The organism is Ectobacillus soli (genome assembly GCF_042610425.1).
Lineage (GTDB): Bacteria > Bacillota > Bacilli > Bacillales > Bacillaceae_G > Ectobacillus.
On record NZ_JBGJZM010000003.1, the window covers coordinates 115,343 to 230,685 of the forward strand.

Below are 115,343 nucleotides of genomic sequence, written 5' to 3' on the forward strand. Positions count from 1 at the left end.
CATGCCCGAGTATGAAACAATCGTTACTTGCCAATAAGGTGGTATCTGTGAAGATGTCGCCAACAATGGCAGATGGTATTGCTGTGAAACGGCCAGGCGATATAACCTTTGAACTTATTAGAAGGTATGTAGATGATATTGTATGTGTTGATGAAATGGAAATTGCACGGTCCATGCTACTATTAATGGAACGTAACAAGCTTCTTGTAGAGGGGGCAGGAGCGAGTTCGCTTGCAGCCTTGCTTTATCACAAAACATCGCTCACAGAAAAAAAGGTAGTTGCGATTTTAAGTGGGGGAAATGTAGATATAAATTTTGTATCGCGAATTATAGAGTATGGTATGGCAGAGGCAGGTCGATTTGTTCAATTCTCTACAATGATTCGCGACAAGCCTGGAGAATTGGAGAAAATATTACAAGTTATCGCAGCAATGGAGGGAAACGTTTTAGAAGTTACTCATCAACGTATCGGAAGACATGTTCTACCAGGGTATGCTGAATTACAAATTTCGTTGGAAACAAATGATAAAAAGCATATTAAAAAAATTATGGGTCAATTAGAAAAGGAAGGATTAGCTACTAAATTCATACAATAAATCAAAACGAAAGAACAAGAAAAGCCCATGTTCTTTCGTTTTTTTGCTGTTTTTGAAAACGGATTCAAGTAAGTTATGATATAATGGACAACAAATACCGAAGATTCTGAAAAAATTTTAAATAAATGTATTGTAAAATATAAAATAGATAGTCTATAATAAAATCATGTTAGATAATATAACGGGAAAACGGGAGGTTTCATATCATGACACAGCTATATGTAACTGGAACTACTGAAGGTTCTATTGTTGATGAAATTAAAGAAATCATTGAATCGAAGAGCGTTGAGCTTCTTCATTTGCAATTTGTAGATATGGAAGGGATTTTAAAACAAGTAACCGTAACAGTTGAACAATTAGATGATGTAGTAGAAGGTAAGGTTATGTTTGATGGTTCTTCTATTGCAGGTTTCTCTCCAATTAATCGTTCAGATTTATATTTAGAACCAGATTTAACTACATTTGCAGTTCTTCCTTGGTCTGTAGAAGAAGGATATGCTGAAGCTCGTTTTATCTGTAGTGCGAAAAACCCAGATGGTACTTCATTTGATGGTGACACTCGTAACGTACTACAACGTACGGTCGACAAGGCTGCTGAAAAAGGATATACAATTTCTGTCGGACCTGAACTAGAATTCTTCTTATTTAAAACAGACGATAATGGTAAAGCAACTACTATTACACAAGATAACGGTGATTATTTCGAAACGTCTCCTAAAGACCTTGGTGCACGCGTTCGTTTAGAAATTTTCCGTGCACTAAAAGCTATGGGCTTCACTATTGAAGCTTCTCACCATGAAGTGGCAATTGGCCAACATGAAATTGGCTTCAAATATGCAGATGTACTAGGTGCAGCTGATAAAGCAACAACATATAAATGGGTTGTTAAAACAATTGCAAGCCAATTTGGCTTACATGCTACGTTTATGCCAAAACCGGTATTTGGTATTAATGGTTCTGGAATGCACGTTAACATGTCTTTCTTTAAAGACGGAGAAAATGCATTCTTTGATCCAAGTGATGAAGCACAATTATCAAAAGATGCATATGCATTTATCGCAGGTGTATTAACAAATGTAAAGAGCTTTGTAGCCGTAACAAATCCACTAGTAAACTCTTACAAACGTCTTGTACCTGGTTATGAAGCACCTTGCTACATTGCATGGTCAGCATCTAACCGTTCTGCTTTAATTCGTATCCCTGCTAAACGCGGCGTAGCTACTCGTGTTGAACTTCGTTGCCCAGATCCATCTGCAAATCCATATCTTGCATATGCAGTAGTTGCAGCTGCCGGCCTAGACGGAATTGAAAAAGGTTTAACAGCTCCAGCAGCAATTGATGCAGATATCTTCCACATGAGCACTGAAAAACGTGAAGAACTTGGTATTGATAATTTACCAGGAAGCTTAGAAGGTGCGATTGCAGCACTTGAAGCTGGTGATATTGGTAAAGCAACTCTAGGTGAACACGTATACAACGAATACGTAGCAGCTAAAAAAGCTGAGTGGGATAGCTACAGAACTTCTGTACACACTTGGGAACTTGAACAATATCAAGAAAAATTCTAATAGTACTAGAATTAGAAGGACGTCCTGCTTGCAGGGCGTCCTTCTTCTATAATCACAGAATCATATTTTCTTGAATTTTTCTGAACATGCGAGTAAAATTTACTAGAAAGTTAGAAAATGAGTTATTATCGTGTTCCTTGTGATTCGGGAATGAAGGAAAATAGATTCGGGAGCCTATGGAAGTAGGCTGAGAGTACGACTATTCTGTCGTAGACCGCTTGAACCTGTTGGATAATGCCAGCGTAGGGATTGTGAATTGAACCTATTCAAAACACTTTGCATACGCAGAGTGTTTTTTACGTTGGTAAAAAAGTGTAGAAGGGATGAAGAAGAATGGATGTAGCAAAAATAGCAATGATTCTAACCAAAGTACGTGAGGTAAATCCACTCGTACACAATATTACGAATATCGTAGTGGCAAACTTTTCTGCAAATGGTCTACTTGCACTCGGAGCATCTCCGTTTATGGCAGATGCAAAAGAAGAGGTTGCAGATATTGCAAGAATGGCGGGTAGTATTGTTTTAAATATGGGAACAATCAATGCAAATATGGTGGAAGTTATGCTAATGGCCGGGAAGGCAGCAAATGAAGCGAATACACCTGTTATTTTCGATCCAGTTGGCGCAGGAGCAACGCCGTACCGCACAGAAACAGCACGACTTCTAGCAAAAGAACTAGACCTTGCCGTTATACGCGGAAATGCAGCCGAAATCGCAAATGTAATTGGAGAGAAATGGGAGATTAAAGGCGTTGACGCCGGAGAAGGCGATTTAAATATTGTGGAATTAGCAGAAAAGGCTGCGAAGCAATTGCATACAACGGTTGCGATTACTGGTAAACTAGATGTTGTGTCGAATGGTACAGAAACGTATACTATTGAAAATGGACACTCAATCTTAACAAAAGTAACAGGAACGGGTTGCTTACTTACTGCTGTTGTTGGAGCATTTGCAGCAGTGGAACAAGATTATGTTGCAGCAGCGATTGCAGCTCTTACTAGTTATGAGGTAGCAGCTGAGTTGGCGCTAGCTAAATCAGGGGAAGTTCCTGGAAGCTTTCAAATTGAATTTCTAAATCAGTTGGCTCTTGTTGAACCGGCTGACGTGATAAAATACGGTAACATTAAGTAAGGAGGATGCCAAATGGTATACAGAGCATTAACCATTGCAGGGTCTGATAGCGGCGGCGGTGCTGGAATACAAGCGGATTTAAAGACATTTCAGGAGTTAAAGGTATTCGGAATGTCTGCTATAACAGCTGTAACAGCACAAAATACACTTGGTGTGCAAGGAGTATATCCAATGTTGCCATCTGCAGTAGCTGAGCAGATTGAATCGGTTGCAAGTGATATTGGAGTCGATGCTGTAAAAACGGGGATGTTGTTCGATAGCAGCATTATTCATACTGTTGCAGAGAAGATTCGTAAGTTTGGCTGGGAGCAGGTTGTTGTTGATCCAGTTATGATTGCAAAAGGGGGAGCCCCATTATTGCAGCAAGAAGCGATGAAGGCACTAAAGGAAGAATTGTTGCCGCTTGCAAAGGTAGTCACACCAAATATCCCCGAAGCCGAGGCAATAACGGGAATAACAATCAATACGATGGAAGAGCGTCAGCTAGCCGCAAGAAAGCTCTTTGAGTTGGGTGTAAAGTATGTTGTCATCAAGGGCGGACACGATGATATAGAAGATGAAGCGATTGATTTACTATTCGATGGTACTTCGTTTACCTACTTTACAAGTAAGAAGATCGAGACAAAGCACACGCACGGTACAGGATGTACATTCGCGGCGGCAGTTGCTGCAAGTCTTGCACAAGGTAAAACGGTTGAGGAAGCCGTCCAAGTAGCAAAGGATTTCATTCAGGCTGCCATAGAAAAAAATCTTGGTCTTGGCCACGGTCATGGTCCAACGAATCATTGGGCCTACAAGGAAGGTAAGTAGAATGACACGAGTACATGCGAATACAATCCGGAATATGATGCAAGTCTACTTTATTGCTGGAAGTACGAACTGTAAATCCAATCTGATACAAGTAGTTGAGCAAGCGATCCAAGGCGGTATTACCATGTTTCAGTTTCGAGAAAAAGGTAACGGAGCTGTAATAGGTGAGGAAAAGGTTCGGCTTGCCAAAGAGGTACAAGCATTATGCAAAGCAAACGATGTTCCTTTTATCGTAAATGACGATGTGGATTTGGCTCTTGCAATTGATGCGGATGGTGTTCATATTGGACAAACAGACGAAGAAGCAGACAATGTTCGAAAAAAAATTGGCGATAAGATACTAGGTGTTTCTGTACACAGCTTAGAGGAGGCTCACCGCGCCGTTGCAAGTGGAGCTGATTACTTTGGAGTGGGGCCTATCTTTCCGACAAACAGCAAGGATGATGCGGAGCCGGTGTGCGGAACTGAAGGATTGGAAATGATGCGAAAGAACGGATTCGATATTCCAATCGTTGGAATCGGTGGTATTCATGCAGGAAATGCAGGAGAAGTAATGGCAGCGGGTGCCGATGGTGTGTCTGTAATTTCTGCAATTAGCTTGGCGGATTCCCCGTATGAGGCGACGAAGCAATTAGCGGATTCTATAAAGAAGTAGGACGGAAGAAAGAAGGGGCTGTCTCTATGCAGAGACGCCCCTTTTTCTATGTAAGTAAGAGAATAAATGAAATTCGTCTTCTTAGCTATCGTTTGTTATACTGTTGAAAAGGATTGTTAATTTGTTCCTTATGATGCCATTACATACAAATGGAGGTAGAGATATGTCAAACTTTCAAGAGAAAATAGAAAAATATGCAGAGCTTGCAGTTCGCGTTGGTGTGAACGTACAGCCTGGCCAGACGGTACTTGTCAATTCTCTTTTAGAGGCGGCGCCGTTTGCTCGTTTAGTTGCGAAACAAGCATATAAAGCAGGAGCGAAGCATGTATACATTGAGTGGAATGACGATGAGCTAACACGTATTAAATATGAGAATGCACCTGATGAAGCATTTACAGAATATCCAATGTGGAAGGCAAGAGGGCTGGAGGAACTTGTAGAAAATGGTGCTTGCATTCTTAATATATATACTCCTAATCCTGACCTACTAAGCGGAATAGAAGCCTCGCGTATTGCGGCTGCTAGTAAGGCAGCAAATACGGCACTTCAGAAGTACCGCGGTGCACTTATGGCTGATAAAGCATGTTGGTCTATTGTAACGGTTCCAACCAAAGCGTCTGCTGCAAAAATATTTCCAGATGTTTCTGTAGAAGAAGCAGAAGAAAAGCTATGGGAAGCCATTTTCCAAATTAATCGTATTGATCAAGAGAATCCAATTGCGGCGTGGAAGGAACATAATGAAACGCTAAAGAAAAAGGCAGCTTCTTTAACTGAAAAACAATACAAACAGCTTGTATACGAAGCGCCAGGAACAAATTTAACGGTTGAGCTAGCACATGACCATGTTTGGCTTGGTGGTGGTTCTGTAAGTCAAAGCGGTACGATTTTTAATCCGAATATGCCTACAGAAGAGGTTTTTACCATGCCTCACAAGGATGGCGTAAATGGTGTAGTAAGTAGTACGAAACCGTTAAATTATGCAGGGAATGTAATCAATAATTTCTCTTTAACATTTGAAAACGGTAAAGTTGTCGATTATAAAGCGGAGACAGGCTATGATACACTTAAACACTTATTAGAAACTGACGAAGGATCAAGTAGAATTGGAGAGGTAGCTCTCGTACCTCATCAATCACCCATTTCACAATCCGGTTTGATTTTTTATAACACCCTGTATGATGAAAATGCGTCAAATCATATCGCTCTCGGACAAGCGTATCCTGTTAATTTGAAAAATGGAACTACATTATCTGGAGATGAACTAGCACAGTATGGTTCGAACAGCAGCCTTGTGCATGAAGACTTTATGATAGGCTCGTCTGAAATGAACATTGACGGCATTACAAAAGACGGAAAGCGCGAACCAATCTTCCGCAATGGGAATTGGGCGCTTTAAATGAATTTAGAATTACCCTCCCGTGAAAATTTTTCACGGGTTTTTTTGTGTGCAAAAGTAGTTCCAATGCCTATTTCTCAAACGCAGATAAAGAAATAATATCTAAAAATGGTAAATAAATGGTAGGAATTTAACTCACACAAGAAGAAAATAGTACTAATACATTTTTTTATGATATGGGCGTGTTCGTAGTCAACATGGATTTTTACTAGTATAGGAGGGATGAAATGAGTGTGTGAAGGACTGTCTATGTAAAGTAAGGAGGAAGCTGTGTGCAAAGGGATATATGGAAATGGATTTTTCAAGAAATGCCAGAAGAAGATTTATATGAAATCGTTCAACATTGCAAAATTACGATTAAAGGGTTTCGAAAAATAGAATTAGCGATGATAAAGAATGTAAGAACAAAATGTGTGAAGGAATTATTACAACCACAAATGCTTATGCAGGCAAAGCAATTTCTTCAAAGTAAATCAGGTGAGACGCTTTCAAAGAATAAAGAGGAGCTCATAGATGCATGTAAAGACCAAAATCAAGCAGCCAACATTCTATCGGTGTTGTCAAGTTCTACAAATGAAGAACATATTCTCATTGCAGATGAAATATATAAAAAGATAGAAAAGGATATGCAAACGGTTACAAATGAAGAACGCAATCATAGTAGGGTACATCATATGCAAATTCTTATTGAACAATTTGAGGAAAAGATAAAAAAACAAGAGACAAAATATAATGAAATGGTTGATCAAGTTGCAAGCAAGTCACAGTATATACTGCAAAGAGATAAAGAAGTGAAAAAATATGAACGGGATGTAAAAAAATATAAACAAATCATTGAAGAAATGGCGAATAGGAAGAATGAATTCGAATATGAATTAACATTACAACAGCGTATCATTGCAAACCTACAAGAAGAGATAGAGAAAAAGGGGCAGGAGCATGAACATTATTGTAGTATCATTCGGCAATGCGAAGAAGAGATTCATAGATTGCAGATGGGTGTTGCAAATGAGATTGCTGCTGATCAGCAAGCAACATTAAAACCCTATATTGTGGTAGGAGATGTCCAGAAGAGAAAATTGTCCATGCATCCTTTTCTTTCATTAGATCAAGTGAAAGATTTTGGTACACATGCATTTGAAGATTATGAATTTGTATGCGTATTGCGGTTTTCGTTACCTCCATCTGTATTACGAAACGTGAAAAAATCACTTCGACCTGAGCAGTTAAAGGAGTTTTATACGCTTGAACAATTTATTCAATGGGAGAGAATGCGATGATGAAACAATGGGATTTCTGCTTGCTGGGAGTACTAGCCACGAATGAAGAGATTGAAAACGAATTTCGTAAATCAAAAAGTGTATTTGTAAATAGTCAGAATACCGTTCAATTTTGGATTAAGAAAGTTTCAACAAAGCCTAATCACTTAAATAGTGCATCCTTTTTTGCGTGTTATGCAACGGATTTGCAGCGATTCGGTTTCGATGATCAAGTAACATTGCTCGATTATGAAAGGGAAAGGGAATTACGGAGCTTTCTAGAAAATTACTTATTTGTATTTCGACCAGCAAAAAAAACGACTACTTCGCAAGATATATATTTAGCTAAAGAAACAGAATTAGTTCGAAAGTCAGATTCATTCCGAAATGGTGATCGGTTTGAACCTATTCCTGTATTTAGCGAAAAACAGCATGGCTATACGTTTCAAGAGTTTTGCAAACGATTAATCATGAAGAAGCATGTCGGAAAAATTGAAAAACTGTCCATCGATACGAATGAATCCCCGAGGTTTATTTTATGGAAGGATGATGAAGAAAAAACGTATGTCATTGGTCCTTTCATAAGTCATTCGTATGCACATGGTGGATTTTGTTTTCTACATGACACGATGCTGCGAATTGAATTGTTACCGGATGGTTGGAAGGATGATGTGTATGAGGTATCTGATTCATTAGCCTATATGAATATTCATTCTCATAGCAGTATGGAGGAACTTCTCAGCGAAGGACAAATGCTAGAGTCTATACTACCCGATGATGGAGGGAAGGAAGTGGCTGCTGCAGTCGTGGAGCGTGACATTCCGATTCCTCTATCGCAACTAGAAGAGGATTTGTTTGTTGAACATTTTATCGAATTGACAAGTCGGTCTGGATTACTCTATTCAGCGCAGGATTTAGTGAATTTTCATGCAGCAATGAAGACGTCTCATCTTGTCATTTTACAAGGGATGAGCGGAATTGGAAAATCACGACTTATTCACGCATACGCAGATGCTCTTGGTATTCATAATGAACAGCAGACACTTTTTATCCCTGTGCGTCCATCGTGGACAGATGACTCAGATGTAATTGGCTACGTTGACTTTGCAAATATGATCTATCGTCCAAGTGATACGAAGCTTCTCAACGTGTTAATTGATGCGGCTAAAGAAGAAAATCGTACGTCGAAACTTTATATCATTGCGTTCGATGAAATGAATTTAGCACGAGTAGAGCATTATTTTTCACAGTTTTTGTCTGTTTTAGAGATGGAGAAGCAAGAACGTATTCTTCGATTGTATAACGAAAATGTGGCAAATAAGCTATATAATGCTTCACAATATCCACCTTGCATTCCGATTGGTGACAATGTTATGTTCGTTGGCACGGTAAATGTGGATGAATCAACCTATCATTTTTCTGATAAGGTGCTAGACCGGGCAAATGTAATCACGCTTGAGGTTGTAAAATATTCTACTTTCATAGGGGTTGAGAAAGAAAATCCAACTTTCTATTCGAATAAGAGAGTGGATTATCATTCGTACCGGAAATTTGGTCGGTCTTCTTCCGCTATTCCTCTGAGTGAAGATGAACTGCAATGGTTATGGGATGTACACGAGTCGATGCATGATATCGATGCCAGAGCAGGCATTGGGCCGAGAATTGTTAGACAGGTAGATGCTTACGTTCGAAATGTGCCAAATACAAACTATGTGACACGGGCAGATGCCCTAGATTTTCAATTCGTACAGCGCGTGCTAACGAAAATAAGGGGTTCAGAGGAGGTATGGAAATCGTTCATCGGTACGTATGATGAGCAAAGCGAGGAAGTAGTCAATTCGAAGCTATTACAAATTCTACAGCGTTATGATCATTTATCCCCATTTATAAAGTCCAGACAAGCGGTTAAACAAAAAGCAAAAGAGTTGAAGTACTATGGCTATGTATACTAATCATGTTCCGTTCACTCTACAATTGGAGCAGCAGGGCCGCCGCGTTGTCGAAACCGTTTTGTTTGCTAGGCAGGAGGGGGATATTACAGAAGATACATGCATCGTAATTCGCGAAAATATTGATGTACATGTGCTATTTCAGAGTGAAAACGAGACGTGCAGACTCTATATAGAGGGATTAGACTGGACCATAAATAAAGGCGAAATGGAAGATGATAACCCATCATATATTCTACCATCTGCACAGAAAAGGCTTCTTTTCTCCTATGATCAATTTCCACTTATACCTGGGGATTATTGCATTCGGGTTGTTTGCGGGGTGTCGTATTATACAATGTTGCGTGTACTTCCAAAACAAATCACAACAGGCCAGCTACAAATCATGAAGGAGGAAATTGAGAGCTTCTTAAAAGGATTAGCATATGAAATGGTTCAAGCTCCAAGCTTACAGCTATCACACTCCTATATAACAAACTATAGTATGATAGAAATTCATATGAAACAGGTACTTTCTGCATTAAGCGATTTAGTTACGCATGTGAATTATTCAGTAAAAAAGGATTATGCACTTGTTCCTATTTCGAAAGTACGTACGATGGATGCGAAAACAATCCTATATCAGTTAACTTACCCAAGGAGAAGTCAGGAAAGAAAAGTACCCATAACTATGTGTGAGTATAATTTACCAGAAAACCGTTATCTAAAGAAGATGGTATTGTTTCTTCATCGAGAATTACTTCAAATGAAACGCGTGGGTGAAGAATACTTGGAAGTGATGCAACCTTCAGAAGATATGAAAGAAGAGATTCAATATCTTACTTCATCATTATATGGAATAAACAGGATTCTACAACTATTGTATACGATTCAAACAACCGCTTGGTTTTCAGAAATTGAGGAGTGTACTACATCTATATTGCCACATCGTCTTCATTCTGATGCCAGATATCGAGCTGTTTTCCAGTTGTATCAGAAGTGGAAGAAGAATCAGGATGTCTTAAAGCAAGATCAGATGCGTTGGAAACGAACAGATAAGTTGTATGAAATTTGGGGATTTATTCAATTTTTACAGATTCTTACGAAAACGATGTGCTATCAACCTGTCGATGGATGGCTCTATTCCGAAGATAGAGAAAGACAAGGTGGATTACAAACGCTTGAAGGGAATACAAGGATTGTATTATGTAAAGATGCTATGACCATCCATCTTTTCTACGAAGGGGAAATACCATTAGATGCTGCAGACACGTCGCATGACCATCCACTCTATACAGAAAGCACAAGTAATCGTCCTGACATGCGTATGGACATTTATTTGGATACAACCTATATGGGAAGTCTCTTGTTTGATTTTAAATATCGGCCACTTCACCACATCTGGGATGTTACGAGAGTGAAGCATAAAACAATAACAATGCGCAAGCTGTCGCAATATGTGCTATCTTGTAAATCTAATTATCTGTTTGGAATAAGAGAGGCAAGATACGTTCGCCCTGTACATGAAGTATGGGCAATCCATCCAAATGTCCATAAAGAGTATCCAGCATCTAAAAAGCTAGAAAATCACGATCTTCGCATTGTCCAACTCAGTCCAACATACAGCAGTGAACATATTGCGGAAAATTTGACAATGGCAATTACAGAATTAATTAGTAAACAAAGTATATTATCGGTATTAACCGTTTAAACTATCTGCCCCTTCGTAAAATTGAGAAGGGGTATTTTCGACTATTTTTTGATAAAAATTTCTGCTCTGTTCTAAGATTTTCGCCGTTCTTTTTCTGTCCATTCATAGTCGTAATATGGTAACATTTTCAATATAGAGTGAATGATAGAGAATAGTAAGGAGCATTACATGAAAAAGGTAGCAATCTTAGTATTTATAGTAGCCCTTTTATCTGTCTCTGCTTGTAGCATTGGAGAGTATGATAAAGAAGTTCATACAGCGATAGGAGCATTGAAAGATGATCAGTATGGAAATGCGCTTACTCACTTAACAAAGGCGCAAAAGGCAAGTCCGACAGTGGAAGTCATTACATATATTGATGAAACGAAACGGATGCAAAGCAGTGTGCAAGCAATTGAGCAAGGAGATTACGCAGATGCCAAAATGTACGCGAATCAACTCGTAGATGCTAAAGATTCTTCTGAAATTACAGTCATATTGAAGGAAAAGGCAAGTGCTATTATTAACAAAGTAAATCAGTGGGATACACAGCAACATGAAATGACAAATCAACTTCAGAAGGCACAATCTTTAGCGAATGAAAAGAAATACGACGAAGCAGAAACTATTCTGAAACAACTTTCTGATACTACCTCGCAAAGTGAACAAATTAAGGCATTGGCAAAACAAGCAAATCAACTATGGAAAGAAGTGGACCAGGAAAAAAGAAGCAAACAATCGACACCGGTGTCTCCAGCAAGTCCGAGTGGGAATCAACCACTAACCAAGTCACAGGCTGAAGATGCCGTTCGCGCTTATTTGAAAATACCCGCTAATTCCAGTTATATTGCCGAATATGATCAAACAAATGATAAGGGGCTTTATGTAATTCACGTGTATGAACAAGTACATGATGCAAGTCTTGGCCATGGTGCGACAATTGGATATTATATTGTAGATCCTAGTACAGGCAATGTTTCTCTTTCTAATGAATAAGACTATACAAGCGAGTATCAATTTTTCAATTAACATGATGATTGTATGATAAACTTGTGTAAAAATAGAACTATACTATGATCTTATTCATAAGGGGAGAATATTTGTGCAACCGGGGGAAGATACACGCATACAAATAATAGTTGAACAAGCCATCGAATTATTTTCTACGAAAGGATATGACATAACACTTGATGAGCTTGTTGATCGTTCGGGGATTTCAAAAACAGTAATTTTGAACTATTTTAAGTCAAAGGAAGACATCTTACAGTTTATTAGCAGACAGCAAATTCACTCGATTCAAGAGCATATTCGTAGGTTGCAAAATCAGATGGGGTTGCTAACACCGACCATTATTCAATTATTCGTGGATTTTTCAAATGATATCCAGAATAGTCAAACACTTATGCAAACATTATTTCAATCCTCACTTAGGAATCCCACGTTTCGTCAAAATCAATATGAAGCAGTGGGCCTGATTAATGATGTATTAGAAGATTTATTTGAAAGAGGACAAAAGTCTGGAGAGCTTACTACTTTACTATCTGCCTATACTATGGCACAGCTAGCAAGTCAACAATACTTCGGAATTCTGCTTAACTGGTGTATGAGTAGTGAAAATTATTGTCTTCAGGACCGTGTGAAAGTCTCATTTGGCATGTTATTTAATGGATTGTTGAATAGATACTAGATGAAAAAAGCTTCTCCTCGGAGAAGCTTTTTTCTGTAACATGTTACATTGTTTTGGCTGACGAGGAGAATTCTGTATGCTCAGGGATACGAGTTAATATAAAGCCACCAATTATGAAGAGGATTACAATGCTTAGTACGCCTGCATTCGTTTTTCCTGTTGCTTGTGCGGTTATACCAACAAGCAAGGGTCCCATAATCGCCGCAAATTTACCAAAAATATTATAAAATCCGAAAAATTCATTGGAGGATTCTCGGGGGATGATACGGGCAAAGTAAGAACGACTTAATGCTTGAATCCCCCCTTGGGAGCTTGCGACTAGCATTGCAAGAATCCAAAAATCGAGTGTGGTTTTCAAGAAGTAGGCGTAGGTACAAATAAAAATATACATCCCAATCCCTACAAAGAGCATCATTTTTCCTGAAAATATTTCGGCCAATCTTCCGTATAAAAGTGAAAAAGGTCCCGCTATAATTTGTGTAGCAAACAAAATGATAAGTAAGTTTGTACTGCTAATACCTAGGTCGGTTCCGTAAGCAGTAGACATCGTTATAATCGTGTCTACTCCGTCAATGTAGAAGAAGTAGGCGAGTAAAAATAAGAAGACGATTCGGTGCTTTTTGACATTGCGAAAGGTTTGGAATAAACGTTTAAAGCTTTGTCTTACTGAATTTTGTTCCCGTTCGATATAATAGGTTTGCTCAACGTTACGGAGCATGGGAATGGTGAAAAGTCCCCACCAAAGAGCTGTAATGGCAAATGCCATTTGGCTAGCAACGGTAACGGAGAAGGGAAGCACTTGATTTTGTGCAAGTATAATTAGGGCAATAGCGATAATGAATGGAATGGTGCTACCAATGTAGCCGAAAGCAAAACCTCTTGCTGATGTACGATTCATTCTTTCATCGGTTGTGACATCTACTAGAAATGCATCATAAAAAATATTAGCACCTGCAAATCCAATGACCGTTAACATGTAACAGATAAGCAGAAGTAGCCATTGACTATTAGGAACAATTGCAAGCATTGCTGTGAAAATAATGCCAAGTGCAAAGAAAAACGTAAAGAATCGCTTCTTAAAGTCTCGGTAGTCAGCGATAGATCCTAAAATTGGTGCTAGCAAGGAAATAAGAAAGGTAGCAAATGAATTTGCATAGCCCCAGTATGCCGTAGATGTTGCCGCGGCTACTCCTGCTTCCTTTGCAGCCGCTTTAAAATAAATGGGAAACACGGCTGTTGTTATAATCAGTGAATAGGAAGAGTTTGCCCAATCGTAAAAAATCCAGCTTTTTTCTTTTTTTGTTATCCCTGTCATTTGATAATCCTCCCTATTTTTCTACCGTAATTGTACACAATGTAATCTGGTAAAAATGGGTGATGAATAAAATTTAATACATACTTTACAAATTATTGTCGTTGTAGCAATTCATCAACACAAGCTCCGTCTGTTTCGCCTAAATCTAAGCCGAGAAGGGAAGCAATCGTTGGGCCTTCATCGATGAGGCGCATAAAGGGAATAACAGCGCCGGTGCGAATTCCTTTTCCAACAGCCATAAATACGGTTGTATAGCTATCCTTTGTAGGAGAATAGCCGTGTGTAGCCAGGGTATATTTTTTATCAGCCTTGGTGTCTTCGGGTGTAATTCGTAATTTATATGGTCCAATCCAATCTTCTAGAAAATAATAACCTTTCTTTGCTTCTAGCATGAATAGGCATGTACCATCTGCTCCTCGTTTTCTTGCTTCCTCTCCGCTTATGACAAATTCAATGCCGCTAGATGGATCAGCAAGTAACTGTTCTATAATTTGTGAAATTTTCATTTTTGTTTCATGATCGTGTTTATCTTTCATATATATATATGCTGAACCATCACAGCTATTGCAATATGCCTTCCAGTCTGTTACATGTCCTTTTGCATCGACTGTAATGAGATTGTGTTTATGAAGCAGTACGTTTAGTTGTAATGCATTAGCTTCGTCTAAAGCGCTATGATCACCTAATGCGATAATAGTACTGTCATCTGTTAGGTTGCTTTCTTTTAGTGCATGCATTAATTGCCCAAGTCGGTTATCATGACGATGAATGGCATCGATTGCTTGCTTGGAAGAGAATCCATGCATATGACGCTGCGTATCCAAATCGGTGAAATGAACGAACATCACATTTGGCTTTTTTGATTTAATTGTATGAACAGCTGAGGCAAGAACGAAATCATCTAGTTCTGGTTGATTCAATCCGTTTCGAAAATGACCAAATCGTCGATTCATATCCAATTGGTAGAAGGGGCTTCCATTTAGAAGAGAGACAAGAATTTGATTGTGCCAAGGGCGATTGGAAACAATTTCAGGCATATTATAATCTATATTTGCTTTCGCTGTGACGGGCCATAGAAGAGAAGCCGTTGTAAGACCCGCTCGCTTTGACTCATCATAGATGGTCGTTCCTTGGATGTGACTCCGGTGCCAATGCCAATCGGGAGATAAGCGTCCTGGCTGTAATAATGTATTACTAGTAATACCGTGCCGTGACGGATAATTACCGGTTACAATTGTTGCATGAGACGGATATGTAACAGAAGGATAGATAGCTTCTACCTTATCGGCATATGCTCCTTTTTGAAGGAGTGTACGAAAATGAGGAAGCTCCTGCAAAAGTGGAAAATCCAATGTAGACAGACAATCAAATGAAATAATAAGTAGATGTTTTGTTGCAGGTTGCATAATAAAAAAACCCCCATACTTGTAAACTAGTAAGATTGTAATACGATATGAAGAGGAAAAGTATGCATTTACAAATTTTTCACATAAACATATAAAGTTTACCATTTAGCAATCGATTCTCTACACATTAATGAGAAAGGAAATTTTTCTAATCTTACTACTATGAAGTAACTGGATAAAAATTTAGAAGAGAGACTATAGGAGTCTCTCTTCTAACATTACTTTATTAATGTTCCAAGCTCTTCTGTAATGGCTTGCATTTCGCTAATGCTAAATGTTTCGCGCTTCATAACATGGTTATAAATATCTAGTAAATCTTCATACATTTCCGTATTAAAATTTTCTGGACGCACTGCACCTGCATTTACCATACGAAGCTTTTCTTTAATAGCTTCCACCATATAGGCGATATTTTCTGTTGATTGTACCGTTAAATCCAATGGAATTTCCTCCTCCAATGTGAACTAATTCTATATTATCACCTTTTCGACAATATATTGTAACGATTTCTACCGTTGCTTCCTAGTTAATACGATAAAATAACAAATAGTGGGAGATAAAAAATATCCACTGCATAACATAAAGTTTCCCCGTATACTAGGTGTAACGAACTTTAATAAAGGGGAGAATGAAAATGATTCATGTTTTGTTTGTATGTCTTGGAAACATTTGTCGTTCGCCTATGGCAGAAGCAATTTTTCGAGAGTTACTTGTTAAGAATGAGTTGCAAGAAAAAATTGCAGTAGATTCAGCTGGAACGGGTAACTGGCATATTGGAGAGGCACCGCATATTGGAACGCAAAAAATATTAACAGAAAACGCAATTTCCTATGAAGGAATTACTGCACGCCAAGTAGAAGAAAGTGATTTAACAAAGTTCCATTATATTATCGTAATGGATGCAAATAATTTACAAGACGTTCAACTTTTCGGCCAACCTAGAGGTTACGTAGGACGACTATCGGACTTCGTTCCAAATGAAAATTGGAAGGACGTGCCCGATCCTTACTTTACCGGAAATTTTCAGGAAGTATACGACCTCGTAACAGAAGGATGTAAGCACCTATTAGCTCATATTAGAAAAGAGCAAGGAATCTAATTTTATGGAGAGGGTGAAGAGAAATGGCAAAGAAAGAGACAGACAAGAAGAATACATTTGCGCGTAACATTACAATTGGTGTAGTGGCTGGTACAGTTGTAACATTATTCAAGAAAGAAAATCGTGAGAAATTAGTTGGAAAAGCTCGTGAAGCTAAAGAAAAAATATGGAATCTTCGTGAGCAAGCAGTGCCAATGAAGGAACGTGTGAAAGAAACCGTTCAAGATATTCGTGCAAAGGGTAGTCAATTAACTGACAAGGCAGTCGTGAATGAAAAAATTGAATCCATAAAAAAAATAACGCCACTCGTAATCGAAACCTTACAGGAATCACGGGACATTTTTAATAAAAAGAAACAAGAGTTGAAGGAAAAAGAAGATGCAAAGCGGAAAGAAGAGGAACTTCTTGCTGCACAGGCTGAAGCATCGGCAACTACTGATCAAGAGGTACTAACCGAAGGAGAGACCAAACCTGAGGAAGGGCAAGTAGTGGAGGCTTTAGTAGAAGGAACAGAACAAGTACATGGAACAATTGCATTAGAGAAAAAAGAAGAAGCTGGCGGGGATAAAAAGTAAGAAGTAGGTGAGCATATTGTACGCCGGTAGGAAAATAAATAAGATAGTTACATTTTTCATTGGATTGTATGGACGAACAAAAAAAGATGATGTGGCGGGTCTGGCTTCCCAGCTCGCTTATTTTTTCTTATTGTCGCTTTTTCCAGCGCTTGTTTTTTTATTAACAATTGTCGGTTACCTTCCGTTGGAATCCCAAGATATTCTCTTGTTTTTAAAGCAATATATACCGTCTGATGCTATGAAGGTAATTGAGACGAATGTAACGAAAATTGTACAAAATCAAAATGGTGGATTGTTGTCATTTGGTTTATTAGGTACGCTTTGGGCGGCGTCTAATGGAATTAATTCTATTATGTATGCCTTTAATCGTGCGTATGATAGGAAAGAAACGCGCCCATTTTACATAACAAGAGCAATTTCGATTGTATTAACCATCGCGATGGTATTTATCATTATGTTTGCACTTGCTTTGCCTGTGTTTGGAAAATTAATCGGTTCTGCTATTTATGAGGTGTTACAATTACCCGGGAGTTTTTTAGAAATATGGGGTACGCTGCGGCTTGTTCTTAGCTTTTTTGTATTATTTTTCGTCTTTGCCTTTCTTTATAAGTTTGCCCCTAACCGAAAGCTGCATCCGAAAGAGGTTATGCCCGGAGCAGCGTTTGCATCAGTTGGATGGGTTGTTGTTTCCTATTTGTTTGCATTTTATGTGGAGAGATTCGGGAATTATGCGAGTACTTATGGCAGCTTAGGAGGTATTATTGTTCTCATGCTTTGGTTTTATTTCACAGCATGGGTCATATTACTTGGAGGAGAGCTAAATGCCATGATTTATAGTGGACGCCATACAGGTAGTGATTACCATACTAAAACGAAGGATTGATTCCCATACTAGTAATGAAAAGGGGGGTCATTTCATGAGTAAAAACTTACATGGAAATGCGAAAAATGATAAAAATCAACGCAAGCAGCACAGTAGCTCACAGCCAAAGCACAAAACGAGTAGCAGTGCAAATGGTTCTAACGACTATCATTAACAAAAAGAGACTCCAGAGGAAATGTCCTTCTGGAGTCTCTTTTTTTGCTATTCATTTGCTTTTAATAAACGTAAGCCATTTAAAATGACAAGAATGGTGCTTCCTTCATGCCCAATTACTCCGTATGGAAGAGCTAATAATTGTAGGAAGTTTGAGCATATGAGTAAGGCAATTACAGTTAGTGAGAAAATAACATTTTGTTTCACGATCACATTCATGCGTTTTGATAAACGAATGGCTTGTGCTAAACGTGTAAGTTCATTTTTCATTAGAACAACATCGGCTGTTTCAAGTGCAACGTCCGTGCCTTCTCCCATTGCAATACCAATACTTGCCGTTGCCAGTGCAGGCGCGTCATTAATACCGTCACCAACCATCGCAACTGTTCCATACTTTTCTTTTAGTTCTTTAATTACTTCAACTTTCGTCTCAGGAAGACATGATCCATAATACTCAGAAATGTTACCTTCTGCAGCGATTGCCTTTGCTGTTTGTTCGTTATCCCCAGTAATCATTACAGATTTAACACCAAGATCACTTAATTTTTTAATTGCTACTAACGTTTCTTGCCGAAGAATATCCTTTAAAGCGATTAAACCAACAATGCCTTGTTCATCGCTCATATATACGATTGTTTTTCCATCATCTGCAAGACGGGATGCAATTCCACCAGCAAATGTAGAAGCATCTTCCCCAACGAAAGCAGGTTTCCCGATTTTATAGGCAGTAGCATGAACAACTCCCTTTAGTCCAAATCCAGTTACATCTTCTACTTTTTCGGGTTTGATCAGGGTCACACCGTACTTCTCTTTCGCAAATTTCACAATGGCCTCAGCTAAAGGATGGGTCGAATGGCTTTCAATAGAGGCCATTACTTGAATCATTTCAGCCTCAGTAATTCCTTCGCGAACAAATATGTCGGTTACTACAGGACGTCCTTGCGTTAATGTTCCTGTTTTATCAAAGGCAATCGCTTTTAAAGAAGCGAGACGTTCTAAGTGAACACCGCCTTTAAATAAAATGCCATGTCTGGCACCGTTTGAAATAGCAGAAAGACTAGCAGGGGTTATGGAAGCAACGAGAGCACAAGGTGATGCAACCACTAGTAATATCATTGCGCGGTACAAGGTTTCATTCCAGCCCCAGCCAAGAGCATAGTGGGGAACGAACATCATTAATGCAACTACAGCTAATACAGCTTTTACATAAGTTCCTTCAAACTTTTCAATGAAAAGCTGAGAAGGAGATTTTTCACTTTGGGCACTTTGTACCATACGAATAATCTTTTGAAATAAAGTTTGGTCACTGCTTTTCGTGATTTTTATTTCAATTGCTCCGCGCATATTTACTGTTCCTGCAAATACATTATCATTTACTTTTTTTTCATTCGGAATAGGTTCTCCTGTAATGGCAGCTTCATCTATATTTGTTTCACCGAGAATGATAATACCGTCTGCAGGAATTCGTTCGCCTGGTTTCACGAGAATAATGTCTTCGATTAGTAAGTCTTTCACAGCTACTCGTTCTTCTGTACCATTTGAAATACGAAGTGCTTCTTCTGGCTGCAAATCGAGAAGGGCTGAGATTTCTTTTTTGCTTTTGTTCATCGTGTATGTTTCCATCGCACCGCTAAGGGCGAATATAAAAATTAAGATGGAACCCTCTGCCCAGTAGCCAATAATAGCGGAACCAACAGCAGCGAAAATCATTAGCATTTCTACATTTAAATCCTTATCCTCAATCGTTTTTGTAATTCCTTCTTTTGCTTTTGCATATCCTCCAATAATAAATGCAAGTACAAAGAATGCAACAGAAACGGTATTTGCTCCTTGTTTATCTAATAGCCAGCCAATAAGAATGAAAACACCAGAAGATAGAGCGAAAATAAGGTCGTAATGATTCTTAAACGTTTCTATAACTGAAGATTTGTTAGTATTCTCTTCTTTTTGAACAAGTGATTTTGCTTGATTGCTCATTTGTATTATCCCCTTTCCTTATTCTAATGAGAAAAAGAATCAAAATCGGCACCCCTAAAAAACACGAAAGCTGCCATCCAGATGGATAGCAGCACAATAAATCAGTTCATGAGGTATTCGATTTATATTTTCTTATACTGTGATTATATCATGAATTATCATGACTACAATAGGGGAAAACTGGTATGATTATTTTCTTAGTGAGTTGCGGACAGTAATTTGTAGAAATTTCGCTAAATCTGGATGGTAGTCTAAGTTGTAATATGGGATAAGAACAGATAAGATAAACACAGTATCCTTTTTTAGTTAAATGATTTGATACATCGGATTATGGATGGAACGATTGTATTTTTTAAAATAGGAGAGTGTAATACGATAGAATGGAATATCATATAATGGAATTTATTGTGCATTATGGATATGCGGGCTTAATTTTGATACTGGCCGGAGGTGTTGTTGGGTTACCAGTTCCTGATGAACTACTTCTTACATTTGTTGGATATAATGTTTCACAAGGGTTTATGACATACGTTAGCGCAGTTTTATGTGGTCTAATAGGGGCTATGCTTGGGATTACGCTCAGTTACTTATTAGGGAAGCAATTTGGTCTACCTTTACTTCAAAAACTTGGCCCTAAATTTGGAATTACGGATAAAAGAATTCAACGCACGCAGTTATTATTTGATAAATATGGTCCATTTCTTTTAATCATCGGTTATTTTCTACCTGGTGTTCGTCATTTGACTGCGTATTTTGCCGGTATTTCATCGCTAGGCTTCCGGCGATTTTGTACCTATGCATATGGAGGGGCATTCATTTGGGTGACGTTGTTTGTTACACTTGGACTAAAGCTAGGAGATAGCTGGCATACGGTTGTACGATATATTCATCATTATGGTGTTATGCTAACAATCACGCTTTGCTGCGTTGGAGCGTTAATGTGGGTATATGTACAGGCAATGAAAAATGCACGGGAAAGTTAAAATGAGTAAAAAAAAACAAGATTGGCATAGCCAATCTTGTTTTTTTTTATTTAGCAGCTGCAAGACCTGTGATTTCTGAAATTTTATCTGCAGGTTGTGCTTGACCGTCAATGGTTACGCTAACCTTTTGATTTGGATTTGCTGTAACAACCCATGCGTTCGGTAAGTAGCGAGATTTGAATTTTGTTGCTGGAACGTTAATAATATCTCCCATTGCATATAACGTAGCGGAAGCGCCGCCGTCCATTGCCATGGCATTGTATGCACCCTTTTCATATAATAAATCTTGACAATCTTTTATGGATGCACCAATACTGTGTGTTTGTCTTCCGTCAATGACTAGAAACATAAGTGTTCCATCTTTCTTTTGTGCCATGATGGTACGCGGACCATATCCCCAGCCACCGTTGCCGCTCGTAATCATTTTTTCGCCTTTTACGATCAATTGTGGCATAAATCCGGCAGCAGAGACTACACCTTTATTAATAAGTTGTTTAGCAGAGTAATCACCGGTAATCATTTCACCATATTTGGTTAATCCAGCAATAACGGTGTTTGAATTTTCATCTTTCGGGGTATTGATAATTTTACCATCTGCAATAACAATCCCAATTCCAACTGCACCGCCGCCAACACCTGTTTCATCAACAAATCCACTTGCATTTACAGCAGCCAATGCTTTTTCCCGTTGTGCCATTACATAAATCTTCTCACCGACATCTGCACCTTGTGTGCCTTGCTGATTAACAAGTTTCACATTAAGAGGGTTGCTTATAGTCATTAGCTTTCCTTCATAATAATGATCATCGAACTTTTGCTTCACTGTTTCAACGTTTATGGATAAAGGTAGTGATTTACGTCTATCAAGCTCTTTTTGTGATAAAGAGTTAACTGCATCATCACTATTAATCGTTTTCGGACTATAAATATTTTGCAGAATAGCATCTAATTCTGCTTTTGGTAATAATAACAATTGTGCATATTGTCGATGCTGTGAAGTAAGAATTGTTTCAGCAGCAATCGTTCGTAATTGATGACCATATGGTGTCGCAAATAAAATTACTAATCCACATATTATAATGCTTAATCCTGTTGTTAAAAGAATTTTCAGAGAAAGGATTAGCTTTCGTTTCATTCATAAATCTCCCTTCGTATCACACATAGCAATGATATTGCTACAAAATATAAGTATACAAATAAAACAAGTAATAGCAAGTTAAAAAATCACAAAAAAAATTGTATATAAATCATCTTCCTTTGTAGCTATGTATAAAAATTCATACCCACTCAAAAAGTATAATTCTTCATTGAATAGGAGTGTAGCTATTTTGGGATGAATGTAGAGCAAAATAAAACAAATTGGATAATAATACTATCTAAGTTTTTATACAATCTAAAGAATATAATATAGGTGCTTTCATAACTATTCAATTACAGATGTGTTAAAGTTTCATGTAGTTCTCCCCGTTTCATTGTAATATTTGTATTGTAGCGTATGATAAGAAGCTAATGATAAGGGCTATTTTTTGATACATTTGTAAAATAAAAAGGAGAAGGGCAATTTAATTGCACCTTCTCCTTTTTATTGAATATTCCCCTGCAGTATAACGATATTACTCTGCAATTTCTTCAAGTAGAAAATATGTTACGTTGTAGATATGCTCAACTTCCTCGTCTGTCATGTACGTCAACTCTTCACGTTGGATACCTCTTTGCTTTTGGATAAACTCGATCATGTTTTTACGTTCTTCTCTTCTCATTATAATTTCCCCTCTCTTATTGTTTTAATACAGTTTATTTAAGTTACGATTATTATATAACAGATAAAACAGTAAACACTACACTTTTTTTGAAAATTCGGAATTATTACAAGGGAATAACTTAGACAGGATGAGTTTTTATTTGTCTGTGCAGGAACTGCTCATTGGATGTCGTGTTTACTGAAGAAATCGATAAATGATGTTACTCTGCAATTTCTTCAAGTAGAAAATATGTTACGTTGTAGATGTGCTCAACTTCTTCATCTGTCATGAACGTTAATTCATCACGTTGGAACCCTCTTTGCTTTTGGATAAACTCAATCATGTTTTTACGCTCTTCTCTTTTCATCATTATTTCTCCTCTCCTTCTGTTTTAATACAGTTTATTTAAGTTGATATTATTATATAACAGATAAAACAAAAAGTGCTACACTTTTTTAAAAAAAATTACAAAATTTTTTAAAGAAGGAATTAATGAGGAATCATGTAATGGAAACAGGGGAGGAAATCCCCGCTGAATCCTTATAAACTAAGCTTTTCTGGAGTTCCTGCTTTCTCAGCTAAATAAATATGAACAGGAGTTATTTTTACTAGCACGTAGTTTGGATCATCTGGTCCTTGTAACCAGTGATGGAGCGCGTCATTCCAAAATTTGTGTTTCAAGGTTTCATTATCCTCCAGACTAGCTGTCCCTTCTATTTCAACGAAGGGTTCGTTCCAGCTGTTATTTGTACTGCCAACGAGAACATGAACATGATTATTTTTCTTAATATCTGTGACCTTCTTTGATTGACGATCGGCTGCTACGTAAAGTGTTACGTCCTCGTGAAAAAGCATCATGAAGCTACTATGCGGTTTATTATCACGAATGGTAGCCAGTACCCCTATTTGTTCTTGTGCTAGTACACGTAATACCTTTGTCTTTAAATCCATAGTTAGCACTCTCCTTCAACTTGGTTTCGTTCTTACTTTCTTCCAGAAGGATAGTTTTTAACCAAACTACAGAGAAATTTTACGAAATAAAGTGAACAATAATGATAAAATGAAGATTATCAATAGCAAGGAAAGGCTGGGAAAGAATGATAAATAAACTGTTTCTATTATTCGTAACATTTGGAATTCCACTATCAATTGTAGGTAACGTACTCCACTGGCCAGATACGATTATGTTTGGTGTATTCTGTCTTACAATTATTGCGATTGCAAGCTTTATGGGAAGAGCAACGGAAAGTTTGGCCATCGTATCAGGACCACGGATAGGTGGATTATTAAATGCAACGTTCGGAAATGCGGTTGAATTAATTATTTCCATTTTTTCTCTGAAAGCTGGATTAACGGAAGTGGTTCTTGCTTCTTTAACAGGCTCCGTGCTTGGAAACCTACTGCTCGTTGCAGGCTTATCCTTTTTTATTGGAGGATTAAAATACAAACGGCAATCCTTTAATGTATATGATGCCCGTCATAATTCAACACTGTTAATCTTTGCTGTGGTTGTTGCGTTTGTTATTCCTGAGGTGTTTTCACAAACTTTAAATGAGGGGAAAACATTAACGCTTAGTGTGGGCATTTCTATAATCTTAATTTTTCTATATCTAGCTGGTCTCTACTTTAGACTGGTTACACATCGAGGTGTGTATCAGCATCAAGAAGATGTGGCTATAGAGCACGAAACACCGGAGTGGGGTAAGAAAACAGCAATTGGTGTATTATTTGTTGCTACCCTTGCTGTTGCGTATGAATCAGAATCCCTTGTACATACATTTGAATCGGTAGCGAAAACATTCGGTTGGTCGGAACTATTCATCGGGATTATCATTGTAGCGATTGTTGGAAATGCAGCGGAGCATGCTTCTGCAGTATTGATGGCAATCAAAAACAAAGTAAATGTTGCAGTTGAAATTGCAATTGGTTCTACATTACAAGTTGCTATGTTCGTGGCACCAGTTCTCGTAATCGTGTCCATTTTGATGCAGCAGAACATGCCGCTTGTATTTACATTACCAGAATTGATTGCCATGATTACCGCTGTATTCTTAACAATTTCCATCTCAAATGATGGCGACACGAATTGGTTTGAAGGCGGAACGCTGTTAGCTGCTTATATCATTATGGGAATTGGTTTTTATCTACTATAAATAGGTGGGATTTTCTGTAGCAATGTAAAATATAATAGGTAGTAAATCAAGGGAGTTTAAGGAGAAACGAATGAGAATTACACGCTTCGTCTTTTTTGTAGTAGGGTTGCTTATATTGACGCTAGGGGTTAGCTTTACTTTGAAAGCTCATTTAGGAGCGGGTCCATGGGATGCATTGTCTGCGGGACAATCTCAAACGATTGGGTTTACGGTAGGAACATGGGTTATTATTAACGGAATCGTCTTACTGTTCGTAAACGCATTTTTATTAAAGAAAAGGCCAGAGTTTTTAGCGGCTATCACATTTTTTCTGATTGGGACGCTAATTGATTTTTGGTTATTACGGGTGTTTAACAGTTGGGATCCTAGTGACTTAAGCCAGCGCGCAATCATACTTATCATGGGTATTGTGCTAATTGCGGTAGGAGTTGCCATGTATATGCAATCGCATTATCCCGCGAATCCAATTGACAAGCTTATGCTTGCCCTGCAGGAGAGATTCCAGCTGCCATTAATGGCAGCAAAGACAATAGCAGAAGTTACAGCACTTATTTTGGCATTCCTAGTCAAGGGACCAGTAGGAGTTGGCTCGTTATTCATCGCGTTTTGCATTGGACCTATCATACATATTCTATTTCCCAGGATGAATCGCTTACTCATAATGGTTGGCTCTATTTTAAAATAGAGTCTTTTTTTTATGATTTTTTTGGCATAACGAAGCAAGGAGAAGAAAACAATAATTATGATACCTGATATGAAAAAGGAGATGTTTTATGAAACGCACAAAACATGTCATTATGTTTTTCCTTCTTTTGTTTAGTTTCTCGTTTCCGTTTACAGTGTATGGTAGTGAAAAGATTCCGTCCTCTGTAGTGGATATATCAAAGGAAAATACGTATCCGAATGCAACGCAAAATGTACCACGGCTGCAGCCAAGTGAGTTTGCTAGCGGTTTGCTGAAATCATCACCGATCCCTATTGAAAACCCGGATTTAATTCGGATGCTAAATGAAAGCTCAGTTGCAAATGCGCCGCTTGCGGTTGGGTATAAGGCTAGAATTTACTTAGGACAATGGCCGCTTCATTATGAATCCGCAGAAACTGTCGTGAACTGGGAATACCAACAAATAAACAAAAACTATGTCGATAATCGGGGAAACGGAAATTTTGTACAAATGACATATAACCAGGATATGCAGCGCATCGTACGTGGAGGATTATCTGCAAACGTGAAAAACGCCGATGAAGTGAAAAAAATGATGATGCTAAAGGCAATGGATAAAACGCATTTACCCCTTGCATTTCAAACAGTTGTTGGATACGGTACGAAAAATAGCCGTGTCTACAATCTACCACCAAACAACATCGGTTACCTCTATGCCTACGCACCATTTGTAAATGAAAAGGGGAAAATTACATTTGGAGAAGTTTTTCTTGTGTTAAAAGGAAACCAACGCAAACTTGTCATTGAAAACGTCACCTCACAAGGCATTGGAGCATGGATTCCAATACAGGACCGTCTATCATTTGGATTTTTGGCAACAACGAAACCGAGATGATACATAAAAAGATATAATTCCTTCTATTAGTTGAAGGAATTATATCTTTTTTGCTACCTACATATATGCTTGACCCGTTTCCAAACGAATCCCATACTAGTACTAATCATAGAAAATAGGGAGGAGAACAGGCATGAGTATGGCAAATGGCTTTGTGATTTCGACTAACAAAGAGTATCTTGACATCGATGTGATCTATCAGTACTTACACGACGAATCTTACTGGGCTAAGGGGATTCCTCGTTCCATTGTTGAAGAATCGATTGTGAATTCAGTCTGTTTCGGGGTGTATCAGGAGAAGGATGGAGCATACAAACAGGTGGGCTTCGCACGTATGACTACCGACTTAGCTACCTTTGCTTATATTGCTGATGTGTTCATTCTTACGGAGTTTCGGAAGTTGGGGTTAAGTAAAGCGTTAGTGCAAACGATGCTTGATTATCCAGGAATAAAGGATGTTCGAAAAATTCTATTAGGAACAAGGGATGCTCATGGCTTGTATCGTCAATTTGGATTTAAAGAAGTGGAAAATAAACAATTATATATGGAAGTAAAACGGAGACAATATAAATAGAAGAAGCAAAGTGAGTGAAAAACGATAGGTAAGTGAGGGACGTAATACTTTTGAAGAAAAGCGATCCAAAATCAAGCGAATACGATCGGAAAAGAGTGGGATGCGATCGGAAAAGGAGTACTTGCGATCTAAGTAAGGAAAGAAGAGAAGGCATTATTTTTTGAAGAAATGTGAGCCACTATGCCGTGACTTAGTATATAAGTAATTTCATCTATCCTTAAATAGAACAGCTGCAGAGTTATTGGCCTCTGCAGCTGTTTCCTTTTAGAAAGTTTTACAACAATGCTTTTTTCTCTAAAAAGTTTTCGTCTGGATAGTAGCTATTTTTCACAAGGATGTTTGGTCCAAGACATTTGACGGATGGACAATGACAACCAATGGATTTTGCTATTTCTGATTGTTGCCATGTTTCGTATGCTTCTTGCAGGGTGTGTGTTTCAATATTTCCGAGCACTGGAATGTCACCGAAGTCTGTTACGATGATATTCCCATCGAAAATGTTTATATTTAAGCGAGACCGGCCATCTGGATCATTACGAACCGTTACGTTTTTGCTTTCACGAAGCTTTCTAATGATTGCTTGGTCTTGTTTGTCTGTGCTACATGCATAAAATGGAAGGGTGCCAAATAGCATCCAAACCTTTTCGTCACGAATGTCAAGCAGGTGAGAAATGGCATCGCGAATTTCACCTTTTGTTAAGATTTCTAATTTGCTGGCAAAATCACTTGGATACATCGGATGTACTTCGTGACGTTTGCAACCCATTTCTTCTACAATTTGCTTATGAATATGTTCGATGTGCGGCAGTGTACGTTTATTTAGCATCGTTTCTGCTGAAACGAGTATACCTTCTTTTGCAAGTGCTTTACTATTTTCAATCATTCGGCGGAAGAGTTGTTCTCTTTGCGCGATGCTTGGCTTTTTCTCCATCATGGCAAAGCCGCCCTCTACGAAATCGTCAACTGTACCCCAGTTGTGTGAAATATGTAAAACATCTAAGTAAGGAATGATTTGCTCATACCGTGAAAGTTCAATTGTTAAGTTTGAATTGATTTGGGTACGTACGCCTCGTTCATGTGCATACCGTAAAAGTGGGACAACATATTCTTCTACCGATTTTTTTGATAGCATCGGTTCGCCACCTGTAATACTTAACGAGCGCAAGGTAGAAATTTCGTCTAAACGTTTTATCATTAAAGGGAGCGGCAAAGGATTCGGATCTTTCGGCTGTAGTGTGTAACCAACAGCACAATGCTCACATCTCATATTGCATAGGGTTGTAGTTGTAAACTCTATGTTCGTAAGCTTCGATTCTCCGTACTCTTCTACATCTAAATATGCTTCCCATGGATCATAAGAAGGAGTAATCGGTTTTTGTAGTGATATATTCATGTAAAAAACTCCCTTTTTTCGCTATTTCTACGAAAGTCAATAAAAATGCGATTACTTCAACAAACAAATAGTCTAACCTTTATCATAGAAGAAATTTTGCGTTTTATAAACCACTTTTCCAAAAAATTTTCAGGCACATCATGTTTCCTGTATAATAAAACTATTCAGACATAAAGGAGCGAATACTGTGGGAAATGCTGTTCATGATAAAGATTCACAATTACTATATTTGAAACAACGATTAAATATGTTTGTGGAAGTAATCGATACGATTGAACCGGAAGAAGTAGAAGTAGAAGATATAGATCGTTTACTACAAATGCTAGATGAACTGGAACATAAATGTGATCAGTTTAAAAAGGATGAGAAATAATAGACAACAGCTTCCTTTTGGTGGTTTCGTTTTAAATATGTACGGATTTCTATGTCTATATAGTTATACATTTTTAATATGATAGTAACCGAGAGAAACTCCTTCAATTTTTTATACAAGTAGGAGTATAATCAAGTTGTAAAATATTTCGTGAAATTGATAGCGTTCACATTGGGAGGGGTATAAACCTATGGAAAAACTGCAAGACAGTATATATCAGTTGATCGTAGAAACTTCAACACACTTACCAAAGGATGTAAGACGTGCACTTCAACGTGCAAAAGAACGTGAAAATGCCGGAACTCGTGCTTCTATGGCATTAGACACAATCACAAATAATATCGGCATGGCAGACGAAAATGTATCACCGATTTGCCAAGATACAGGTATGCCGACTTTCAAAATTAAAACACCAGTTGGCGTTAACCAACTAACGATTAAAAAAGATATTTATAAAGCGATTGAACTTGCAACGCAAAACGGAAAGCTACGTCCGAACTCTGTTGATTCTCTAACAGGTGAAAACTCTGGAAACAACATCGGAGAAGGAACACCGGTTATTAAGTTCGAACAATGGGAAAAAGATTACATCGACATTCGTCTTATTTTAAAAGGCGGCGGCTGCGAAAACAAAAATATTCAATACAGCCTACCAGCTGAACTTGAAGGTCTTGGCCGTGCTGGACGCGACCTTGATGGAATTCGTAAATGCTTAATGCACGCTGTGTATCAAGCACAAGGACAAGGCTGTAGTGCAGGTGTAATTGGCGTTGGAATCGGCGGCGATCGCACAACTGGCTATGAACTTGCAAAAACTCAATTATTCCGTTCATTAGACGATGAAAACCCAGTAGCAGAATTAAAAGAATTAGAAGACTATATTAATGAAAATGCAAACAAGCTTGGTATCGGTACTATGGGATTTGGCGGCGAAACAAGTTTACTTGGATGTAAAGTTGGCACAATCCACCGTATTCCTGCTAGCTTCTATGTTTCCGTTGCTTATAATTGTTGGGCATACCGCCGTTTAGGTATTAAGGCAAATGCAGAAACAGGCGAAATCATCGACTGGTTATATCAAGAAGGCGAAAATACATTAAAGCCAGTAGAAAAAGCTGAAAAAGAAGAAAAACGTGAGATCGTTCTGCAAGCTCCTATTACAGAAGACCAAATTCGTGACCTTCGTGTGGGAGACGTTGTTTCTATCTCAGGTATGATGTACACAGGCCGCGATGCTATGCATAAATATTTAATGACAAATGATGCTCCAGTAGATTTAAACGGACAAATCGTATACCACTGTGGTCCGGTTGTCATGAAGCATGGCGATAAATACGAAATCAAAGCAGCTGGTCCAACGACAAGTATTCGTGAAGAACCGTACCAAGGCGACATCATGAAGAAATTCGGCATTCGTGCTGTTATCGGAAAAGGCGGCATGGGCGCAAAAACATTAGCTGCTCTTAAAGAACACGGCGGCGTATACTTAAACGCAATCGGCGGAGCAGCACAATACTATGCTGAATGTATTAAAGAAGTTAAGGGTGTAGATCACCTTGAATTCGGGATTCCAGAAGCAATGTGGCACTTACAAGTTGAAAACTTCAAAGCAGTTGTAACAATGGACGCTCACGGCAACAGCTTACATGCTGATGTGGACAAGTCTTCTCTAGAAAAACTTGCTACATTTAAAGAACCTGTATTTAAATAATAGAACTAAGAAAAAGGTATCCTTCTCTTAATTAGAGGAGGATACCTTTTTTTCTTTGCTCTGTACATGATAGGATTCTTTATATGTATCGTAACTGCTAGATTGGTGACCGTTATACGGTAAAAGCAAGCAGGAGGGGAATCAATCCGCAGTGTTGGTGACTGCAGCATCCCAAAATAATGGTTGCCGGTCATCAACACAACAAGGGCACTGAATGATTGTTTCAGTGCCCCTGCCTAACTTTTTTGTTGCTTGTCTTACTCAGCTTCCCCAACAACCGTGAAACGTTCATTCACATGTTTAGGATTTTCAATTTCATCAACGATTGCGATAGCGAAGTCAGCATAGCTAATGTAACTTTCCCCTTTTGCGTTTACTAACAAATGATCTTTTCCTGCTTGATAAGATCCCGTTCTCTTTCCTTCTGGATCAAAGAAAGCAGAGGGGCTAACGAATGTCCATGTAATTCCTGTTGATTCTTGAAGTTCTTGCAAGTTACGACCTTGTCCGGTTGCGGTTGGTTTGAACATAGCAGGAAAATCAGGAGTATCCAGTACTTTCAATGTTTTTTCTGCGTCTACATAAAGACTTCCAGCACCGCCGACGACAATAACTTTTGTATTCGTACCTTTTCCTGCTTCAATTAGAGCGTGGCCTGCATCTACATGAGCTTGCTCCTCGCCTACCGGAGCGCCAAAAGCATTCACTACTACATCAAATTGCTTAACATCATCTGTAGTTAAATCAAAGATACTTTTTTCAATAACAGGTACACTTTTATCAGCAAGCTTAGATGCATCTCTTACGATAGCAGTTACCTGATGACCTCGCTCTACTGCTTCCGTTAAAATACGATTTCCTGCTTTTCCGTTTGCCCCAATAATTGCAATTTTCATGTATATCAACCTCCAAAATTTTAATTGTAACAATAATAGTTACATTTTGGCGATGAAAATCCCTTTACTGTAAGAGATCTTCTAGTATGTCAGTCAGTGTTTGGCTGGCTAATTCATTTTCCATGGCCTTCTGTGCCTCGCAAAATTTTTTCTCCAGTGTAGTTTGAATGTTTCGACCAACGACACAATTCGGATTGGGATTTTCATGCATCGAAAAGGTGGATTGATCTTCACTTTGAATCGCTCGGTAAATATCTAACAACGTAATAGCAGAAGGTTCCTTTGTTAATGTTACCCCGGGAATTCCTGCTTGTGACGTGAGCAGTCCAGCTTTTTTGAGCATACTACTGATGCGACGAATCACGACTGGATTTGTATTGACACTGCTTGCGATGAAATCAGAAGTTGCATTTGGTTGAATAGATGCTAATGCCAGAATATGAATTGCCACAGCAAATCGACTATTTTTCATATCATCACCACCATCTTGTAACTATTATAGTTACAATTAATATGAAATGTCAAACGATACATTTAACGAATGGAAAATTATGATTCGTATAAAATCTGCTTGGCTCACAAAAAATACGAGTAAAACGTCGAAAGGAGCACAACATGATGAAACGAATATGGATTTCCTTCGGCCTCGTACTCGCATTTCTTACAGCTAGTCTGCCTTGTGTGTTTGCTTATTCAAATGCAGCGAATCATTGGGGCGTTGCGCGTAACAAAAACGAAAATCCTCCTGATGCCGGAAAAAAATTCACAAATCTGATTGAAAAGTATGATGGATTTTATCTTGGAGATATAAAAAAGAAGGATATTTATCTTACTTTTGATAACGGTTATGAAAACGGCTATACGGAAAAAATTCTCGATGTATTAAAGGAAAAGAAAGTGCCAGCGACCTTTTTTATTACAGGTCAATACATTAAAGATCAGCCTGAACTGGTCAAACGTATGGTGAATGAGGGGCACATCATCGGTAATCATTCTTGGCATCACCCTGACTTAACGACGATCAGCGATGAAAAACTTCGCAGTGAAATTCAGCAAATTGAAACCGAAGTAAAGCAACTAACCGGACAAAAAGAAATGAAGTATCTCAGACCGCCACGCGGTATTTTTAGTGAACGAACTCTTGCTATTACAAAAGAAATGGGCTACTACAACGTCTTGTGGTCCCTAGCCTTTCTAGATTGGAAGGTCGACCAGCAGCGTGGCTGGCAATATTCATACGATTCGGTAATGAAACAAATTCATCCGGGCGCAGTTATATTGTTACATTCGATATCAAGTGACAATGCAGGCGCATTAGCTAAGATTATTGATGACCTTCGTACAAAAGGATATCAATTTAAAAACCTAGATGATTTAGTTGCACAGAAATTTGGAAAATGAGAAAAGAGCGTTAAGCAGAGTGGTGCTTAACGCTTTTTTTAGGCAGAATTTAGGTTTATTATTGAAAATGAAACATTTATTATCGAATACCGAATTTTATTATCGAAATGGGAGCATTTATTATCGAAACCCGTAAGTTTATTATCGAAACGAAAATCAAAACAAAGCCTACTATACGAGCTACAACGATTAATTATAGATGTTCAAATGAAAGTTTGAGGTGTACAAATGCTTATTGAATGTACAAAAAAATTATCTGATGCTATGAAAATAAAACCAGCGAATATTGTACCTATCAAGCGAAAACCATTTAATGAAGGTTAAGTGATCCAAGATCGTATTTTAATCACTTAACCTTCAGATTTCACCTTTCTTTTGTTTAGCAAAAGGGGTCATTTGCTTGGTTCATTCTTACCTAGTTTAGTCATGCACCAAGCATTGATACAAATTGTTATCCCTATGATAAGCAGAAGGGGAAAGATGACTTGGATATCCACAATGTTTTGTAGCATGCTTTTAAACCCCCAGGTAGCAGGTAATACTTTCCCGATGACTTCCATGGCATATGGAAGCATATTAGCTGGAAACATAATTCCCGATAGCATAACGGAAGGTAGGAATAAAAATTGGGATACCATTGTTAATTTTGTGCTTCTTTTTAAGAGTAGTCCCAATACGGTTCCCACCGATAAACTCGCCGTAATAAAAACTGCCAGAGACAGAAAGAATAACGGCAAATTGCTAGGGGTCTTTGCATGAAATGCGATAGGCGCTACAAAAAATATGATTAGGCTCATGATAAACAAATGAATAAATGCTGAGATGAAGTTATTGATAGCTGCCGTCCATAAAGGAATTCTCCCTACCTTGTATGCCTTGATTATTTCGCTTCCGTACATTTCTACTAGAGGTGACGGAGCACCAAGAAATGCACCCATCGTTACTCCAAATACAATCATTGACTCTAGGAGCGTTTCCTTTGCTATTGGATTAATCGAGGTAAATATGCCCCCCATAAATCCAAAGAATACAATTGGTACGACATAATACGTGAGCAATACCTCTCTCGTCCGCAAATCAAGCTTCCATTGAAGGACTACACCGTATAGAAATGCATTCATGCTTTTGCCTCCTTTGCAATATCCATAAATCGTTGTTCTAATGTCGCTCGTTCTATTTTTATATCAAGAACATCTGCTTGCTGCTTCTTTGCAATGGTAAGTAATTCAAGCAAGGCTTCGCCAATATTGTCTGTTTCAAACAAAGAATATCCTTGTTCTTCACCGTTATAATGACTCATGGATAGTTCCTGTATTTTTAAAGGGAAAGTTGTCTTTACATACATTCTGCTATGGTCTCCTCTATCACGAGTTAGCTCATTAGGTATACCCATATAGGCGATTTTACCATTTTTAAGAATTGCGATTCGATCGCATAGGCTCTCGACCTCAGCCATATCATGGCTTGCCATAATAATAGTTTTCCCCTTCTGCTTCAACTTGCGAATTTCTTCATGCAATAATACTCTGCCTTCTACATCGAGTCCTGCAGTTGGTTCATCAAGAAATAGAATGTCGTGATCTCCTATCATGGCAAGCACAATATGCAATCTTCTTTTCTGCCCCATGGACATTTCTTTGTACTGCTTGTTCTTTAATTCACTTATACCAAACGTATCCATTGCTGATACGTTCACAGGGACTTGATTCCACCTGCAAAACAATTGAATGGCTTCTATTGCTTTCATACTTGCAGGTAGTGAGGATGATTGCAGCTGAACACCAACTTTTCCGTCCACAACAATGCTTCCACTAGTAACGTTTCGAATTCCCTCGATACATTCCAAAGTCGTTGTTTTGCCTGCTCCATTTGTACCAAGAAATCCAAAAATTTCTCCGCGGTTGACAGTAAAGGATATGTCTTTAATTACAGGATTGGTTCCATAGGTTTTTACTAAATGGTCAATTTTAAGTGCAAAGCTCATTGTTTTCCCTCCATTTCCGGTAAGGTAATCAGTAAATTTTTTCCTTCCAATTCACTCACCTCCCATCTTTATTATGAATCATGATGTTACGTGATGAACAATCCTTTTTTTTATAAAAATTAGAACTTTTGGAGTTTTCTTACAAGTCCATACCTTTAAGGGGGAGTAACGGCTGGTTCATGGGTTGCTCTTTTTTCATTTGTTGGAATTTTACTAAACTTATTTGGTTTTACGAACTATCCCCCGAAAGCTTGGCCAAGTAGAAGACATCATCTTTGCAATTGGTGTTCTGGGCTGACATGAAAAAAATGGTGGTAATAACTAAGATCTATATTCTTTCCTGTAGGTAATAGCACAAATGTACAAGCAGTGGATGATAAAACTTCATAAAGATAGATTAGAAGTAATATCTACAGTCAGTGAAGATTAGCTTAAGCTTACTGATTGTAGAGTTGCTTCATGAAAAATTAAATTAATAAGGAGACGAAACAAATGCAAGCCTTAACTGGCAAAGAAATTAAGATGATCGATGTGAGCCATTATACAGGATCAGTTGATTGGCAAAAGGTCGCAGCTGCTGGATTTAAAGCTGCCTATATGAAGGTGACAGAAGGAATAAATTTTATTGATGAAACATTTGATGGTCATGTTAAATGGGCTACTACTTTTGGTATCGCTTGTGGAGCATATCATTTTGCGCGTCCGGAGATTAACCAGGACCCTATCGTGGAAGCAAACCATTTTTTAAATACGATTAGCGGACATAATTTTGAATTAATGCCTGTGTTAGATTATGAATCTCCTGCGAAGCAATATCCATTATCTCCTAAATTTATGAGTGAATGGGCGAGAAATTTCGTCAATTACGTTCAGCTAAAAACTGGACGAGCAGTGATAGTTTATACAGGGAAATGGTTTGTTGATATGTATGGAATTTATGGGATCAATGATCAACCGTTGTGGGCTTCCCGTTATGCGGATGTTCCGCCTGATGATTTTGGAGGCTGGAAACAATGGACAGCTTGGCAATACAGTGATTCAGAATATGTTGATGGAGCTGGTAATTGTGATGTAAGTTATGCAATATCTTTAGATGCGTTAAAAGGTGGTAACGTCTCTACCCAACCACAAGGGTCGTCTTCTCATCCGCTACAATTTAAGGTGAACGACGGAAGTGTTATTTTACCGCCTGACTGGAAAACCAACAATCTTGGTTATCTTACGATTACGGCTGATGTAGCAAATGTTCGTCAGGAGCCTAATCTAAATGGAAAGGTTCTTCGTACGGCATTGAAAGATTCTGGTCATGTATACCTTGATTGGAGCTATGACAGCCAACGTTTTTGGTACAAGGTTGCGGAGGATAACTGGGTAAGCGATAAGGATGCTTCTATTAATAAGGATGGTAAAACAAAAGGCGTCGTATGGGTAAGTGCAAATAGTGTAAATGTCCGCAAGGGTGCATCAAAAACGGATCCTATTGTAGAACAAATTACTAAAGTTGGTGCTTATGATGCCTGGTATCGTTATGGAGATTGGATATACGTGAATAACAACGGTCTAAAAGGTGGATGGATTTATTTTGATCCTGCCTATGTGAAATGGATTCGATAATTTAGAAAACAGCAATTTAATCCCGAAACCCCGTAATTTAATCCTAAAAACCAAAACTTAATCCCAAACTGTCACATTAGCACACTCAATACAATTTCACAACTGGTTCATGATATAATAGCCTCAATATGTAAAAAAGGGTGATCATGATGTGGAGCGCCACCGTTAGCCTAGAGAGTCCATATAATTTTGAACAAGTATTGCAGCGCTTATCTATAGATCCACTAAATATCATTGACATAAATGAACAGCTTGTCAAAGTTCCCATACGCTTGAACAATGAACAAGACGTAGTTACGATAAAAGCAACCGGAACATTTGAAAAACCGGCATTTCAGCTTTCTGGTACAATGAACACAGCTGAGGCAGAGGAGCGCATTCGCGAGATTTTCGGCTGGAACGTACAAATGGAACAGATGCTCACTCATTTTCGCTCAACTTCCTTGCGCCCTTTAAGTGAGCGCTATGCGTATACGCCGATTGTGTTAGATTTCGATCCATTTGCAAGCTTAGCAAGGTGCATCATTCATCAGCAGCTCAATTTGAAATTTGCTTTTACATTAACGCAGCGTTTTTATACGACATTTGGAACAAGTATGGACGGGGTTTGGTTTCCACCATCACCAGAACGCGTAGCAAACATTTCTGTTTCAGAGCTGCGTGAGCTTCAATTTAGTCAGCGGAAAGCGGAATATGTAATCGGGCTGGCAGAAAAAATAGTAGATGGAACGATCAACATCGGAGAATTGCGTCACCTTTCCAATGAAGAGATTGAGAAGAAGCTGCTGCCGCTGCGCGGAATCGGACCGTGGACCGTACAAAACTTTTTGCTATTTGGTCTTGGCCGAAAAAACTTGTTTCCAAAGGCAGATATTGGTCTGCAACGTGCCATCCAGCAGTTATTTAAATTAGAAACTAAACCAACTGATGAATTTATGGAACAGCTAAAGAACGAATGGGAGCCGTACGGAAGCTATGCATCCCTGTATCTTTGGCGCAGTATAGAGTAGGAGTTAAAATCATGAACGAAAAACAAAACGTAAGTCAATTACAAATGGGACAAACCTTCCCTGTTACTATAAAACGAATGGGGATTAACGGAGAAGGTGTCGGCTATTTCAAACGACAAGTCGTCTTTATACCAGGTGCACTGCCCGGAGAAGAAGTTGTCGCAGAAGTAACTAACATCAAACGAGGCTATGCCGAAGCAAAAATAAAGAAAATCCGCAAGAAGTCCCCGCAACGCGTATCGCCTATATGCCCGGTATTCGACCAATGCGGTGGATGTCAGCTTCAGCATATTTCGTACGAAGGACAACTAGAGAATAAACGAGATATTGTTGTCCAAGCCTTTGAAAAATATACAAACATACCGCCAGCAATCATTCGTCCGACCATCGGAATGGAAGATCCGTGGCATTATCGTAACAAAAGCCAGCTTCAAGTTGGCAAGGAAAAGGATCATCTCATTGCCGGCCTGTATACCATGAATACTCATCAGCTCGTAGATATATCTGACTGTCCCATTCAGCATTCAAGCACGAATGAAGTTACACAAAAGGTGAAGCGAATTTTAGAGCGGCTTGACATACCCGTTTACAACGAACGAAAAGGAACGGGAATCATCCGTACCATCGTTACTCGCGTTGCCCTGCAAACGGGAGAAATCCAGCTCGTTCTCATTACAAGTAAAAAAGAATTTCCGCGTAAGGACCAGCTCATGAAGCAAATCCAAACGGCACTACCACATGTAAAATCAATCATGCAAAACGTAAACGGGGAAAAAACATCCCTTATTTTTGGAGATGAAACCTTCCGCCTAGCAGGGAAAGAAGTTATTCAAGAAACACTTGGAGACTTGTCATTCGAACTTTCTGCAAGAGCATTCTTCCAGTTAAATCCTGTTCAAACGGTAAAGCTTTACAACGAAGCAAAAAAAGCAGCGCAGCTAACCGGCAAGGAAAAAATCGTTGACGCATACTGCGGTGTCGGAACAATCGGACTATGGCTTGCCCCGCAAGCAGCAGAAATTCGCGGTATGGACGTGATTGCAGAATCCATTGAGGATGCGAAGAAAAATGCCAAGAAACACGGATTCTCTAATGCGAAGTATGTAACTGGAAAAGCCGAACACTGGCTTCCAAAATGGGTGAAGGAAGGCTGGCAACCAGATGTTGTTGTAGTAGACCCACCACGAACGGGCTGTGACGATAAACTGCTCGATGCGATTTTACAAGTGAAACCGAAACGGATGGTGTATGTGTCTTGCAATCCTTCTACGTTAGCAAGAGATGTGAAACGGTTAGCGAAGTCGTATGAAGTGAAATATGTACAGCCGCTAGATATGTTTCCGCAGACGAGTCACGTAGAGTGTATCTCGCAACTCATTTTAAAAGAAGGCAACTAACCCTTGGGGTTGTTGCCTATTCTTGTTCTTCGAAAGGATTTAAGAAGTTGTAATGAAGAGCTTTATGTTGGCCTTTTATGCATTCCATTGATGATTTTATTTGGTGGGTTAGAGGAACTTGGCTGGCGATACATTTTGCAGACATCATTAGAAAAACAACTTCCTTTTGAAATTGCAACTTTACTTACAGCTTGTATTTGGGCAATATGGCATCTCCCCCTATTTTTCATTGAAGGGACAGTACAAAGCACCTGGAATTTTGGCTCATTTATCATTATGGTATTCGGAATGTCCTTTGCATTGGCAACTTTATTATATATAAGCAAAAGTATATGGCTATGCATTCTGTTTCACAGTATGGTAAATGCACTGACTTCATCATGGGTTATTGAGGATAGTATAGAGATAAAAGTTTGCACTACCATATCGATGATTATTTCATCGCTTCTGATTGTTAAGTGTTACAAAAGGAAAAAATCATACCATACATTTAGTAAGTGAGTGTAAACTTCATTTGTAAGTGTGTCGCAATTTCAAAAATAAAGAAGTAAATTTTTCAATGAACTAAGAAGGTTTACTCATGCACTATTTCACATTTTTTAGCAAATCTCATTGGGGTATGTATCCTTCTACTTATTTGATAAAACGTACTGATTATAAGTATAGCAACTATTTTTTACCACATGGGTAACTTTTGCTAAATCGTACATTTTAAAAAATGAAGTTACACAAATAATGAATAGTAAATAACTACACAACAACTCAATTGGGTTGTTTTTTTTGTTGACATAAAATATACCCTAGTGTTAGGGTATATTTATCCTGAAATTAGGATAAATAATATTAGGATAAAGGGAGAGAACTTTAATGGGTATTTTATCAATTATTCTTCAAGTTATATTAGGATTAGGATTTTTAATGTTTGGATTTATGAAGTTCGGATCAAAGCAAATGGTGGAAGGATTTAAGCATTTTGGGTATCCAGGATGGTTTAGAGTATTTACAGGATTAGTAGAAGTCATTTCGGCAGTTTTAGTGATTGCAGGTATCTGGAATGAGACATTGGCTGCTTGGGGTGGTTTATTCATTGTAGGAACGATGATCGGAGCCCTTATTACTCATATCAAAGTAAAAGATACTGTCAAAACAATGATGATGCCAATCCTTTTGTTAATTCTTGGATTAGTAGTATTGCTTATACATTTCGGATCCTTGCTTGGATAAAAACAAATTAACCTATAGGAGAGATACAAATGGAATTTAAAATTATTAAACCTCAGGATCAAGCGACCGGGCAGTTTGATGGCGGTAAAATAAAAGAGCAAAAACCGATTGGCTTTTCCGGAGAAGGATCATTAATAAATCGGTTAGGACCATTATTTTACTGGGCTTGGGGGCATTCTCAGGGACCTGCAGAAATTGGCCTACATCCACATCAAGGGTTTGAAATTATTACTTATGTGATAAAGGGAAAGGCGTATCATCGTGATACGCTTGGTACGGAAAGTGTTGTAGATGAAGGGGGAACCCAAATCATGCAAACAGGATCCGGTGTGTATCATGCAGAAGCATTTAAAGAGCCATCGGAAATTTTTCAAATCTGGTTTGAACCACATTTAAGTCAGGCAATAAAACGTACACCAACTTATTTACAATACAATTCTGAGGACTTTTCCGTAATAAATAAAGAAGATGTAACGATTAAGACAATACTAGGAAATGATTCACCATTGAAAATTGTGACAGATGCAGGGATGAGGGATATCTGTATTCCAAGTGGAGCGGTATATACCCATAGTCTTTCGCAAAATCGGACATTAGCTGGTTTAGCCATCAGAGGCGATGGAACTTTTTCATTAGACACGAATGCCCCAGCTCGTTTTGCACATAAAGATTTTGTTATCGTTCAATCAGGACAGGGCGGAGAAGTATCCATTCAAGCTTTAGATCAAGACCTTAGAATTTTCCTAATTGAAGTTCCGACTGAAGTTGAGTATCCTTTATACAGAAAACCAAGATAATCTAAATTGTAATGTTTTCAGTTATCGTAATAGGAGGTTCGTTGAATGTATCAAGGAGATGAACAAAGCCAGATTGATTTACGTCTTTTCCGCGTCTGGCTGAATGCTAGTAAAACTATTTTTGATCATGTGGTAAAAGATGTAGAAAGATACGGAATTAGTATAGAGAATTTTATGATTTTGGAACTTCTTTATAATAAGGGACCCCATACGATCCAAAAAATTAGCGAAAAATTGTCTATTCCTAGTGGAAGTATCACTTACGTTGTAGATAAGCTAGAAAAGAAAGAATTTGTAAAAAGAGAGCCAAGTCCAACAGATCGACGAGCTTCAAATGTAGTTATAACGGATAAAGGTCATAGTTTATTTAAAGAAATCTTTCCTCAACACGTGCAAGTAATATCCGAAAATTTATCCTATATAAGTAATGAGGAAAAAATACAGCTAACTGATCTTCTTAAAAGGATTGGACTTGGTGCAAGTCAGATGAAACAATAGCAAATTTTTGTGTAGGTGAGTTAGGGGAAGATTTCACATACTATCACGTTACTTCTGAGATGTGATTGAACCAGATGGACATGTAGACGCACAATGCTATTTTTGTAATGAGACGAGAAGTTTAGAGGAAATAAAAAAATTAGCTATTTAGAAATATCATCCCTTTATTTTTAATTGTAAAGGGACTTTTTAACGTAAAATTGTGAAACAGTTTACTGAAGGTAACAGGTAGCAAGAGTACAAGAATCGGATGCTACGGGAATCATTTTTTCTTAATGTGCTAACGAAGCAGTTTTGCTCTAACTTGCTGTATTCTTTAATTCAAATCTTATGATAAGATAGGTTAAAGTATCAATTCACCAATGGATTGAAGCATATTTGAGGAGTGGCAGATGTGATATGGAAACGTGTTGTCGGATGGCTATTGATTGTATGTATGGGAATAGCTATGCTGTATATGCTATTTGCTAATCAGGAAAAGAGACTTATAAGTGAGAATGCAAAAAATGGAATACTAGATTTAACAAATCTGCCTACTTCGATAAAAATACTTCCTCTTTCTGGTGAATGGAAATTCATTCCGAATGAGTTTGTTGATCCAACAAAGTTTTACCAGGATGCGCCTAATCAAGAGGTTCCTAAGGAATGGGATAATGATATACAATATGGCTCGTACCAGATATTAATTATCTTACCTAATCAATTTTCGGAAGTTGGGTTTCGTATTAGGAATATTTGGTCTGCCCACACGATTTATGTAAATGGTGACAAAATATATGAGGCTGGCCGTGTAGGGACATCCAAAGAAGGAATGGTTCCTAAGAATCCTGCTTATGAGGTTAGTGTAAAGCCAAAATCACCGAAACTTCTTGTGACCATTCATGTCTCCAATTTTTATAATGCAAGAGGGGGAATCGTATTTCCAATCGATTTTGGCGATGCTCTTGCAATCAATAAGGACTCTCAAAACGATCTTTCTATGGAACGGATAGGGATTTTTTTGTTCCTTCTCTTTAGTACGTTTCATTTAACGATTTTTTTACTTCGAACAAAAGAGGTTGCCTTTTTTTATAGTGGTTTATTTTTGCTTTGTTCAGCAGTATATCTGATGACAAGAGGGGAAACCAGATTATTACTTCGTAAGTTTCCAAATTTATCTTTTGATTTTTATTTTCGCTTGCAAGATTCGGTTACTTTTTTTGCCGTTATCCTCTTTCTATTATATATTCTTGCAATCATGCCAACTTTCATGAAGAAAAAATACCTTGTTCTTTTATTTTCTCCTCTTGTTATATATGGAGTATTGATTGTTTTGCTTCCGGCTCGATTATTATCAAACTTGCAATATGTATTTTTCTTTTATTCAGATATTCTATTGCTTGGTATTTTTACTCGGCTCATTGTCATAATATACAAAAAAAGTTGGCTGATTGCAAAAAACGAAATGGTTATCCTCTGTTTCATGCTTTTGTTTTTGTTTATGTTTGCAAGCAGCGGATCGTTTGATCAATTGTTTTTCTCTGGGCGTAATGTTTTCAATCGTCTCGGCTTTTTAGGGTATGTTATTTCAATGAATGTATTTTTATCCATTCGTCTCATCAATCGAACAGATGAAGCAGAGATTGCTGCAGAGCAAACAAAACGCGCCCTGAATAAAGCTACTGAAAATGAAATTTCCTTTTTGCAAACGCAAATTAAACCACATTTCTTATACAATGCGCTGAGTAATATTATTGCATTTTGCTATACAGACGGAGAACGAGCAGCTCACTTACTTTCGATGTTAAGTTCGTATTTACGGTATCTATTTCAATTTGGAAAAGAGGGGCATTCTACTTTATTACAACAGGAATTAGATATTATTGAAGCATATGTTGAGCTTGAGAAAGCTCGCTTTGGAGAAAGATTCTCTTATTCTTGCAAGATTGAGAATTCTATCGATTGTAGTCATATTGAAATTCCAAGTTTACTTATTCAGCCTCTTGTCGAGAATGCGATACGGCATGGTTTGTTTGAAAAAACCGGAACCGGATATGTTCAGCTCTTCATTTCGAAAAAAGACCAAATCCTTTATATTCAAGTAGTTGACGATGGTATCGGTATGTCTGAAAATCAACGAAAAGAATTAATGGAAGGTAGAATGATAAGAAGTGGTATAGGCTTTACAAATGTACTGCGCCGGGTTAGACAAATATCAAAAGGGGATTTTTCGGTACATTCAATAGAAGGGAAAGGAACAACAATCGAGTTAACGATTCCAATAAAGGAGATATAAATATGTGGCGAATCATGGTTGTTGAAGATGAGAAGTTAATATTAGAATTGCATACAAGATTATTGGAGAAACACGGTCCATTTCAAGTGATGGGTTCTTTTTCATTTCCTTTAGATGCACTAAAAGAGATTCCAGAGCATGAATTGGATGCACTTTTGCTAGATATTGAAATGCCAACTATGACAGGAATCGAGTTAGCGAAACAGTTGGTGGATACAGGAATCGATGTACCTGTTATCTTTTCAACAGCGTACTCCCAATATGCAGTAGATGCTTTTCGCGTTCAAGCACTGGATTATATTCTAAAGCCAATGACTCCAAGCACAGTGAAGCAGCTTGATGAGCGGTTAACGAAATATTATGGTATGCAGCAACGGAAAACAAAAGCAGAAAAACTGTATATTCAACTGTACGGAGATACGTTTGTCAAAATTGGGAATCGGGATGTGAAGTGGCCGACCCGTGTGACGGAAGAATTATTTTATTATTTTCTTATTCAGGAAGGAAAAATGTGCTCGAAGTGGCGGATTATTGACGCAATCTGGCCGAATCTAGATGAAAAACGTGCTCTTTCGAATTTGTATAATACGATTTATCGAATACGGCAGCTATTTGTAGAACTCGAGGTTCCAATTTTAATTAACCGTGTCAACGGCGGGTATCAAATGAATGCAAAGGAAAACATTGTAGTAGAAAACAATGAAAATAGACACGAAATGTTATTAGAATCAAAGGGATATTTATGGGCGTATAGCTTTGACAAAAAGTAATTTTATATCGTCCTATACCGTTATTTTGAGAGAATTTTGAGAGAAAGGAGATGGTAATTTTATAAGTAAAAAAGGGGATGATGGTGGAGTCTATGGATAACTCAAGTGAAAATTTCAAAGAAATTAAAATTCTGGAAAATAAAAAGAATATGAACGAATTAGATACAGACTGGTTGTATCTTATTTTTACAGCGAAGAGTATCGGGATAGAGAAAAGTGAAGTTAGAGAGTTCATTGAGAAGAATACATATGCTAGATAATGATTGATGTTAGATGAAATCAAAGCTAACAAACATAACTCATTTTATATAGGACCAATACGTAGTGGTTAAAGAAATCTAGTTACAAAAATACCTGTAAAGAGAGAATAAAACAGTGCTTTTTAAAATAAAACGAAATGAAACATATGGATAAAGGATGAGAAATACGGGAGAAATCCCAATTTTTTCATCCTTTATTTTTTTGTATAACTATTTGTCTAAATTAGGGCTTGGATTCAAGGAGTCTTCTCGTTCTTTTATGAATAATTATAGAAAAATTATGAATAAATGATAAAATAGTCCTCTTTTTCGATAGGAAGGGTTATTATTAAAGGGGATAAGATTGTTTTGAATTTTAATAGTGAAATATGTTTAGGAGGTCCTATGTGTACTTGGAGGGGGAACATTCATGGAGCAATATACAAAAAATCTTATATTTATTAAAAAATATAGTTGGAATTTAGCGATTCCTCTTTTGTTACTTATATTCGTTATTTTATTTAACCACCGTTTATATGGAATATTTGGAGCAAATAATTATGTGACGATGCATTTAATAATGGAAATCATAATTATTGTTACATGTTTTACGATCGCTATTCAAGCATGGCTCATTTTTCCATTTATTTTATCCAATGATCGGTTATATATCGGTTCCCTTTTTCTTGCATTAGGTCTTCTAGAAATCCTACATACTATTTCTTATAAAGGCATGCCCTTTTTTTTGGAGCAAAGCTCCTCGTATTCAGCTACATGGTTCTATATGATTGCTCGTTTGACACAGGTTGTTGGATTATTAATCATTTTCATGTTAAAGCCCAAAAAAGTCCATGCTTATCAGCGTTGGATTGCATATAGTCTAGCTTGTTTGTATGTCCTTGTTTGGTTGTTGATTATCTATGATCCATATCATCTGTTACCTGCTCTGGTCGTTGAAGGTGTGGGGACGACTGCATTAAAGAATGGAATGCAGTATGCGGCTATCACGATGCAATTTGTACTCATTTTTTATTTATTTAAAACGGTTGATATTAATCAAACCAGTAACATCATGATTATTCTGGCATCAGTATATTTAATACTTGGAGATTCAATGTTTACAATTTATAAAAGTGTGTATGATATTAGCAATTTCATTGGACACTTATTTCAATTAGTAGGGTTTTACTTTTTGATACGGGCTTTTTATTATTCATCTGTTGAAAAACCCTTTCAGGATTTAATCAGGGCTCAACATAAATTGGAAAGGTCAAAGAAAAAGCTGCATCATATGGCTTATCATGATGAATTAACAAAATTGCCAAATTATCGGTTTTTTACTGAAAAATTGAAGGATGAATTGAAAGTAGAGGGGACGAAAAAGGCAATTCTGATTATTAAGATTGATCGGCTCAAATCAGTACAAGATTCGCTCGGACATTCATTTGAATCCTTGATGTTACAAAAAATTGCGGATCGGTTGCGTGCATCTCTTCCTTCAGAACTATTTATAAGTAAGTTGAGAACAGGAGAATTTACGATTATTTTCGATTCGGTAGAAAATAAAGAGGACGTTATGAAGGTGTGTGACCGTATTCAAGAAGTAATGAAAGAACCTGTCCAGCTAAAGCACATATTGTTTAAAGTTACAATACATATTGGAATTTCTCTATATCCATGTAATGGAAATAACGAATTAGAACTATTAAAGCATGCTCAAATTGCTATGCGTGAAGCTCAAAAAGTATCACAACCATATTTGTTTTATCGTTCTGAAATGGAGCAGCAGTTTGAAGAAAAACTAGATCTTGAACGTGATTTGTATAATGCCCTTGATCAAGGGGAGTTCTATCTTGTATATCAGCCACAGGTTGATGTTAATACAGGTCGTATAGATTCTGTTGAGGCTTTACTTCGATGGAAGCATCCAGAAAAAGGGTGGATTTCTCCAGCTACATTCATCCCAATTGCAGAAGAAACAGGTCTTATTGTACCGATTGGGGAATGGGTATTGGAAACGGCTTGTAAACAAGCTAAACAGTGGCATGAAGAGGGGATCTCAAATATTCGAGTTGCTGTTAATTTATCAATCAGACAATTTTTTCAACAAAATTTAGTGAAGATGGTAGAGGATGTTCTGGCACACACAAATCTTTCCCCGTGCTATCTCGAATTGGAAATCACGGAAAGTATGACGATGGATACGAGCCATGCAATTGAACTGTTGCATGAGTTGAAGAGATTAGGAGTTAACATTGCGGTTGATGACTTTGGAACCGGCTATTCATCTATGTCTTATTTAAAGGATTTTCCGATTGACTGTTTGAAAATAGATCGTTCATTCGTTTGTAATGTTCAATCAAATAGCCATGATGCCGCTCTTATTTCTATGATTATTTCGATGGCAAAGCATCTTAGGTTGAAGGTTATTGCGGAAGGTGTAGAGGAAGTGGAACAGTTTTCCTTTTTAGCAAAACGGGATTGTGATACGATTCAAGGGTATTTGTTCAGTAAACCTCTTCCTCCTAAAGAAATATCAGCGAATTTCGGCAAAATACAAAATAATGTATATTCTATAACTGGAATTGGAGAATTAAGTTCAAATCACGGTATGAATGTGTAGAGGAATGGCACGTTGCTTAACTGGATAACTATTTTAAAATCGTTGACTTACATTAATATATACAGAAGGAGACCGAATGAATAATTACAAATTAATCATACAATATGATGGGAATCGTTATAAAGGCTGGCAACGGCTCGGCAGTGGCGAGAGTACCATTCAAGGGAAAATAGAGAATGTGTTATCTGAGTTAGTTGGTAGAGAGATTGAAATCATCGGCTGCAGTAGAACGGATGCAGGGGTACATGCACTTGCCCAAATTGCCAATTTTAAAGTAGAAGAAAATTTGACTGAAGCTGAAATCAAAAGTTACTTCCATCAATATCTGCCTCGCGATATTAGTGTTACAGAGGTTACATTAGTTCCGGAACGGTTTCATGCCCGGTATAACGCAAAGGCGAAGACCTATTTGTATAAGATTTGGAACGAAGATCATACAAATCCCTTTATGAGAAAATACAGCATGCATGTTGAGCAACAGCTAGATACCGAGCAAATGAAGAAGGCGTGTCAATATTTTCTTGGGGAGCATGACTTTACGGCCTTCTCCAATGCGAAGTCGAAGAAAAAATCGATGGTACGTCACATCAATTCCATTGAATTAGAAAGAAATGGCGGCTTTATCGATATTCGGGTGAGCGGAGATGGATTTCTGTATAATATGGTTAGAAAAATAGTCGGAACACTAATTCAAGTAGGACTTGGGGAAGTAAGTCCTGCAAATATACCAAGCATGCTGGAAGCAAAGGACCGAAGTTTAGTAAGTCTTCTAGCTGAGCCGGGTGGTCTCTATTTGGAACACATTGAGTATTAAAAAAGGGAAACTCTTGCGCTTGGAAAAGCAGGAGTCTTCTTTTTTTATACAAAAATAAGAAATGATCTAAAAGCCGCTACTTTTAGGTTAGCGAAATCGCTTCAAGTAGCACAAAGAAGAGGATTTATTGATAGTGACATCGAAATTCATTATGATTTGTTCACAAAATATAAAAAGAATTTCATACTAGTAGGAGAATGTAAATATGGCACATCATCACACGGAAAGTAAAGGACATCAGCATGGTCATGATCATCATCATGCAGGAAATTATGGCTTTGCATTTGGGGTTGGTATTGTCTTAAATACGCTTTTCATTATTGTGGAGGCTACGTACGGAATCCTAGGAGATTCTTTGGCATTGCTAGCTGATGCAGGACATAATTTAAGCGATGTTTTGGGGTTAATTGTGGCTTGGATCGCGGTTTGGCTCGGGAAGAAGGTACCTACTCCTAAGCGAACCTATGGATATAAGAGAAGTACGATTTTAGCGGCATTGTTTAATGCAGTTTTCTTGCTTATTGCCGTCGGTGCGATTGCATGGGAAGCAATTCAGCGCTTTTCCACTCCTGCCCCTGTTGCGGGTACAACGGTGATTATTGTAGCAGTCATTGGTATTATCATTAATACAATTACGGCTCTCCTGTTTATGTCAGGTGGAAAACAGGACTTAAACATACGAGGAGCCTTCTTACATATGGCTGGAGATGCATTGGTTTCTGTAGGGGTTGTCATTGCAGGATTTGTTATTCTTTGGACAGGGTGGCAATGGTTAGATCCACTTGTTAGCTTACTCATTGCGATTGTGATTTTAATTGGAACGTGGAGTCTGCTTAAGGAATCGCTTGATCTTTCTCTAGATGCTGTACCAGCTGGAATCGATGTGAAAGGCATTAAGACGTATTTGCAGAAGATACCTACGGTTACGGAGGTACACGATTTACATGTATGGGGAATGAGTACATCAGATGCTGCATTAACCGTCCATTTAATTCGTTCTGATTTAGAGGATAATGATCGTTTGCTGCAGCAAGTATGTAAGGAGCTACATGACCAATTTGGAATTGAGCATGCGACCATTCAAATTGAAACAGGAACCTATTCGTGTTCCTTAGCTCCTGAGGATTCTGTTTGATTGGAATAATGAATGTGTACTGGTCCCCTTAACCTCATTGGTTTGGGGGATTTTCTTGCTATTATATGTACAATTTATATTATAATAAAAGGAAAAAAAGAAGGTCGTTAGAAATGATACGTTTTACGAATGATTATAGTGAGGGTGCCCATCCAAAGGTTTTGGAAAAACTCATAGAGACAAATTTAGAGCAAACAATCGGATACGGAGAAGATCCTTATTGTGAAAAGGCTATTCAGCTTATTAAGGAAAAATGTATGCGTGAGGATGTAGATGTGCATTTTTTAGTTGGGGGAACGCAGACCAATTTAACATTTATATCAGCCGCTCTTCGTCCACATCAAGGGGCACTGAGTGCAGATACTGGGCATATTAACGGACATGAAAGTGGTGCGATTGAAGCAACCGGACATAAAGTATTAGCAATGCCCAACACAGATGGAAAAATAACCGCAGAGCAAGTTCAGCTAGCATATGAGGAACATATGGAGGACAGGGCCCACGAGCATCTCGTACAGCCAAAGCTAGTCTATGTATCCAATCCAACAGAGCTTGGGACAATCTATAGCAAGGCAGAGCTGACTGCCATTCATGACGTATGTAAGAAAAATGATCTCATTCTTTACTTAGACGGCGCTCGCTTAGGCTATGCTCTCGCAGCGGAAGATAATGATCTCGATCTACCGACCATCGCAGAACTTTGTGATGCCTTCTATATTGGTGGAACAAAGATAGGCGCATTGTTTGGAGAGGCACTTGTTATCCGGAATAAGGAAGTAAAGAAAGATTTTCGGTATATGCTAAAGCAAAAGGGCGGTATGCTTGCGAAAGGGAGATTGCTCGGCTTGCAATTTCTGGCGATGTTTGAGGATGACTTATATTTTTCTATGTCCAAGCATGCAAATGACATGGCTGCATTAATTAAAGAAGCGTGTGTAAACAAAGGCTATACGTTTCTGACAGAATCAACTACGAATCAGCAATTTCCGATTATCCCAAATAAAGAATTAGAAAGATTAAGTGCTCATTTTGCTTATACACTTTGGCAAAAAGTCGATTCTCATACTAGCGCAGTTCGTTTCTGTACAAGCTGGGCAACAGAGGCACGTGCAGTGCAGGAGCTGGTGAGGGAAATCGAGAAGGGGCAAGCGGTAACCAAAGAGGTGGATTGAAGCCTGTAAAGACAAAAAAGCAGGGAAAGCGGTAAGCAAAGAGGTAGATTGAAGCCTGTAAAGACAAAAAAGCAGGGAAAGCGGTAAGCAAAGAGGTAGATTAAAGCCCGCACAGAAAAAAAAGCAAGGAAAGCGGTAACCACAGAGGTAGATTGAAGCCTGTAAAGACAAAAAAGCAGGGAAAGCGGTAAGCAAAGAGGTAGATTGAAGCCTGTAAAGACAAAAAAGCAGGGAAAGCGGTAAGCAAAGAGGTAGATTGAAGCCCGCGAAGGAAAAAAAGCAGGGAAAGCGGTAAACAAAGAGGTAGATTGAAGCCCGCGAAGGAAAAAAAGCAGGGAAAGCGGTAAGCAAAGAGGCAGATTGAAGCCCGTAAAGGAAAAAAGGCGCCGAGAAGGCGTGTAATATGAGTAGGGCAACTTTTTACCGACATCTACAAAATGCAATAGCAAACTTTGCAGAAATGCTAAATAATAGGTGGATGTAGAGCGAATGGGCGGTACTGAAATAATATTTCAAAATATTGTAAAATATATACATTTGAGAAGAAATAATGTAATTTTTTCATTAAAAGCTTAAATTCTCTTTTCAATACCAGTAAGTTTTGGTATAGTGAAAACGTTATGGATCCTCTTCATGTAGAAGGTTTTTTCTGCATTAGGGAGTCCTTTTATTTTGTTTAGGAAGGCATGAATTATCTGTCTTTTTAGTTTTCCTTGATGTTTTGAAAGTTTTTCTGTAAAATGATGCTTATTTAATCTGATAGATGGAGGTTAGTGAATTGGGAAAAGCCTTAATTATTGGCGCTGGCGGTGTTGCTAGTGTTGTGGTTCATAAATGTTGTCAGAATTCTGAAGTTTTCGAAGAAATATGTATTGCAAGCAGAACAGTTTCAAAATGTGATGCTTTAAAAGATAAATTATCCGGTGGTCGCACAAAGATTCAAACAGCTCAGGTCGATGCTGATAAAACAGAAGAAGTAATTGAATTAATCAAGAGCTTCGGACCAGATGTTGTTATTAATGTTGCACTTCCTTATCAAGATTTAACGATTATGGATGCATGCCTTGCAACGGGTGTTCATTATGTGGATACAGCTAACTATGAGCCGCTTGATACGGCGAAATTTGAATATAAATGGCAATGGGCTTATAAAGAAAAATTTGAAAAAGCTGGGTTAACTGCTGTGCTCGGTAGCGGATTTGATCCGGGTGTGACAGGTGTATTCAGTGCATATGCTCTAAAACATTATTTTGATGAAATTCATTCCATTGATATTGTGGATGCGAATGCTGGAGATCATGGATATCCATTTGCAACAAACTTCAACCCAGAAATTAATATTCGTGAAATTACTGCAAACGGTAGCTACTACGAAGATGGTAAATTTATCGAAACGGAACCTCTATCAATTAAAAAAGTGTACGACCTTCCGGAAATCGGTCCGAAAGATATCTACCTTTTGCACCATGAAGAGTTAGAATCGTTAGCTCTTAACATAACAGGAATTAAGCGTATCCGATTCTGGATGACGTTCTCAGAAAAATACCTTACTCATTTACGTGTTCTTGAAAATGTTGGGATGACTTCAATTGAACCAATCATGTACGAAGGTAAGGAAATTGTTCCTCTTCAATTCTTAAAGGCTGTTCTTCCTGATCCGGCATCTCTTGGACCAAGAACAAAAGGAAAAACGAATATCGGCTGTATTTTCCAAGGAACGAAAGATGGAAAACCGAAAACTTACTATGTTTATAACGTTAGTGATCACCAAGAATGCTATAAAGAGGTCGGTTCACAAGCTATTTCCTATACAACAGGAGTACCTGCTATGATCGGTGCGATGTTAGTCATCAAGGGAATTTGGAAAAAACCAGGCGTATACAATGTAGAAGAATTTGATCCAGATCCATTTATGGAAGCATTGAATAAATTTGGACTACCTTGGCAAGAAGACTTTGCGCCAACATTAGTAGACTAGAGGTATAACGGATGAATCTAGATTTTCAAGCACTACCTTCACCTTGTTATGTTGTGGACGAAAGACTTCTTAAGAAAAATTTAGAGCTTATGAATTCGGTGCAGGAACGGACGGGCTGTAGTATTCTTCTTGCTCTAAAAGGATTCTCCATGTATTCTGTATTTCCTCTTGTTGGTCAGTATTTAAAGGGGATTACAGCAAGCTCACTCTTTGAAGCAAGACTGGGTTACGAAAAAATGGGGAAGGAAGTTCATGCTTTTGCTCCTGCCTATGTAGAACAGGAATTTGATGAGCTTCTATCCTACTGTGATCATATTGTATTTAATTCCTTTTCTCAGTGGAACAAATACAAAGAAAAAGTGCAGCAATCACCGAAAAAAATTGAATGCGGACTTCGAGTAAATCCTGAATATTCAGAGATTGAAGTACCACTTTACAATCCTTGCTCTCCGTATTCAAGATTTGGGGTAACGTTAGCGAACCTTAAACCAGAAGATTTAGATGGTATCGATGGAATTCATTTCCATACGATGTGTGAGCAAAATTCTGATACACTTGAACGTACAATCAAGGTAGTAGAAGAAAAGTTCGGCGAATATATGAAGAAAATGAAATGGATTAATTTTGGCGGTGGCCATCATATCACACGCCCGGATTATGATGTAGAAAAGCTTGTTCGTACGATTCAATATGTACAGGATAAGTTTGATGTGCAAGTATACTTAGAACCAGGCGAGGCAGTTGCCTTAAACACAGGATATCTTGTTGCGACGGTTGAAGATATCGTAAATAACGGTATGGATATTGCTATTTTGGATACTTCTGCAACATGTCATATGCCGGATGTCATTGAAATGCCGTATCGACCAAACATCATTGATGCGGGTAAGCCGAATGAATATGCGTATACGTACCGACTAGGCGGTCTTACATGCCTTGCCGGGGACGTAATCGGCGATTATTCCTTTAAAGAACCATTAAAACCAGGTGATAGACTCGTATTCTGTGACATGGCCCACTATACAATGGTAAAAAATCATATGTTTAACGGCGTTAATCTCCCTTCGATTGCTCGTTTTAATGAAGAAGAGGGAATTCAGGTTGTGAAACAATTTAAATACGAAGATTATGCATCTCGGTTGTCCTAAGGTTTTGTTATTTAGTAGTTTATAACTTAATTGTTATATGAAGCAAAAGCATGGCAAGCATTAGACATTACTTTCCTTTGTCTAAAGCTTACCATGCTTTATTTAATGAACATATAAATTTAAATGGCTTGTAATGTTTGCAGCAAATCAGCCTTTAAGTCCTCAATATGTTCTAATCCAACCTAATAGCGGATGAAAGTTGCTGGAATTCCAGCTGTTTTCATTTGTTCTTCGTTCATACCCCCTTCATTGCTAATGTATGTACAATTATGTATCGTTTATGCAATTACATGACAAGAATGTTTATCCCACCCAGCAGTGATATAAATAGCATGAGGAAGCTTATTGATCGACTCATAACCTATGGAAATGTGAATACATCTATTGTGTTAACATCTCCCGTGTCGTATTGGAGTGTTCTTCCTACGAATTTTAAGAGCAATGGTGAGGGACATTATCAAAAGTAAATGAGTTTTTTGTATTAAATCCTATAGAGACTAATGTAAAATAAGAATCATAAGATTGTATACTGAATACGATGAAGAATATTTACAGCTACCTAAACAGATTAAACCAAGTGATTGGGGTTATGCACATGGTAAGTGACCAAACGAGGTATTCCCGACTTGCAAATATAACAAAATTGATTAATATGAGGTTAGAATTAAGTGAAGTGCTAGAATATGTAACGACTGCCATATCTGAAGAAGTCGTCCAATGTGATGCAGTGGGTATTTTCTTGCCACAAGGAGATGGCACATTCAGAGGGGTTGCTGGAAAGCCAAAAAGTATTAATGGTGTTACTCTTGATTCACAGGTGATTGATCCTGAAATAGATAGGTTGGCAAAAGAAGTAATAGCAACCAATAGAACCATCTACATTCCTGATACCTCAAAGGATGATCGTCCCTATCCTGCATCAGTGCAAGCATTTCATATTAAATCTATTCTAGGTTTACCTATTTCATTTGAGCAAGAGCTTTATGGTTTGGTGTTTTTATTTGATTATGGAATTGCTATGAACTTGACAAAATCAGAAATTCAAAGTGTTGAGGCGTATGTAAATATGGTTGCAGTTGCCATTCGAAATGCCAAGCATTTAACACAAAAGGAAAAACTGATTTCAGAAAAGCAGCTGCTACTTGATGTGACTCGTGATCTTTCTATGTGTTCCACGATGCAAGAAAGTCTCCAAATCTGTTTTTTTTACTTAGGAAAGGTTTTGGATAATTTTAACATAATGGTTCACTTATTAGATCCTGTAGCAAATAGAAAGATTATACATGTCAATCCATATAAGGATAATGGCGAGACAAATGAAGATTGGGTAGAGACATGTTCTAAGATAAAAATTGACCAAAGTTATGATTTATTAATGAAACATATTATGAAAACAAAAAAATCCATCGTCATTCCAAATGTATATGCAGATGAAAGACCGAACCATGACATTTGTCGAAAATATCGGATAAAAGGCCTATTTATGATCCCGTTAGTTTCAATGGATGAGGTGTTAGGGATCATTTCAGTTGTTAATCTGGAAGGAACCGATCTTATTTACACGGAATCACAAATTCAGTTGGCGCAATCTATTGTGGAAGCCACGACTTCTACGTTATCTAGCTTGTTGTATATGAACCAACTTGAAACCATGATTGAAAAACGGACCAAGGAACTAACCATCGCCAATGAAAAAAATTTAAATGTAATTGAAAGTATTACAGATGGATTTATAGCTTTAAGTAAGGATTGGAGATTTACTTATTTAAATAAGAACCAATTTTTACCGACTCACAAAAAAGCAAAAGACGTTTTGGACAAAAATATATGGGAAACATTTCCTGAACTAGTGGATACAGTCTTATATAAGCAATACCATAAAGTTATGTTAGAACGGATACCAGTACATTTTGAATACCACTCTGATTATAATGATCATTGGTATGAAATTGTTTCGTACCCAGACGAAGAAGGAATATGTTGTCTTGTTAAGGATATAACGGAAACGAAGAAATATGAGAAAGAATTGAAACGGTTATCAGGGCTTGAGTTAATTGGACAAATGGCTGCAGGAATCAGTCATGAAATACGAAATCCGATGACAACAGTACGGGGATTTTTGCAGTTATTAAACGAAGAGGATGAATTTGAGAAGTACAAACATTACCTACATGTAATGATTGAAGAACTTGACCGTGCTAATTCTATCATTACCGAATTCCTTTCCATGAGTAATACAAGGACAACAGATTTACAGAAATTAGATTTAAATGCAATCATACATGATATGGCCCCATTAATTAAGGTTGATGCGTTTAACCAAAATAAAAATATAGAAATAGATACGAATGACATCCCGGAGTTACTTTTGAATCGGAATGAGATACGCCAATTATTAATCAACTTATACCGTAACGGTTTAGAAGCAATGTGTGAAGGAAAAGTTTTAACGATTAGAACGTACAAGGAAGATGATTGTGTGACTCTTGTGGTGCAAGATCAAGGAGAAGGAATTAAGCCTGAAGTATTAGAAAAATTAGGTACTCCGTTCTTCACTACAAAGGAAAAAGGGACGGGGTTAGGTTTAGGCGTAAGTTATGCTATAGCTGCCCGTCATAATGCGAAAATTGAAATTCAAACTGGACAAGCTGGCACTGCTTTTTTTGTTAAATTTAAACTGTAATCATGTGTCGTAGACTATCTAAATAAGAAATAAGCCCGAATCATGTACAAATCGTAGAGAGATATACATGATTTGGGCTTTTGTTTATGATGTTTTTATCCATTTTCCTGATTTCTTCATAATCTTTCCGTGATCTACAACCAATGTACCTTGGTTAAATGTCCCCATAATTTCACACGGGAAGGTATGTCCCATATAAAGACTATGTTTATGCTTAGCCTGAAAGTTTTCCTTTGTTACATGGAAAGGTTTCAACGAGACGATGGCAAGGTCCGCATCCATGCCAGTGCGAATTTCTCCTTTTCGAGAGGATAGACCGAAACGTTTGGCAGGTGCGGCGGCTGTCAAGTTTGCGATACTTGAAAAGGAAATATTATAGGATAGGGCAAGTTCAATCATTGCCATGAGAGAAAATTGTCCGCCACTGATTCCTCCCCATGCATGAAAGATATCGTGGGTTGCCGGATCTTTTAATTCATAGGGGCACGGGGAATGGTCGGAGGAAATCATATCAAATTTTCCTTCTAATAGATGCTCAATTAATCGGCGTTGCTCTGCTTCATCTCGTAAAGGCGGGGCGCATTTTGCAATTGCTCCTTTCTCTATAAGGTGCTCATGGTTAAATAGCAGATAGTGCGGGCAGGTTTCCACGGTCACATCAAGCCCGCGTTGCTTAGCAGCTTCTATTTTTTCGATTGCAGCATTACTGCTAATATGGACAAAGTGGAGGGGGCAGCCTGTAATTTCTGCATAGGTAAGAGCACGCTCTACTGCTTCTGCTTCTGCAATGACGGGTCTTGATTCTGCATAATCATCGCTACTAAGCAGACCATTTTTTTCTTTTTCATGTTTGAGCCATTCAGTTATAGCGGCACTCTCGGCATGCAAGGCTAAAATCTTTTTTAGAGAAGCAATTCTTTTCATCCCGCTAAGCAATGTATAATCATCGACAGCCTCAAATTCTTTATTGCCTGTTGGGGAGAGGAAGGCCTTGAAGCCAATTACACCTGCTTGTGCAAGCGGGGCTAAGTCTTCTTCATTCCCTGGCACAAGTCCGCCCCATAGTCCAAAATCTACTACTGATTTTTGTAATCCGATTTCTGCTTTTTCATGGAGCGCTTTTTCTGTAACAGTAGAAGGGATTCCGTTTAATGGCATATCAAAGTAAGTCGTACATCCGCCCGCTGCCATCATAGCAGAACCTGTTTCAAATCCTTCCCAATGCTCGCGTCCAGGTTCGCTGAAATGAACATGGACATCGATCATGCCAGGAAATACATACTGATCATCTGCTAGCCATTCGTAGTCTGCTAAGCCGTACAAATGATCGCTAATATTGACAATCACTCCATCTTTAATGCCGATATCTGCTTTTCTTACTTCATTTGGAAAGACAACCTGACCATTTTTAATAAGTACATCATATACAGACATATGGAACGCTCCTTCTTTCTTTTAAGCTTACAAAACAACGGTTTTGTGCGATTCTACGTTGTATACATCTAGTGCAGCTTGCAGCGCTTCGCCTACGTTGATTTTTACATTATGGCGAAGCAATACGGCTTCAAGAGCTCCGAGCAGGAAGAGAATATTCTCTTTGCGGCAGCTGAATCCCATCGTACCAATTCTCCATATTTTTCCTTGCAAGGGACCAAATGAGCTGGCTATTTCAATGCCGAATTCATGCAGAAGCATGTTTCTTACAGATTCTCCGTCTACCCCTGTAGGAATGGTAACACTCGTTACGGTAGGAAGCTTATGCAATCTGTTTCCGAACAAATGTAAGCCCATTGCTTCTATACCAGCAATTAGTGCGGTTTCATGGAGTTTATGCCGAGCAAAACGAGTATCTAATCCTTCCTCAAGGACAAGACGCAATCCTTCTCTGAGTGCATAGAGCATGGAGGTTGCTTCGGTATGATGGTTCAATCTTCTTGGACCCCAGTAATCCTGTAGCATACTTAAATCGAAATAATTGCTTATAATCGGTGGATGATTTGATAAGTGCTGGCGCTCCTCATCGGTTGCAATCCCACGTTCCACTTTTTTTCTTGCTAAAATGATTTTTTCAATTCGTTCATTATAAGTAATAGGTGCCATGCCAGAAGGGACAGACAAACATTTCTGCGTGCCTCCAATCAAGCCATCAATCATCCATTCATCTACTTTTACCTCAGTACCGCCAATGGAAGCGACGGCATCAACCACGAGCAAAATATCCAGCTCTCTGCATGCCGCGCCAATTTCTTGTAGGGGTTGCATGCAGCCGGTAGATGTTTCTCCGTGTACGATTGCTGTAATTTTAGGAGATATCTTTTTCATTTCATCAATTACGACTTGCGGATCAAATATTTCTCCCCATGGACATTCGATAGTGTGGACTTCGGCACCGTATCGTTCGCAAATTTCTACGAGTAAATGACCAAATCTACCGAAAATCGGAACGAAAACACGGTCACCAGGTTCGATGATGCTGCAAAGAATGGCTTCATTCCCAGATCGTGACGTTCCATCTACCGGAAACGCCCATTGATTTTTCGTTTGAAACACTTGGCGGAGCATGTCCATTACTTCATTCATAATGGTTGTAAAAGCTGGATCAAATTGTCCTAATATAGGTGTACTCATTGCCCGCAATACGCGAGGATCTACCTCTACAGGACCAGGGGTCATAATTGTGCGCATTGGTGTATAAAGTTCAGAATACGTCATGGTAGCATCCTCCTCTAGTAAGCTAGTTTATATAGCATTTCGGTTAGTACTTCTATTCCCGTTTGCAAATCAGCCACGCTTGTAAATTCTTTCGGGGAATGACTGATACCATCTTTACTTGGAATGAATAAGAGGGAGGTAGGACAAAACGTACCGAGAATTTGAGCGTCATGTCCCGCCCCGCTTATCATGTATTGAAACGGAATGTTCTTTTCACTTGTAATTGTTTTGGATAGAGCGGTCAAACTTGTGTTCATTTCAACAGGTTTTACATCAACGATTTTCGTAATAACAACGTCCATTTCTTCCTCGAATGCTATTCTTTGAAAATACGTTTCTATTTCATCATAGAATTGCCCTAGAACTTTTTCTTGATGATGCCGGATATCTAGGCTAAATTCTACTTCTCTGGCAATTACATTCGGCACATTTGGGGTTACTGTTATTTTTCCTACGGTTGCAACGAGATGCGGGTCCATTTCTTTTGCTTTCTTCGTAACATACGAAATGAAATCAGCTGCCATGCAAACAGCATCTTTTCGAAACGGCATCGGGGTCGTTCCTGCATGGTTGCTTTCGCCGCGAACAGTGATGGTAAAACGCCGTAGGCCGACAATATGAGTGACAAGACCTAATGTATGCTGGTTCCTTTCTAGAATCTGTCCTTGCTCAATATGAATTTCAATAAAATGATCAATATCCCGTCTGACAGGTGAGATGTATTGATCGGGATCAAATCCCGCATCCTTCATCGCATCTAAAAAGGATATTTGATCAGAATCCTTTAGGGAAGCGACATGATTTAAATTGTATTTTCCTGTTATGCTTCCCGATCCCCAAAACGCGAGAGGAAAACGGCTGCCTTCTTCTTCGCAAAACGAAACGACTTCTATTGTTTTTTGAGGAGCGCCGTATTGCTCAAATAAGTTCCGAACGGCCAGAAAGCTAGCTATAACACCGTAAGCACCGTCATACTTACCACCATCAACAACGGTATCAATATGGGAACCTGTTAGAATTGTTTTGGCAAGTTTATCCTTGCCTTCTAATCTTCCGAAAAGATTGCCAACACTATCGAAATACGTTTGAAATCCGCATGCTTCCATCTCTTGTTTGAGAGCATGTTGTGCTTTCATCCAAGTAGGGGAGTATAACAAACGAGTTACTCCGTCCGTTTCCGTTTTTCCAAAAGAGGAAAGCCACTCTATCATGGATGCAATGCTTCGCTTTTCTATCATTGATTCATCTGTTTGAATTGCCATATTCAATCCTTCCTTTCCGCTAGTTCGTTTCTGAGTAGAATGAAATAATACGTTTACTTTTGCCATGTTAACTCGTATAGGTTGTGCCTAATCCGAGTTGTTTTAATAGCTGCCTGTAGGCAACAGATGTTTTATCCGCTGCTATATGAACCTCTGCTTGTAGGTCAAGTGGTAATTCCTCTGGCTTTTGCGCTTCTACCATTTCACGGTCCTCATTAAAAATACGTAAATTAAATTCGTACGTAAATTCAATTGGCGCATCTTTATCAAAATTACGAGCCATCGGGGAAAACAGCCGCGTTTTCCGAGCAGAAATTGGACATGGCACATTTAAAATGTGCAGCTGACCATTGTTCGGAAAGTGAACAGTAAGACTTGCAGCAAGAGGGGGATAGATATCAAATACACGAAGCCATTTAAAATCAGGTGGTGCGAGATGCTCTGCACCTTTTGGATAATTGCTTACGGTACTTACATACTCTGCATGTAAGCCGTAATCTGTTTTTTCAACCTGATAGCTTGGAACAAAGGGATTATCCCTGCTGCCAAATGATTTATGATGAACCCAAGCAAAATGAGAAACATCTAAAAATCCTTCTATTTGCCGCCCAGCTGAGCCATCTATATCAATCGTAGGGGGAAGAATGTTCAGGTAGTTCTCGTCATCCCATGCATAGAGCGGTGGTATGGTTTCCTCCTCACCTGTTAAGGAAGTCCAAAGGAGCCCATATCGCAATGCTACTGGATAGATGGTAAGACATAATCGAGGTGAAATGTTAGCATCTGGATGGGCGGGAATGGATGTACAATTTCCGGTTGGTCCATAGCTAAACCCATGATAGGGACAGACGATATTGTCTCCTTCGACCCAGCCCATACTGAGTGGGGTCCCCCTGTGCAGGCAAAGATCCCGCGCCACTATTATTTTTTCATTTGCTTTGTAAACAACAAGGTCCACATCAAGCAGTTTAACTGCCAACGGTTTTTCCGAAATCTCATCAATCCGTGAAATGGGGTACCAATAGTTAGCTAGCACGGTCCAATCTTCTTTACTGAATGTGCAGTCTCGTGGAAAGGAAGTCTCTCTTTTTTTCTTTACAGGAAAACTGGTCTCAGTCATACGGATCCTCATCCTTTCTTTTTCCCTATTCGTTTCTATAAATCGTATCAATAATTAGAATGAAAACTACTCTTTTTGTTAGAAAATCTAACAATGATATTCATTTTTGTAAGAATGTACAATTTGTATTTGGAGATTTGTATGATTAGTGGAAAGGATTCGTTCTAATATTCTTAATTTTTAATTATGTTAAAATAGTGGTAGCTATTGTTAGAATGATTTGTAGGGGTGTTTTCATGAGAATATATGAACTTGTAACGATTCCGTTTTTAAAAGGAATGAATATAATTGCAGGAGAATCTGGGAAAAATCGAGAGGTTTTTCATGTAAATATGATGGATGCACCTGATATTATTCAGTATCTAAAGCCGAATGAATTACTTGTAACAACGGCATATCATTTTAAAGATAAACCAGAGCTTCTTACGAGTTTGGTACAATCGATGGCAAAGCAAGAATGTGCTGGGCTTGGCATTAAAACAAAACGGTTTTTACAGGAGATACCTGAAGAAGTGATTGGTTTAGCAAATCAATTAGACTTCCCCATTATTGAACTCCCTCCCCAGCTATCTCTTGGACAGATTGTTAATCAAACGTTAAGTATCATTCTTGATAAACGGGCCGATGAATTAACAAATGTGATGGAAATACATAAGCATTTCTCTAACCTCGTGATGAGTGGGGAAGGTATGCAGAAGTTGATAGAAAGCTTGTCTGAAACAATTTCCTGTCCCATCTCACTATTTAATCAATTTTTAAAGCCTATCTATTATTCACAATCATTTATAGAGTTTTTATCTGTAGTTAAAAAACATCAATCTCTCGGATTTAGCTTTTCAATGCCCAACACGACCTTCTTTTCTTTTTCTATTTTATCCAGTAAGTCCGCATATTCGGTGTTTCCCATTTACATTAGTGAAAAAAAGATTGGATTTCTAGCAATTCAGGGAGAAATTCAAAGCCGTGATTACATGACTACCTTAACGATTGAGCAGGCTACAAATGTTCTTTCATTTGCACTTTTAAAAGAAGATGCGTTAAAACAATATACGAGAAGAATACGAAACGATTTTTTCATCAATTTTACGAATGGTGCCTATTCTACATCGGAAGAAATTATAAATAGAGCGAAAGAATTTTCCTTAGAAAATGAAAATACATACATTTGTGTAGCGGGTATGCTTGATGAAAATGAAATTATAATGAGCTATACCAAGCATAAAATGAAAATGGATTTAATCTATGAATTTCTAGAAGAAGAACTCTCTGATTCTTTCATCCCCGTTTTCACAAAAGGGGAAATGTGTATCTTACTATACAAAATAAAGGAATCTGTAGCAGATGCGAACGCTTATATTTCTTCGTCTCTTCGGTATTTACAAATGAAGGTAGCTAGTTACTTTGGTTATACGATTTCATTTGGGGTTAGTAATATGTGCACGAATTTCTTGAATGTAAATGGTGCTTTAAAAGAAGCTACGGATGCACTTCAAGAAGGAAGACTTTCTAAAAAAACTACAGTGATTCAATTTTACCGAACGAAGGATATTATGGAGCTGCTTCGAACAATTCCTCAAGATGATCTAAAAAACTTTTGTTCATACGTATTGCAAAATTTTACAGACACGATTGAATCACAAACACTTCTACAAACACTGTCCGTATATTTAGAAACAAATTTTCAAATTTCAGAGACCGCTAAAAAATTATTTGTTCATCGAAATACAGTTATATATCGATTAGAAAAATGTGAAGAACTACTTGGGAGAAGTTTAAAAGATGGGGAAACCACGTTGCAAATACGAGTTGCTTTGCGTATTAAAACATTATTAGACATATAAATAATCTGCAAAAAGCTTGGCGATCATGTAATGATTGCCAAGCTTTTTTTGTAAATAGACCTTTCGCTTTATGCAAATTGCATAGTAAGCACCGCTGGAATTGGATGAAATTCTAATGACAATCATTTGAATATGGATTATTATGTTAATAATAATTACATTATTTGTAATGTTTTCTAACAAACAGGATGGCTGATGTGATATTTTGTATCAAAATAATATTGGGAGGGAGCTTTTCTATGACAACAGAGCACAATGGTCAATCGAAGGTGTTTTCTTTGGGGTTACAGCACGTTCTCGCGATGTATGCAGGTGCCATTTTAGTTCCATTAATCGTAGGTAAGGCATTGAAGTTTACTCCTGAACAGTTAGCTTACCTGATTGCTATTGATTTATTAACATGTGGAATTGCTACGCTACTCCAAGCGTGGAAAAATCGCTTTTTTGGAATTGGACTCCCTGTAGTTTTAGGAACTTCATTTGTAGCTGTTACTCCTATGATTTCAATTGGAACAACCTATGGAATTGCTGCTATATATGGATCTATTATTGCAGCAGGGTTATTCATTGTCGTATTCGCAGGATTATACGGAAAGCTTGTAGCTTTATTTCCACCTGTTGTAACCGGCTCTGTAGTAGTCATAATTGGATTATCGTTAGTACCTACAGGTATTAGAAATATGGGCGGAGGTGTAAATAGTCCTGATTTTGGATCGATACAAAATATCATTCTTTCGTTTGGTGTTTTACTTATCATTTTAATCCTAAATCGGTATTTGAAAGGATTTATGCAATCCATATCTGTATTAATTGGAATTATATTAGGAACAGTTGCAGCTTCTTTTATGGGGAAAATGAATTTTGCAGCTGTAGCAGGAGCCTCTTGGTTCCATATGCCCACTCCGTTTTATTTTGGTACACCAACCTTTGAAATTGTTCCAGTGTTAACAATGGTTCTAGTAGGAACCGTTATTCTTGTGGAATCAACAGGTGCATTTTTAGCACTTGAAAAAATATGTAATGTAGATTTAACGGAAAAGGATATTACGCGGGGATACCGCGCTGAGGGTTTGTCGTTTATATTAGGAGGAATATTTAACGCTTTTCCGTATAGCACATTCGCGCAAAATGTCGGTCTCGTGCAATTGACTGGAGTGAAAAAACGAAACGTTGTTGTATATGCTGGTTGTATTTTAATTGCTCTTGGATTGGTTCCAAAGATAGCTGCTCTTGCTACCCTTATTCCATCAGCAGTTTTAGGCGGTGCAACAGTTGTCATGTTTGGAATGGTTGTTTCCTCCGGAATAAAAATATTGACTGAAGTTGATTTTTCAAATAATAACAATCTTCTTGTAATTGCATGCTCTGTCTCATTAGGTTTGGGTGCGACAGTGGTTCCAGATTTATTCAAAGGACTGCCTGAGGCTATTCGAATTATTGTAGGAGATGGAATTATTACCGGAAGCATTACAGCTATCTTGTTAAACCTATTCCTTTCAAAACGAAGCACGAAAAAAGATGAAGTTATTTCAGATGATAAAAAACTGATGGCGTAAAGCTCATGTAGAGGTGATCTAAACCGTGATAACACTCCGTTCCTTAAATGAAACAAGTAACGATGAGTTTACAGCTATGCTAGGTGGTATATTTGAACATTCATCGTGGATTGCAGCCAAGGCAGCCATATCAAAACCCTTTACTTCGTTAGAGGAGTTGCATGCAGCGATGGTTGCCATTGTTAAGCATGCGACAAATGAGGAGAAGCTTTTGCTTATTCAAAAGCATCCAAATCTAGGGGAAAGGGTGGCAATGAGCAAGGATTCGAATGTAGAACAACAGGGAGCAGGGCTAAAGGAACTCACAGTAGAGGAATATAATCGTTTTCTTGCGCTTAACGAGAGGTACATGAAGAAGTTTGGCTTTCCCTTTATCCTAGCAGTCAAAGGGAAAGATAAACAGGATATTTATAAGGCGATGGAAACAAGAGTGAACCATTCACAACTAGTTGAGTTTGAGACGGCACTGTCGGAAATCTATAAAATTGCTTTCTTTCGTTTACAGGAAAAAATAATCTATTAGGGGGGACATTGCGATGAAAAATAAATCATCCGAACAAACACTTTGTTATGGGAAGGGAGATGTGTTCGCCTATCGAACGTATGTAAAACCGTTAATAGGTATACAGAACATACCAGAGTCCGATTTTTCGGGTAGGGGGAACATTCTATTTGGCTTAAATGTAAAGGTAGCGGTTTCCGGAAAACAATTCATTCCTTCGTTTACAGATGGAGATAATTCCATGGTTGTGGCAACAGATTCAATGAAGAATTTTATTCAAAGACACTTAGGCCGCTATGAGGGTTCTACGTCCGAGGGGTTTGTAGCATATGTAGCGGAGCAATTCTTAAAGACGTATTCGCATATTGAAAGCATTTCCATGATTGCAGAGGATGTCCCATTTGAACCTGTGACAGAAGCTTCATCGAAACAGTTGAAAACGAGCAATCTCGTTTTTAAGAGATCTCGAAATGAACGGGTCCAATCCCAAATTGAAATGACGCGTTCGGAGGATGGTACCGAGATTTTGAAGCAGAGTAGTGCGATTCTTGATTTGCAGTTAATTAAAGTAAGTGGGAATTCCTTTGTTGGCTTTATTCGTGATGAGTACACGACTTTACCTGAAGACGGAAATCGTCCGCTATTTATCTATTTGAATATTCATTGGGTGTATGAAGAAACAGAAGATGCATTTGGTAATAATCCGTTCAACTATGTTGCGGCGGAACAAATTAAAGATATTGCTTCTTCGACTTTTCATGAATTAGAAACACCTTCGATTCAAAATTTAATTTATGAGATTGGTAGCCGTATTCTAACGAGGTTCCCGCAATTATTAGAAGTAACATTTGAATCACAAAATCATACATGGGAAACGGTTGTGGAAGAAATACCTGGATCCATTGGAAAAGTTTATACGGAACCGCGACCACCTTATGGGTTCCAAGTATTCACTGTTACGAAAGAAAATATGAATTATGCAACGAATAGTGCTACGGAAGAGACGACACTTGGGTAAAAGGAGAGCTTATGTCAGGACTAACAACTCATGTTTTAGATATAGCGAGCGGTCAGCCAGCTATTCATGTAAAAATTGAACTTTATATGTTACGACTTCAAAAGCGGGAATGGCTGAAAACAGTAGTGACAAATGGAGACGGAAGACTTGATTTCCCTTTGCTTTTTTCAGAGGAAATGGCTGCATGCGAATACGAACTTGTTTTTTATATTGGTGATTATTTTAAAGGACTAGGGGTAAAGCTACTGGAACCACCTTTTCTAGATAAAGTTCCCGTTCGATTTGGCATTTCGGACCTTGCGTTTCATTATCATGTCCCGTTGTTGATCTCACCTTATGGGTATCAGGTTTATAGGGGAAGTTAAGAAAATCTATAATCATTTGCTAGTGAAGTAAAAAAACCACCTCAACTCCAAATTGGAAGCTGAGGTGGTTTCATTTATATCTATATGCTATTTTGTTACGCTACCCTTTTAGAACCATCTGAATCCGGTGAACTTGGGGATTTAGAGAATAGATGAATGTTATATTTTGCAAGTAAGCCATCAACGCCCCATTTTCCAGCATTCGCACCAGCTAATAAGATAAACATAGAAAGAAGCACTAACTGTGGATTTGTACTCGTTGTACCACTAAACATATAGGCAAAGTTCATAACCATTCCAAAGAATACAGCGGTTCTTGGTAAGAAACCAATAATAAGGCCTAATCCTACTAATAATTCTCCCCAAGGTACTAAGAAGTTAAATAATCCAACGTTAGGTATAGCAAAATGGGTAAGGAAGCTTGCCCACCAAGCTTGTACAGCAGGATGCGCACCAGTAGCATTCTTAATAGCTCCCTTTAAGAAAGCGTTTGCGTCAAATCCACCGGTTAGCTTTTCATATCCTGATGTAATAAATTCGTATCCTACATATAAACGAAATACCAATACTAAAATAGCTGCATACTTATTGTTGCGAAGAAATTGAAGAACCATAAGAGTACCCCCTGTAATAAGTTTAGTAAGGAATTTTTATATATTTCCTTCCTGTTAGTATGATACTATACATTTTTACGAGAAAGAGGTTCTAAATGTGACGATTTTATTGGTTTAGTTTGACAATAATTTGAACGGTAGAATTCACAAAATGCCCAGATAGATTCTTACTTGGCATTTGATTCTGCCAAGGACATATTACATGTTGTTTTGTGATTAGGAAACATAAACACCTTCCAGTTAACAAATACTGTTTATAAACAGTATTCATCTAGGAGGAATCAACTTGAGCAAAGGACTTTCCGTGTGGACGATGGCGATGATGGCGTTTGGTACGGTGATTGGTGGTTCGTTTTTTCTAGGAGTTTCGTTAGCTGTGCGAGAAGCAGGCCCTGCTGTAATCATTTCCTTTATCATTGGCGGTGCATTGGTTTATATGATTCTTTATTCACTTTCCGAACTGACTGTAGCAGATCCACAAACAGGATCCTTCCGGGCGTATGCAGAGCATGCTTTTGGCAGAGGTACAGGGTTTGTTGTTGGTTGGGTATATTGGACAGGGCTCGTTCTTGCAATGTCGAGTGAAGCGACGGCGGTCTCGATTTTTATAAAAGGATGGTTTCCTTCTCTTTCCCTGACTTTGATTGGTGCCGTCATAATCATCGGGGTAACTCTTCTGAATCTTATTGGAACGGAGCGTCTAGGTAAGTTAGAAAGTGCACTTGCTGCGATAAAGGTGTTTGCTATTGTGGGCTTCATTATTCTTGGCGTAGCATTAATTGCGGGCTGGAATCGAACAAGCATAGGTGCAGGCACTACTCTGAATGAGCCGCTGCTTCCAAATGGTATAAGTGGTATTGCCGGAAGTATGCTAATTGTAATGTTTATCTATGCAGGGTTTGAAGTGATTGGGCTTGCTGCATCTGAGGCAAGCAATCCGAAGGTTACCGTACCGCGGGCGATTCGTTTTACGGTATTTGGTTTAATCGGGCTGTATCTTGCATCTATTATGGTTTTGTTGCCCCTCGTTCAGGCAAGAAATCTAACAGGGGATGCAAGTCCATTTGTGGTAGCACTTACGAGCCATGGGTTCGGCTGGGCAGGGAATGTCATTACGATTGTGCTAGTGACTGCTATTTTGTCTACGATGATTGCTTCGACATTTGGACTGGCTAGAATGCTGCGTTCACTAGCGGCAGAAGGACATGCTCCTTCATGGTTAGAGGGAAGGGGAAATATACCATACAAGGGAATTCTCGTTTCAGGTGCAGCGATGCTTGCAGGACTTGGGCTCGGGCTACTACTTCCAAAACAGGTATATTTGTTTTTAGTGAGCGCAGGAGGGTTTTCGCTTTTATTTACATATATTGTGATCATTGCTTCCCACTTGAAGCTTCGAAAGAATAGACAGTGTACGGGAGAAACTATGTGCCAGGTACCAGGTTATCCTTTTGCCTCTTGGTTTACACTAATCAGTTTGGTTGCTATTGTAGCAAGTATGCCGCTAGTACCTGGGCAAGGAACAGGGCTAGTAGCGGGCCTAGCATTACTTGTTTTTTATACTACTGTATATGGAATCATGAAAGTCACAGCAGTAGAAAAAAGAAAACAACCATTTCGATTAGAGTCACTAAATATGGAGGCATCCGAAGAGATTTTACCAGAAATAAACGAAGAAAAGTATGAGAAGTAGTCATCTATTCTTTTTGTTTCGAAACCCAAATGAATTTGTTAGTATAGTAAGAAAACATGATGGGTATGGAAAGAGGAAGAAAAATGAATCATTTTGATGTTATACTCTTGGATTTAGATGGCACTATTTCGGATCCGAAAGTTGGAATTGTTACTTCTATTCAATATGCGTTACATAAGATGGGAATTACAGAGGGGGACACTAAAAAGCTAGAACTATTCATTGGCCCTCCTTTAAAGGAGTCATTTACTGAATTCTATGGATTTTCCGATGAGAAATGTAAGGAAGCAATAAGGTACTACAGGGAATATTTTACGAAGCAAGGTATGTTTGAAAATGAATTGTATCCAGGATTTCGAGAATTAGTAGAGGACATAAAGCAACAGGGGAAGAAAGTATTTGTAGCAACATCTAAGCCTACAGAGTTTGCGACCAGTATTCTTAAATATTTTCAAATGGATTCATTGTTTGATGATGTGATTGGAAGTAATTTAGATGGGACTCGTACTTCGAAGGCTGAAGTGATTGCACATATTATTCAAAAGTATCATTTGGACCCTGAATCTATTGTGATGATTGGAGATCGCAAATACGATATAGTAGGAGCAAACGAGAACCATATATCCTCGGTGGCGGTAACGTATGGGTTTGGTACGTTAGAAGAATTAACAGAAGCTACTCCATCATATATTGCAACCAGTGTTGCTGAATTACATATGCTTTTAGCATAAATATAAGAAAACACCTCCACTTTGGAAGTGGAGGTGCTTTCTTATATTTATATTCATTAGATTGTTTGTTAAGCTACTCTTTTTGTACCATCGGAATGTGGAGTATTTGGTGCGCTTGGGAATTTAGGGAATATATGAATATTATAATGGTTGAGTAAGCCATCAACGCCCCATTTTCCAGCATTTGCACCAGCTAATAAGATAAACATAGAAAGGATTACTAATTGCGGGTTTGTACTAACTGTGCCACTAAACAGATAAGCAAAGTTCATGACCATAGCAAAGAATACAGCAGTTTTTGGTAAGAAACCGATAATAAGTCCTAATCCTACTAATAATTCACCCCATGGTATTAAGAAATTAAATAATCCAACATTCGGTAGTGCAAAATGTGTGAGGAAGCTTGCCCACCAAGCCTGTACGGCAGGATGTGCGCCAGTAGCTTTCGCGATGCCGCCTTTTAAGAAACCGCTTGCATCAAAACCCCCAGTTAATTTTTCGTATCCAGATGTAATCCATTCGTATCCTACATATAAACGTAATACCAATATTAAAATAGCTGAATACTTATTGTTACGAAGGAATTGAACGACCATTTTCATACACCTCTTTTTTGAGATAGTGAAGAAGTTATGCTCTATCACTTCTTCCCTTTTAGTATATTCTAAAAAATAATGGTAGGATGTCCCATCTGTTACAATCATGTTGACAAAATGTTACAAATTATTGAAAAGCATTCTCAAAAGCAGATAGGCTGATTCATTTGTTCCGTTCACGGAAAAGTAAGAAACGTTCATTATGTAATAGAGTAGGAGATGGTACAGTTTAATTAAATAGTAGTAGATTCAAATAGGATGTTCAGACCAAGGTTCTTTACATAATCCGAATTATAAGAACGGAAAATAGATGGATACGTCCTTGTTCGACAAACTTAAATGAATGAAAAGGAGAGTTGATATGAAAACACTGATTCTATATGGATCTAAGCACGGCTGTACAGAACGGTGCAGTCTAAGCCTAGGTGAAAAGGTACATGGGGAAGTAACGATTGTAAATTATAATAACGAAACTGTACTTGATTTAACACCTTTTAAAACGATTATTATAGGAGGATCGGTATATGGGGGGACGATTCAACAAGAGATAAGTAGTTTTTGCCGAGAGAATCTCGCTGTGTTACTTACGAAACGAGTAGGACTCTTTCTTTGCTCTATGATGAAAGAGGAAAAAGCGCAGATTCAGCTTCAGGTAGCCTTTCCTTCCGTACTTGTAGCACACGCAGTAGCTGTAGAACAGTTTGGAGGAGAGATTCGGTGGAATAGTCTGAACTTAATGGAAAAGCTTATGGTGAAGATTGTTGCGAAAACAGAAATGAATCTTTCAAATGAAGAAATAGGAAACGATGTATCGACCGTTTCTGAGGATAAAATTATTTTATTTGCCGAGCGTATAAATGAAGACGGGGATTCTTCTTTACTTTCCCCTCAATAGCTCCGATATAATAGTAGTTATTGAGGGGAGCTTTCCCTTTACAGATCTTCTAAACGGGAAAGTTCACACGTAGGGCGTAGCCCGTCATTAGTTGTGGGAGTTTCAAAACTCTCATCTTGCATTAGCTGAACAAATAAGCCTGCATAATACGGATCCCACTGTGTTCCTTTTCCAGAATGAATAATGCTTAGCGCCTTATCGCAAGGCATTCCTTTACGGTAGGGACGATTGGATGTCATAGCATCATATGCATCGGCAACGGCCATTATTCTGCCAAATAGCGGTATATTATCTCCGCTCAGTCCTTCTGGATAGCCCTTCCCATCGTATCGTTCGTGATGATATTTTACACCTGGGAGGAGTGGTTTCAACTCAATTGGTAGATTAATTTGTTCTAATATGTGTGCGCCAATCACAGGATGCTGTTTAATTTGTTCGAACTCCTCGTCTGTAAGTTTTCCTTCCTTAAGTAACACTTCATCCTTAATTCCAATTTTCCCAATATCGTGAAGCATGGCGGATTTTCGCAGTAACTCAATTTGTAATGGATTTAAACGGGCTGCTTTCGCTAGTTTCACTGTATATTCAGCTACTCGAATCGAATGTCCAGCTGTATAGGGGTCACGTGCATCTAATGTGGCCGCAAATACGGTGAAGAAGCTTTCGATAAGCATATGTTTTTGATTATCTCGTTTCTGGATGCCTTGTATCATATTATTAAAGCCTGAAATAACATATGCAAATTCATCCGAATAGGTATTATCGATAGGCTGTAACTTCCCTCTTCTAACTTGTAAAATGTTTTGTTCTAATACATATATAGGTTTTTTTATATTTTCATATAATAGAATACTGCAAAGAGCAGACAAGGCTACGATTACAATAAGAATAATTATTGACCAACTCCAATACCCATCGAGGTTATCGGAAGTTTGCTGATTTAATTGCACAGTAGAGGCAAGCGTAAATAATAAGACCGGGAAAACGGCAATAAATGCAGAACTCAGTAAAAGCTTCTTTCGAATGCTTATGAATTCATGGTTATTAATTTCGAAATATTCATTATATAAATTTTTCGCTAGATGGTTAAGATGCTTGATTAGTGAATGAAGAATATGTTCTGTTAAAAAAAACTCAATTAAAGCATGGAGTGTAGCAACCAAAACAGCGCCTATACATGCTAACCCAATGTAATAATAGGGTAGGTGTAATTGACCAGTATACACAAAATAAAAGGCTAAAATAGATGCTGGAACGGATAGCCCAAACAAATGTGGAAGCAAAATGCGTCGTACGGTTAATGTTGGTAGCCGATGAGCAGTTGTAAAGGCCTTTTTGAGTATGTCTAGTGAAGGATTAGGACTTAGGAGAGCAATTTTAATCGGATTTATATGATGTTTATAGACAATATATTCGAGACTATACATCGATAACATGGAAACAAGCATAATGAACACCAAAATGTAACTTTCATTTTGTGTGAGATGAAGAGTATGAAAAATAAAGACACTGCCTACACCACCAACGGCGAGTAAAGTGCCTATGATGTAATTGAGTAGTAATTGTTTTTGTAATTTTTTAAAGAGTAACATAATCGTATGCCCCTGTCCCAAGATTATCCTTATAAAACGTAACATAAAAGATAAATCCTTGTATATATGAACAAATAAAAATTCACTATTTCCTCATAACAATATGGAATCTAATACAGTATATTAAGCTTAATATTCAGAATGTTCTAAAATCAAGGTGAGATTATCTTACATAAACTGATACAACATACATGTTATGGAATAAAATGTACCTATTAAACAAGAAACCATAGTGGAAATGGAGGTAAAGATGCCAATCTCGTTAACACAAGTAAGTGAAGTAAGTTCATTTATATGTGAAGTAATTTGAAGAGGAGGAAACTAATTTTGAAGCAGATGATTATCAAAAACGGAATTATTGTAACAGCTGCTGATGTATATAAGGCAGATATTCGCATTAATGGTGAAACGATTGTAGAAATTGCTGATACGATTCATCCGACCATGGAGGATGAAGTAATCTATGCGGATGGAAATTATGTTTTTCCTGGTGGGATTGATGTTCACACTCACTTAGCATGGCCATTTCAAAATACAGGAACTGCTGACGATTTTGAGAGTGGAACGAAAGCTGCGGCAGTTGGTGGGATTACAACTGTAATTAACTTTACAAGTCCGGGAAAAGATCAAACCCTCGTAGAAAACTTACATGAATGGAAGGACAAGGCGAAATTATCTGCTATTGATTACGGCTTCCATACTATTATAAATGGTTATAAGGACAGCTATTTGGAAGAGTTGCCGATATTGGCTAATGAAGAAGGTGTGACCTCCATTAAGCTATTTATGGCTTATAAGGGAGAGTTAATGGTTAATGATCTGGAAATGTATAAAATTATGAAGCGAGCAGGCGAGCTAGGAATTGTTACAAATGTACATGCTGAAAATGGCGACATTATTGACGAAATGGTTGCCGATAGCTTGGCTCAAGGGAAAACAGCACCTATTTATCATGCCTACACACGTCCCCCAGAACTTGAGGGAGAGGCAACAGGGCGCGCACTGTCAATTGCTGAGGTTGCGAAGGCACCTGTATACATTGTACATGTAACGTGTAAAGAAGCACTTGATCAAATTGAAAGAGCGAAGAAAAGAGGGGTACTTGCTTTTGGTGAGACATGTCCCCAGTACTTAGCATTAGACGAAAGTTACTTAGAACTTCCAGATTTTGAAGGAGCAAAATATGTATGTTCCCCGCCCCTACGAAAAAAGCATAATCAAGATGCTTTATGGACTGGTATTCAAACCGGAGTCCTTTCTACGCTAGCATCCGATCATTGTCCTTTCTTCTTTGATGGGCAGAAGTCATTGGGAAAGGAAAACTTTGCTAAAATTCCTAATGGAATTCCTGGACTGGAGGAAATATACTCAATTGCTTTCCAATATGGTGTTCAAGAAAAACGAATTTCTTTACAGAAGTTTGTAGAAATTACGAGTGCAGGACCTGCAAAAATATTTGGATTATATCCGAAAAAGGGAACAATAGCTATCGGAGCTGATGCGGATCTCGTCATTGTTGATCCAACACGAAGCAGAACGCTTAGTCAAAAAACACAGTATACAAACTGTGACTATAACTCCTATGAAGGAACGAAAATACAAGGTGTTCTTACGCATGTTCTATCTCGCGGAAAAATTGTTGCACATGAAGGAACCTTTACAGGTCAGGTAGGTCATGGAAAATACCAATATCGTAGAAAATTTAATGCTCCTTTAGAAGGAAAACCATTACAATTTGCAACTAGCACAAAGGAATAATAGAAGGTATCGCGAGAACATCATCCATATTGTAAACAGGGAGGAATTACTTTGAGTCTACTAGCCCATGATACGACTAAAATCGTTGAGAAAGACCCATCGCTTTATAATGAAGATTTAGCACCTGTTGCAAAAGAAAAAAGAAATTGGAATTGGGTTAACTATACGACTGTTTGGATGGGAATGGTTCATAATATCGTAGCCTACGAGACAGCAGGTAGTTTGATAGGACTAGGAATGAGTGTTTGGCAGGCACTTGCAACAGTAATAACAGCAAACATCGTTCTTATTGTAGCGATGTGGTTAAATGGGGTTGCTGGAGCGAAATATGGAACACCATTCCCTGTATTAGTCAGAGCATCATTTGGTTATAAGGGAGCACATATTCCTGTACTTATTCGTGCATTCGTTGCGATTTTCTGGTTCTCTGTTCAGGCGTATGCGGGAAGCAAAGCAGTTGGTGCTATTTTGGGTGTTTTGATACCAGGATGGAATTCACTTGAACAATACAATATTTTAGGATTAGGACTTAATGCGGCAATTGCAGTTGCACTTTTCTGGATTTTACATGCATACATTATTTCTCATGGTATGGAACGTGTTAAATTCTTCGAGCTTTGGGCAGGTCCATTAATTATTGTATTAGGTTTAGGACTTGTTATTTGGGCTATTACAGTATCTAAAGGGCTTGGACCATTATTTATGGAACCGTCCACTTTAACAGGTTCAAAGTTCTGGGAGATTTTCGCAATTTCTGTGACCGGACTTGTAGGAACTTGGGCTACATTAATTTTAAATATTCCTGACTTTACACGTTTTTCTCGTAGTCAGAAAGATCAAATGATTGGCCAGGCTATTGGATTACCCATTACGGCTATCATTTTTGCCATTATTAGTATTATCACGACTTCAGGAACAATCGTTGCATTTGGTAAACCAATTTGGGATCCAGTTGTTCTCTTACAACAATTCGGAAATCCATTGGTTCTAATTTTAGGTGCATTTGCACTTCTTATTGCTACTTTATCCGTTAACGTAGCTGCCAATGTTGTTTCGCCTGCATATGATCTTGTAAACTTGTTCCCTAAAAAGTTAACCTTCGTGAAGGCAGGGCTCATCTCGGTTGTAGCTGCAATCTTTTTCATGCCTTGGCTTTGGTTTGATAATGCAGATACAATCTTTAATGTTCTAGGAGCTATAGGCGGAGCACTAGGTCCGGTAGCAGGAATTATGATTGCGGATTTCTTCTTGGTACGCCGCAGTCAATATGATGTAAGGAGCTTATATAGTAAAACAGGTGAGTATACGTATAACAACGGTTGGAATCCACGAGCATTTGTTGCATTAGCTGTTGGCTTGCTTGTTTCCTTTATTGGATTAATCATTCCAGCGCTGCATGTCCTTTACACATACTCATGGTTTTTAGGAATTGGCTTTGGGTTTGCAACGTATACATTCCTAATGCGTACAGCTACTAGCGATATATCAATAGAAGAAAAATTAAATAATGTTCCGACACCTTAAGTAATACGTATGTGAGACAAAGGCATCTTGAAACTTAAGATGCCTTTCTTAGTATAGAAGAGATATGAAATTTATGACATGAAGGGGTGTTTGCATGCAACAGCAAAAGATTTTGATAAACGGGGAACGATTAAAGGATGAACTAGAGCGGTTTGCCGATTATGGTCGTACAAAAAATAATGGTGTGACGAGACTTGCTTTATCAGATGAAGATCGTCTTGTACGAGACTATTTTTGTTCTTGTTGTGAGGAACTAGGCATGGCCATTAAAGTGGATGATATGGGTTGTATCTATGCAACTCTTCCAGGAATAGAAGATGCGCCTCCTATTATGATGGGCTCGCATTTGGATTCAGTAAAAAAAGGCGGCCGATTTGATGGGGTTTTAGGTGTGGTAGCTGGTTTAGAAGTAGTGAGAACGATAGTGGAGCATAATATTAAGCCTAAGATTCCAATTACCATTATTGATTTTACGAACGAAGAAGGAGCTAGATTTGAACCTTCCATGATGGCTTCAGGAGTTATTTCAGGGAAATTTGAAAAAGATGTGATGATGAAAAAGACAGATCCTGAAGGTGTTACCTTTGAACAAGCTCTGCAAGCAAGTGGTTACGCAGGAGAGAGTGATAATCGTTTAAAGGATGCTACTGCCTATCTCGAGATGCATATTGAGCAAGGTCCAGTTCTAGAAGCGGAGTCTCTTTCTATTGGTGTAGTTGATTGTGTAGTTGGTATGGTCTGCTATGAAATTGAAATTACCGGAGAATCCGATCATGCTGGAACGACTCCAATGAGTATGAGAAAGGATGCACTCTTTACGGCAAATGATATTATAACGGAAATTCGTAGCAAGCTGAGTACACTTGATAAAGAATTGGTGTATACGATTGGCAGAATGAACGTTCTTCCTAATATCCATACCGTTATACCGAATAAGGTTATTTTCACGCTGGAAGCAAGACATAAAAATCCTGTGGTCATAAGCAAAGTGGAAGAAATGATAATAGGGCTGCAGAGCACGGAAGATTGTGACGTGAAAAAGACAAAGCTATGGGATAGAGAAACAGTTTGGTTTGACAAAGACATTTGCAATAGCTTAGAACAAGCAACTCAATCACTCGGTTATTCTTATAAACGGATGGCAAGCGGCGCAGGACATGATGCCCAGTTTATTGCAAGCTTCATTCCTTCAGCGATGCTATTTGTTCCAAGTATTAAAGGAAAAAGTCACTGTGAGGATGAGCTAACACTTTGGGAAGAGTGTGAAAAAGGAGTAAATGTATTGTTGGAAACCGTTCTAGCGTTGGAAGCATAATGGTTAGCTTATATTTGAATACTATCTCTGAGGGAAGGTCCTTGCACCTTCTCTTTTGTGTTGAAAATGGGGAACGTTAACGTAGCAAACCCAAGATCCGTTATTGAACCTTGGGTTTGTTCTTACACACGTTTTTCAAAATCGACTCGTTTATTTAACGTATACATAATCGGTACGCCGACAATCATCACAATAAATTCCCCAATTGCGGTTGTTAGCCATGTTAACAAAAATGGTAATTGTAAGGCTAAGTGAAGCTCGGCTGCGATGAGAAACATACTAAAGGTAAATACGATTGTATTAAAAATCATGCGCTTATATATGCTTTTGATGATGCGTGCCGATAAGATTGTAGTGAGAAGGGCAAGAATGGACTGTCCAACTCCAAAGATCAAGTCATATAGGGCCATGGGAGAAAAGAATAGATTGGTTAAAAAAACACCAAGGATAATTCCATACACATACTTTTTGTTAAATACAACGAGATGATTGAACATCTCAGAAATTCGAAATTGTATATTGGTAAATCCAAAAGGTTGAATGACTGCGGAAACCACGATATACAAAGCTGCAACAATTCCATTTCCAACAAGGGTTTTTAATTTCATTTTGCATTCTCTCCTTAGTTTTTTAGCGTGGGAGGGTTTCGAACCACGTTCAAGTAAACACTCGATTTTTAATATTAAAGGATGATGATTCAATTCGTCAATAAAAAAGTAAGCGAAAACAAGGACGACTCAATGAATGTACGTGGAGTCGTCCTTGTTTTCATTATAAATTTCTATGGAAGCTTTATATTATTTTTCTGCTTTCACACGATCCTTCAAGCATAGGAAAAAGAGGATAAAGCCTATGGAAAGAATAATATGTCCAATCCCAGCAATTCCAGCAATGGCAGCTCCTGTTGTTACACCCATAACTGTTAATGTACCATGCACACCCATAACCACAACGGTAATAATTAAACCAATATTATAAATATAATAGAACCAATTGAATAAATCGCTAGAAGATAATGAAAAACTCTTTTCAAATAATAAAACAAGTAAGAACATTAACATACCTAACACGAATAAATGTGTGTGTAGAATCGATAGCATTGTTTTTCCAGTAAAATTGAAGGAAACCGTAATTTGTCGATAGTAAAGGCCAGCAAGTAGCCCTAAAATGGCGTAAATAAAAGCGGTATTTAGAATTTTTTTCATTATGATTTTCCTTTCCCAGTTGGAATTTGTAAGAAACGATTACTCGCAAACTAGCAGATTTGGCATCATAAAATTTTTGTATTTCTAGCATACAGCTTCACTATACCTTACGCATATTTTATTAGTCAAGTTTTGAATAGTTACGATATTTATAATAATAGATACTATACAAATAAAATAAGGGAAGAAAATACCCTAGTATAGGCTGTTTTTTCGTCCATATGAAGAAGGGAATAAAGAATTACTATTGTATTATTATTCAGATTTCTGTATTATATTTCATATGAGATAGTTTTTAGGGGGATTGTCATGAAATATAAAGTATTTGTGGACGGACAAGAAGGAACAACCGGCCTAAAGATCCGTGAATATTTAGAAAAACGCGATGACCTTTCAATTCTTGAAATTGATGCGAGTAAGCGTAAAGATAAAGAAGCAAGAAAACTATTATTAAATGAAGCGGATATTGCGTTTCTCTGCCTACCAGATGAAGTGGCAAGAGAATCTGCTACGCTCGTTACAAATTCGCATACGAAAATTATTGATGCAAGTACTGCGTTTCGGACTAATGATAATTGGGTGTACGGCTTACCCGAATTACATAATAGAAGAGAGCAGATTGCCACATCGAAACGGGTATCGAATCCAGGCTGCCATGCAACAGCGTTCATTCTCTCGATGTCTCCTCTGGTGGAACAAGGGATTGTACCTCAAGATTATCCAATCTTTGCTCAGTCGATAACTGGATATAGCGGCGGTGGTAAAAAGCTGATTCAAACATATGAATCAGAGCAAAAGGAAGCATACAATAGTCCAAAGCATTATGCCCTTGCTTTGCATCATAAACATCTACCAGAAATGAAGAAAATAGTCGGCCTTTCCTATGATCCTATTTTTACACCAATCGTTGCGAATTATTATAAAGGGTTAGCCGTATCCATTGCACTGCATCCACGTATGCTTTCTAAAAAAATGGGGGCAAAGGAAATTCATGAATTTCTATCTTCTTACTATGAAGGTGAAAAATTTGTATCTGTCATGCCGTATGATAGTGCTGCAAACCTTGATAATGGCTTTTTCTCTATTACAGGATGTAATGATACAAACCGTAGTGAGATATTTGTATTTGGTGAAGAGGATCGTGTATTACTTCTATGTCGCCTCGATAATTTAGGAAAGGGTGCTTCAGGAGCAGCAATACAGAATATGAATATTATGCTTGGATTGGAAGAAGGACTCGGATTGATCTACTAAGACCTTATAAAAGAAGATGTTGCATTCTTTTCTTTTCCTTGTTACGGTAAAAGTAAGTTAGAAGAGAAAAGGATGAAAGAAGATGTACTTAACAATAGAAGAAGCTGCTGCATATCTCGATGTCCCGGAATCTGCTGTAGAAAGTCTAATCCTTCAAAAACGAATTCGCGCACTATTTGATGGCGAACAATATTTAATCTATAAGGAACAATTTAATGCACATTTTGAGCAGATGGAACGATATAAGATGCTGATTGAAGAAATCATGAACGAACCAATTCCTGAAGATATTGATGTGAAGGATGAAGATTAATCATGGAAATCACTAACTATGCATCACGAGGCCACTGAAAAAATATTTCAGTGGCCGTTTTTTTTAGGAAAATAAACGATTTAAATAGTAAAATTTGGTATAAATATAGAAAGACATATATAGACAACAAGTAAAAAATAGACAACAAGTAAAAAACATTGTAAACTACTATTAGCACTATTTTAATAAGTAAATAGTGCGGGTGTTTATATATTTCTTTATGAATGAAGAAAGCTTGGAACTTTACGTTTGTAAGCGTTACAATTTAGATGCTAGTAAATATTAGTAAATAGTGTAGAAAAATTTTCAGTTCATGTTGTAGAAATACACATGGAGGTAATTGTAGTAGAACAGTTGAACGAAGCGTGTGTTAATTCTATATAATCCCAAACAAACTTACAAAATGCCTCTGTAAGAAGATTATCATTAGGAATGAATATTGTAAAATTTTGGATATGTTATTGTGAAATCATGAAATGCATAGGCTCAAGAATCTATATCTGTACTATAACACACATTTTTTAATAAGGAAACTGTAATTTTTAATTATTGTGAAATTTTTTATCACTATTGTATTGATTTTATCCGAATACTATTTTGTGTATATTCGGTTAGAATAAATGAAAAATAGGAGAGAGAGGGGTTTCAACTATGGATATGAAAGATCGCATTCGTAGCAAAGAGTTACTTGACCGCATTGTATCACCGGAAGAAGCGGCATCATGGATTCAAGATGGAATGACATTAGGACTTAGCGGATTTACAAGAGCTGGAGATGCGAAAGCTGTTCCTCATGCGTTAGTTAAACGAGCAGAAAAAGAGTCTTTTAAAGTGAATGTATTCACAGGAGCATCATTAGGATGCGATACTGATAAAATGTTTGCAGAAGCTGGAATTATAAATAAACGTTTACCGTTTCAAGTGGATAAAACAATGCGTAAAAAAATTAACCAAGGTGATCTTTATTTTGTCGACCAACATTTATCTATAACAGCCGAGTTAATTAGAGCGCATGTGTTAAATAAAATAGATTTTGCAATTTTGGAAGCGGTTGCTATTACAGAAGATGGAATGATTATTCCATCAACAGCTGTTGGTAACAATGCAATATTTGCAGAGGATGCAAATAATATTATTGTTGAAATTAACATGGCACAACCCGCTTTATTAGAAGGGGTACATGATATATATTCACCAAAGGCACAAGGGGAACGCGGCCCAATTCCGCTTTCAAAAGTGGACGATCGAATTGGAACAAAAGGAATTCAAGTAGATCTTAATAAAATTAAGGGAATTGTTATTTCAGACCAACCTGATTCTGCTTCTTTAAATGTACCGCCAGATGAAGAAACACAAATCATGGCAAATCACTTAATGGATTTTTTACGAAAAGAAGTTAAAGAGGGACGTATGCCAGAAACTCTTGCACCGCTTCAATCCGGTATTGGAAGTGTTGCAAATGCTGTACTAGATGGATTTATCGAGTCAGAATTCAAAGATTTAGAAGTATACTCTGAGGTATTACAAGATGCTGTATTTAATTTAATTGATGCTGGTAAGGTGCGCTTTGCATCTTGTACCTCAATTACATTATCTCAAGAAAAAATGGATCAAGTATATAATAATTTTGAAAAATACCGTGATAAGATTGTAATAAGACCGCAAGAAATTTCAAACTCTCCTGAGGTTGTCCGTCGCATCGGTACAATTTCTATCAATACTGCATTAGAAGCTGACATTTACGGAAATGTAAATTCGACGCATGTATTAGGAACGAATATGATGAATGGTATTGGCGGATCAGGTGACTTTGCTCGTAATGCACGTCTTGGCATTTTCGTAACAAAATCAATTGCTAAAGGCGGAAAAATTTCTAGTATCGTACCGTTTGTTTCTCACGTAGATCATACAGAACATGATGTGGATGTCCTTGTAACTGAACAAGGATATGCTGACTTGCGTGGATTAGCACCAAGAGAACGTGTTGAATTAATTATTGAAAATTGTGTGCATCCAATGTATCGTGCACAACTAAGAGAATATTATTATGAAGCTCTTACTCGTGGTGGACAAACTCCACATGTGATCGAAAAGGCACTTTCTTGGCACGCAAACTTTGCTAAAAATGGAACAATGCTTTTAGAAAAAACGGAAAATGTTGAAGCATAAGTTTTCATATATCGCTGGTTAATTTTTAAAAAAGCTACATACATTACCTGTATGTAGCTTTTTTGTATATACATATAGCAAGTATCCTTGTACTTCAAAATGCTCATAGAAAATATTCGAAAAAAATTGTAAAATTATAAATAATAAATAAACCTATATAAAGTGAAGGGTGTGGACGATGAAAGGTTTTACGATAGAATCTTTATTAGATGTAATAAGTGAATTGCTTTCAGACGAAACATCAATAGCTGTAGCCAACACAAAAGAGTATGTATATTATCGTCCGAGCGATCGAATTAATCTGAAAATTAAGCCGGGTGATCTCGTAAAGCAAGGAACAATCACCTATAAAGCCTTAACTACAGGCGAGAAAATAGCTGAGTTTGTGAATCGTGATATATTTGGTGTACCTTACCAAGGACGGGCAGTCCCATTTTATTATGAAGGGGAGCTTGTAGGTTGTGTAACAACTATTTATCCAGCCTTAATTAATGGTAAATCATTTGTGACGGTGAAAGTAAACGATGGATATGTTCCTATATCGCTTCAAAAGGTAATTTATGTGGAAGCAAAGGATAGAAGGACATTTGTATATGCTGAACAGTGTGTAGGAACACATAAATATTCCCTGCAGGAGTTCGAGTATTTTCTGCCCAAAGATATCTTTATACGCTGTCATCGCTCCTTTATCGTAAATGTAAACTTTATTAAAGAGATTTTTCCGGATATTCATTCTACCTTTATGCTAGTAATGAAAAATGAAGTCAAAATTCCTGTGAGTCAAACTTATTCTAGTTATTTCCGAAAAATACTTGGATTTTGATGTTAATACTGTTTCGAACGTAAAAAACGTTCTTTATCCGTATTTTTACTAATTGTATCCGTATTGTTATAATACACGTATGATATCGGTTACAATAGATGAAAAACGGGAGAGAGGGATAAAAAATGGAATATCAAAATCGTATAAGAAATTCACATCTACTTGATCGTGTTGTTAGTGGTGCAGAAGCTGCTAGTTGGATTAAGAACGGTATGAGTGTTGGGTTTAGTGGATTTACCTCTTCAGGCGATCCAAAAGTAGTCCCTGTAGCCCTAGCAGAACAAGCAAAAAAATCAGGCGAGCCCTTTAAAATTAATGTGTTTACAGGAGCATCTGTTGGACCAGATATTGATACAGTTTTATCAGAAGCTGGTATCGTTGGTCTACGTCTCCCTTTCCAATCTGATAAAGTAATGCGTAAAGAAATAAATAAAGGAAATATTGAGTATTTGGATACTCATTTATCTGATACAGCAGATATGCTTCGAAATAAAATTATATCTGTAGACATCGCAGTCGTGGAAGCGCTTTCGATTACAGAGGAAGGCTATATCGTACCGACAACTTCTGGAGGAAATAGTTGTATTTTCGTAGAAAATGCTAAAGAAGTTATTGTTGAATTAAACATGGCTCAGTCTATTGAACTAGAAGGATTCCATGATGTATACAATCCAGGTCCAAACGAGGGACGTGGGCCGATTCCGATAACTGCAGTGGACCAAAGAATCGGTGATCCTTTTATCAAAGTAGATCCTGAAAAAATTAGAGGCATTGTAATAACAAATCAGCAAGATACACCGAAAAAGCTTGTTGAACCAGATGAAGAAACAAAGATGATTGCTAATCATTTAATTAATTTCTTACGCGAGGAAATAAAGTCTGAGAGATTACCAGAACCATTGCCACCACTTCAATCAGGAGTTGGCTCTGTTGCAAATGCAGTTTTCTATGGTTTCTTACATTCAGAGTTTCATGATTTGACGTTGTACTCTGAAGTATTACAGGATGCAGTAATTGACTGTATTGATGCTGGAAAGATTCGGTTTGCATCAGGCGGTGCCTTTACATTATCTCAAAAGAAAATGGATCATGTATTTAGTAATTTAGAAAAATATAAGGATAAAATTGTTTTGCGTCCGCAAGAGATATCAAATAATCCAGAAGTTGCACGACGACTTGGGTTAATCACGATAAATACAGCGCTTGAATTTGATATTTACGGAAATGTAAATTCTACTCATGTAATGGGTACAAATATGATGAACGGAATCGGTGGATCTGGAGACTTTACACGAAGTGGTCGTCTTACAATGTTTGTTACAAAGTCCATTGCAAAGGACGGTAAAATCTCAAGTGTTGTTCCATTTGCATCTCATATTGATCATATTGAACATGATGTAGACGTGTTAATTACCGAACAAGGTGTTGCTGATTTACGTGGATTGACTCCAAAACAACGTGCGCTTGTTATTATTGAAAACTGTGCGCATCCAATGTATCGTCCGCAATTATTAGAATACTTTAATGAGGCGGTATTCCGTGGAGGTCACACGCCACATGTATTAGAAAAAGCGTTTTCTTGGCATGTAAACTATGGTAAGAATGGTACAATGCTAGAGGAGAAAGCGGTTAACGTTGAAGCGTAAACTACTCTAATATAAATATTAAGAAGCTACACGTTATTTTACGTGTAGCTTCTTTCTTATAATCTAGCTAAATTACATTTTAATTCGATTTTTGCGAATGACTAGAAGGGAAGAAGCTTATACACAACGAATACTACTATTCTAATAGTTATTGTTTTCCTTTGAATCTTATCAATTACCAGGTAAGATTTTTTCATTTATATAAGAATACATTTATTTACAAAAATGTAGTTATCAAACTTGTATTACATTTGGTAGAATGAAGAATAAGGAAACATTTAGTTTGACTGGTTAGCGCTAACTTTTGATTTATATGTCAAAGGCGGTCGTGGATATCCATGCTTACGAAAGTTTTCCTTTAATAGATACTTTGTGAAAGGAGAATTCTATTTGCTTAATAGGATGAATTACGATAGTTACGTAATTATACAGCAAAGTATTTTAGACATGCTTAAGGATGGTGTATTTTGCCTTGATCTTAACGGGAATTTTACATTTATGAATAAGGAGGCAGAACGGCTTCTGAAAAGCAACAAAGAGGATCTCATTGGCAAAAGTATATTAAAGGTGAGTAAGGATGCAAAGAGGATATTTTTAAAGTACAACAACACTTTTGAAGAGCAAATGCATATTGAGTTTGAAGAATATTATCGTCCCTTTCGTACTTGGTTCAAAGTTCGAGCTTATCAAGTTCAAGGTTATATCGTGATTCAATTTCAGGATATAACGATGAATAAGAAATTGATTGAAGAAACTCTTTACCATCATAATGCTCTTTTTGAGTATCACCCAGATTTAGTGATGTTAATGAATTTGGAGGGAATGATACTCGACGTGAATCGTAAGTTTGTTGAGCTAACTGGATATACAGCAGATGAAATGGTTATGAACTCTTTTTTCTTGCTATGTAATGATGAACAAGCATCTCAATCTGTGCAAAAGGCCTCGCAAGGTGAAAGATTGAATGTGGAAATTTCTATAAAAAAGAAAGATGATATGTTGCTCGATGTGAATTTGTCACTTAATCCGGTTATTGCAAATAAAGAGATTATTGGTATTTATGGGATTGCGAAGGACTTGACAGAAGTGAAATTCTCAAAAACAGAGATTGCTCGTCTTACGGATTTAAACGAGCTCATTTTGAATTCAGTTGCAGAAGGGATATACGGAATTGATTTGAAAGGTAACATTATATTCTGGAATTCATCTGCTAGACGAATGACGGGTTTTGTTAAGGAAGAATTCAATAATCATTATCTTCATAATGGCAAAAATCAAACAGATGAAGATGGCTTAACGTCTTTTAATTGTTGTTTTCAAAACGAAACATCAATGCAGGTAGTAGAGGATATTTTCTGGAGAAAAGATGGTACTACGTTTCCGGTAGAATATGCGGCTACACCGATCTGCGAACAGGGTCAAACGGTAGGAACGGTAATTACATTTCGTGATATAAGTGAGCGAAAGAGTGCAGAGGATATGCTGAGACAATCAGAAAAATTATCCGCTGTTGGTCAGCTAGCTGCAGGAATCGCACATGAAATTCGGAATCCGCTCACATCTTTAAAAGGATTCTTGCAACTTATGAAGGCAAACAATAGTCATAAGGCAGAATACTATGAAATTATGAATTCTGAATTTAACCGTATAGAGTCGATTTTAAGTGAGCTATTAATGGTCGCCAAGCCGCAAGCTTCTACCTTTACTGTATGTTCCATGAATCAAATCATTCATGAAGTGACGACTCTCTTGGAAGCACAGGCGCTAATGAAAAATGTTCAGATTGTAAGTGAAGTAGAAGAAACGATTTTTGTATATTGCAATGGCAGTCAGTTGAAGCAGGTTTTTATAAATTTAATTAAAAATGCCATTGAAGCAATGAACAATGGTGGCATCATCTCAACTGTTGTAAAAAAACAAGAACAATATGCCATTATAAAAATTTGCGATCAAGGGAAAGGAATTCCAAAAGACAAGCTTGATCAGTTAGGACGACCCTTCTTTTCAACTAAGGAAAAAGGAACGGGACTTGGTCTGATGGTTACATACCAAATCATAGAAAACCATCGAGGGAAAATGGAAGTACAAAGTGAGAAGGATGTAGGGACGTGCTTTACAATTACGCTTCCTATCGGACGGGCATCCACTTTCTCGTAGTGTAACACGTGCATTTTGAAATGAACGAGCTCTTGCAAATTAGAAATCACTATATCACGTATGTTTATCTTGTTTTTGTAAAAAAATCTGACATAAAAACAAACAATGGAGGTCACTAGTCATATACTAAATGTAACAAAACAATTCAAAAAACTGATTCGTTTATCCTTACTTTTTAACGGAAGTAAGACCATAAGCGAATAAGCCAGTTATAACTTTATGCAAAGAAGCAGTACATCCCAAGGTGTAGTCTGGGTATGTCTTCTATAAAGTGATAAGTGGCTTTTTTGTGGAATAATTTTGTATATATTCTTCGTGAATGGTCAACAAAATTAAATGCCCAAGTGACCTAATGCATGTAGTTCATGGATACGTTTTTGTATGCTACAATGAAATGCATAGAAGAATGGATACAGGGGAGATTTAAGGGGGAAGTGTTCAATTTAATCTTCGATAGCCCATACAGAGGGATTACTTTGTAGCAGAATAATTCGCAAAGCTTGCTGCATCTTGGATACATAGAAGGGAAGAAAATAAATGAGAAAAGGTATTTTACTAACGATTATTACAGTATTTTTATTGTCTATTGTAGGATGTCAATCTGCACCAACAAAGCAGGATACGAGTGGGTTAACAAAGATCAGAGTCGTGTTGGACATGCTTCCTAACACCAATCATACGGGACTCTATGTAGCCAAAACGAAAGAATATTATAAAAACCAAGGCCTAGATGTAACTATTATTCAACGAGGGAAAAACGAGTCGGTTGAACAAATGTTAGCTTCTGGTAAGGCTGAATTTGGGATTAGCTCTCAACAAAATGTTACTACTTCCCGTGCAGATGAGGTGCCAGTAGTGTCGATTGCTACTATTATGCAGCATAATACAACGGCCTTTGCATCTTTAAAGAAAGATAATATTACATCACCCAAGGACTTCGAAGGAAAACGTTACGGCGGAGGGGGCACTCATGCTGAAGAAGCAACCATTGATGGCATTATGAAGCAATATAATGCTAATTATAAAAAAGTTAATAAAGTTCTCTTAGGTCAAACGGATTTTCTAAAATCAATTGGACGTGACGCAGATTTTGAATGGATTTATTACGGCTGGGACGGCATTGAAGCAAAACGTACAGGTGTTGAATTAAATACAATTATGCTAAAGGATTTAAATACAGTACTAGATACCTATAGTCCCGTTATTGTAACGAGTGAAACCAATGCGGATAAATATAAAGATGTCGTTACGAAATTTATGGCCGCAACTGCCCAGGGTTATGAGTTTGCTATTAAAAATCCGACTGAAGCTGCGGATATTTTAATTCAAAATGTACCAGACATTAACAAAGATCTTGTAAAAGAAAGTCAAAAGTGGGTAAGTACGAAATACCAAGATGACAGTCCGCAGTGGGGTGTGCAGAAGGAAAGTGTTTGGACAAATTATATGAATTTTTTAGTTGATAACCAAGTCATACGTTCACAAATCGAGGTAGACGAAGCATTTACCAACGATTTTCTACCGAAAGCAAAATAAGTAGATTATAAAGATATTTGCGCCTTTTTTCAGGAGGTACATACAAAAACCCACAGAGGTCAGCTAAACGACCTCGTGGGTTTTGTTTATGTAAAGGACTTTTGAGAAAGCTTTTTTATATCAAAACATGCTCCAATTTTCTTGTCGTGCTAGCATTTCTAGTAGCTTCACCCCGGCAACGCTGTTTCCTTTGTCATCTAAGGCAGGTCCGTATATACCAATGCCGGCTTGATTTTTTACCGATGCAAGAATACCACCAGCTACGCCGCTTTTTGCAGGAATGCCAACACGGATGGCAAATTCTCCGGAAGAATTGTACATACCACAAGTAACCATGAAGGTTTTGCATATTTTCGTAATGTGAGCAGGGATGAGTTGCTTTTTCGTAAAGTGATCATAGCCATCACTCGCAAATAATAATCCAATGCGTGCTAGGTCTATACAATTAATTAGAATGGCACATTGTTTTGTATATAATTCCATTAATTCTTCCACGCCGCATTCAATGATATTATTTTGTTTCATGTAGTAGCACAGAGAACGATTTAAATAGGCAGTTTCAAATTCGGAGCTTGCGATTTCATCCGAATAGGAAATGGATTTGTTGTCAGTAAGTTCTTTAACAAATTGTATGATGCGATCAAGTTTTTCCTTATTATTGTCTCCTGTAATCATGCTTGTTACTGCCAGTGCACCTGCGTTAATCATTGGGTTTAGCGGCTTAGAAGGATTTGTCGTTTCAAGTTTAATAATACTGTTGAATGGATCTCCAGTCGGTTCCATTCCTACTTTAGAAAACACATAGTCGCTACCTCTATCCATAAGTGCAAGCGCGAGCAGAATGACCTTCGAAACGCTTTGCAATGAAAAGAGTGTGCTTGCATTACCAGCCGTTATGATTTCTTGATTTGTTGTAATGATAGCAATTCCTAAATCATCCTGATTTGCACGATTGAGTGCGGGAATATAGGAGGCCAATTTTCCATTGGACGTATACGATTTTGCTTGTTTCAGTAATTGTTCGAGTTCGGTTGCTTCCATACATTGCATCATCTCATCGTTCCTCTCCTATCTACTCTACTTATACAGTAAACGATTATCAAAGGAGATGAAATGATTATTACTTCGTTTTGATATAAAAATTATACAATTTGAATTTTCATCAGATTCGTGGTACCAATTTTTTCAATAGGAACACCAGCTGTAATGATAATGGTATCACCATTTGCAACAAGTGTGGCTTTTTTTGCTTCTTCCACTGCACGTTGTATCATTTCATCTGTGGATGCTACAGGTTTTGTTAGAATTGCGGTGACGCCCCATATCAGTGATAGTTGTCTTTGGACCACTTCATCTGAAGTTATAGCGATAATGGGTGCTTTCGGACGATATTTCGAAATCATTCTTGCTGTGTACCCGCTTTTCGTCGGGGAAAGTATGGCGTTTATATTGAGTGATAGAGCTGCATGCGATACGGATTGTCCGATGGCTTCTGTGACTTGGGGTGTACTTGAATCCATCCGATTTCTTTGCTGTCTGTCATAATCAAGAGACGACTCGGTAGAAATAGAAATTCGGTTCATCGTTTGAACAGATTCAACTGGATAGAGTCCCACCGCAGTTTCACCAGAGAGCATAATCGCATCACTACCATCAAGAACTGCATTTGCCACATCAGATGCTTCTGCCCGCGTTGGTCTAGGATTCTTTTGCATGGAGTCTAGCATTTGTGTAGCTACTATAACAGGTTTGCCGACAGCGTTACACTTTTGAATTAACATCTTCTGTATAAGTGGTACTTCTTCTGCGGGCATTTGGATACCCATATCTCCTCTAGCAACCATCAACCCGTCAGCAACGTCTAGAATAGAGTCGATATGCTGCACCCCTTGCTTATTTTCTATTTTTGGAATAACACGAATGTTAGGTGCCTGATGTTCTTGTAAAATATGCTTAATATTTAGAACATCTGAGGCATCTCGAATATAAGAAGCTGCAATGAAATCTACATGCTGAGAGATACCAAATAGAATGTCTTGCATATCTTTTTCCGTTACACCGGGAAGACGGATGTCTATATCTGGAACATTCATGCCTTTATGATCTTTCAAGATTCCGCCGTGAATGACGGTTGTTTGTAGTTCTTGGTTTCTCTTGTCAACTACTTCTAATTCTAATAATCCATCGTCGAGTAGAAGGCGGGAGCCGATTGCTACATCATCATATAGTCCTTCGTATGTAATAGAAAAATGCTCTGCTGTGCCTAGCACCTTAGTCATAGAAACAATAACAGTTGAACCATCCTCTAACCGCGCTTCGCCCCCAGCAAACTCGTGTGTTCGAATTTTTGGTCCTTTGATATCTAATAAAATGGCAACCGTAATTCCGGTTTGTAACGAAGCAAGACGGATCATTTCAATACGTGCACGATGCTCTTCATAAGTACCATGGGAAAAATTTAGACGTGCCACATTCATGCCAGCTTGGATCAACTCTTTCAATTTTTCTAAGCTGCTACTAGCTGGTCCAATCGTACAAACAATTTTGGTTTTACGCATACTCATCACTCCTTAGTATGGAATACGGTTAGTTTGGGACAAATACTGCGTAGCTATCCAAAAAAGGATAACGTTATAAAAAAAGGCGTCATATAGTGTCCCTTTTCAAAGGGGGTATTAGATATTAAATAAAGTTTGAATATACTGCTAGTGGGAAAATAATATTCTTTCCCAATTTCATGAGTTGTACTTTATTTCTAGTATGAAAGCATGTACATGCTTTAACTACTAGTAAGGAGGAGAAAAAATGGGCTTTTCAATGAAGTATGATGTGATTCCTCAGTATTTAACGTCACCTAGTTTACGAAGATCAGGCCTCTTAATTCAAAAAGTTGTATTTATTGTCGCGCACGATACAGGAAATACGAATTCAACTGCAGCAGAAAATGTAAGCTACTATGAAAGTTCTCGCAATGAAATAAGTGCCTCTGCTCATTTATTTGTAGATGATAAACAAATCATAGAATGTATTCCGGCTTTGACTAATGCACCGGAAAAAGCGTGGCATGTGCGCTATGAAGTAACGGGTGATAATGAGCGCTTTGGTGTGGATGCAAATGATGCAGCAATTGGAGTGGAACTTTGCTTTTCAGATAATGGGTCAATCGATAACGAGGAGGCTTACAAGCGTTACGTGTGGGTTCTTGCATATATCTGCTATCGATTTGGGTTAGACCCTAGCACTAGTATTATAGGACATGAAGAACTTGACCCGTCGAGAAGAGAGGATCCGTCGAACGCATTGCGGTATACAGGACGTACTTTTTCTAATTTAGTACAAGACGTTGTGAATGAATTTAACGCATCAAGCGAAGGCGATAGTCCCGAACCAGTACCGCAGCCATCTCCAAATGGAATAGGAATTGCCACGGTTTTAGTTGATTCATTAAATGTTCGCACCGAGCCGAGCTTAAATGGCTCCATTGTGAAAGTGGTGAATAAGGGAGGAGCCTATATCGTATATAGCGAACAAAATGGCTGGTATAACGTAGGTGGAAATGAGTGGATTAGTGCAAAGCCTCAATACGTTACGTTTACACCTAATGGACAAACTATTCCACCTCCAGCACAGGTTACTTCCGGCATTGCCACAATCCTTGCTGATGCGTTAAATGTTCGTTCAGCCCCTAGCATAAATGGTAGTATCGTGAAGGTTGTATATAAAGGAGAAGCCTATCAAGTATATTATGAACAAAACGGTTGGTACAACGTAGGAGGAAATGAATGGATCAGTGCTAATAGCGCCTATGTTTCATTCGTTCCTAGTGGTACGAGTGCATCTCAACCCAATGTGACTGGGATAGCAACGATTCTTGTCCGTAATCTTAATGTACGAGCAACGCCAAATATGACAGGAAGAATTGTTAAAACAGTGAAAAAGGGAGAAAAGTATATTGTATTTAGTGAGCAAAATGGCTGGTACAACGTAGGAGGAAATGAATGGATTAATGCAAATCCGAGATATGTTAGCTTTCAGTCAAATTAAACGAGAAAGATGCGCCTTTGGTGCATCTTTCTCGTTTTAAAGATGGACATTCATTTGTGAAATCATTCACAAATGTGTCACATCTAAGAGTGTAATTACTTTGCTTCAAATAGTATGCTTATAATGAAACTTGTTATATCAAAAGTCTTGTCCCTTATGAATGGAATGGAGGAGATTCAGATGACTCAATTGATAGAAAAAGTACAAGATGCTTGGCAAAACTTTAAAGGTGCAACTTGGAAACGTGAAATTAATGTCCGTGATTTTATATTACAAAATATGAATGGCTACAACGGGGATGAATCATTCCTAACAGAAGCTACCGATGCAACGAAAACGTTGTGGGCGCAAGTATTGGGGCTTACTCAATTAGAAAGACTAAGTGAAGGCGTCTTAAATATGGATACTGAGATCGTATCAACGATTATCTCGCATAAACCTGGTTATTTAAATAAGGAATTAGAAACGATTGTTGGATTTCAAACTGATGAACCATGTAAGCGCTCTCTCCAACCGTTTGGCGGTATTCGTATGGCAGAGCAAGCATGCGAATCATATGGCTTTAAAGTGAGAGAGGATATAAGTCAAATTTTTCGAGATTGGCGAAAGACTCATAATCAAGGCGTATTTGATGTATATACAGCTGAAATGAAGGCAGCGCGAAAATCAGCTATTATTACAGGATTACCAGATGCGTATGGACGTGGACGTATTATCGGTGATTATCGCCGCGTTGCATTGTATGGTGTAGATCGTCTGATGGAAGAGAAGAAAAATGATTTCGAAAATACATCGAAAACAATGAGTGAGGAAGTTATTCGTCTTCGCGAGGAAATAGCTGAACAGTATCGGGCTCTGTCAGAACTTAAGAAAATGGCAGCTTCCTATGGATTTGATATTTCAAAACCTGCGACTACTGCTCGTGAGGCTTTTCAATGGCTATACTTTGCGTATCTTGCTGCTATTAAAGAGCAAAACGGGGCTGCTATGAGCTTAGGACGTACGTCAACATTCCTTGATATCTATGTAGAACGTGATTTACAAAACGGAACATTAACAGAAGAAGCAGCACAAGAGCTAGTCGATCATTTCATTATGAAGCTTCGTCTTGTGAAATTTGCAAGAACACCCGATTATAATGAACTATTTTCAGGTGATCCAACTTGGGTTACAGAATCCATTGGCGGTGTTGCTTTAGATGGACGTCCACTTGTTACGAAAAACTCATTCCGTTTTCTCCATACATTAACGAACTTAGGACCTGCTCCGGAACCTAACTTGACGGTGCTTTGGTCTACAAAATTACCGCAAGCATTTAAAAACTATTGTGCTCAGATGTCCATCAAGACATCAGCCATCCAGTATGAAAATGATGATGTAATGCGTGCTGAATATGGTGATGATTACGGGATTGCCTGCTGCGTATCCGCTATGCGAATTGGAAAGCAAATGCAATTTTTCGGGGCACGTGCGAATTTAGCGAAAGCACTTTTATATGCCATTAATGGTGGGAAAGATGAAAAACTAAAACAACAAATTGGACCAGAATATGCACCGATTACGGCAGAAGTACTGCAATACGAAGAGGTAATGAAGAAGTTTGACACGATGATGGATTGGCTAGCAGAATTATATATCAACACATTAAATGTTATTCATTACATGCACGATAAATATAGCTATGAACGGATTGAAATGGCTCTACATGACACAGACATTATTCGCACAATGGCAACAGGAATTGCAGGTCTATCTGTTGTAGCAGATTCTCTAAGTGCGATTAAATATGCAAAAGTGATGCCAATTCGCGACGAGAATGGCATTGCTGTGGATTTTGCAATTGAAGGAGAATTTCCTAAATACGGTAATAATGATGATCGTGTGGATAGTATTGCAATTGATATCGTAGAGCGCTTTATGAAGAAGCTTCGTAAACAAAAGACATATCGAGACTCTGTTCCAACCATGTCGATTTTGACCATTACGTCAAATGTTGTATATGGTAAAAAAACAGGAAATACTCCTGATGGTCGTCGTATGGGTGAAGCATTTGCACCAGGTGCAAATCCAATGCATGGCCGAGATACGAAGGGCGCACTGGCATCCTTACTTTCCGTTGCCAAGCTTCCTTATCATCATGCCTTGGACGGAATATCCAATACATTTTCAATTATTCCTAAGGCACTTGGAAAAGAAGAAAGTACGCAAATTGAAAATCTAGTAACCATGTTAGATGGTTATGCAAGAAAAGAAGGTCATCACTTAAATGTTAATGTATTTAATAGAGAAACACTTCTTGATGCCATGGATCATCCAGAAAAATATCCACAGCTAACGATACGTGTATCTGGCTATGCAGTTAACTTTATTAAATTAACACGCGAACAGCAAATAGAAGTAATCAATCGTACAATGCACGAATCCATGTAACGAAAGGGGCGTATATGATGAAAGGGCGCATTCATTCTATAGAATCATGCGGTACCGTTGATGGTCCAGGCATACGCTATGTGATTTTTCTGCAAGGATGTTTGCTGCGCTGTCAATATTGCCATAATGCCGATACATGGGAAATAGGAGCCGGTAAAGAAATATCTGTGGAAGAAATAATTGAAGATGTGAAATGTTATTTACCATTCCTAACGAAAGGCGGCATAACCGTTAGCGGTGGGGAGCCCCTTTTGCAGCTGGATTTCTTAATAGAGTTATTTAAACAATGTAAGGGGCTCGGCATCCATACAGCGATTGATACTTCCGGTGGATGCTATAGTGAAGAGATGCCATTTCAAGAAAAGCTCGGAGAATTAATGAACTATACCGATTTATTGTTACTTGACATTAAACACATTGATTCCCGTAGCCATCGTAAGCTTACGGGAAAACCAAATGAACATATCTTATCCTTTGCTCGTTATTTGTCACAGAGAAGAAAGCCTGTATGGATTCGGCATGTCCTCGTCCCTACGATTACGGATGGTGAAGAAAATCTGCGTAATCTAGCTACTTTTCTCACAACCCTAACAAATATAAAGAAGGTTGAGGTATTGCCATATCATAAACTTGGCGTATATAAGTGGAAAGCACTAGGTTTATCGTACCCACTAAACGGAATTGAACCACCTTCAGAAGAATGTGTTACTCGTGCGAGAAAAATTCTAACAGAAAACCTAATTCTTTTGAATTAGGTTTTTCTTGTGAGGAAGAATGCAGGCTGTGAAACTAGCTTGCCTGCTTTTCTTATGGAGAAGAGAAGTAGAATGGAGTATACTAAACAAGGTATTCTATATTTGTAAACGGAATAATAATTTTCTTTGCAAAGATGTAAAATTTATGGAAGTTGTTTTTAATGTTGCTTTTCTTCATGACATTAAAAACAGAAAGAGCTAGGAGTGAATTTGTTTGAGCAATAACCCCAAAGTGTTAATTTTTACTGCGCACTATGGTAACGGACATGCGCAGGTAGCAAAAACACTTGAACAGGCGTTTCATCAGAGAGGAATAAAACAAGTCATTGTGCGTGATTTATTTACAGAATCACACCCTGTTCTTACCGATATTACAAAATATCTATACTTAAAAAGTTATACAATTGGGAAGGATTTATACCGATTGTTTTATTACGGAGTAGAAAAGATTTATAATAAAAAATTTGCAAGATGGTATGCAAACTTTGGAAAAAGACGGCTTACTTCTATATTACATACTGAAAAGCCGGATATTATCATTAATACATTTCCTATTATCGCGGTTCCAGAATTAAAAAAGAAATCCGGTATAGACACTCCTGTTTATAATGTGTTAACCGATTTCTGCCTTCATAAAATTTGGGTACATCCATACGTGGATCATTATTTTGTCGCAACTGAATATGTAAAGGAATTGATTACAAATATAGGAATACCTCGTGAACAAATTACTACTACTGGGATACCAATCCGGCAAAACTTTGAAACTCTTACAGTACATCATAATTATTATGAAAAGTACGGGTTAAACCCATCCAAAAAAACATTGCTTATTTTGGCGGGGGCACATGGTGTCTTAGGGAACGTGAAGGAATTGTGTGAGCTATTTATGAAAGTGGATAATTTGCAGGTTGTTGTTATCTGCGGAAAAAATGAAGAATTGCGGAATGAGATTCAGCAATTGCAAGGAGATTCCATTAATGTTTTCGGATACGTGGAGCAAATTGACGAACTATTTCGTATTTCAACCTGTTTGATTACAAAGCCAGGTGGCATTACGCTAAGTGAGGTCGCTTCGTTGCAGGTTCCTGTTGTACTTTATCATCCAGTACCAGGACAAGAAAATGAAAATGCGGATTATTTTGAAGAAATGGGAGCAGCCGTAGTCGTTCGTGAAGAAGAAGATGTGTTTTTAAAAACAAATCAATTGCTAAAGGATGATTGGAAACTTGAGAAAATGCGCGATGCATTACGAAAGATCCACAATCCACAGGCAGCAATACAAGTTGTTTCTACTATCTTAGAAAAGCAAACACAACAACATATGGTGCTCGAACCGGTTAGATAAAAACCAGTATTCATTCAAAAGGCATCTTTTCCTTGCTAGGAAGAGATGCTTTTTGAATTGATTTCTTTTAGAAAGTTGCTCAGGTTATCCACAATTAATTCATGTCTAATTCATTAAAATCTCCCACTATTAACAATAATATCCACATTATCCACATAGTTTTAAATGATATCCACAATAAATCAGTAAATGATAATTTATATATCAAAATATATGTAGATAACTGTGAAGTTATTCACATTTTTTGTAAAAATTGTGGAAAAGAATATGAGAATGTGCATAACAAAAAAATGATACAAGGGGTAATCTCCTCGTATCATCTCGATCATAAGAAAAGGTTTCGTTTCCAGTACTAATAAATACCACCCGGCTTAAATCCAGCTTCTCGGTCGGCACGTTTAAATTCACGTTGATACAATACCTCTTGTGCAGCCGATAACTTATTTCTCATCTTTTCACGTTTCTTCTTATCCATTATGAATCACCTCAAGTAATTGGAATCATTATGTATCGTTTCCAATAGAGAGGTGTCATATACATTTAAGCTTCTTTTAAATGATGGGTTGTATCCATCAATACACTTTCACGCAATGTGTGTAGCGTGTATTGGTCCTTGGAAATTTCATATAAATCGAATGTATCTTCAGTTGCATTAATTTGCTCATAAACAGACTTTCTCGTTTCATTAGCAAGCGTGACGTACGGTAGTTTTTGTGCAGCCTTAATAGAACGTGTATTTACTTTCCGAATTCTCATAAAAATTGTTTCCATATTGAGCTCGTAAAAAACTTCATGGAAAAAAGAGTCTTTTGCCAATTTATTATATCCTTTGCCATGATAAGGCTGGCCAATCCATGTTCCTAAAAATCCAGCACCCTGTGCAATATCATATAATGTAATAGTGCCAATAGGATTGCCCCATTCATCCAAAATTGTTCTTGAAATAAGCTCCCCGCGGTCTTCTTCTTCAATCATTTGTTTTGTGACAAAGAGAAACTCCTCGTAGGAAGATACTTTATGACGAACAAAAGGAAAGACACTTGGGTGTACCATCAAATCATAAAGTGTAGAGCAGTCGTGTAGGTCACGTTTTTTTAACATTCTATATCCTCCTTTAATGAGGGTAGAAAGCTCACAAAAGTAAACCCACCCTCGAAATTTTTTAATGTTGCTTGAAAAAATTTCGGGGTGGGAATCGAACCCACTAGAACCAGTCTATCATACTGGTGGCGCACCATTTGCCTTCCCCATTGATCAATTGTAAAAATTGATTATGGTTGTATTTTCTTGTAATTTCATAATACTTTATCTTGTTAAAAAAATAAACTAGTTTATATTAATATTTTTGTAAATTATTTGACCATTTACCATCGTTATTGTGGGCTTTGCTAAGTAGTGAAATGGATGATGAGACCAAAGGACAATATCAGCATCCTTGCCTATTTCTAAGCTTCCAATTCGGTGATCCTGCTTTAGATTTCTAGCAGGATTAATGGTAATGGCACGGAGTGCATTGTCTTCCGATAAGCCCTCACGAACAGCAATAGCAGCGCATAAATTTAAGTATTGAATGGGTGTGTACGGATGGTCCGTCGTGATTGAAATATCAACTCCGACCTCATCTAGTTTAGCATATGTGCTCCATGACTTGTTTTTTAACTCCACTTTGGATTTTCTTGTGAACGTTGGGCCAACGCTTACTTGTAAGTTTCGTCCAGCCAGTTCTTCTGCAATTAGATGTCCTTCGGTACAGTGTTCAATACGTAAATCCAAATTAAATTCATCAGCTAACCGAATGGCAGTTAGAATGTCGTCTGCGCGGTGTGCATGAATGCGAACCGGAATTTCACGATTGAGAGCTTGTAAAATAGGCTTGATTCGAAAATCCGTTGATCTACCATATTGCTGTGCTTCGTAGAAGGTTTCGCGCAGCATACCCATAATACCCATTCTTGTAATGGATGCATCGCTTCCATTACTATGAACGCGTTTCGGATTTTCTCCGAGTGCAATTTTTAATCCGGCTGGCTCCTCGATGACCATATTTGAGATGTTTTTACCTGCAGTTTTCATCACACAGGTTGTTCCACCAATGACGTTTTGGCTTCCTGGCATAACGTGAACGGTAGTAATTCCATGTTTTATTGCATCATGAAATGCAATATCAAGCGGATATATGCCGTCAATCGAACGAATATGGGGAGTTAAGGCTTCGATTGTATCATTTGCATCATTTCCTGCCCAGCCTGTTCCTTCATCATATAAACCGAGATGCGTATGCACATCGATAAAGCCAGGAAACAAATACATGCCCATTCCATCAATAATTTGCATATCGCTGCTTGGTGTAATAGTGGGTTGAATTGCACGGATTTTACCATTTTCTACAAGAAGATCTCCATGTAATTTTTGTGCAGTGATGGGAAAAATAGTTGCGTTTTGGAATAATATTTTCATCGTAAACCCCTTAGCTACTTTAAAATTGTAGACAATGCTTCCTCAAGATTAGGATAAGTAAATGTAAACCCATGTTGCATGACTTTCTCTGGTAGTACACGCTGCCCTTCTAAAACAAGTATACTCATTTCACCAAGAATTAGTTTTAGTGCGAAGGATGGAACAGGAGTCCAGTGGGGTCGTTTCATTACTTTCCCAATTACCTTTCCAAATTCCTTCATCGTGAGGGGCTTAGGTGCCGTTACATTGATTGGCCCTTTTATTTGTTCATTTTCTAGGGCGAATACAATCATACGTGCAACGTCCTCTACATGAATCCATGAAACCCATTGCTTTCCAGATCCTATCGTTCCACCAGCAAAGAGACGGTAGGGAAGTGTCATACTCGGCAGAGCTCCTCCGTTGCCAAGAACGATTCCAAACCGAGTGAATACCGTGCGCATACCTAGATTCTCTGCCTGTTTTGCTTCCGCTTCCCATTTATCAACTGTCGTCGCTAGAAAGTCGTTACCTGCGTTACGATTATTCTCAGTAAAGGTTTCGGTAAGTGAGGTACCATAATACCCAATTGCGCTTGCGTTAATAAATACATGTGGCCGATTGCTTTGCTTGGAAAGCTGCTGCAAAAGTGCTTGTGTCGTAGTAACGCGACTACTTACAATTTGTTGTTTCTTTGTTTCTGTCCAGCGACCGCTATTAATTGGTTCACCAGCTAAATTGATGACAGCATCGACATATGGAATAGGCAATGTTTCATTTGTTGCTTGCCATTTTATATAGTATATATTAGATTGTTCTGTTGCTCTACTACTTCTTGTTAGGACGTATAGTGTATGTCCTTTGCTTGTCAAAAGTGAGCAAAGGGCTTTTCCAATGAAACCAGTGCCGCCAGAAATTAATATGTTCATGGCTATCACTCCCTATTATATATATGTTGATTCGTTGAAATTGAGATACGTGTGCTACAATAATTTAGAGTGAAGTTACAATGGGATAACCAAATTTAATATCCCAATTACGAGGTGAGCCAAATGGCTATGATTACAAAAATTCAAGTACAAAAATCATCGAAAGAGCGTTATAACATTTACATAGACAGGGGACATGGCGAAGAATTTGGCTTTGGTGTGGATGAGAGCACGCTTATCAAGCATGGACTTAAAAAGGGAATGGAAATAGATGAGCTAGCACTTGCCGATATTCTCTATGATGAAGAAGTACGCAAATGTTATTTACAGGCAATCGTATTTCTATCCTATCAAATGCGTACCAAACATGAGATAGAACAATATTTACGTAAGAAAGAGCTCGGCATGGCTGTAGTGCAGGAGGCGATCAACAAACTGCAGCAAGAAGGGTACGTGAATGATCAAGAATACGCCCTTGCTTACGTTCGAACGCAATGTAACGTTGGGAAGAAAGGGCCGATTGTCATTCGGCGAGAACTAGCTGAAAAAGGTGTTATGCAAGATGTTATTACTTCTAGTTTACATGAATACCCGGAGGATAAGCAAATTGAAAGTGCGGTTGCCTTATGTGAAAAAAAGCGGAAAACATTGAAGCAATTATCTGCCTTTCAAACGAAAAAAAAGCTTGAGGAAATGCTGATGAGAAAAGGATATCCATCTTCCATCATTGCCATTGTCACCAATGAGCAAGAAGAGCAAGACGACCGAGCAGAGTGGACAGCAGCTATGAAGCAAGGCAGAAAATTATTTGAAAAGTATAAAGATGATGATATGACAGGAAAAATAAAGATCAAGCAAAGCTTATACAGAAAAGGATTTAAGCTTGATTTAATTGAGCAAATCATTCAAGAGCTTTCGGAGGAATAACCTTTGTTAGTGTAGTACAATTATACCATTATCGGATTTTAAATTGCCTAACTTGGAGGAAAATCATATGGAAAAACGGTATAGTGAATTCTCGTACCATGAATTACAGGAAGAAATGGGAAAGTTGAAAGAAAAAGCGGTAAAAGCGGAACAGATGGGTATGATTAACGAGTACGAGGTGTTAATGCGTAAAATGGCAATGGCAAAGGCCTATACGATGGATCCCACTGAATTTGATGTGGGCGGCGTCTATGAAATTACAGACGAACCAGGTGTTCACTTTACAATTACATATTTTAAAGGTGTATTTGCATGGGGCTACCGTGAGGGTAAGCAAGAACAAGAAGAAGAGGCATTGCCAATTTCATTATTAAAAAAACCAGAGAAATAATTTTCTCTGGTTTTTGGTCCAATTAAAACTGCCGTTTTTTACACTCAGCTGCTAAAATAATCAAGGATTGTGTTTGCTGTGTTTGCCCATTGACTTGGGATTTAGCTCGTTTTGGACGGGTCCAGTTGTGACGAAATAGTTCAGAGCGTGGATCTAACCCATTGCGATAGCTCATGCGTAAGTCACCTCTTTGCTTTAATGTTAATCTTTATCTGCGCGCATACGTTCCTGAGGATGCGTTGCAATCGTACCATCAGGTCGTTTGGAAGAAAAACGTGCTTTTGCCTTTGGCGGACCGTCGATTTTACTGTTATTTTTCTTTTTAGAATATACTTCATTTTGCTTACCCAAGGAAAACCCCTCCTTAAGTTCTTTGATACGATGTATCAAGATTAGGATGTGCGGGAGCGTTAAGAACTATGTAAGTAATAGGGTGACAAACTTTGGCAAAGGAGCGTTGGCATGAATGATATTATAGAAAAACTGACCGTCCTTCTTATGGAAAAAAACGAAAAACTCTCATACGCACAAGGCCGAATATGGGTAGAATTGCTGTGGGGAGATTTTGAAGCTACCTATGCGCGGGCAGGCGTATATAACGGAGAAGAAATAACGGAAAAAATTGTGACGACATGGATTGAGAATCATGGGGCTCATCTTCATGAAATCGTTTCTAATAACCCGAAGTATAAGCATTTACTTAATCGGGATGATTATACAAAGCATTAATAGGCTGATTAAGTCATCTTCTTAACCAGCCTATTTTTAATCATACGAATATTAATCCGGTAATACATCCAACTTTTTACGTAGTTTTTCTTCGCTGAAAATCCATCCTGTATAGGAGCTCATGATGTTTAATTGTTTATCTAGCTGTACAATTGCAACAAACGGGTAATAGTTTTTACTGCGATACCGTAGATCAATAAACCTTACTTCGTAGCAATTAGTAAATTCGAATATATCCCAACGATAAACTGGAGAAAAGGAAAGAAAGGCTGAAATATTTGCATCCTTTCGTGCTGCTTGTATAATGTCAGTGTCAGGAAGAGGAACTCGTTCAAATTTGTCAAAGAGCAGAATATTACCGCGGTGAATGTGAGCTACATAATAGTACTGATCTGTTACAATGGCAAGATGATAGTGATAAAATCGCATTGTTGGTGAAATAATGACTTTTTCTACCTTATGAAATCTCTTCTTTACAATATTTTCAATATGTGTTCGCATCACAATGCGAACGATGTAATAGATAGCCATTGCAATGTAGGAAATGAGCGCTGACATTCCTTTATTTACACCGGCGGAAATGAAGGCAATTGCAATGACATGAATAAAGAAGATAACGGCATCAAATGTATTGATTACACCAAGAGCAAGCCATTTTCGTGTAAATGGTCGAAGTGCTTGTGTACCATAAGCATTAAATATATCCACAAACACGTGGAGAAATACAGCGAGAAATGACCAAAGTAGAAGATGATATAGGGAAACGTCTGAAAAACTAAAATGGACAAATAGTCCTACTAATAAAGACCAGAGAAGTACAAATGGAATGGAATGTGTAATCCCTCGATGATTACGGATATATTTCGCATTGTTTTGTAACTTCAAAACGGTGTCAATATCGGGAATATTTGAACCTACAATAGTTGCGAGCATAACTGCTTGCGGACCCAATGTAGTTTGCCCGATAACTGGATCAAGGGTGGCAAGTCCGCCTAATGTAATTCCCATTGCTAAATGAGTGGCTGTATCCACAAAATAACCTCCAATGAACCCAATTTTTAAAAACCGAAAGTATAGGTGTGTACAAAAAACCAAAGTTAGCCGTCTCTCTTTATTATAATAGTATTTAAATACAAAAACGAATGTTTTAAGTAGGAGGATCATTTTGCACGAGCATCTTGAAATGTTAGCCGAATTTAATAAAGAACAATTTCGAAATGATTTAATACAATGGTTTGAAACGGAGCAACGCGATTTACCTTGGCGAGAAAATAAAAATCCGTACCGAGTATGGGTTTCGGAAATTATGCTACAACAAACGCGCGTTGAAGCGGTAAAGCCGTACTATAACAATTTTATGAAGCAGTTCCCTACATTAGAAACGTTAGCAAATGCGGATGAAGAGAAGGTGCTAAAAGCGTGGGAAGGTCTCGGATATTATTCGCGAGTACGAAATCTACACGCTGCTGTGAAAGAAGTACAGACTCACTATAATGGTATTGTTCCAAACACAGCAGAGGAAATCGGTAAGCTAAAAGGGGTTGGCCCTTATACGCAAGGTGCCATTTTAAGCATTGCTTATGATGTTCCTGAGCCGGCTGTGGACGGAAATGTAATGCGTGTAATGTCTCGAATATTATCCATATGGGATGATATTGCTAAGCCTAAAACGCGAAAGCTCTTTGAAGCAATTATTCGAGAAGTAATATCCCACGAGAATCCATCCTATTTCAACCAAGGATTGATGGAGCTTGGAGCACTTATTTGTATTCCAAAAAATCCGTCCTGCTTGTTATGCCCCGTGAGGGCCCATTGCCGTGCATTTCACGAAGGAGTGCAGCAAGAGCTTCCTGTTAAAAGTAAAGCAAAGGAGCCGAAAGCAGTTCCAATTGTAGCAGGAATCGTTGTCGATAAAGAGGGAAGATATGTAATACACAAACGTCCGAGCTCAGGTTTGCTTGCAAATATGTGGGAATTTCCAAACATCGAGTTGCAAGAAGGAATAAGTAATCCTAAGCAACAGCTATCCTATTACTTGAAAGAAAAGTTTAGTATCAATGCAGACATAACGGAGTATGTAACGAACGTCTCCCATACATTTTCCCATCGCATCTGGGATATTACTGTCTATAAGGGAATGGTCTCCAATGTGAAAGAATCGGATACGCTAAGGCTGATTGACAAAGCAGACTTTTCTCAGTATACATTTTCCCAGTCTCATAAAAAAATGTATGAACAACTCGTTCTTACCGAATAGAACGGAAAGGCGTACCTCATATAAGAGAAGTACGCCTTTAATCATAGGAAACGTCTGTTCCGTGTGACCAATCAGCTTCATTTCGATGTAAGCCACCCCGATCTTTTATTTCCTTCACAATTTCTTTATAAATGGTCTGGCCCTCTGCATTTAAATAGGGTAGCATTTGCTGTAAGGAATGATGGAAATAGGTTAATTCTTCTTTATCCCATTTTTGCTTTGCAATCATAGATAGTTGTGTCATATCTCTTCCTACATACACGTTATATCGCCTCCTACCGCTTCCTTATCTTGCATAAATTGTCCGATTGTTATTCTTTACATCACCTAAATTTCCTAATTTTTTTTCGGATATTTGAAAAGGGAGTTGGTTACATTATCTTATGTGGAGGTGATAATGATGAATAACAACCAACCAAACAAAGTAGCATCTGGTGCCAGCATTCAAAAAACAAAACAACAAATTGCTAACTACGGGACAGAGTTTTCAACTGAAACTGATGTTCAAGAAGTGAAAAGTTTAAATTCAAAAGCTGAAGCAAGCAAATCAAAAGCTTCAGGAAAATATCAAAATCCACAGCAATAATGAAAACAGCACTCCTCTTCCATGGGAGTGCTGTTTTACATATATTTACTTTGTGTTTATCTTAGATGTCAGACTTTTGTTTTAAAATGTTCCTCTAACCGTTATAATAGGAGAAAACGCTACTTACGAGTAGTCTATTGTGATGAAGGAAGGGAGAAGCATGTGCATTCCCAAGGAAGGTGAAAAGGTACAAATACATAGTTATAAGCATGACGGAAACATTCATAGAATATGGGAAGAAACGACTATTTTAAAGTCAACAAAGGGAGTTATTATTGGAGCAAATGATCGAACATTTGTGACAGAATCAGATGGACGAACATGGGTAACAAGAGAACCAGCTGTTTGTTATTTTCATGGGAGCCATTGGTTTAATATAATCGGGATGTTGAGACAAGACGGGATCTATTATTATTGTAATTTAAGCTCACCTTTTGCCTATGATGCTGAGGCACTAAAGTATATTGATTATGATTTAGATATTAAGGTATATCCAGATATGACGTATGTTTTACTTGACGAGGATGAATATGAAATGCATCGTAAGCAGATGCAATATCCGGAAGCGATTCATACCAAACTTAAGCAAAATATGAATATTCTCATCCAATGGATTCACCAAAGAAAAGGCCCTTTTGCCCCAGATTTTGTTGATATTTGGTACGAGCGCTATTTAATGTATAGAGATTAGAGGCCTGCTGATCATATTCAGCAGGTTTCTTACCGCATAGGGGGAATGGTTGTTTGAACAGTATAAAACGATATTTACAGTTCGTTAAACCATATAAAGGGAAGATATTCGTAACGATTGTGATTGGAGTAATTAAGTTTGGTATTCCTTTGATTATACCATTTCTTTTAAAGTATTTAATTGATGATGTGATACATAGTAAGGATTCCATCCTGGTGCAAACGAATCACTTATTTATCGCCATGGGCATTGCCTTATTCATATTTGCCGTGCTAAGGCCACCAATAGAATATTATCGTCAATATTACGCACAACAGATTGGAAATCTAGTGTTGTATGATGTGAGAAAGCATTTGTTTGCACATTTACAAAAGCTAAGTTTACGATTTTATTCCAATACGAAAACAGGGGAAGTCATTTCACGTGTCATTAATGATGTAGAGCAGACAAAGGATTTTGTTATTACCGGTTTGATGAATGTATGGTTAGATATTGCTACGATTGGAATTGCAATAGCAGTTATGTTTTCTTTAAACGGAAAGCTTACCTTTATTTCACTGCTCGTTTTACCTATTTTCATGGTATCTGTAAAGTATTTTTTTGCCCGGCTACGTAAATTGACGCGAGCGCGCTCCCAAGCACTAGCAACGATGCAGGGTTATTTACATGAGCGAATTCAAGGAATTCAAGTCACTCGTAGCTTCGCTTTAGAGGAATATGAAAAAGAGCAGTTTGCAGGGAAGAATGGAGATTTTTTAAATAGAGCGTTGAAGCATACGAATTGGAATGCTAAGACGTTTGCATCTGTTAATACGTTAACGGATTTAGGTCCACTTATCGTAATTGGATTTGCCGCTTATTTAGTTATTCAAGGACAGCTTTCATTAGGATCGATGGTAGCCTTTGTAGGGTATATGGATAGTTTGTATAATCCGCTTCGTCGTCTTGTAAATTCATCAACTACACTGACTCAATCGCTTGCATCGATGGACCGGGTATTTGAGCTTTTTGATAAAACCTATGATGTGGAGAATAAACCGGATGCAAAGGTACGAAATAAGATGGAGGGGAAACTTTCCTTTGAAGATGTTTCATTTCGATATAATGAAAAAGATGCAGAAGTGTTACAACAAATCAATCTCACTATACAATCTGGTGAGAAGGTAGCGCTTGTTGGGCTAAGCGGTGGGGGAAAGTCATCGCTCGTCAGTTTAATTCCGCGTTTTTATGATGTAACGGATGGTGCTATTAAAATTGATGATATAGATGTAAGGGATTATGATTTAACTTGCTTACGAGGCCACATTGGTATTGTACTTCAGGATAATTTATTATTTAGTGATACGATTCGTTCCAATATTTTATATGGACGGCCAGAAGCTTCAGAGGAAGAAATTATTGAAGCAGCAAAAGCAGCACATGCGCATGAGTTCATTTTAAATCTTCCAAATGGATATGACACAATAGTTGGAGAACGTGGAATGAAGCTCTCAGGTGGACAGCGTCAGCGCATTGCTATTGCCCGTGTTTTCTTGAAAGATCCGTCTATGATTATACTAGATGAAGCAACATCTGCTCTGGATTTAGAAAATGAAAAATACATTCAAGAGTCACTTCAAGCGCTAACAACAGATCGAACTACGATTATTATTGCGCACCGTCTGTCAACGATCACACATGTTGATAAAATTGTTTATATAGAAGACGGAGAAATTAAAGAAATGGGAACCCATGATGAGTTGATGAATAAGCATGGATATTATTATAATTTATATCATATTCAAAATTTAGAATCGGTTTCTCCATAAATAAAAATCCCCCTGCTACTAGTAAGTAGCAGGGGGATTTTTAAATTCAGAATCATTCTGTAGATTCTGATGGATCTGCTTGTAGTTTCGTTGGAATAACCTCACGGAAGTGGCTTGCCACATCGTCTAACAAGGCAGAAACAATACTTACTTCTTCGTATTGTTCATGCTCGGTTAATACACGAATGTAATCAAGTAGCATTTCCGTAACGCCAGCTTTACCTTTTTCAGTAAGAGGTTGCATTGTTACCTTTGCACCTTTTGCAATACGATTTTGGAGCGCTTCGTCTGTTAGGCCCATTTCTGGTTGGTGACGAAGGTAGATAACGCCTCCAGTCATACCAGCGCAAATCCATGGACCTGGATCTCCCATTACAAGACCGCGTCCATTGGTCATATACTCAAATGCAAAGCCTTTAATATTGGCATGTACGGCAATATTTCCATATTCATGAGCTGGTAGTGGTTCGTGTAAGCGTCCGCCTACAATGATATCAGCTCCAGAAAGACGAATTCCTGCACGGGCATCCGCATTTCCTTGTACGTAAAGGGATCCTTTTTGTGCACCGTAGCCAAAACCTTTCCCAACAGAGCCATTATAAAACTTACCGTCTTTGCCTCTTGCCTTCATAATGTAAATGCCACCGCCAAGAGCTGTTTTACCGACTCCGTCTTGGCCACCGCCACTCACGTGAATGAAGATATTCTCGCTGTTGTATGCACCTAATCCGTTACCTGGAATAGATCCATTATATTTTAACGTAATTGGTTCAAGGTCAGGTGTACCTGCTAATTTCGAGCGAACACGGTAGCATGATTCCAGACTACCCATTACCCGTTGATCGACACCTACGGCTACGAGCTCTTTCGATTGAACAGCATATGGTACTGCATTTTCTTCTTTTACTTCAGGAAGATTTGGCGTGTATTGTTCTACATCTACAGCCAACATATTGGATAAATCCAATTGTTGTAAGCCACGAGCTTGGACAAGCAAGTCTGAACGACCTACAATTTCTTGTAAATTCGTATAGCCCAATTGACCAGTAAGACGTTTCAGTTCTTCGCCAAATGTAGAGAATAGTTGCGTTAATCCATCTACTGCAAGATCTAATTGTCTTGGTACAAAGCGACGAAGACCATGTTCTTTCGCTTGTGCTTCAGATTCGATTTGCGTTGCAATTCCGACGTGACATGTATCAAGATGACAGCCACGGCAAGTTGTACAGCCGATTGAAATCATGGAAAGTGTACCAAAGCCGATTCGGTTTGCACCTAGAAGAATAAGCTTTAATGCATCTGCTGCGCTTTTCATACCGCCGTCAGCCCAAATTTCTATTTTGTCACGCATTCCAGCTTCCAATAATGCATGATGTGCAGCCTTTACGCCGATTTCAATTGGCAATCCAACATGTTGAAGGGCGTGAATTCTGGCAGCACCTGTACCGCCATCAAAACCACTAATACCGATATAGTCAGCCCCAGCTTTTGCGACCCCAACGGCAATTGTACCGATATTTGGAACAACTGGAACTTTGACACTCACTTTTGCATGATTGTTAGCCGTTTTAATTTCCGTAACCATTTGGGCTAAGTCTTCAATTGAGTAAATGTCATGGTTGTTAGAAGGTGAAATTAAGTCGGAACCGATTGTTGCATTCCGTGCTTCAGCAATTTTTGCTGTTACCTTCGAACCAGGTAAGTGACCACCTTCACCAGGCTTTGCACCTTGCCCAATTTTAATTTCAATTAAGTTGGAAGAATTAAGTAGTTCAGCTGTAACACCGAAACGACCAGAAGCCACTTGTTGACCACGTGTCTTCGGATATTTACCAACCATATCTTTAATTTCGCCGCCTTCGCCGTTTAAGCTGATCATATTCAAACGGTCTGCAGCTTCAGCATATGCGCGGAAGGCAACTTCATTTTGAGATCCAAAGGACATGCTACTAATAATAAATGGCAGGTCGTGTTCTCCTACACGAATGCTAACCTGTTCAGATTGTACAGGTTGTGCAGCTGGTTTAAAGTCTAATACGTGACGAATCGAGATTGGCGTTTTTTGTTCTACTTCATTTAATTTTTCGCGATATTCGTCATAGCCATTGCCTCTTGCAACTTCGCCAATTGCTTTCCAAATACGAGGGAAGACGTGGAATGTTTTTCTCATTCTAGTTCCTTCCGTTGCATAATCAGCAGCACGTTTGATTGCATCTTCTTTTAGAAGTTCAAAGTTAAATGCAGTCTTTTCGGAACCAAGGAAGTTGACAATATTGAGAACATCTGCGATTTCTTTGTTTAAGCCGATGGCAGAGAAGAGACGTCCATAGCCGCGTAATTCATGAATACCAAGTGTACTAATAACTTTCTCAAGTCCTTTATTTAGGGCGTTATATAAATTCACGCAAGGCTTACTGTTTTCATCACTTACAGTTGCAAACATTAAATATGGACTAATCGCATCTGCACCTAAACCATATACAGTTACGAAATCATGTAAAGAGCGAATGGCACCTGAACGTAGCAGGATTGAACATTGTCTCCGCAAGTGTTCGTGTACAAGAGTTTGTTGCAATTTTCCGATGACAAGATGTGGATCAAGCCATAGATTTCCGTCTTTATGTGCAGCATCATCATCTACAATAAGAAGGGTAACACCTTTTCTCACAGCAGTAACAGCTTCATCAGCTAAACGTTGCAAAGCGTCTGCAATTGTTTCATCTTCTGTAAACGTTGCAGACATCTTGTATACAGTGTCATGCAGTGCAAAAAGATGAACGAGTTCTTCATACGTAATTTGTCCTGTTTCTTCTGCAACCATTTGGCCATTTTCGCCTTCTAGTAATACAGGAGAACGTAGTTCAACAATAAATGGTTTTTCTTGTTTTTCATGTAAAGAAGGACGTTTCCCGATAATTGTACGTGTTGAGAAATGTTCAATTTCACGGTCACGGTCAATCGCAGGGTTCGTTACGACTGCTACACTTTCTTTAATAAAGTCTGCGATATTTCTTCTCTCTCCATCTAATGCAGCAAGAGGGCCATCATGACCTAAAGAGCGAATTGGCTCAACACCTTTTTCTGCCATTTGTTCCATGAGTTGAATATTTTCACGGTCCCAACCAAAAGCAGCGTATTGGCGGTCTTCCACTTTTTCGTTAGAAGCAGCCTCATCAGTAAGAGTTGGTTTTGGTGGAGTCATATTCTTACGGTAGCCACTTGCGTTTATGCGATTACGTAATAGCTTATATACTTCTTCTTGGTAAGAAGCATACTCGTAAACTACCATATCGTCTGAATCGTTCCATCTTAAGCCAACCTTTTCACCAGGTGCTAATGCTTTCGGTTCTGCAATATATTCGCTTGGCGATACAACACCCGGTTCTGATGCGAATACGAAAGATGTTTCGGTTTGTACCATCCAAAGAGGACGAAGACCTAATGCATCAACACTGAAAACTGCTTCATCTTTATAGCGAGAAATAATCCCAGCAGGACCTTGTGCAAAATGTCCCCAGCCTTCCCGGATATATGCATATAAATCTTGTAGTTCTTCTTTATAATGTTTTATCTCATTAACAATTGGAGGGAAAAGAACGTCAAGTGCTTCAAACAAACTGTAGTCATAACGAGCAAGTAACGTTTCAATTGTTCGGTTTAAATCTTGTGAATCACTACCGCCTAACGTAAGCGGTACACTCATCATTTCTGCTTGATCACGAAGCTTTGCAATCGTATTAATTTCACCGTTATGACCTAACACACTAAATGGTTGTACCCGGAAAAAGTTAGAAAGTGTATTAGTTGAATAACGATTGTGTCCAAGAGCCATTGTAGAAGCAATGAGAGGATTAGTTAAATCATTATAATATGCTACAAGAGTATCCCCAGCTCCAAGTACTTTATAAACTGCATGATGTGCACTTAAGGAAGCTACATGAACTGCTTCGTTTTCTTCCAATAATATAGTTAAATTAAATAATTGCAGTTCAATATGTCCTTCTTCTTCAGTAGGAAGAAGAGCAATTTGCCAAAAAACAGGCTCTTCTGCTTTTGCAAGTGGACCAAGTGCATCCGTGTTTGTTACTGCATCCGTTTCATAAACAAGCTGAAAGCCAGCTTTCGTGAAGGAATCTTTAATTTCTGTACGAAGAGCCAGTGTGTCTACTTTCTTACTCAAAAAAAGATGTCCGACAATAAAATCAGGGCGGTCCACAAGAGAAGCTGAAATCTCTTTACGTGTTAGCTTTTCTTTCCATAGTTCTTTAGGTAGGTCAATGTGAATACCAATACCATCGCCTTCACCGTTAATAAACCCGGCACGATGATTCATCTTTACTAATGAATCTATACATAAATCAATATTTGCTTTAGTAGGACGGCGCTTTTTTTCCATAACAGAAACGATGCCGCAAGCATCATGCTCCGCTTGACGGAAATCGCGAAAAAGGGCTGGAGTCCAATTATTTGTTAAATTGTTGGCCATGGGGCCAGTCACCTCCACTCAAAGTTGGGAAATATAACTATTCGAAATTATTAGACTTTTTTGAACGTATAATGTCTAATTATAAAGAAAAAACGAAGGTTTTAACAAGTAAAATATAATAAGTTCGTTTCTTCATTTTTCATGGTATGAATAATTATACTATTAAACTTAAATTTATGAAATAGGGTGGAAGAAAAAAACAGAGGAAAATCCTCTGCCTGTTTCTTCCTTTTTAATGATTGGAAAGGATAGCTGCTAACTCTTTAAAAGCATAATCAACAGCTTTGATTGTGTCCTCTACATCTTGTCTCGTATGCTCTGTCGTTAGAAACCAAGCTTCATATTTAGATGGTGCAAGATTTACACCTTGCCGTAACATAAGTTTAAAAAACTTACCGAAAATTTCGCTGTCAGATTGCTTTGCATCTTCATAATTTTCAACAATTTTATTCGTAAAAAATACAGTTAAGGCACCTTTTACTCGATTGACCGTAATGGTTATATTATGCTCATTTGCTTTCGCTATGATTCCTTCTTCTAATAATTTTCCTAGTTCATCCAGTTTTTCATAAACCCCTTCTTGCTTAAGTACTTCTAAACATGCAATACCAGCTCGCATCGAAGCGGGATTTCCTGCCATTGTTCCGGCTTGGTAAGCAGGTCCGAGCGGTGCAACTTGTGCCATAATTTCTCTCTTACCTCCGTATGCACCAATTGGTAGTCCGCCGCCAATTATTTTACCAAGGGCTGTTAAATCCGGTGTTACACCTAGTAAATTTTGTGCTCCGCCGTACATAAAACGAAATCCTGTTATAACCTCATCGTAAATAACAAGTGCTCCAGCTTGATGGGTTAGGTCATTTACCTGTTGTAAAAATCCTTCATTTGGCATGACAATCCCGAAGTTACCGACAATTGGTTCCACTAATACACCAGCAACATCATCGCCCCATTTATCAAGTGCATCTTTAAATGCTTCAATATTATTGTAGGGAACGGTAATAATATCTTGTGCAACACTTTTTGGAATTCCAGCAGAATCCGGTGTACCAAGCGTAGAAGGACCTGAACCAGCAGCCACAAGCACAGAATCAAAGTGGCCGTGGTAACAGCCTGCAAACTTCATAATCTTCGTTCTTCCTGTGTATGCACGGGCAACACGAACGGTTGTCATAACTGCTTCTGTACCCGAGTTAACAAAACGAACTTTATCTAATGAAGGAATTGCTTCCTTTAATAATTTTGCGAATGTCACTTCATAAGGTGTTGGTGTCCCAAAGAGTACCCCATCTTCAGCAGCTTCTTGGATTGCTTTTGTTATATATGGATGCGCATGACCGGTAATAATCGGACCGTATGCGGCTAAATAATCAATATATTTATTATCGTCAACATCCCAAAAATATGCGCCTTTCCCACGTTTCATGGCAACGGGAGAACCGCCCCCAACAGCTTTAAACGAACGTGATGGACTGTTAACTCCGCCAACAATATGTTTTAGCGCCTCTGTATGTAATTGTTCTGAGTTTGTAAATTTCATTCGTATTCCACTCCTTATGGTAATAACTCATTGTGATAGCTTTCATTATTCAAGTGATAGAAAAAAGCAACTGTTGTCTCACTTTATTGTATCATGATTTATGGAATAGAGGATAAGACTTATTAGTTGTGAAGACCGTAATGGTTAGGTAAACTAATCGATGTAAAAATATGAAAATGAGGTACTTGCATGGAAACAATCATCGACGTAAAACAGTTACGAAAAGAATTCGTTTCTCACTCAAGCCGTTCTGGATTAAAAGGAGCATTTCGCGATTTATTTACACGTAACTACAAAGTTATACCGGCCGTAAATGATATTTCCTTTTCTGTTCAGAAAGGTGAAATGATGGGATACATTGGTGAAAACGGAGCAGGAAAATCGACAACGATAAAAATGCTAACGGGTATATTAACACCAACATCCGGACAAATCGTGGTCAATGGCATGAATCCGCATAAAGAAAGAGAAAAATTTGTTAGAACAATTGGGGTAGTATTTGGGCAACGTTCGCAGCTATGGTGGGATATTGCTGTACAAGAATCCTTTCGATTACTAAAGAAAGTATACGGTGTATCCGACAAGCAGTACAAAGAACATATGGAGCATGTGATAGAAACACTCGATATTGGTCCACTTCTTGATAAGCCTGTTCGTAAGCTCTCTCTTGGACAACGTATGCGATGCGAGCTAGCTGCAGCGCTCATACACAATCCTTCCCTTTTATTTTTAGATGAACCAACGATCGGATTGGATGTTCTTGTGAAGTTGAAAATAAGAGAATTTTTAAAAGAAATGAATGAAAGATATAAAACTACAATTTTATTAACAACACACGATATATCAGATATTGAGGCTTTATGCGATCGGGTTGTAATGTTAGATGAAGGGAACATTATGTATGATGGTTCGCTTGAAAAGCTCCGTTCCAATTGGGGCAAAGAAAAAATCATCCACTTTCAATTTACGAAGTCTGTTTCTAGTCTAGAATTAGCAACAGTTATGCCAGGGAGAGTTACATGGAAGCAAGAAGACGGAGATAATGTTTGGACAGCGAAAATACCGAATGAAGAAACGATGATCTCTGCTCTGATTTCACACGTAGTGCAAACATTCAAAATTAAAGATATAAGAATAGAGGAAGTATCAACCGAAGAAATTATTCGTAATATTTACGAAGAGGGTAATACGCATGGCTAAATATATAGAAATGATTCGTATACGATTTCTTATGATGCTTGCCTATCGAACCAATTATTATAGCGGAATTCTTATTTATACGATCAATATTGGAGCGTATTACTTTTTATGGGGAGCGATATATGGCGGGAAAGACAGTATCCAAGGATTATCGGTTGCACAAATGACGACTTATGTTGCAGTTGGTTGGATGGCACGGGCTTTTTATTTCAATAATATTGACCGTGAAATAGCAGAAGAAATTCGCGAAGGACGTGTGGCCATCGAAATGATTCGTCCGTATAGCTATCTTGGTATGAAGGTTATGCAAGGGCT

Annotated in this window: 100 protein-coding genes, 3 pseudogenes and 2 riboswitches (2 of these 105 running past the window's edge); of the genes and pseudogenes, 68 read left to right on the top strand and 35 right to left on the bottom strand. The window is 38.0% G+C overall.

Features of this window, described 5'->3' with window-relative positions:
- The 11 genes from ilvA to ACAN53_RS15155 form a co-directional block, all read left to right on the top strand.
- Positions 1 to 596 carry the 3' end of a threonine ammonia-lyase gene (gene ilvA / locus ACAN53_RS15105; protein WP_379970988.1) on the top strand. It extends 613 nt beyond the left edge of the window, so only the last 596 of its 1,209 coding nucleotides appear in the window; its start codon lies off the left edge, out of view; the stop codon is at positions 594 to 596.
- A gap of 206 nt (positions 597 to 802) precedes the next feature.
- Positions 803 to 2,164, top strand: coding sequence for a type I glutamate--ammonia ligase (glnA, locus tag ACAN53_RS15110; RefSeq protein ID WP_379970989.1), 1,362 nt, complete (start codon positions 803 to 805; stop codon positions 2,162 to 2,164).
- Positions 2,165 to 2,320: 156 nt separating this feature from the next.
- A riboswitch (TPP riboswitch) is annotated at positions 2,321 to 2,430 on the top strand.
- Between the two features lie 67 nt (positions 2,431 to 2,497).
- Entirely contained in the window at positions 2,498 to 3,295 is a 798-nt protein-coding gene (thiM, locus tag ACAN53_RS15115; protein ID WP_379970990.1) for a hydroxyethylthiazole kinase, read from the top strand.
- Between the two features lie 12 nt (positions 3,296 to 3,307).
- Complete coding sequence (gene thiD / locus ACAN53_RS15120) at positions 3,308 to 4,105, top strand: bifunctional hydroxymethylpyrimidine kinase/phosphomethylpyrimidine kinase (RefSeq protein ID WP_379970991.1); 798 nt, start codon at positions 3,308 to 3,310, stop codon at positions 4,103 to 4,105.
- 1 nt (position 4,106) lies between these two features.
- Positions 4,107 to 4,760 (top strand): thiamine phosphate synthase, encoded by a 654-nt coding sequence (thiE, locus tag ACAN53_RS15125; protein WP_379970992.1) that lies wholly within the window; start codon positions 4,107 to 4,109, stop codon positions 4,758 to 4,760.
- A gap of 163 nt (positions 4,761 to 4,923) precedes the next feature.
- On the top strand, positions 4,924 to 6,156 hold the full coding sequence (locus ACAN53_RS15130) for an aminopeptidase (protein WP_379970993.1): 1,233 nt from the start codon (positions 4,924 to 4,926) through the stop codon (positions 6,154 to 6,156).
- Between the two features lie 272 nt (positions 6,157 to 6,428).
- Positions 6,429 to 7,436, top strand: coding sequence for a hypothetical protein (locus ACAN53_RS15135; RefSeq protein WP_379970994.1), 1,008 nt, complete (start codon positions 6,429 to 6,431; stop codon positions 7,434 to 7,436).
- Positions 7,433 to 9,367, top strand: a complete 1,935-nt coding sequence (locus ACAN53_RS15140) for an McrB family protein (RefSeq protein WP_379970995.1) — start codon at positions 7,433 to 7,435, stop codon at positions 9,365 to 9,367. The genes ACAN53_RS15135 and ACAN53_RS15140 overlap by 4 nt, the downstream gene beginning before the upstream one ends.
- On the top strand, positions 9,351 to 11,054 hold the full coding sequence (locus ACAN53_RS15145; protein ID WP_379970996.1) for a nuclease domain-containing protein: 1,704 nt from the start codon (positions 9,351 to 9,353) through the stop codon (positions 11,052 to 11,054). Before ACAN53_RS15140 ends, ACAN53_RS15145 begins: the two co-directional genes overlap by 17 nt.
- 168 nt (positions 11,055 to 11,222) lie before the next feature.
- Positions 11,223 to 12,029, top strand: a complete 807-nt coding sequence (locus ACAN53_RS15150) for a hypothetical protein (RefSeq protein WP_379970997.1) — start codon at positions 11,223 to 11,225, stop codon at positions 12,027 to 12,029.
- Between the two features lie 106 nt (positions 12,030 to 12,135).
- Positions 12,136 to 12,720 (top strand): TetR/AcrR family transcriptional regulator, encoded by a 585-nt coding sequence (locus ACAN53_RS15155; protein ID WP_379970998.1) that lies wholly within the window; start codon positions 12,136 to 12,138, stop codon positions 12,718 to 12,720.
- A 43-nt stretch (positions 12,721 to 12,763) separates the two neighbouring features.
- On the opposite strand, the gene ACAN53_RS15160 is transcribed toward ACAN53_RS15155, so the two are convergent.
- From ACAN53_RS15160 to ACAN53_RS15170, 3 genes are all read right to left on the bottom strand, one after another.
- Positions 12,764 to 14,035 (bottom strand): MFS transporter, encoded by a 1,272-nt coding sequence (locus tag ACAN53_RS15160; protein ID WP_379970999.1) that lies wholly within the window; start codon positions 14,033 to 14,035, stop codon positions 12,764 to 12,766.
- A 92-nt stretch (positions 14,036 to 14,127) separates the two neighbouring features.
- Positions 14,128 to 15,441, bottom strand: a complete 1,314-nt coding sequence (locus ACAN53_RS15165) for an alkaline phosphatase family protein (RefSeq protein WP_379971000.1) — start codon at positions 15,439 to 15,441, stop codon at positions 14,128 to 14,130.
- A 218-nt stretch (positions 15,442 to 15,659) separates the two neighbouring features.
- Positions 15,660 to 15,881 carry a DUF1128 domain-containing protein gene (locus ACAN53_RS15170; protein ID WP_379971001.1) on the bottom strand — a complete coding sequence of 74 codons (222 nt, stop codon included), beginning with the start codon at positions 15,879 to 15,881 and terminating at the stop codon, positions 15,660 to 15,662.
- A 194-nt stretch (positions 15,882 to 16,075) separates the two neighbouring features.
- On the opposite strand from ACAN53_RS15170, the gene ACAN53_RS15175 reads away from it, so the two are divergent.
- The 3 genes from ACAN53_RS15175 to ACAN53_RS15185 are packed head-to-tail and all read left to right on the top strand — an operon-like array spanning position 16,076 to position 17,998.
- Positions 16,076 to 16,540 carry a low molecular weight protein-tyrosine-phosphatase gene (locus ACAN53_RS15175; protein WP_379971002.1) on the top strand — a complete coding sequence of 155 codons (465 nt, stop codon included), beginning with the start codon at positions 16,076 to 16,078 and terminating at the stop codon, positions 16,538 to 16,540.
- A 23-nt stretch (positions 16,541 to 16,563) separates the two neighbouring features.
- Positions 16,564 to 17,115 carry a hypothetical protein gene (locus ACAN53_RS15180; RefSeq protein WP_379971003.1) on the top strand — a complete coding sequence of 184 codons (552 nt, stop codon included), beginning with the start codon at positions 16,564 to 16,566 and terminating at the stop codon, positions 17,113 to 17,115.
- 16 nt (positions 17,116 to 17,131) lie between these two features.
- Positions 17,132 to 17,998, top strand: a complete 867-nt coding sequence (locus tag ACAN53_RS15185; RefSeq protein ID WP_379971004.1) for a YihY/virulence factor BrkB family protein — start codon at positions 17,132 to 17,134, stop codon at positions 17,996 to 17,998.
- Between the two features lie 201 nt (positions 17,999 to 18,199).
- On the opposite strand, the gene ACAN53_RS15190 is transcribed toward ACAN53_RS15185, so the two are convergent.
- Positions 18,200 to 20,128 carry a heavy metal translocating P-type ATPase gene (locus tag ACAN53_RS15190; protein WP_379971005.1) on the bottom strand — a complete coding sequence of 643 codons (1,929 nt, stop codon included), beginning with the start codon at positions 20,126 to 20,128 and terminating at the stop codon, positions 18,200 to 18,202.
- A gap of 380 nt (positions 20,129 to 20,508) precedes the next feature.
- Between ACAN53_RS15190 and ACAN53_RS15195 the strand changes: the two genes are divergently transcribed.
- Positions 20,509 to 21,111 carry a DedA family protein gene (locus ACAN53_RS15195; protein WP_379971006.1) on the top strand — a complete coding sequence of 201 codons (603 nt, stop codon included), beginning with the start codon at positions 20,509 to 20,511 and terminating at the stop codon, positions 21,109 to 21,111.
- Positions 21,112 to 21,157: 46 nt separating this feature from the next.
- Here ACAN53_RS15195 and ACAN53_RS15200 read toward each other — a convergent pair whose 3' ends face one another.
- The 4 genes from ACAN53_RS15200 to ACAN53_RS15215 all read right to left on the bottom strand — a co-directional run bounded on the left by ACAN53_RS15200 (position 21,158) and on the right by ACAN53_RS15215 (position 23,804).
- Positions 21,158 to 22,246: a phosphodiester glycosidase family protein gene (locus ACAN53_RS15200; RefSeq protein ID WP_379971007.1), complete on the bottom strand. Its 1,089-nt coding sequence runs from the start codon at positions 22,244 to 22,246 to the stop codon at positions 21,158 to 21,160.
- 478 nt (positions 22,247 to 22,724) lie between these two features.
- Positions 22,725 to 22,871 (bottom strand): BH0509 family protein, encoded by a 147-nt coding sequence (locus tag ACAN53_RS15205; protein ID WP_379971008.1) that lies wholly within the window; start codon positions 22,869 to 22,871, stop codon positions 22,725 to 22,727.
- 202 nt (positions 22,872 to 23,073) lie between these two features.
- Entirely contained in the window at positions 23,074 to 23,220 is a 147-nt protein-coding gene (locus tag ACAN53_RS15210) for a BH0509 family protein (protein WP_379971098.1), read from the bottom strand.
- Positions 23,221 to 23,393: 173 nt separating this feature from the next.
- The gene (locus tag ACAN53_RS15215) at positions 23,394 to 23,804 is read right to left on the bottom strand and encodes a pyridoxamine 5'-phosphate oxidase family protein (RefSeq protein WP_379971009.1); all 411 of its coding nucleotides are present in this window, start codon (positions 23,802 to 23,804) and stop codon (positions 23,394 to 23,396) included.
- A gap of 146 nt (positions 23,805 to 23,950) precedes the next feature.
- On the opposite strand from ACAN53_RS15215, the gene cax reads away from it, so the two are divergent.
- The 4 genes from cax to ACAN53_RS15235 all read left to right on the top strand — a co-directional run bounded on the left by cax (position 23,951) and on the right by ACAN53_RS15235 (position 27,139).
- Entirely contained in the window at positions 23,951 to 25,006 is a 1,056-nt protein-coding gene (gene cax / locus ACAN53_RS15220; RefSeq protein WP_379971010.1) for a calcium/proton exchanger, read from the top strand.
- Between the two features lie 70 nt (positions 25,007 to 25,076).
- The gene (locus ACAN53_RS15225; protein WP_379971011.1) at positions 25,077 to 25,691 is read left to right on the top strand and encodes a YczE/YyaS/YitT family protein; all 615 of its coding nucleotides are present in this window, start codon (positions 25,077 to 25,079) and stop codon (positions 25,689 to 25,691) included.
- Positions 25,692 to 25,779: 88 nt separating this feature from the next.
- Positions 25,780 to 26,565 (top strand): YfkD family protein, encoded by a 786-nt coding sequence (locus ACAN53_RS15230; RefSeq protein WP_379971012.1) that lies wholly within the window; start codon positions 25,780 to 25,782, stop codon positions 26,563 to 26,565.
- A 133-nt stretch (positions 26,566 to 26,698) separates the two neighbouring features.
- On the top strand, positions 26,699 to 27,139 hold the full coding sequence (locus ACAN53_RS15235) for a GNAT family N-acetyltransferase (RefSeq protein WP_379971013.1): 441 nt from the start codon (positions 26,699 to 26,701) through the stop codon (positions 27,137 to 27,139).
- A 274-nt stretch (positions 27,140 to 27,413) separates the two neighbouring features.
- On the opposite strand, the gene yfkAB is transcribed toward ACAN53_RS15235, so the two are convergent.
- Positions 27,414 to 28,532 (bottom strand): radical SAM/CxCxxxxC motif protein YfkAB, encoded by a 1,119-nt coding sequence (gene yfkAB, locus ACAN53_RS15240; protein ID WP_379971015.1) that lies wholly within the window; start codon positions 28,530 to 28,532, stop codon positions 27,414 to 27,416.
- 187 nt (positions 28,533 to 28,719) lie between these two features.
- Here yfkAB and ACAN53_RS15245 point away from each other — a divergent pair, with 187 nt between their 5' ends.
- Positions 28,720 to 28,905: an SE1561 family protein gene (locus ACAN53_RS15245; protein ID WP_379971016.1), complete on the top strand. Its 186-nt coding sequence runs from the start codon at positions 28,720 to 28,722 to the stop codon at positions 28,903 to 28,905.
- Between the two features lie 190 nt (positions 28,906 to 29,095).
- Complete coding sequence (locus ACAN53_RS15250; RefSeq protein WP_379971017.1) at positions 29,096 to 30,616, top strand: fumarate hydratase; 1,521 nt, start codon at positions 29,096 to 29,098, stop codon at positions 30,614 to 30,616.
- A gap of 257 nt (positions 30,617 to 30,873) precedes the next feature.
- Here ACAN53_RS15250 and ACAN53_RS15255 read toward each other — a convergent pair whose 3' ends face one another.
- On the bottom strand, positions 30,874 to 31,512 hold the full coding sequence (locus tag ACAN53_RS15255; protein WP_379971018.1) for an NAD(P)-dependent oxidoreductase: 639 nt from the start codon (positions 31,510 to 31,512) through the stop codon (positions 30,874 to 30,876).
- A 64-nt stretch (positions 31,513 to 31,576) separates the two neighbouring features.
- Entirely contained in the window at positions 31,577 to 31,984 is a 408-nt protein-coding gene (locus ACAN53_RS15260; protein WP_379971019.1) for an Rrf2 family transcriptional regulator, read from the bottom strand.
- 146 nt (positions 31,985 to 32,130) lie between these two features.
- On the opposite strand from ACAN53_RS15260, the gene pdaA reads away from it, so the two are divergent.
- Positions 32,131 to 32,913, top strand: a complete 783-nt coding sequence (gene pdaA, locus ACAN53_RS15265) for a delta-lactam-biosynthetic de-N-acetylase (protein WP_379971099.1) — start codon at positions 32,131 to 32,133, stop codon at positions 32,911 to 32,913.
- A 392-nt stretch (positions 32,914 to 33,305) separates the two neighbouring features.
- Here pdaA and ACAN53_RS15270 read toward each other — a convergent pair whose 3' ends face one another.
- Complete coding sequence (locus tag ACAN53_RS15270) at positions 33,306 to 34,034, bottom strand: ABC transporter permease (protein WP_379971020.1); 729 nt, start codon at positions 34,032 to 34,034, stop codon at positions 33,306 to 33,308.
- Positions 34,031 to 34,897, bottom strand: a complete 867-nt coding sequence (locus tag ACAN53_RS15275; RefSeq protein WP_379971021.1) for an ABC transporter ATP-binding protein — start codon at positions 34,895 to 34,897, stop codon at positions 34,031 to 34,033. Before ACAN53_RS15275 ends, ACAN53_RS15270 begins: the two co-directional genes overlap by 4 nt.
- 492 nt (positions 34,898 to 35,389) lie before the next feature.
- On the opposite strand from ACAN53_RS15275, the gene ACAN53_RS15280 reads away from it, so the two are divergent.
- From ACAN53_RS15280 to nspC, 15 genes are all read left to right on the top strand, one after another.
- The gene (locus ACAN53_RS15280) at positions 35,390 to 36,511 is read left to right on the top strand and encodes a GH25 family lysozyme (RefSeq protein WP_379971022.1); all 1,122 of its coding nucleotides are present in this window, start codon (positions 35,390 to 35,392) and stop codon (positions 36,509 to 36,511) included.
- 149 nt (positions 36,512 to 36,660) lie between these two features.
- On the top strand, positions 36,661 to 37,521 hold the full coding sequence (locus tag ACAN53_RS15285; protein ID WP_379971100.1) for a DNA-3-methyladenine glycosylase family protein: 861 nt from the start codon (positions 36,661 to 36,663) through the stop codon (positions 37,519 to 37,521).
- Positions 37,522 to 37,532: 11 nt separating this feature from the next.
- Positions 37,533 to 38,918, top strand: coding sequence for a 23S rRNA (uracil(1939)-C(5))-methyltransferase RlmD (rlmD, locus tag ACAN53_RS15290; RefSeq protein ID WP_379971023.1), 1,386 nt, complete (start codon positions 37,533 to 37,535; stop codon positions 38,916 to 38,918).
- Positions 38,919 to 38,921: 3 nt separating this feature from the next.
- Complete coding sequence (locus tag ACAN53_RS15295) at positions 38,922 to 39,419, top strand: CPBP family intramembrane glutamic endopeptidase (RefSeq protein ID WP_379971024.1); 498 nt, start codon at positions 38,922 to 38,924, stop codon at positions 39,417 to 39,419.
- 366 nt (positions 39,420 to 39,785) lie between these two features.
- Entirely contained in the window at positions 39,786 to 40,142 is a 357-nt protein-coding gene (locus ACAN53_RS15300) for a DoxX family protein (RefSeq protein ID WP_379971025.1), read from the top strand.
- 29 nt (positions 40,143 to 40,171) lie between these two features.
- Positions 40,172 to 40,939 carry a pirin family protein gene (locus ACAN53_RS15305; RefSeq protein ID WP_379971026.1) on the top strand — a complete coding sequence of 256 codons (768 nt, stop codon included), beginning with the start codon at positions 40,172 to 40,174 and terminating at the stop codon, positions 40,937 to 40,939.
- Between the two features lie 45 nt (positions 40,940 to 40,984).
- Positions 40,985 to 41,437, top strand: a complete 453-nt coding sequence (locus ACAN53_RS15310) for a MarR family winged helix-turn-helix transcriptional regulator (RefSeq protein WP_379971027.1) — start codon at positions 40,985 to 40,987, stop codon at positions 41,435 to 41,437.
- Between the two features lie 394 nt (positions 41,438 to 41,831).
- A complete protein-coding gene (locus ACAN53_RS15315; protein WP_379971028.1) occupies positions 41,832 to 43,712 on the top strand; it encodes a sensor histidine kinase in 1,881 nt (626 codons plus the stop codon).
- Positions 43,713 to 43,714: 2 nt separating this feature from the next.
- Positions 43,715 to 44,482, top strand: a complete 768-nt coding sequence (locus tag ACAN53_RS15320) for a response regulator (protein WP_379971029.1) — start codon at positions 43,715 to 43,717, stop codon at positions 44,480 to 44,482.
- A gap of 669 nt (positions 44,483 to 45,151) precedes the next feature.
- Positions 45,152 to 47,344: a bifunctional diguanylate cyclase/phosphodiesterase gene (locus ACAN53_RS15325; RefSeq protein ID WP_379971030.1), complete on the top strand. Its 2,193-nt coding sequence runs from the start codon at positions 45,152 to 45,154 to the stop codon at positions 47,342 to 47,344.
- Between the two features lie 76 nt (positions 47,345 to 47,420).
- A complete protein-coding gene (truA, locus tag ACAN53_RS15330; RefSeq protein WP_379971031.1) occupies positions 47,421 to 48,158 on the top strand; it encodes a tRNA pseudouridine(38-40) synthase TruA in 738 nt (245 codons plus the stop codon).
- Positions 48,159 to 48,363: 205 nt separating this feature from the next.
- The gene (locus ACAN53_RS15335; RefSeq protein WP_379971032.1) at positions 48,364 to 49,293 is read left to right on the top strand and encodes a cation diffusion facilitator family transporter; all 930 of its coding nucleotides are present in this window, start codon (positions 48,364 to 48,366) and stop codon (positions 49,291 to 49,293) included.
- Between the two features lie 113 nt (positions 49,294 to 49,406).
- Positions 49,407 to 50,465: a threonine aldolase family protein gene (locus ACAN53_RS15340; RefSeq protein ID WP_379971033.1), complete on the top strand. Its 1,059-nt coding sequence runs from the start codon at positions 49,407 to 49,409 to the stop codon at positions 50,463 to 50,465.
- A 778-nt stretch (positions 50,466 to 51,243) separates the two neighbouring features.
- Positions 51,244 to 52,443: a saccharopine dehydrogenase family protein gene (locus tag ACAN53_RS15345; RefSeq protein ID WP_379971034.1), complete on the top strand. Its 1,200-nt coding sequence runs from the start codon at positions 51,244 to 51,246 to the stop codon at positions 52,441 to 52,443.
- A gap of 11 nt (positions 52,444 to 52,454) precedes the next feature.
- Positions 52,455 to 53,591, top strand: coding sequence for a carboxynorspermidine decarboxylase (gene nspC / locus ACAN53_RS15350; RefSeq protein WP_379971035.1), 1,137 nt, complete (start codon positions 52,455 to 52,457; stop codon positions 53,589 to 53,591).
- Positions 53,592 to 53,710: 119 nt separating this feature from the next.
- On the opposite strand, the pseudogene ACAN53_RS15355 reads toward nspC, so the two are convergent.
- Positions 53,711 to 53,839, bottom strand: a pseudogene (locus ACAN53_RS15355) (PLP-dependent transferase); the annotation flags it as partial.
- A gap of 347 nt (positions 53,840 to 54,186) precedes the next feature.
- Between ACAN53_RS15355 and ACAN53_RS15360 the strand changes: the two are divergent.
- The gene (locus ACAN53_RS15360) at positions 54,187 to 56,274 is read left to right on the top strand and encodes a GAF domain-containing protein (protein ID WP_379971036.1); all 2,088 of its coding nucleotides are present in this window, start codon (positions 54,187 to 54,189) and stop codon (positions 56,272 to 56,274) included.
- A gap of 84 nt (positions 56,275 to 56,358) precedes the next feature.
- Here ACAN53_RS15360 and ACAN53_RS15365 read toward each other — a convergent pair whose 3' ends face one another.
- From ACAN53_RS15365 to ACAN53_RS15380, 4 genes are all read right to left on the bottom strand, one after another.
- Positions 56,359 to 57,708, bottom strand: coding sequence for an allantoinase (locus tag ACAN53_RS15365; protein WP_379971037.1), 1,350 nt, complete (start codon positions 57,706 to 57,708; stop codon positions 56,359 to 56,361).
- A gap of 27 nt (positions 57,709 to 57,735) precedes the next feature.
- Complete coding sequence (locus ACAN53_RS15370) at positions 57,736 to 58,986, bottom strand: pyridoxal-phosphate-dependent aminotransferase family protein (protein WP_379971038.1); 1,251 nt, start codon at positions 58,984 to 58,986, stop codon at positions 57,736 to 57,738.
- 14 nt (positions 58,987 to 59,000) lie between these two features.
- Positions 59,001 to 60,248 (bottom strand): allantoate deiminase, encoded by a 1,248-nt coding sequence (allC, locus tag ACAN53_RS15375; RefSeq protein WP_379971039.1) that lies wholly within the window; start codon positions 60,246 to 60,248, stop codon positions 59,001 to 59,003.
- A gap of 67 nt (positions 60,249 to 60,315) precedes the next feature.
- Positions 60,316 to 61,368 carry a Rieske 2Fe-2S domain-containing protein gene (locus tag ACAN53_RS15380; protein WP_379971040.1) on the bottom strand — a complete coding sequence of 351 codons (1,053 nt, stop codon included), beginning with the start codon at positions 61,366 to 61,368 and terminating at the stop codon, positions 60,316 to 60,318.
- A 236-nt stretch (positions 61,369 to 61,604) separates the two neighbouring features.
- On the opposite strand from ACAN53_RS15380, the gene ACAN53_RS15385 reads away from it, so the two are divergent.
- The 4 genes and pseudogenes from ACAN53_RS15385 (at position 61,605) to uraH (ending at position 66,650) form a co-directional block, all read left to right on the top strand.
- The gene (locus tag ACAN53_RS15385) at positions 61,605 to 63,209 is read left to right on the top strand and encodes a PucR family transcriptional regulator (RefSeq protein WP_379971041.1); all 1,605 of its coding nucleotides are present in this window, start codon (positions 61,605 to 61,607) and stop codon (positions 63,207 to 63,209) included.
- A gap of 239 nt (positions 63,210 to 63,448) precedes the next feature.
- Positions 63,449 to 64,765, top strand: a complete 1,317-nt coding sequence (locus ACAN53_RS15390) for a nucleobase:cation symporter-2 family protein (protein ID WP_379971042.1) — start codon at positions 63,449 to 63,451, stop codon at positions 64,763 to 64,765.
- Positions 64,766 to 64,790: 25 nt separating this feature from the next.
- Positions 64,791 to 66,285, top strand: a pseudogene (gene pucL, locus ACAN53_RS15395) (factor-independent urate hydroxylase).
- An 11-nt stretch (positions 66,286 to 66,296) separates the two neighbouring features.
- A complete protein-coding gene (gene uraH, locus ACAN53_RS15400) occupies positions 66,297 to 66,650 on the top strand; it encodes a hydroxyisourate hydrolase (protein WP_379971043.1) in 354 nt (117 codons plus the stop codon).
- 95 nt (positions 66,651 to 66,745) lie between these two features.
- Here uraH and ACAN53_RS15405 read toward each other — a convergent pair whose 3' ends face one another.
- Positions 66,746 to 67,264, bottom strand: a complete 519-nt coding sequence (locus tag ACAN53_RS15405; RefSeq protein ID WP_379971044.1) for a DoxX family protein — start codon at positions 67,262 to 67,264, stop codon at positions 66,746 to 66,748.
- Between the two features lie 286 nt (positions 67,265 to 67,550).
- On the opposite strand from ACAN53_RS15405, the gene ACAN53_RS15410 reads away from it, so the two are divergent.
- Together ACAN53_RS15410 and ACAN53_RS15415 are read left to right on the top strand one after the other, a co-directional pair.
- Positions 67,551 to 68,957, top strand: coding sequence for an amino acid permease (locus tag ACAN53_RS15410; protein ID WP_379971045.1), 1,407 nt, complete (start codon positions 67,551 to 67,553; stop codon positions 68,955 to 68,957).
- An 83-nt stretch (positions 68,958 to 69,040) separates the two neighbouring features.
- A complete protein-coding gene (locus ACAN53_RS15415; RefSeq protein WP_379971046.1) occupies positions 69,041 to 69,688 on the top strand; it encodes an HAD family hydrolase in 648 nt (215 codons plus the stop codon).
- A gap of 68 nt (positions 69,689 to 69,756) precedes the next feature.
- Here the strand turns inward: ACAN53_RS15415 and ACAN53_RS15420 are convergent, their stop codons facing one another.
- Positions 69,757 to 70,284, bottom strand: a complete 528-nt coding sequence (locus ACAN53_RS15420) for a DoxX family protein (RefSeq protein ID WP_379971047.1) — start codon at positions 70,282 to 70,284, stop codon at positions 69,757 to 69,759.
- Between the two features lie 361 nt (positions 70,285 to 70,645).
- Here ACAN53_RS15420 and ACAN53_RS15425 point away from each other — a divergent pair, with 361 nt between their 5' ends.
- Positions 70,646 to 71,179: a flavodoxin domain-containing protein gene (locus tag ACAN53_RS15425; protein ID WP_379971048.1), complete on the top strand. Its 534-nt coding sequence runs from the start codon at positions 70,646 to 70,648 to the stop codon at positions 71,177 to 71,179.
- A 38-nt stretch (positions 71,180 to 71,217) separates the two neighbouring features.
- On the opposite strand, the gene ACAN53_RS15430 is transcribed toward ACAN53_RS15425, so the two are convergent.
- Positions 71,218 to 72,771: an HD domain-containing phosphohydrolase gene (locus ACAN53_RS15430; protein ID WP_379971049.1), complete on the bottom strand. Its 1,554-nt coding sequence runs from the start codon at positions 72,769 to 72,771 to the stop codon at positions 71,218 to 71,220.
- A 336-nt stretch (positions 72,772 to 73,107) separates the two neighbouring features.
- On the opposite strand from ACAN53_RS15430, the gene hydA reads away from it, so the two are divergent.
- The 3 genes from hydA (at position 73,108) to ACAN53_RS15445 (ending at position 77,368) form a co-directional block, all read left to right on the top strand.
- Entirely contained in the window at positions 73,108 to 74,529 is a 1,422-nt protein-coding gene (hydA, locus tag ACAN53_RS15435) for a dihydropyrimidinase (RefSeq protein ID WP_379971101.1), read from the top strand.
- A 51-nt stretch (positions 74,530 to 74,580) separates the two neighbouring features.
- Positions 74,581 to 76,053 (top strand): NCS1 family nucleobase:cation symporter-1, encoded by a 1,473-nt coding sequence (locus tag ACAN53_RS15440; protein WP_379971050.1) that lies wholly within the window; start codon positions 74,581 to 74,583, stop codon positions 76,051 to 76,053.
- Between the two features lie 94 nt (positions 76,054 to 76,147).
- Positions 76,148 to 77,368, top strand: a complete 1,221-nt coding sequence (locus ACAN53_RS15445; protein ID WP_379971051.1) for a Zn-dependent hydrolase — start codon at positions 76,148 to 76,150, stop codon at positions 77,366 to 77,368.
- 122 nt (positions 77,369 to 77,490) lie between these two features.
- On the opposite strand, the gene ACAN53_RS15450 is transcribed toward ACAN53_RS15445, so the two are convergent.
- A complete protein-coding gene (locus tag ACAN53_RS15450; RefSeq protein WP_379971052.1) occupies positions 77,491 to 77,976 on the bottom strand; it encodes a QueT transporter family protein in 486 nt (161 codons plus the stop codon).
- An 8-nt stretch (positions 77,977 to 77,984) separates the two neighbouring features.
- A riboswitch (PreQ1 riboswitch) is annotated at positions 77,985 to 78,029 on the bottom strand.
- 136 nt (positions 78,030 to 78,165) lie between these two features.
- Positions 78,166 to 78,573, bottom strand: a complete 408-nt coding sequence (locus ACAN53_RS15455) for a DUF2871 family protein (RefSeq protein WP_379971053.1) — start codon at positions 78,571 to 78,573, stop codon at positions 78,166 to 78,168.
- 309 nt (positions 78,574 to 78,882) lie between these two features.
- On the opposite strand from ACAN53_RS15455, the gene argC reads away from it, so the two are divergent.
- The 7 genes from argC to ACAN53_RS15490 all read left to right on the top strand — a co-directional run bounded on the left by argC (position 78,883) and on the right by ACAN53_RS15490 (position 88,471).
- Positions 78,883 to 79,827, top strand: a complete 945-nt coding sequence (gene argC / locus ACAN53_RS15460) for an N-acetyl-gamma-glutamyl-phosphate reductase (protein WP_379971054.1) — start codon at positions 78,883 to 78,885, stop codon at positions 79,825 to 79,827.
- Positions 79,828 to 79,909: 82 nt separating this feature from the next.
- On the top strand, positions 79,910 to 80,140 hold the full coding sequence (locus ACAN53_RS15465; RefSeq protein ID WP_379971055.1) for an excisionase family DNA-binding protein: 231 nt from the start codon (positions 79,910 to 79,912) through the stop codon (positions 80,138 to 80,140).
- A gap of 651 nt (positions 80,141 to 80,791) precedes the next feature.
- Positions 80,792 to 82,309: an acetyl-CoA hydrolase/transferase family protein gene (locus tag ACAN53_RS15470; protein WP_379971056.1), complete on the top strand. Its 1,518-nt coding sequence runs from the start codon at positions 80,792 to 80,794 to the stop codon at positions 82,307 to 82,309.
- A 178-nt stretch (positions 82,310 to 82,487) separates the two neighbouring features.
- A complete protein-coding gene (locus ACAN53_RS15475) occupies positions 82,488 to 83,132 on the top strand; it encodes a LytTR family DNA-binding domain-containing protein (protein WP_379971057.1) in 645 nt (214 codons plus the stop codon).
- 125 nt (positions 83,133 to 83,257) lie between these two features.
- Positions 83,258 to 84,778, top strand: coding sequence for an acetyl-CoA hydrolase/transferase family protein (locus tag ACAN53_RS15480; protein ID WP_379971058.1), 1,521 nt, complete (start codon positions 83,258 to 83,260; stop codon positions 84,776 to 84,778).
- 390 nt (positions 84,779 to 85,168) lie between these two features.
- Positions 85,169 to 86,935: a PAS domain S-box protein gene (locus ACAN53_RS15485; protein WP_379971059.1), complete on the top strand. Its 1,767-nt coding sequence runs from the start codon at positions 85,169 to 85,171 to the stop codon at positions 86,933 to 86,935.
- A 537-nt stretch (positions 86,936 to 87,472) separates the two neighbouring features.
- Positions 87,473 to 88,471, top strand: a complete 999-nt coding sequence (locus tag ACAN53_RS15490) for an ABC transporter substrate-binding protein (RefSeq protein WP_379971061.1) — start codon at positions 87,473 to 87,475, stop codon at positions 88,469 to 88,471.
- Between the two features lie 120 nt (positions 88,472 to 88,591).
- Here the strand turns inward: ACAN53_RS15490 and glsA are convergent, their stop codons facing one another.
- Both glsA and pyk read right to left on the bottom strand, forming a co-directional pair.
- Positions 88,592 to 89,521: a glutaminase A gene (gene glsA / locus ACAN53_RS15495; RefSeq protein ID WP_379971102.1), complete on the bottom strand. Its 930-nt coding sequence runs from the start codon at positions 89,519 to 89,521 to the stop codon at positions 88,592 to 88,594.
- A 95-nt stretch (positions 89,522 to 89,616) separates the two neighbouring features.
- Positions 89,617 to 91,029: pseudogene (gene pyk, locus ACAN53_RS15500) on the bottom strand (pyruvate kinase); the annotation flags it as partial.
- 247 nt (positions 91,030 to 91,276) lie between these two features.
- On the opposite strand from pyk, the gene ACAN53_RS15505 reads away from it, so the two are divergent.
- The 4 genes from ACAN53_RS15505 (at position 91,277) to ACAN53_RS15520 (ending at position 97,048) form a co-directional block, all read left to right on the top strand.
- Complete coding sequence (locus tag ACAN53_RS15505; protein ID WP_379971063.1) at positions 91,277 to 92,515, top strand: SH3 domain-containing protein; 1,239 nt, start codon at positions 91,277 to 91,279, stop codon at positions 92,513 to 92,515.
- Positions 92,516 to 92,695: 180 nt separating this feature from the next.
- A complete protein-coding gene (gene pflB, locus ACAN53_RS15510; protein WP_379971064.1) occupies positions 92,696 to 94,945 on the top strand; it encodes a formate C-acetyltransferase in 2,250 nt (749 codons plus the stop codon).
- Positions 94,946 to 94,959: 14 nt separating this feature from the next.
- A complete protein-coding gene (gene pflA, locus ACAN53_RS15515) occupies positions 94,960 to 95,700 on the top strand; it encodes a pyruvate formate-lyase-activating protein (RefSeq protein ID WP_379971065.1) in 741 nt (246 codons plus the stop codon).
- Between the two features lie 214 nt (positions 95,701 to 95,914).
- The gene (locus tag ACAN53_RS15520) at positions 95,915 to 97,048 is read left to right on the top strand and encodes a diglucosyl diacylglycerol synthase (protein WP_379971066.1); all 1,134 of its coding nucleotides are present in this window, start codon (positions 95,915 to 95,917) and stop codon (positions 97,046 to 97,048) included.
- Between the two features lie 352 nt (positions 97,049 to 97,400).
- Here ACAN53_RS15520 and ACAN53_RS15525 read toward each other — a convergent pair whose 3' ends face one another.
- The 4 genes from ACAN53_RS15525 to ACAN53_RS15540 form a co-directional block, all read right to left on the bottom strand.
- On the bottom strand, positions 97,401 to 97,523 hold the full coding sequence (locus ACAN53_RS15525) for a YfhE family protein (protein WP_379971067.1): 123 nt from the start codon (positions 97,521 to 97,523) through the stop codon (positions 97,401 to 97,403).
- Between the two features lie 65 nt (positions 97,524 to 97,588).
- Positions 97,589 to 98,149 carry a GNAT family N-acetyltransferase gene (locus ACAN53_RS15530; protein WP_379971069.1) on the bottom strand — a complete coding sequence of 187 codons (561 nt, stop codon included), beginning with the start codon at positions 98,147 to 98,149 and terminating at the stop codon, positions 97,589 to 97,591.
- A 225-nt stretch (positions 98,150 to 98,374) separates the two neighbouring features.
- A complete protein-coding gene (locus ACAN53_RS15535) occupies positions 98,375 to 99,505 on the bottom strand; it encodes an amidohydrolase (protein ID WP_379971070.1) in 1,131 nt (376 codons plus the stop codon).
- 14 nt (positions 99,506 to 99,519) lie between these two features.
- Positions 99,520 to 100,413 carry a TIGR01777 family oxidoreductase gene (locus ACAN53_RS15540; RefSeq protein ID WP_379971071.1) on the bottom strand — a complete coding sequence of 298 codons (894 nt, stop codon included), beginning with the start codon at positions 100,411 to 100,413 and terminating at the stop codon, positions 99,520 to 99,522.
- Positions 100,414 to 100,536: 123 nt separating this feature from the next.
- Here ACAN53_RS15540 and recX point away from each other — a divergent pair, with 123 nt between their 5' ends.
- Positions 100,537 to 101,340, top strand: coding sequence for a recombination regulator RecX (gene recX, locus ACAN53_RS15545; RefSeq protein ID WP_379971072.1), 804 nt, complete (start codon positions 100,537 to 100,539; stop codon positions 101,338 to 101,340).
- Positions 101,341 to 101,407: 67 nt separating this feature from the next.
- The gene (locus tag ACAN53_RS15550) at positions 101,408 to 101,731 is read left to right on the top strand and encodes a YfhH family protein (RefSeq protein ID WP_379971073.1); all 324 of its coding nucleotides are present in this window, start codon (positions 101,408 to 101,410) and stop codon (positions 101,729 to 101,731) included.
- Positions 101,732 to 101,753: 22 nt separating this feature from the next.
- Here the strand turns inward: ACAN53_RS15550 and ACAN53_RS15555 are convergent, their stop codons facing one another.
- Positions 101,754 to 101,906: a YpzG family protein gene (locus ACAN53_RS15555; protein ID WP_379971074.1), complete on the bottom strand. Its 153-nt coding sequence runs from the start codon at positions 101,904 to 101,906 to the stop codon at positions 101,754 to 101,756.
- Between the two features lie 26 nt (positions 101,907 to 101,932).
- A complete protein-coding gene (gene sspK, locus ACAN53_RS15560) occupies positions 101,933 to 102,082 on the bottom strand; it encodes a small, acid-soluble spore protein K (RefSeq protein ID WP_379971075.1) in 150 nt (49 codons plus the stop codon).
- A gap of 111 nt (positions 102,083 to 102,193) precedes the next feature.
- Between sspK and ACAN53_RS15565 the strand changes: the two genes are divergently transcribed.
- Positions 102,194 to 102,460: a YfhJ family protein gene (locus ACAN53_RS15565; RefSeq protein ID WP_379971076.1), complete on the top strand. Its 267-nt coding sequence runs from the start codon at positions 102,194 to 102,196 to the stop codon at positions 102,458 to 102,460.
- A gap of 51 nt (positions 102,461 to 102,511) precedes the next feature.
- On the opposite strand, the gene ACAN53_RS15570 is transcribed toward ACAN53_RS15565, so the two are convergent.
- Entirely contained in the window at positions 102,512 to 103,492 is a 981-nt protein-coding gene (locus tag ACAN53_RS15570; protein WP_379971077.1) for a metal-dependent hydrolase, read from the bottom strand.
- A gap of 151 nt (positions 103,493 to 103,643) precedes the next feature.
- Between ACAN53_RS15570 and mutY the strand changes: the two genes are divergently transcribed.
- Positions 103,644 to 104,717 carry an A/G-specific adenine glycosylase gene (gene mutY, locus ACAN53_RS15575; protein WP_379971103.1) on the top strand — a complete coding sequence of 358 codons (1,074 nt, stop codon included), beginning with the start codon at positions 103,644 to 103,646 and terminating at the stop codon, positions 104,715 to 104,717.
- A gap of 37 nt (positions 104,718 to 104,754) precedes the next feature.
- Here the strand turns inward: mutY and ACAN53_RS15580 are convergent, their stop codons facing one another.
- Positions 104,755 to 104,979 (bottom strand): hypothetical protein, encoded by a 225-nt coding sequence (locus ACAN53_RS15580; RefSeq protein ID WP_379971078.1) that lies wholly within the window; start codon positions 104,977 to 104,979, stop codon positions 104,755 to 104,757.
- A gap of 138 nt (positions 104,980 to 105,117) precedes the next feature.
- On the opposite strand from ACAN53_RS15580, the gene ACAN53_RS15585 reads away from it, so the two are divergent.
- The 3 genes from ACAN53_RS15585 to ACAN53_RS15595 all read left to right on the top strand — a co-directional run bounded on the left by ACAN53_RS15585 (position 105,118) and on the right by ACAN53_RS15595 (position 107,802).
- Entirely contained in the window at positions 105,118 to 105,303 is a 186-nt protein-coding gene (locus ACAN53_RS15585; RefSeq protein ID WP_379971079.1) for a gamma-type small acid-soluble spore protein, read from the top strand.
- Positions 105,304 to 105,463: 160 nt separating this feature from the next.
- A complete protein-coding gene (gene ntdP / locus ACAN53_RS15590) occupies positions 105,464 to 105,994 on the top strand; it encodes a nucleoside tri-diphosphate phosphatase (protein WP_379971080.1) in 531 nt (176 codons plus the stop codon).
- Positions 105,995 to 106,047: 53 nt separating this feature from the next.
- Positions 106,048 to 107,802 carry an ABC transporter ATP-binding protein gene (locus ACAN53_RS15595; RefSeq protein ID WP_379971081.1) on the top strand — a complete coding sequence of 585 codons (1,755 nt, stop codon included), beginning with the start codon at positions 106,048 to 106,050 and terminating at the stop codon, positions 107,800 to 107,802.
- Positions 107,803 to 107,854: 52 nt separating this feature from the next.
- On the opposite strand, the gene ACAN53_RS15600 is transcribed toward ACAN53_RS15595, so the two are convergent.
- Positions 107,855 to 112,288, bottom strand: coding sequence for a glutamate synthase-related protein (locus ACAN53_RS15600; RefSeq protein ID WP_379971082.1), 4,434 nt, complete (start codon positions 112,286 to 112,288; stop codon positions 107,855 to 107,857).
- Positions 112,289 to 112,520: 232 nt separating this feature from the next.
- The gene (locus ACAN53_RS15605; protein ID WP_379971083.1) at positions 112,521 to 113,828 is read right to left on the bottom strand and encodes a glutamate-1-semialdehyde 2,1-aminomutase; all 1,308 of its coding nucleotides are present in this window, start codon (positions 113,826 to 113,828) and stop codon (positions 112,521 to 112,523) included.
- Positions 113,829 to 114,017: 189 nt separating this feature from the next.
- On the opposite strand from ACAN53_RS15605, the gene ACAN53_RS15610 reads away from it, so the two are divergent.
- Both ACAN53_RS15610 and ACAN53_RS15615 read left to right on the top strand, forming a co-directional pair.
- Positions 114,018 to 115,028 (top strand): ABC transporter ATP-binding protein, encoded by a 1,011-nt coding sequence (locus ACAN53_RS15610; RefSeq protein WP_379971084.1) that lies wholly within the window; start codon positions 114,018 to 114,020, stop codon positions 115,026 to 115,028.
- Positions 115,021 to 115,343, top strand: the 5' end (the start) of a protein-coding gene (locus ACAN53_RS15615; protein WP_379971086.1) for an ABC transporter permease. It continues 469 nt past the right edge of the window; 323 of the gene's 792 nt are visible here — the first part of the coding sequence; it begins with the start codon at positions 115,021 to 115,023; its stop codon lies beyond the right edge, outside the window. The genes ACAN53_RS15610 and ACAN53_RS15615 overlap by 8 nt, the downstream gene beginning before the upstream one ends.

Excerpts from the sequence above, each read along its gene's own strand:
- hydA (WP_379971101.1), top strand. The coding sequence starts at position 73,108 with ATGATTATCAAAAACGGAATTATTGTAACAGCTGCTGATGTATATAAG.
- recX (WP_379971072.1), top strand. The coding sequence starts at position 100,537 with ATGGCTATGATTACAAAAATTCAAGTACAAAAATCATCGAAAGAGCGT.
- rlmD (WP_379971023.1), top strand. The coding sequence starts at position 37,533 with ATGAACGAAAAACAAAACGTAAGTCAATTACAAATGGGACAAACCTTC.
- ACAN53_RS15445 (WP_379971051.1), top strand. The coding sequence starts at position 76,148 with ATGCAACAGCAAAAGATTTTGATAAACGGGGAACGATTAAAGGATGAA.
- ACAN53_RS15310 (WP_379971027.1), top strand. The coding sequence starts at position 40,985 with ATGTATCAAGGAGATGAACAAAGCCAGATTGATTTACGTCTTTTCCGC.
- ACAN53_RS15450 (WP_379971052.1), bottom strand. The coding sequence starts at position 77,976 with ATGAAATTAAAAACCCTTGTTGGAAATGGAATTGTTGCAGCTTTGTAT.
- ACAN53_RS15385 (WP_379971041.1), top strand. The coding sequence starts at position 61,605 with ATGAGAATATATGAACTTGTAACGATTCCGTTTTTAAAAGGAATGAAT.
- ACAN53_RS15195 (WP_379971006.1), top strand. The coding sequence starts at position 20,509 with ATGGAATATCATATAATGGAATTTATTGTGCATTATGGATATGCGGGC.
- ACAN53_RS15160 (WP_379970999.1), bottom strand. The coding sequence starts at position 14,035 with ATGACAGGGATAACAAAAAAAGAAAAAAGCTGGATTTTTTACGATTGG.
- ACAN53_RS15425 (WP_379971048.1), top strand. The coding sequence starts at position 70,646 with ATGAAAACACTGATTCTATATGGATCTAAGCACGGCTGTACAGAACGG.
- yfkAB (WP_379971015.1), bottom strand. The coding sequence starts at position 28,532 with ATGAATATATCACTACAAAAACCGATTACTCCTTCTTATGATCCATGG.
- ACAN53_RS15305 (WP_379971026.1), top strand. The coding sequence starts at position 40,172 with ATGGAATTTAAAATTATTAAACCTCAGGATCAAGCGACCGGGCAGTTT.
- pflA (WP_379971065.1), top strand. The coding sequence starts at position 94,960 with ATGATGAAAGGGCGCATTCATTCTATAGAATCATGCGGTACCGTTGAT.
- ACAN53_RS15535 (WP_379971070.1), bottom strand. The coding sequence starts at position 99,505 with ATGAAAATATTATTCCAAAACGCAACTATTTTTCCCATCACTGCACAA.
- ACAN53_RS15210 (WP_379971098.1), bottom strand. The coding sequence starts at position 23,220 with ATGAAAAGAGAAGAGCGTAAAAACATGATTGAGTTTATCCAAAAGCAA.
- ACAN53_RS15235 (WP_379971013.1), top strand. The coding sequence starts at position 26,699 with ATGAGTATGGCAAATGGCTTTGTGATTTCGACTAACAAAGAGTATCTT.
- ACAN53_RS15600 (WP_379971082.1), bottom strand. The coding sequence starts at position 112,288 with ATGGCCAACAATTTAACAAATAATTGGACTCCAGCCCTTTTTCGCGAT.
- ACAN53_RS15430 (WP_379971049.1), bottom strand. The coding sequence starts at position 72,771 with ATGTTACTCTTTAAAAAATTACAAAAACAATTACTACTCAATTACATC.
- ACAN53_RS15475 (WP_379971057.1), top strand. The coding sequence starts at position 82,488 with ATGAAAGGTTTTACGATAGAATCTTTATTAGATGTAATAAGTGAATTG.
- ACAN53_RS15610 (WP_379971084.1), top strand. The coding sequence starts at position 114,018 with ATGGAAACAATCATCGACGTAAAACAGTTACGAAAAGAATTCGTTTCT.
- ACAN53_RS15250 (WP_379971017.1), top strand. The coding sequence starts at position 29,096 with ATGGAAAAACTGCAAGACAGTATATATCAGTTGATCGTAGAAACTTCA.
- ACAN53_RS15455 (WP_379971053.1), bottom strand. The coding sequence starts at position 78,573 with ATGAAAAAAATTCTAAATACCGCTTTTATTTACGCCATTTTAGGGCTA.
- ACAN53_RS15360 (WP_379971036.1), top strand. The coding sequence starts at position 54,187 with ATGGTAAGTGACCAAACGAGGTATTCCCGACTTGCAAATATAACAAAA.
- ACAN53_RS15300 (WP_379971025.1), top strand. The coding sequence starts at position 39,786 with ATGGGTATTTTATCAATTATTCTTCAAGTTATATTAGGATTAGGATTT.
- thiD (WP_379970991.1), top strand. The coding sequence starts at position 3,308 with ATGGTATACAGAGCATTAACCATTGCAGGGTCTGATAGCGGCGGCGGT.
- ACAN53_RS15225 (WP_379971011.1), top strand. The coding sequence starts at position 25,077 with ATGAGAATTACACGCTTCGTCTTTTTTGTAGTAGGGTTGCTTATATTG.
- ACAN53_RS15585 (WP_379971079.1), top strand. The coding sequence starts at position 105,118 with ATGAATAACAACCAACCAAACAAAGTAGCATCTGGTGCCAGCATTCAA.
- ACAN53_RS15370 (WP_379971038.1), bottom strand. The coding sequence starts at position 58,986 with ATGACGTATTCTGAACTTTATACACCAATGCGCACAATTATGACCCCT.
- ACAN53_RS15365 (WP_379971037.1), bottom strand. The coding sequence starts at position 57,708 with ATGTCTGTATATGATGTACTTATTAAAAATGGTCAGGTTGTCTTTCCA.
- glnA (WP_379970989.1), top strand. The coding sequence starts at position 803 with ATGACACAGCTATATGTAACTGGAACTACTGAAGGTTCTATTGTTGAT.
- nspC (WP_379971035.1), top strand. The coding sequence starts at position 52,455 with ATGAATCTAGATTTTCAAGCACTACCTTCACCTTGTTATGTTGTGGAC.
- pdaA (WP_379971099.1), top strand. The coding sequence starts at position 32,131 with ATGAAACGAATATGGATTTCCTTCGGCCTCGTACTCGCATTTCTTACA.
- ACAN53_RS15255 (WP_379971018.1), bottom strand. The coding sequence starts at position 31,512 with ATGAAAATTGCAATTATTGGGGCAAACGGAAAAGCAGGAAATCGTATT.
- ACAN53_RS15190 (WP_379971005.1), bottom strand. The coding sequence starts at position 20,128 with ATGAGCAATCAAGCAAAATCACTTGTTCAAAAAGAAGAGAATACTAAC.
- ACAN53_RS15325 (WP_379971030.1), top strand. The coding sequence starts at position 45,152 with ATGGAGCAATATACAAAAAATCTTATATTTATTAAAAAATATAGTTGG.
- ACAN53_RS15540 (WP_379971071.1), bottom strand. The coding sequence starts at position 100,413 with ATGAACATATTAATTTCTGGCGGCACTGGTTTCATTGGAAAAGCCCTT.
- ACAN53_RS15415 (WP_379971046.1), top strand. The coding sequence starts at position 69,041 with ATGAATCATTTTGATGTTATACTCTTGGATTTAGATGGCACTATTTCG.
- ACAN53_RS15215 (WP_379971009.1), bottom strand. The coding sequence starts at position 23,804 with ATGGATTTAAAGACAAAGGTATTACGTGTACTAGCACAAGAACAAATA.
- ACAN53_RS15275 (WP_379971021.1), bottom strand. The coding sequence starts at position 34,897 with ATGAGCTTTGCACTTAAAATTGACCATTTAGTAAAAACCTATGGAACC.
- truA (WP_379971031.1), top strand. The coding sequence starts at position 47,421 with ATGAATAATTACAAATTAATCATACAATATGATGGGAATCGTTATAAA.
- ACAN53_RS15260 (WP_379971019.1), bottom strand. The coding sequence starts at position 31,984 with ATGAAAAATAGTCGATTTGCTGTGGCAATTCATATTCTGGCATTAGCA.
- ACAN53_RS15505 (WP_379971063.1), top strand. The coding sequence starts at position 91,277 with ATGGGCTTTTCAATGAAGTATGATGTGATTCCTCAGTATTTAACGTCA.
- allC (WP_379971039.1), bottom strand. The coding sequence starts at position 60,248 with ATGGCAATTCAAACAGATGAATCAATGATAGAAAAGCGAAGCATTGCA.
- ACAN53_RS15335 (WP_379971032.1), top strand. The coding sequence starts at position 48,364 with ATGGCACATCATCACACGGAAAGTAAAGGACATCAGCATGGTCATGAT.
- ACAN53_RS15380 (WP_379971040.1), bottom strand. The coding sequence starts at position 61,368 with ATGACTGAGACCAGTTTTCCTGTAAAGAAAAAAAGAGAGACTTCCTTT.
- ACAN53_RS15230 (WP_379971012.1), top strand. The coding sequence starts at position 25,780 with ATGAAACGCACAAAACATGTCATTATGTTTTTCCTTCTTTTGTTTAGT.
- ACAN53_RS15130 (WP_379970993.1), top strand. The coding sequence starts at position 4,924 with ATGTCAAACTTTCAAGAGAAAATAGAAAAATATGCAGAGCTTGCAGTT.
- ACAN53_RS15285 (WP_379971100.1), top strand. The coding sequence starts at position 36,661 with ATGTGGAGCGCCACCGTTAGCCTAGAGAGTCCATATAATTTTGAACAA.
- ACAN53_RS15145 (WP_379970996.1), top strand. The coding sequence starts at position 9,351 with ATGGCTATGTATACTAATCATGTTCCGTTCACTCTACAATTGGAGCAG.
- ACAN53_RS15550 (WP_379971073.1), top strand. The coding sequence starts at position 101,408 with ATGGAAAAACGGTATAGTGAATTCTCGTACCATGAATTACAGGAAGAA.
- ACAN53_RS15175 (WP_379971002.1), top strand. The coding sequence starts at position 16,076 with ATGATTCATGTTTTGTTTGTATGTCTTGGAAACATTTGTCGTTCGCCT.
- ACAN53_RS15270 (WP_379971020.1), bottom strand. The coding sequence starts at position 34,034 with ATGAATGCATTTCTATACGGTGTAGTCCTTCAATGGAAGCTTGATTTG.
- pflB (WP_379971064.1), top strand. The coding sequence starts at position 92,696 with ATGACTCAATTGATAGAAAAAGTACAAGATGCTTGGCAAAACTTTAAA.
- ACAN53_RS15525 (WP_379971067.1), bottom strand. The coding sequence starts at position 97,523 with ATGGATAAGAAGAAACGTGAAAAGATGAGAAATAAGTTATCGGCTGCA.
- glsA (WP_379971102.1), bottom strand. The coding sequence starts at position 89,521 with ATGCAATGTATGGAAGCAACCGAACTCGAACAATTACTGAAACAAGCA.
- ACAN53_RS15405 (WP_379971044.1), bottom strand. The coding sequence starts at position 67,264 with ATGGTTCTTCAATTTCTTCGCAACAATAAGTATGCAGCTATTTTAGTA.
- ACAN53_RS15180 (WP_379971003.1), top strand. The coding sequence starts at position 16,564 with ATGGCAAAGAAAGAGACAGACAAGAAGAATACATTTGCGCGTAACATT.
- ACAN53_RS15565 (WP_379971076.1), top strand. The coding sequence starts at position 102,194 with ATGAATGATATTATAGAAAAACTGACCGTCCTTCTTATGGAAAAAAAC.
- ACAN53_RS15470 (WP_379971056.1), top strand. The coding sequence starts at position 80,792 with ATGGATATGAAAGATCGCATTCGTAGCAAAGAGTTACTTGACCGCATT.
- ACAN53_RS15490 (WP_379971061.1), top strand. The coding sequence starts at position 87,473 with ATGAGAAAAGGTATTTTACTAACGATTATTACAGTATTTTTATTGTCT.
- ACAN53_RS15150 (WP_379970997.1), top strand. The coding sequence starts at position 11,223 with ATGAAAAAGGTAGCAATCTTAGTATTTATAGTAGCCCTTTTATCTGTC.
- thiM (WP_379970990.1), top strand. The coding sequence starts at position 2,498 with ATGGATGTAGCAAAAATAGCAATGATTCTAACCAAAGTACGTGAGGTA.
- ACAN53_RS15140 (WP_379970995.1), top strand. The coding sequence starts at position 7,433 with ATGATGAAACAATGGGATTTCTGCTTGCTGGGAGTACTAGCCACGAAT.
- mutY (WP_379971103.1), top strand. The coding sequence starts at position 103,644 with ATGTTAGCCGAATTTAATAAAGAACAATTTCGAAATGATTTAATACAA.
- ACAN53_RS15555 (WP_379971074.1), bottom strand. The coding sequence starts at position 101,906 with ATGAGCTATCGCAATGGGTTAGATCCACGCTCTGAACTATTTCGTCAC.
- ACAN53_RS15205 (WP_379971008.1), bottom strand. The coding sequence starts at position 22,871 with ATGAGAAGAGAAGAACGTAAAAACATGATCGAGTTTATCCAAAAGCAA.
- ACAN53_RS15320 (WP_379971029.1), top strand. The coding sequence starts at position 43,715 with ATGTGGCGAATCATGGTTGTTGAAGATGAGAAGTTAATATTAGAATTG.
- ACAN53_RS15420 (WP_379971047.1), bottom strand. The coding sequence starts at position 70,284 with ATGGTCGTTCAATTCCTTCGTAACAATAAGTATTCAGCTATTTTAATA.
- ACAN53_RS15340 (WP_379971033.1), top strand. The coding sequence starts at position 49,407 with ATGATACGTTTTACGAATGATTATAGTGAGGGTGCCCATCCAAAGGTT.
- ACAN53_RS15605 (WP_379971083.1), bottom strand. The coding sequence starts at position 113,828 with ATGAAATTTACAAACTCAGAACAATTACATACAGAGGCGCTAAAACAT.
- ACAN53_RS15530 (WP_379971069.1), bottom strand. The coding sequence starts at position 98,149 with ATGTTAAAAAAACGTGACCTACACGACTGCTCTACACTTTATGATTTG.
- ACAN53_RS15390 (WP_379971042.1), top strand. The coding sequence starts at position 63,449 with ATGACAACAGAGCACAATGGTCAATCGAAGGTGTTTTCTTTGGGGTTA.
- uraH (WP_379971043.1), top strand. The coding sequence starts at position 66,297 with ATGTCAGGACTAACAACTCATGTTTTAGATATAGCGAGCGGTCAGCCA.
- ACAN53_RS15465 (WP_379971055.1), top strand. The coding sequence starts at position 79,910 with ATGTACTTAACAATAGAAGAAGCTGCTGCATATCTCGATGTCCCGGAA.
- thiE (WP_379970992.1), top strand. The coding sequence starts at position 4,107 with ATGACACGAGTACATGCGAATACAATCCGGAATATGATGCAAGTCTAC.
- ACAN53_RS15165 (WP_379971000.1), bottom strand. The coding sequence starts at position 15,441 with ATGCAACCTGCAACAAAACATCTACTTATTATTTCATTTGATTGTCTG.
- ACAN53_RS15280 (WP_379971022.1), top strand. The coding sequence starts at position 35,390 with ATGCAAGCCTTAACTGGCAAAGAAATTAAGATGATCGATGTGAGCCAT.
- ACAN53_RS15480 (WP_379971058.1), top strand. The coding sequence starts at position 83,258 with ATGGAATATCAAAATCGTATAAGAAATTCACATCTACTTGATCGTGTT.
- ACAN53_RS15200 (WP_379971007.1), bottom strand. The coding sequence starts at position 22,246 with ATGAAACGAAAGCTAATCCTTTCTCTGAAAATTCTTTTAACAACAGGA.
- argC (WP_379971054.1), top strand. The coding sequence starts at position 78,883 with ATGAAATATAAAGTATTTGTGGACGGACAAGAAGGAACAACCGGCCTA.
- cax (WP_379971010.1), top strand. The coding sequence starts at position 23,951 with ATGATAAATAAACTGTTTCTATTATTCGTAACATTTGGAATTCCACTA.
- ntdP (WP_379971080.1), top strand. The coding sequence starts at position 105,464 with ATGTGCATTCCCAAGGAAGGTGAAAAGGTACAAATACATAGTTATAAG.